This is a genomic window from Micromonospora sp. NPDC006431 (genome assembly GCF_042870725.1).
Taxonomy (GTDB): Bacteria; Actinomycetota; Actinomycetes; order Mycobacteriales; family Micromonosporaceae; genus Micromonospora.
On record NZ_JBIAHQ010000010.1, the window covers coordinates 145,468 to 257,698 of the forward strand.

General features: G+C 74.5%; 104 protein-coding genes, 5 pseudogenes and 2 riboswitches (1 of these 111 cut by a window edge). Of the genes and pseudogenes, 43 read left to right on the forward strand and 66 right to left on the reverse strand.

Annotation, left to right across the window (positions count from 1 at the left end; translation table 11 throughout):
- Positions 1-209 carry the 5' end (the start) of an endopeptidase La gene (gene lon / locus ACFYM6_RS18980; protein ID WP_387277110.1) on the reverse strand. Its footprint begins 2,128 nt before the window's first position, so 209 of the gene's 2,337 nt are visible here — the first part of the coding sequence; its start codon is at positions 207-209; its stop codon lies off the left edge, out of view.
- Positions 210-455: 246 nt separating this feature from the next.
- Here lon and ACFYM6_RS18985 point away from each other — a divergent pair, with 246 nt between their 5' ends.
- Entirely contained in the window at positions 456-803 is a 348-nt protein-coding gene (locus ACFYM6_RS18985) for an Lsr2 family protein (protein WP_387277112.1), read from the forward strand.
- A gap of 239 nt (positions 804-1,042) precedes the next feature.
- Positions 1,043-2,290 carry an MDR family MFS transporter gene (locus ACFYM6_RS18990; RefSeq protein ID WP_387277114.1) on the forward strand — a complete coding sequence of 416 codons (1,248 nt, stop codon included), beginning with the start codon at positions 1,043-1,045 and terminating at the stop codon, positions 2,288-2,290.
- Between the two features lie 279 nt (positions 2,291-2,569).
- On the opposite strand, the gene ACFYM6_RS18995 is transcribed toward ACFYM6_RS18990, so the two are convergent.
- The gene (locus ACFYM6_RS18995; RefSeq protein ID WP_387277116.1) at positions 2,570-3,439 is read right to left on the reverse strand and encodes a hypothetical protein; all 870 of its coding nucleotides are present in this window, start codon (positions 3,437-3,439) and stop codon (positions 2,570-2,572) included.
- A 209-nt stretch (positions 3,440-3,648) separates the two neighbouring features.
- Between ACFYM6_RS18995 and ACFYM6_RS19000 the strand changes: the two genes are divergently transcribed.
- The 6 genes from ACFYM6_RS19000 (at position 3,649) to ACFYM6_RS19025 (ending at position 6,685) form a co-directional block, all read left to right on the forward strand.
- Positions 3,649-3,837 carry a hypothetical protein gene (locus ACFYM6_RS19000; RefSeq protein ID WP_387277118.1) on the forward strand — a complete coding sequence of 63 codons (189 nt, stop codon included), beginning with the start codon at positions 3,649-3,651 and terminating at the stop codon, positions 3,835-3,837.
- Positions 3,838-3,850: 13 nt separating this feature from the next.
- A complete protein-coding gene (locus ACFYM6_RS19005; RefSeq protein WP_387277119.1) occupies positions 3,851-4,234 on the forward strand; it encodes an Asp23/Gls24 family envelope stress response protein in 384 nt (127 codons plus the stop codon).
- Between the two features lies 1 nt (position 4,235).
- A complete protein-coding gene (locus tag ACFYM6_RS19010) occupies positions 4,236-4,754 on the forward strand; it encodes a hypothetical protein (RefSeq protein ID WP_387277121.1) in 519 nt (172 codons plus the stop codon).
- The gene (locus ACFYM6_RS19015) at positions 4,751-5,302 is read left to right on the forward strand and encodes a hypothetical protein (protein ID WP_387277123.1); all 552 of its coding nucleotides are present in this window, start codon (positions 4,751-4,753) and stop codon (positions 5,300-5,302) included. Before ACFYM6_RS19010 ends, ACFYM6_RS19015 begins: the two co-directional genes overlap by 4 nt.
- A 150-nt stretch (positions 5,303-5,452) precedes the next feature.
- The gene (locus tag ACFYM6_RS19020; protein WP_387277125.1) at positions 5,453-6,169 is read left to right on the forward strand and encodes a helical backbone metal receptor; all 717 of its coding nucleotides are present in this window, start codon (positions 5,453-5,455) and stop codon (positions 6,167-6,169) included.
- A gap of 147 nt (positions 6,170-6,316) precedes the next feature.
- Entirely contained in the window at positions 6,317-6,685 is a 369-nt protein-coding gene (locus ACFYM6_RS19025; RefSeq protein WP_387277127.1) for an FKBP-type peptidyl-prolyl cis-trans isomerase, read from the forward strand.
- 91 nt (positions 6,686-6,776) lie between these two features.
- On the opposite strand, the gene ACFYM6_RS19030 is transcribed toward ACFYM6_RS19025, so the two are convergent.
- On the reverse strand, positions 6,777-7,127 hold the full coding sequence (locus ACFYM6_RS19030; protein WP_387277129.1) for an STAS domain-containing protein: 351 nt from the start codon (positions 7,125-7,127) through the stop codon (positions 6,777-6,779).
- Positions 7,128-7,358: 231 nt separating this feature from the next.
- Here ACFYM6_RS19030 and ACFYM6_RS19035 point away from each other — a divergent pair, with 231 nt between their 5' ends.
- Entirely contained in the window at positions 7,359-8,375 is a 1,017-nt protein-coding gene (locus ACFYM6_RS19035; protein ID WP_387277131.1) for an SMP-30/gluconolactonase/LRE family protein, read from the forward strand.
- Between the two features lie 158 nt (positions 8,376-8,533).
- On the opposite strand, the gene ACFYM6_RS19040 is transcribed toward ACFYM6_RS19035, so the two are convergent.
- From ACFYM6_RS19040 to pdhA, 6 genes and pseudogenes are all read right to left on the reverse strand, one after another.
- Positions 8,534-9,796, reverse strand: a complete 1,263-nt coding sequence (locus ACFYM6_RS19040) for an Ig-like domain-containing protein (RefSeq protein WP_387277132.1) — start codon at positions 9,794-9,796, stop codon at positions 8,534-8,536.
- 137 nt (positions 9,797-9,933) lie between these two features.
- Positions 9,934-10,104 carry a hypothetical protein gene (locus ACFYM6_RS19045; protein ID WP_387277357.1) on the reverse strand — a complete coding sequence of 57 codons (171 nt, stop codon included), beginning with the start codon at positions 10,102-10,104 and terminating at the stop codon, positions 9,934-9,936.
- Positions 10,041-10,627, reverse strand: a pseudogene (locus ACFYM6_RS19050) (hypothetical protein); the annotation flags it as partial. The gene ACFYM6_RS19045 and the pseudogene ACFYM6_RS19050, both read right to left, overlap by 64 nt.
- A gap of 108 nt (positions 10,628-10,735) precedes the next feature.
- Positions 10,736-12,088 carry a dihydrolipoamide acetyltransferase family protein gene (locus tag ACFYM6_RS19055; protein ID WP_387277134.1) on the reverse strand — a complete coding sequence of 451 codons (1,353 nt, stop codon included), beginning with the start codon at positions 12,086-12,088 and terminating at the stop codon, positions 10,736-10,738.
- A 73-nt stretch (positions 12,089-12,161) separates the two neighbouring features.
- The gene (locus ACFYM6_RS19060; protein ID WP_148799411.1) at positions 12,162-13,166 is read right to left on the reverse strand and encodes an alpha-ketoacid dehydrogenase subunit beta; all 1,005 of its coding nucleotides are present in this window, start codon (positions 13,164-13,166) and stop codon (positions 12,162-12,164) included.
- A complete protein-coding gene (gene pdhA, locus ACFYM6_RS19065; RefSeq protein ID WP_387277347.1) occupies positions 13,166-14,371 on the reverse strand; it encodes a pyruvate dehydrogenase (acetyl-transferring) E1 component subunit alpha in 1,206 nt (401 codons plus the stop codon). The genes ACFYM6_RS19060 and pdhA overlap by 1 nt, the downstream gene beginning before the upstream one ends.
- A 72-nt stretch (positions 14,372-14,443) precedes the next feature.
- Between pdhA and ACFYM6_RS19070 the strand changes: the two genes are divergently transcribed.
- Complete coding sequence (locus ACFYM6_RS19070) at positions 14,444-14,950, forward strand: Lrp/AsnC family transcriptional regulator (protein WP_387277136.1); 507 nt, start codon at positions 14,444-14,446, stop codon at positions 14,948-14,950.
- A gap of 3 nt (positions 14,951-14,953) precedes the next feature.
- Here the strand turns inward: ACFYM6_RS19070 and ACFYM6_RS19075 are convergent, their stop codons facing one another.
- From ACFYM6_RS19075 to ACFYM6_RS19085, 3 genes are all read right to left on the reverse strand, one after another.
- Positions 14,954-15,928 carry a DNA polymerase domain-containing protein gene (locus ACFYM6_RS19075; protein ID WP_387277138.1) on the reverse strand — a complete coding sequence of 325 codons (975 nt, stop codon included), beginning with the start codon at positions 15,926-15,928 and terminating at the stop codon, positions 14,954-14,956.
- 57 nt (positions 15,929-15,985) lie between these two features.
- Positions 15,986-16,312, reverse strand: coding sequence for a hypothetical protein (locus tag ACFYM6_RS19080; protein ID WP_387277140.1), 327 nt, complete (start codon positions 16,310-16,312; stop codon positions 15,986-15,988).
- A gap of 166 nt (positions 16,313-16,478) precedes the next feature.
- A complete protein-coding gene (locus ACFYM6_RS19085; protein ID WP_357435812.1) occupies positions 16,479-16,721 on the reverse strand; it encodes a hypothetical protein in 243 nt (80 codons plus the stop codon).
- Between the two features lie 135 nt (positions 16,722-16,856).
- On the opposite strand from ACFYM6_RS19085, the gene ACFYM6_RS19090 reads away from it, so the two are divergent.
- Both ACFYM6_RS19090 and ACFYM6_RS19095 read left to right on the forward strand, forming a co-directional pair.
- On the forward strand, positions 16,857-17,612 hold the full coding sequence (locus ACFYM6_RS19090) for a histidine phosphatase family protein (RefSeq protein WP_387277142.1): 756 nt from the start codon (positions 16,857-16,859) through the stop codon (positions 17,610-17,612).
- 213 nt (positions 17,613-17,825) lie between these two features.
- Positions 17,826-19,475, forward strand: a complete 1,650-nt coding sequence (locus tag ACFYM6_RS19095; RefSeq protein ID WP_387277144.1) for a vanadium-dependent haloperoxidase — start codon at positions 17,826-17,828, stop codon at positions 19,473-19,475.
- Between the two features lie 62 nt (positions 19,476-19,537).
- Here ACFYM6_RS19095 and ACFYM6_RS19100 read toward each other — a convergent pair whose 3' ends face one another.
- The gene (locus tag ACFYM6_RS19100; protein ID WP_387277146.1) at positions 19,538-20,593 is read right to left on the reverse strand and encodes a BTAD domain-containing putative transcriptional regulator; all 1,056 of its coding nucleotides are present in this window, start codon (positions 20,591-20,593) and stop codon (positions 19,538-19,540) included.
- A 224-nt stretch (positions 20,594-20,817) separates the two neighbouring features.
- Here ACFYM6_RS19100 and ACFYM6_RS19105 point away from each other — a divergent pair, with 224 nt between their 5' ends.
- Together ACFYM6_RS19105 and ACFYM6_RS19110 are read left to right on the forward strand one after the other, a co-directional pair.
- Entirely contained in the window at positions 20,818-22,317 is a 1,500-nt protein-coding gene (locus ACFYM6_RS19105; protein ID WP_387277148.1) for a S8 family serine peptidase, read from the forward strand.
- Between the two features lie 132 nt (positions 22,318-22,449).
- Positions 22,450-22,538: riboswitch (ZMP/ZTP riboswitch) on the forward strand.
- 18 nt (positions 22,539-22,556) lie between these two features.
- Positions 22,557-23,993 (forward strand): glycine hydroxymethyltransferase, encoded by a 1,437-nt coding sequence (locus ACFYM6_RS19110; RefSeq protein ID WP_387277150.1) that lies wholly within the window; start codon positions 22,557-22,559, stop codon positions 23,991-23,993.
- A 177-nt stretch (positions 23,994-24,170) separates the two neighbouring features.
- On the opposite strand, the gene ACFYM6_RS19115 is transcribed toward ACFYM6_RS19110, so the two are convergent.
- The 6 genes from ACFYM6_RS19115 to ACFYM6_RS19140 all read right to left on the reverse strand — a co-directional run bounded on the left by ACFYM6_RS19115 (position 24,171) and on the right by ACFYM6_RS19140 (position 30,712).
- The gene (locus tag ACFYM6_RS19115) at positions 24,171-24,422 is read right to left on the reverse strand and encodes a hypothetical protein (RefSeq protein ID WP_073836290.1); all 252 of its coding nucleotides are present in this window, start codon (positions 24,420-24,422) and stop codon (positions 24,171-24,173) included.
- Positions 24,423-24,488: 66 nt separating this feature from the next.
- A complete protein-coding gene (locus ACFYM6_RS19120; RefSeq protein WP_387277153.1) occupies positions 24,489-25,802 on the reverse strand; it encodes a PLP-dependent aminotransferase family protein in 1,314 nt (437 codons plus the stop codon).
- A gap of 1 nt (position 25,803) precedes the next feature.
- Entirely contained in the window at positions 25,804-26,868 is a 1,065-nt protein-coding gene (locus tag ACFYM6_RS19125) for an alpha-hydroxy acid oxidase (RefSeq protein WP_387277349.1), read from the reverse strand.
- Between the two features lie 94 nt (positions 26,869-26,962).
- Positions 26,963-27,943: an alpha/beta hydrolase gene (locus ACFYM6_RS19130; protein ID WP_387277155.1), complete on the reverse strand. Its 981-nt coding sequence runs from the start codon at positions 27,941-27,943 to the stop codon at positions 26,963-26,965.
- A gap of 9 nt (positions 27,944-27,952) precedes the next feature.
- On the reverse strand, positions 27,953-29,170 hold the full coding sequence (locus tag ACFYM6_RS19135; RefSeq protein WP_387277157.1) for a cytochrome P450: 1,218 nt from the start codon (positions 29,168-29,170) through the stop codon (positions 27,953-27,955).
- A 231-nt stretch (positions 29,171-29,401) separates the two neighbouring features.
- Complete coding sequence (locus ACFYM6_RS19140; protein ID WP_387277159.1) at positions 29,402-30,712, reverse strand: SGNH/GDSL hydrolase family protein; 1,311 nt, start codon at positions 30,710-30,712, stop codon at positions 29,402-29,404.
- A gap of 234 nt (positions 30,713-30,946) precedes the next feature.
- Here ACFYM6_RS19140 and ACFYM6_RS19145 point away from each other — a divergent pair, with 234 nt between their 5' ends.
- Entirely contained in the window at positions 30,947-32,566 is a 1,620-nt protein-coding gene (locus ACFYM6_RS19145; RefSeq protein WP_387277161.1) for a class I adenylate-forming enzyme family protein, read from the forward strand.
- The gene (locus ACFYM6_RS19150) at positions 32,563-33,786 is read left to right on the forward strand and encodes an MFS transporter (RefSeq protein WP_387277163.1); all 1,224 of its coding nucleotides are present in this window, start codon (positions 32,563-32,565) and stop codon (positions 33,784-33,786) included. The genes ACFYM6_RS19145 and ACFYM6_RS19150 overlap by 4 nt, the downstream gene beginning before the upstream one ends.
- Positions 33,787-33,805: 19 nt before the next feature.
- On the opposite strand, the gene ACFYM6_RS19155 is transcribed toward ACFYM6_RS19150, so the two are convergent.
- Positions 33,806-34,333: a hypothetical protein gene (locus ACFYM6_RS19155; RefSeq protein WP_387277165.1), complete on the reverse strand. Its 528-nt coding sequence runs from the start codon at positions 34,331-34,333 to the stop codon at positions 33,806-33,808.
- A gap of 253 nt (positions 34,334-34,586) precedes the next feature.
- On the opposite strand from ACFYM6_RS19155, the gene ACFYM6_RS19160 reads away from it, so the two are divergent.
- From ACFYM6_RS19160 to ACFYM6_RS19170, 3 genes are read left to right on the forward strand one after another with little or no spacing between them, the layout of a single operon-like run.
- Positions 34,587-35,942 carry a BTAD domain-containing putative transcriptional regulator gene (locus ACFYM6_RS19160; RefSeq protein ID WP_387277166.1) on the forward strand — a complete coding sequence of 452 codons (1,356 nt, stop codon included), beginning with the start codon at positions 34,587-34,589 and terminating at the stop codon, positions 35,940-35,942.
- A 17-nt stretch (positions 35,943-35,959) separates the two neighbouring features.
- Positions 35,960-36,352 (forward strand): MmcQ/YjbR family DNA-binding protein, encoded by a 393-nt coding sequence (locus tag ACFYM6_RS19165; RefSeq protein WP_387277168.1) that lies wholly within the window; start codon positions 35,960-35,962, stop codon positions 36,350-36,352.
- Complete coding sequence (locus tag ACFYM6_RS19170; protein WP_387277170.1) at positions 36,349-37,032, forward strand: HAD family hydrolase; 684 nt, start codon at positions 36,349-36,351, stop codon at positions 37,030-37,032. Before ACFYM6_RS19165 ends, ACFYM6_RS19170 begins: the two co-directional genes overlap by 4 nt.
- A gap of 6 nt (positions 37,033-37,038) precedes the next feature.
- Here the strand turns inward: ACFYM6_RS19170 and ACFYM6_RS19175 are convergent, their stop codons facing one another.
- Entirely contained in the window at positions 37,039-37,536 is a 498-nt protein-coding gene (locus ACFYM6_RS19175; protein WP_387277172.1) for a dethiobiotin synthetase, read from the reverse strand.
- Between the two features lie 83 nt (positions 37,537-37,619).
- Between ACFYM6_RS19175 and ACFYM6_RS19180 the strand changes: the two genes are divergently transcribed.
- Entirely contained in the window at positions 37,620-38,339 is a 720-nt protein-coding gene (locus ACFYM6_RS19180; RefSeq protein ID WP_387277174.1) for an SGNH/GDSL hydrolase family protein, read from the forward strand.
- Between the two features lie 245 nt (positions 38,340-38,584).
- On the opposite strand, the gene ACFYM6_RS19185 is transcribed toward ACFYM6_RS19180, so the two are convergent.
- The 11 genes from ACFYM6_RS19185 to ACFYM6_RS19235 all read right to left on the reverse strand — a co-directional run bounded on the left by ACFYM6_RS19185 (position 38,585) and on the right by ACFYM6_RS19235 (position 49,010).
- Entirely contained in the window at positions 38,585-39,940 is a 1,356-nt protein-coding gene (locus ACFYM6_RS19185; RefSeq protein ID WP_387277176.1) for a hypothetical protein, read from the reverse strand.
- Between the two features lie 3 nt (positions 39,941-39,943).
- Positions 39,944-40,909, reverse strand: coding sequence for an alpha-ketoacid dehydrogenase subunit beta (locus ACFYM6_RS19190; protein WP_387277178.1), 966 nt, complete (start codon positions 40,907-40,909; stop codon positions 39,944-39,946).
- Positions 40,909-41,877, reverse strand: coding sequence for a thiamine pyrophosphate-dependent dehydrogenase E1 component subunit alpha (locus tag ACFYM6_RS19195; RefSeq protein WP_073836274.1), 969 nt, complete (start codon positions 41,875-41,877; stop codon positions 40,909-40,911). Before ACFYM6_RS19195 ends, ACFYM6_RS19190 begins: the two co-directional genes overlap by 1 nt.
- Positions 41,874-42,797, reverse strand: coding sequence for a phytanoyl-CoA dioxygenase family protein (locus ACFYM6_RS19200; RefSeq protein ID WP_387277181.1), 924 nt, complete (start codon positions 42,795-42,797; stop codon positions 41,874-41,876). The genes ACFYM6_RS19195 and ACFYM6_RS19200 overlap by 4 nt, the downstream gene beginning before the upstream one ends.
- Positions 42,794-43,900 carry a 4-hydroxyphenylpyruvate dioxygenase gene (gene hppD, locus ACFYM6_RS19205; protein ID WP_387277183.1) on the reverse strand — a complete coding sequence of 369 codons (1,107 nt, stop codon included), beginning with the start codon at positions 43,898-43,900 and terminating at the stop codon, positions 42,794-42,796. The genes ACFYM6_RS19200 and hppD overlap by 4 nt, the downstream gene beginning before the upstream one ends.
- A gap of 70 nt (positions 43,901-43,970) precedes the next feature.
- Positions 43,971-45,248 carry a beta-ketoacyl-[acyl-carrier-protein] synthase family protein gene (locus tag ACFYM6_RS19210; RefSeq protein WP_387277185.1) on the reverse strand — a complete coding sequence of 426 codons (1,278 nt, stop codon included), beginning with the start codon at positions 45,246-45,248 and terminating at the stop codon, positions 43,971-43,973.
- The gene (locus ACFYM6_RS19215; protein WP_387277187.1) at positions 45,245-46,915 is read right to left on the reverse strand and encodes a class I adenylate-forming enzyme family protein; all 1,671 of its coding nucleotides are present in this window, start codon (positions 46,913-46,915) and stop codon (positions 45,245-45,247) included. Before ACFYM6_RS19215 ends, ACFYM6_RS19210 begins: the two co-directional genes overlap by 4 nt.
- Positions 46,912-47,415, reverse strand: coding sequence for a beta-ketoacyl synthase chain length factor (locus ACFYM6_RS19220; RefSeq protein ID WP_387277189.1), 504 nt, complete (start codon positions 47,413-47,415; stop codon positions 46,912-46,914). The genes ACFYM6_RS19215 and ACFYM6_RS19220 overlap by 4 nt, the downstream gene beginning before the upstream one ends.
- Complete coding sequence (locus tag ACFYM6_RS19225) at positions 47,412-48,506, reverse strand: beta-ketoacyl-[acyl-carrier-protein] synthase family protein (protein ID WP_387277191.1); 1,095 nt, start codon at positions 48,504-48,506, stop codon at positions 47,412-47,414. The genes ACFYM6_RS19220 and ACFYM6_RS19225 overlap by 4 nt, the downstream gene beginning before the upstream one ends.
- Positions 48,499-48,744 carry a hypothetical protein gene (locus tag ACFYM6_RS19230; RefSeq protein WP_073836267.1) on the reverse strand — a complete coding sequence of 82 codons (246 nt, stop codon included), beginning with the start codon at positions 48,742-48,744 and terminating at the stop codon, positions 48,499-48,501. The genes ACFYM6_RS19225 and ACFYM6_RS19230 overlap by 8 nt, the downstream gene beginning before the upstream one ends.
- Complete coding sequence (locus ACFYM6_RS19235) at positions 48,744-49,010, reverse strand: phosphopantetheine-binding protein (RefSeq protein ID WP_073836266.1); 267 nt, start codon at positions 49,008-49,010, stop codon at positions 48,744-48,746. Before ACFYM6_RS19235 ends, ACFYM6_RS19230 begins: the two co-directional genes overlap by 1 nt.
- 17 nt (positions 49,011-49,027) lie before the next feature.
- Between ACFYM6_RS19235 and ACFYM6_RS19240 the strand changes: the two genes are divergently transcribed.
- On the forward strand, positions 49,028-49,636 hold the full coding sequence (locus ACFYM6_RS19240) for a 4'-phosphopantetheinyl transferase family protein (RefSeq protein ID WP_387277194.1): 609 nt from the start codon (positions 49,028-49,030) through the stop codon (positions 49,634-49,636).
- Positions 49,637-49,644: 8 nt separating this feature from the next.
- Here ACFYM6_RS19240 and ACFYM6_RS19245 read toward each other — a convergent pair whose 3' ends face one another.
- Positions 49,645-50,991: a class I adenylate-forming enzyme family protein gene (locus ACFYM6_RS19245; RefSeq protein ID WP_387277196.1), complete on the reverse strand. Its 1,347-nt coding sequence runs from the start codon at positions 50,989-50,991 to the stop codon at positions 49,645-49,647.
- 359 nt (positions 50,992-51,350) lie between these two features.
- Entirely contained in the window at positions 51,351-51,893 is a 543-nt protein-coding gene (locus ACFYM6_RS19250) for a DUF5937 family protein (protein WP_387277359.1), read from the reverse strand.
- Here ACFYM6_RS19250 and ACFYM6_RS19255 point away from each other — a divergent pair.
- Entirely contained in the window at positions 51,783-52,187 is a 405-nt protein-coding gene (locus ACFYM6_RS19255) for a tetratricopeptide repeat protein (protein WP_387277198.1), read from the forward strand. The two genes, ACFYM6_RS19250 and ACFYM6_RS19255, sit on opposite strands and share 111 nt — an antisense overlap.
- 101 nt (positions 52,188-52,288) lie before the next feature.
- On the opposite strand, the gene ACFYM6_RS19260 is transcribed toward ACFYM6_RS19255, so the two are convergent.
- From ACFYM6_RS19260 to ACFYM6_RS19295, 8 genes and pseudogenes are all read right to left on the reverse strand, one after another.
- A complete protein-coding gene (locus ACFYM6_RS19260; RefSeq protein ID WP_387277200.1) occupies positions 52,289-53,542 on the reverse strand; it encodes a beta-ketoacyl synthase N-terminal-like domain-containing protein in 1,254 nt (417 codons plus the stop codon).
- Positions 53,539-54,807, reverse strand: a complete 1,269-nt coding sequence (locus ACFYM6_RS19265) for a beta-ketoacyl-[acyl-carrier-protein] synthase family protein (RefSeq protein WP_387277201.1) — start codon at positions 54,805-54,807, stop codon at positions 53,539-53,541. Before ACFYM6_RS19265 ends, ACFYM6_RS19260 begins: the two co-directional genes overlap by 4 nt.
- A complete protein-coding gene (locus ACFYM6_RS19270) occupies positions 54,804-55,211 on the reverse strand; it encodes a cupin domain-containing protein (protein ID WP_073836261.1) in 408 nt (135 codons plus the stop codon). Before ACFYM6_RS19270 ends, ACFYM6_RS19265 begins: the two co-directional genes overlap by 4 nt.
- Entirely contained in the window at positions 55,204-55,929 is a 726-nt protein-coding gene (locus ACFYM6_RS19275; protein WP_387277203.1) for an SRPBCC family protein, read from the reverse strand. Before ACFYM6_RS19275 ends, ACFYM6_RS19270 begins: the two co-directional genes overlap by 8 nt.
- Before the next feature lie 326 nt (positions 55,930-56,255).
- A pseudogene (locus tag ACFYM6_RS19280) lies at positions 56,256-57,596 on the reverse strand (acetyl/propionyl/methylcrotonyl-CoA carboxylase subunit alpha); the annotation flags it as partial.
- On the reverse strand, positions 57,596-58,072 hold the full coding sequence (gene accB / locus ACFYM6_RS19285) for an acetyl-CoA carboxylase biotin carboxyl carrier protein (RefSeq protein WP_387277205.1): 477 nt from the start codon (positions 58,070-58,072) through the stop codon (positions 57,596-57,598). The pseudogene ACFYM6_RS19280 and the gene accB, both read right to left, overlap by 1 nt.
- Positions 58,069-59,775, reverse strand: coding sequence for an acetyl-CoA carboxylase carboxyltransferase subunit alpha (locus tag ACFYM6_RS19290; RefSeq protein ID WP_387277207.1), 1,707 nt, complete (start codon positions 59,773-59,775; stop codon positions 58,069-58,071). Before ACFYM6_RS19290 ends, accB begins: the two co-directional genes overlap by 4 nt.
- Complete coding sequence (locus ACFYM6_RS19295) at positions 59,772-60,104, reverse strand: TcmI family type II polyketide cyclase (protein ID WP_387277208.1); 333 nt, start codon at positions 60,102-60,104, stop codon at positions 59,772-59,774. The genes ACFYM6_RS19290 and ACFYM6_RS19295 overlap by 4 nt, the downstream gene beginning before the upstream one ends.
- Before the next feature lie 421 nt (positions 60,105-60,525).
- Here ACFYM6_RS19295 and ACFYM6_RS19300 point away from each other — a divergent pair.
- From ACFYM6_RS19300 to ACFYM6_RS19320, 5 genes and pseudogenes are all read left to right on the forward strand, one after another.
- Positions 60,526-61,299: pseudogene (locus ACFYM6_RS19300) on the forward strand (BTAD domain-containing putative transcriptional regulator); the annotation flags it as partial.
- 245 nt (positions 61,300-61,544) lie between these two features.
- Positions 61,545-61,892 (forward strand): TcmI family type II polyketide cyclase, encoded by a 348-nt coding sequence (locus ACFYM6_RS19305; protein WP_387277210.1) that lies wholly within the window; start codon positions 61,545-61,547, stop codon positions 61,890-61,892.
- 238 nt (positions 61,893-62,130) lie between these two features.
- Positions 62,131-62,838, forward strand: coding sequence for a helix-hairpin-helix domain-containing protein (locus ACFYM6_RS19310; protein WP_387277212.1), 708 nt, complete (start codon positions 62,131-62,133; stop codon positions 62,836-62,838).
- A gap of 252 nt (positions 62,839-63,090) precedes the next feature.
- Entirely contained in the window at positions 63,091-64,293 is a 1,203-nt protein-coding gene (locus ACFYM6_RS19315; RefSeq protein ID WP_387277214.1) for a low temperature requirement protein A, read from the forward strand.
- 155 nt (positions 64,294-64,448) lie between these two features.
- Entirely contained in the window at positions 64,449-64,655 is a 207-nt protein-coding gene (locus tag ACFYM6_RS19320; RefSeq protein WP_073836253.1) for a hypothetical protein, read from the forward strand.
- A 204-nt stretch (positions 64,656-64,859) separates the two neighbouring features.
- Here the strand turns inward: ACFYM6_RS19320 and ACFYM6_RS19325 are convergent, their stop codons facing one another.
- Positions 64,860-66,959 (reverse strand): amino acid transporter, encoded by a 2,100-nt coding sequence (locus ACFYM6_RS19325; RefSeq protein WP_387277216.1) that lies wholly within the window; start codon positions 66,957-66,959, stop codon positions 64,860-64,862.
- Between the two features lie 444 nt (positions 66,960-67,403).
- Positions 67,404-68,267: an alpha/beta hydrolase family protein gene (locus tag ACFYM6_RS19330; RefSeq protein WP_387277218.1), complete on the reverse strand. Its 864-nt coding sequence runs from the start codon at positions 68,265-68,267 to the stop codon at positions 67,404-67,406.
- 123 nt (positions 68,268-68,390) lie between these two features.
- Between ACFYM6_RS19330 and ACFYM6_RS19335 the strand changes: the two genes are divergently transcribed.
- Positions 68,391-68,939: a CGNR zinc finger domain-containing protein gene (locus tag ACFYM6_RS19335; RefSeq protein WP_357435890.1), complete on the forward strand. Its 549-nt coding sequence runs from the start codon at positions 68,391-68,393 to the stop codon at positions 68,937-68,939.
- A 201-nt stretch (positions 68,940-69,140) separates the two neighbouring features.
- Here ACFYM6_RS19335 and ACFYM6_RS19340 read toward each other — a convergent pair whose 3' ends face one another.
- Together ACFYM6_RS19340 and ACFYM6_RS19345 are read right to left on the reverse strand one after the other, a co-directional pair.
- Positions 69,141-69,911, reverse strand: a complete 771-nt coding sequence (locus ACFYM6_RS19340; RefSeq protein WP_387277220.1) for a DUF5995 family protein — start codon at positions 69,909-69,911, stop codon at positions 69,141-69,143.
- Positions 69,912-70,029: 118 nt separating this feature from the next.
- Positions 70,030-72,972, reverse strand: coding sequence for a helix-turn-helix transcriptional regulator (locus tag ACFYM6_RS19345; RefSeq protein ID WP_387277222.1), 2,943 nt, complete (start codon positions 72,970-72,972; stop codon positions 70,030-70,032).
- A gap of 207 nt (positions 72,973-73,179) precedes the next feature.
- Here ACFYM6_RS19345 and ACFYM6_RS19350 point away from each other — a divergent pair, with 207 nt between their 5' ends.
- Entirely contained in the window at positions 73,180-75,525 is a 2,346-nt protein-coding gene (locus ACFYM6_RS19350; protein WP_387277224.1) for an AAA family ATPase, read from the forward strand.
- Positions 75,526-75,850: 325 nt separating this feature from the next.
- On the opposite strand, the gene ACFYM6_RS19355 is transcribed toward ACFYM6_RS19350, so the two are convergent.
- From ACFYM6_RS19355 to paaK, 3 genes are all read right to left on the reverse strand, one after another.
- Complete coding sequence (locus ACFYM6_RS19355) at positions 75,851-76,438, reverse strand: dienelactone hydrolase family protein (protein WP_387277225.1); 588 nt, start codon at positions 76,436-76,438, stop codon at positions 75,851-75,853.
- A gap of 90 nt (positions 76,439-76,528) precedes the next feature.
- Positions 76,529-76,921 (reverse strand): hydroxyphenylacetyl-CoA thioesterase PaaI, encoded by a 393-nt coding sequence (gene paaI / locus ACFYM6_RS19360; RefSeq protein WP_387277351.1) that lies wholly within the window; start codon positions 76,919-76,921, stop codon positions 76,529-76,531.
- Positions 76,922-76,958: 37 nt separating this feature from the next.
- Positions 76,959-78,266 (reverse strand): phenylacetate--CoA ligase PaaK, encoded by a 1,308-nt coding sequence (gene paaK, locus ACFYM6_RS19365; RefSeq protein WP_387277227.1) that lies wholly within the window; start codon positions 78,264-78,266, stop codon positions 76,959-76,961.
- A 141-nt stretch (positions 78,267-78,407) separates the two neighbouring features.
- Between paaK and ACFYM6_RS19370 the strand changes: the two genes are divergently transcribed.
- Entirely contained in the window at positions 78,408-78,890 is a 483-nt protein-coding gene (locus ACFYM6_RS19370) for a CrcB family protein (RefSeq protein WP_387277229.1), read from the forward strand.
- Positions 78,887-79,249 (forward strand): fluoride efflux transporter CrcB, encoded by a 363-nt coding sequence (gene crcB, locus ACFYM6_RS19375; RefSeq protein WP_387277231.1) that lies wholly within the window; start codon positions 78,887-78,889, stop codon positions 79,247-79,249. Before ACFYM6_RS19370 ends, crcB begins: the two co-directional genes overlap by 4 nt.
- Before the next feature lie 74 nt (positions 79,250-79,323).
- Here crcB and cobA read toward each other — a convergent pair whose 3' ends face one another.
- The 12 genes and pseudogenes from cobA to cobN form a co-directional block, all read right to left on the reverse strand.
- Positions 79,324-80,958: a uroporphyrinogen-III C-methyltransferase gene (gene cobA / locus ACFYM6_RS19380; protein ID WP_387277233.1), complete on the reverse strand. Its 1,635-nt coding sequence runs from the start codon at positions 80,956-80,958 to the stop codon at positions 79,324-79,326.
- Positions 80,955-81,557: a precorrin-8X methylmutase gene (locus tag ACFYM6_RS19385; protein ID WP_387277235.1), complete on the reverse strand. Its 603-nt coding sequence runs from the start codon at positions 81,555-81,557 to the stop codon at positions 80,955-80,957. Before ACFYM6_RS19385 ends, cobA begins: the two co-directional genes overlap by 4 nt.
- 26 nt (positions 81,558-81,583) lie before the next feature.
- Positions 81,584-81,757: pseudogene (locus ACFYM6_RS19390) on the reverse strand (4Fe-4S binding protein); the annotation flags it as partial.
- A complete protein-coding gene (gene cobJ, locus ACFYM6_RS19395; RefSeq protein ID WP_387277237.1) occupies positions 81,745-83,433 on the reverse strand; it encodes a precorrin-3B C(17)-methyltransferase in 1,689 nt (562 codons plus the stop codon). The pseudogene ACFYM6_RS19390 and the gene cobJ, both read right to left, overlap by 13 nt.
- Positions 83,430-84,698 (reverse strand): precorrin-6y C5,15-methyltransferase (decarboxylating) subunit CbiE, encoded by a 1,269-nt coding sequence (cbiE, locus tag ACFYM6_RS19400; protein WP_387277239.1) that lies wholly within the window; start codon positions 84,696-84,698, stop codon positions 83,430-83,432. The genes cobJ and cbiE overlap by 4 nt, the downstream gene beginning before the upstream one ends.
- Entirely contained in the window at positions 84,695-85,840 is a 1,146-nt protein-coding gene (locus ACFYM6_RS19405; protein ID WP_387277241.1) for a cobalt-precorrin-5B (C(1))-methyltransferase, read from the reverse strand. Before ACFYM6_RS19405 ends, cbiE begins: the two co-directional genes overlap by 4 nt.
- Complete coding sequence (gene cobM / locus ACFYM6_RS19410) at positions 85,837-86,712, reverse strand: precorrin-4 C(11)-methyltransferase (RefSeq protein WP_387277243.1); 876 nt, start codon at positions 86,710-86,712, stop codon at positions 85,837-85,839. The genes ACFYM6_RS19405 and cobM overlap by 4 nt, the downstream gene beginning before the upstream one ends.
- Positions 86,709-87,467, reverse strand: a complete 759-nt coding sequence (gene cobI / locus ACFYM6_RS19415) for a precorrin-2 C(20)-methyltransferase (RefSeq protein WP_387277245.1) — start codon at positions 87,465-87,467, stop codon at positions 86,709-86,711. Before cobI ends, cobM begins: the two co-directional genes overlap by 4 nt.
- Complete coding sequence (locus ACFYM6_RS19420; RefSeq protein ID WP_387277247.1) at positions 87,464-88,840, reverse strand: cobyrinate a,c-diamide synthase; 1,377 nt, start codon at positions 88,838-88,840, stop codon at positions 87,464-87,466. The genes cobI and ACFYM6_RS19420 overlap by 4 nt, the downstream gene beginning before the upstream one ends.
- A complete protein-coding gene (cobO, locus tag ACFYM6_RS19425) occupies positions 88,834-89,445 on the reverse strand; it encodes a cob(I)yrinic acid a,c-diamide adenosyltransferase (RefSeq protein WP_387277249.1) in 612 nt (203 codons plus the stop codon). Before cobO ends, ACFYM6_RS19420 begins: the two co-directional genes overlap by 7 nt.
- Positions 89,445-91,772, reverse strand: a complete 2,328-nt coding sequence (locus tag ACFYM6_RS19430) for a VWA domain-containing protein (protein WP_387277251.1) — start codon at positions 91,770-91,772, stop codon at positions 89,445-89,447. The genes cobO and ACFYM6_RS19430 overlap by 1 nt, the downstream gene beginning before the upstream one ends.
- On the reverse strand, positions 91,769-95,443 hold the full coding sequence (cobN, locus tag ACFYM6_RS19435; protein ID WP_387277253.1) for a cobaltochelatase subunit CobN: 3,675 nt from the start codon (positions 95,441-95,443) through the stop codon (positions 91,769-91,771). Before cobN ends, ACFYM6_RS19430 begins: the two co-directional genes overlap by 4 nt.
- 411 nt (positions 95,444-95,854) lie before the next feature.
- Positions 95,855-95,984, reverse strand: a riboswitch (cobalamin riboswitch).
- Positions 95,985-96,293: 309 nt separating this feature from the next.
- On the opposite strand from cobN, the gene ACFYM6_RS19440 reads away from it, so the two are divergent.
- Together ACFYM6_RS19440 and ACFYM6_RS19445 are read left to right on the forward strand one after the other, a co-directional pair.
- The gene (locus tag ACFYM6_RS19440) at positions 96,294-97,016 is read left to right on the forward strand and encodes an MBL fold metallo-hydrolase (RefSeq protein ID WP_387277255.1); all 723 of its coding nucleotides are present in this window, start codon (positions 96,294-96,296) and stop codon (positions 97,014-97,016) included.
- A 55-nt stretch (positions 97,017-97,071) separates the two neighbouring features.
- Positions 97,072-98,670 (forward strand): glycosyltransferase 87 family protein, encoded by a 1,599-nt coding sequence (locus ACFYM6_RS19445; protein WP_387277257.1) that lies wholly within the window; start codon positions 97,072-97,074, stop codon positions 98,668-98,670.
- A gap of 38 nt (positions 98,671-98,708) precedes the next feature.
- Here ACFYM6_RS19445 and ACFYM6_RS19450 read toward each other — a convergent pair whose 3' ends face one another.
- Together ACFYM6_RS19450 and ACFYM6_RS19455 are read right to left on the reverse strand one after the other, a co-directional pair.
- Positions 98,709-99,041: a hypothetical protein gene (locus tag ACFYM6_RS19450; RefSeq protein WP_387277259.1), complete on the reverse strand. Its 333-nt coding sequence runs from the start codon at positions 99,039-99,041 to the stop codon at positions 98,709-98,711.
- A gap of 154 nt (positions 99,042-99,195) precedes the next feature.
- Positions 99,196-100,434, reverse strand: a complete 1,239-nt coding sequence (locus tag ACFYM6_RS19455) for an MFS transporter (RefSeq protein ID WP_387277261.1) — start codon at positions 100,432-100,434, stop codon at positions 99,196-99,198.
- A gap of 219 nt (positions 100,435-100,653) precedes the next feature.
- On the opposite strand from ACFYM6_RS19455, the pseudogene ACFYM6_RS19460 reads away from it, so the two are divergent.
- The 4 genes and pseudogenes from ACFYM6_RS19460 (at position 100,654) to ACFYM6_RS19475 (ending at position 104,522) form a co-directional block, all read left to right on the forward strand.
- A pseudogene (locus ACFYM6_RS19460) lies at positions 100,654-101,251 on the forward strand (IS607 family transposase).
- Positions 101,248-102,663 (forward strand): RNA-guided endonuclease TnpB family protein, encoded by a 1,416-nt coding sequence (locus tag ACFYM6_RS19465; RefSeq protein ID WP_387277263.1) that lies wholly within the window; start codon positions 101,248-101,250, stop codon positions 102,661-102,663. Before ACFYM6_RS19460 ends, ACFYM6_RS19465 begins: the two are co-directional and overlap by 4 nt.
- An 18-nt stretch (positions 102,664-102,681) precedes the next feature.
- A complete protein-coding gene (locus tag ACFYM6_RS19470) occupies positions 102,682-103,671 on the forward strand; it encodes a LacI family DNA-binding transcriptional regulator (protein WP_387277265.1) in 990 nt (329 codons plus the stop codon).
- Between the two features lie 155 nt (positions 103,672-103,826).
- Entirely contained in the window at positions 103,827-104,522 is a 696-nt protein-coding gene (locus ACFYM6_RS19475; protein WP_387277267.1) for an alpha/beta hydrolase, read from the forward strand.
- 55 nt (positions 104,523-104,577) lie between these two features.
- Here ACFYM6_RS19475 and ACFYM6_RS19480 read toward each other — a convergent pair whose 3' ends face one another.
- From ACFYM6_RS19480 to ACFYM6_RS19490, 3 genes are all read right to left on the reverse strand, one after another.
- Positions 104,578-105,672, reverse strand: coding sequence for an aromatic acid exporter family protein (locus ACFYM6_RS19480; RefSeq protein WP_387277269.1), 1,095 nt, complete (start codon positions 105,670-105,672; stop codon positions 104,578-104,580).
- A gap of 319 nt (positions 105,673-105,991) precedes the next feature.
- Positions 105,992-106,408: an NUDIX domain-containing protein gene (locus ACFYM6_RS19485; RefSeq protein ID WP_387277271.1), complete on the reverse strand. Its 417-nt coding sequence runs from the start codon at positions 106,406-106,408 to the stop codon at positions 105,992-105,994.
- Between the two features lie 155 nt (positions 106,409-106,563).
- A complete protein-coding gene (locus tag ACFYM6_RS19490; RefSeq protein WP_387277273.1) occupies positions 106,564-107,511 on the reverse strand; it encodes an aminoglycoside phosphotransferase family protein in 948 nt (315 codons plus the stop codon).
- Between the two features lie 270 nt (positions 107,512-107,781).
- Here ACFYM6_RS19490 and ACFYM6_RS19495 point away from each other — a divergent pair, with 270 nt between their 5' ends.
- From ACFYM6_RS19495 to ACFYM6_RS19520, 6 genes are all read left to right on the forward strand, one after another.
- A complete protein-coding gene (locus ACFYM6_RS19495; protein WP_387277275.1) occupies positions 107,782-108,552 on the forward strand; it encodes an LppM family (lipo)protein in 771 nt (256 codons plus the stop codon).
- Between the two features lie 103 nt (positions 108,553-108,655).
- Positions 108,656-108,997: a hypothetical protein gene (locus ACFYM6_RS19500; RefSeq protein WP_387277277.1), complete on the forward strand. Its 342-nt coding sequence runs from the start codon at positions 108,656-108,658 to the stop codon at positions 108,995-108,997.
- Positions 108,988-109,620 (forward strand): glycine zipper family protein, encoded by a 633-nt coding sequence (locus ACFYM6_RS19505; RefSeq protein WP_387277279.1) that lies wholly within the window; start codon positions 108,988-108,990, stop codon positions 109,618-109,620. The genes ACFYM6_RS19500 and ACFYM6_RS19505 overlap by 10 nt, the downstream gene beginning before the upstream one ends.
- Positions 109,617-110,297 carry a carboxypeptidase regulatory-like domain-containing protein gene (locus ACFYM6_RS19510; RefSeq protein ID WP_387277281.1) on the forward strand — a complete coding sequence of 227 codons (681 nt, stop codon included), beginning with the start codon at positions 109,617-109,619 and terminating at the stop codon, positions 110,295-110,297. Before ACFYM6_RS19505 ends, ACFYM6_RS19510 begins: the two co-directional genes overlap by 4 nt.
- Before the next feature lie 22 nt (positions 110,298-110,319).
- Complete coding sequence (locus ACFYM6_RS19515) at positions 110,320-111,537, forward strand: phage tail sheath family protein (RefSeq protein ID WP_387277283.1); 1,218 nt, start codon at positions 110,320-110,322, stop codon at positions 111,535-111,537.
- A 1-nt stretch (position 111,538) separates the two neighbouring features.
- Entirely contained in the window at positions 111,539-112,021 is a 483-nt protein-coding gene (locus tag ACFYM6_RS19520; protein ID WP_387277285.1) for a phage tail protein, read from the forward strand.
- Positions 112,022-112,231 lie beyond the last annotated feature (210 nt).

A 112,231-nucleotide genomic window follows, 5' to 3' on the forward strand; every position in this document is an offset into this window, starting at 1 on the left:
CTGGGCAGCCGGCCCACCTTCTCGATGGTGGCGATCACGCCGACGGAGCCGTACTCGCCGTCGATGCGGGGCACGGCGAGCAGCTTCTTGTCGCCGCTGGCGCGGGCCGCGTCGACCGCGGCCTGGGTGGTCGGGTCGAGGGTCACCGGGATGACCATGCCCGGCAGCAGGACGGCGTCGGTGAGGGGAAGTACCGGAAGAGTTGCCATCGAACACCTGCCATCACGTTGAGTTGAGCGTGTTTGACTCAAGTTACAAACCATGCCCCTTGTTCCGGGATGTGACCCACGCCACTCATTCGCATCCGCCCGCTGCCGTACACAGGGCCCGAGAGAGCCATTCCGCGGGCGGATTAGCCGACCCGCCGAATGGCGAAGGTCGGTTATTGTTGCGAAATTGCCGCGCCATAGGTCAAACTCTTAGCCACACCCCGCCCGACACAGGGAGCAATGGCGATGGCAAGGAAAGTAATCACTGTTCTGACCGACGACCTCGACGGCGGAAAGGCCGATCGGACCGTCGAGTTCAGCCTGGACGGCGTGGCATACACGATCGACGTCTCCGACGAGAACGCGGGGGTCCTGCGTAAGGCCCTCGACCCGTTCATCACCGCTGGCCGGCGGATCGGGCGCGGGCCGGTCGAGGCGGGTCGCGCGGCACGTCGGACCGCCCGTCCGGCCACCTCGGGAATGGACCGCGAGCAGAACCGCGCCATCCGGGAATGGGCCGCGAAGAACGGCTACGAGATTTCCGAGCGGGGCCGCATCCCCGTCTCGGTGGTGGAGGCCTACAAGAACCGCTGAACCTCCCGGTTCACCGTCGGGCACACCGGGGTCACGCTGAGAAATCGGCATGACCCCGGGCGGCTTTTCCCCGCGTTAACAATTTTCATCCCCGGGAGGAGAGCCGGTAGCGAACTCCACCCCACGCCGTGACCGACACCACCATGGCCGGCACCGGACCGGCACCCTGCCGCACCCCTCGACTGTAATGACCGACGACGTCTGAGGTCATTACAAGTACGACGCACGGGGGTAGACGCATGGCGACCTGGTGGAGGCAGACCGGGGGCGGGTTACCCCGCACCTTCTGGTATCTCTGGACCGCCACCCTGATCAACCGGTTGGGCGGGTTCGTCGCCATCTACCTCGGCGTCTACCTGGTCTCCGTACGGCACTTCGACCCCTCGTACGCCGGCGTGGTGATCGGGTTGCACGGGGCCGGCAGCGCCCTCGGCACGCTGCTCGGCGGCATCATCGCGGACCGGTGGGGGCGGCGACCGGCGATGCTGGCCGGCAACCTCAGCGCCGCAGTCACCGCGGCCGCCCTGGGCCTCACCGGCCACCCCGTCGCGATCGCGGCGCTCACCCTGTCGCTCGGGCTCTGCCTCGGCGTGGCCCGGCCGGCCTTCACCGCCACCATCATCGACGTGGTCGGCGACCGCGACCGGCTGCGCGCACTGACCCTCAACTACTGGGCCATCAACATCGGCTTCTCGGTGGCCGCCACCCTGGCCGGCGTGCTGATCCGGGCCGACCCGGTGCTGCTGTTCGTGGTCAACGCGGCCGTGCTGCTGGGCACCGCCGCCCTGATCGCGGTCAAGGTGCCCGAGTCCCGCCCGGCCCCGGAGGTCGTCGGACCGCGCGCCCCGGCTGACCGGGGCGGCCTCGGCACGGTGCTGCGCGACCGGGTCTTCCTCACCTTCACGGCGCTGACCGGGCTCATCTGGCTGTGCATCGAGGCGGACGTGATGCTGCCGGTGGCGTTGCAGGCCGACGGGCTGCCGGCATCGGCGTACGGGCCGGTCATCGCGGTGAACGGACTGATGATCGTGGTGGGGCAACTCTTCGTGCCGCGGCTGATCGCCCGCTTCGACCGCTCCCGCACCATCGCGCTGGCAGCGGTGGTGATCGGCACCGGGTTCGCCCTCACCGCGCTGGCCGACACCGTCTGGTTCTACGCCGGCACCGTCATGGTCTGGACACTCGGCGAGATGCTCATGACGCCCGCCAATTCAGCGCTCACCGCCGACCTCTCCCCCACCGCGCAGCGCGGCCGCTACCAGGGCGTCTACTCGCTCGGCCACGCCTTCGCCAGCTTCGCCGGGCCAACCGTGGGCGGCCTGGTCACCGGCCGGTTCGGCGACACCACGCTCTGGCTGGGGCTGGCCGGCCTGGCGCTGCTGGTGGCGCTGGGCAACCTGCTCGCCGGGCCGGCCCGGACCCGGCGGATCGCGGCGCTGCGCGTACCCGCCCCGGCTCCGGCCCGGCCGGAACCCGCGCCGGTCTAACCGCGAACGGTCGGTGCCGCGGGCTTTCCACGGTTCGGTCGGCCTACCTGACCTGGATCCGCACCACGTCGAAGGCGAGCGTCTGGTTGGCCTACTCCATCAACTGCTACGGTCCGGGCACACGTCGATGACCGACGATGCCCTTTCCGCACCGTCTCGGCACGGCTCGGAAGACCCGCGTCATTCCCGCTGAGGTACGGAGCTACCGCGGTGACGGTTCAACGGTGGATCGGGAAATTCGCGGCACCGTTCCGCCGCAACCGGCGCCGAGGTGGTCGATCAGTCAACCCAGAGATGGTCGAAGGCGAAGCCGCCGGCGAACTCGTCCCGCCGGGCGGCGAGCCGCCGGATCTGCTGCCGCAGCTCGTCCCGGTCCACCAGCGGCGGCTCGCCGACCTCGAGGTCGCGCAACCGCTCCCCGACCGCCACCGCGGCCAGGTCCTCGGCGAGCCGGTCCGGGTCCACCCCACAGGAGAAACGCTGCGCGAAGAGTTGGACCCGCTCGACCAGGCACCGGCCGGGCCGCACCTCGACCCAGCTCCACCCCTCGGCCGGGCCGTCCGCCCATTGCACGTGCAGCCCGCGGACGATCGGGTCGGCGAGGCGCCGCTCGACGAACGCCTCGACAGCGGCGGCCCGGGTCAGCGCCCCGAGGTCGTTGACCGGTCCGCGGCGGCCGTCGGGAAGCCGGCCGAGAATGTCCCGGAACCCGACCATGTCCCCGCCCTCCGGGCCGGCTTGAGTGCCGGCCGCGTAGCTGCGCGCGTCGATGACGTACTCGACGAGGCGGCGGCCGTGCTCGGAGCCGCGCAGCGTCGGCGACTCCACCCGCAGCACCGGCAGACCGACGGCCGCGCAGACCGCGCTTGTCATCCGCTCGGCGCGCTGGGCGGAACCGGCGGGCGCGGGCGCGGCGATCTGCAGGGCGAACAGCGGCCAGCCGGTGTCGGCCGCGCACACCACCAGGTCGAAGCCCTCCTTGCTGGCGGTGCTCCACTGGTGCCCGGTGATCCCCGGCGGGCGCCCCTGCACCAGCTCGCTCAGCCGCCGCGCCGCGTACCCGACCTGGCCGGCCCGGCTGAGCAGCGGCGCCGCCCCGCCGGTGATCGGACGCAGCCAGGACGCCGCCACGCTGCCGGTGCTCGTCATCTTCGCCAGATCCATCCGTCCGTCGATCGACGCCCGAGTGTATGCGTTCGATCATGTTCGTCGTGTCGCCGGTGCACGATCGGGCGGGTCGTACCCGTTCGTCACCGTCGCCGGACCCCGGTTCCGCGGTCCTCGTCCGCCATGAGTGCGCGGCGGGGAAACGGGTACGCCCCGCCCGTCCGGTCGGTCACCGCACAGCGGAGGTGGGCATGACGCGCCATCAGTTCGGGTTCCTCGCCGGGTTCCTCCTGGTCGCGGTCTGGGCGCTCGGCGGGGCCGGCGCCGCGGCGGGCGCCACGCTGGCCGGGCTGGTGGGCTGGCTTTTGGTCCGGGTCCTCGACGGGGACGTCACCCTGCCCGGGCTCGCCGATCGGGCCCCCGCCGGCCGACACCGGTGAACGGAGGCGTCCGATGACCGGCACCCTGCCGCGGCGCGGCACGTCCACCCAGGATCGCCCGGTCGCGCCGGCCCGGCCCTGGAGCGAAGAATGGCTCGCCCGGCTCGCCGCGGACGCGGCGCGGCTGGCCCCGGCCGTGTCCGGCCCGACGGCGGCCGTCCGGGTGGCCGGGCAGGCCGCCCGGATCGACCTCGACCTCGCCGTCAGCTACGGCGCGCACCTGCCCACCGTCGCGGCCGCGGTCCGCCGCCGGGTCACCGCCCGGATCGAGGCGCACACCGGCCTGACCGTGGAGTCGGTCACCGTCACGGTGGTGGACATGCCCCTGCCGGCCGACCCGTCGACAGCCGGCGGCGACCGCGCCCGGGGCGGCGGGATCCCGGCGGCCGGAGGTTGACATGCGCACGGTCAACCGGGTCGCCACCCTGCTGCTCGCCGTCGCCCTGCTCGCCGGTGGGGCGCTCGCCGTCGCCGAGGGGCTGCTCGCCGCGCTCGGCGGTCCCGGTCCGCTGGTCCACCGCTGGTACGCGACGCTGATCACCACCCGCTGGCAGGACGCCCCGGCCCGGGCGGTCGCCGGCGGCGTAACCCTGCTCGGGCTGGTGGTCCTCGTCGCCGAGCTGCGCCGGTGGCGCCCGGCCCGGCTGCGGCTCGCCGAGGACGACCGCTGGCACCTGCACCGCCGGTCGATGGAACGACGGCTGGCCCGGGCGGTCTACGCCGTGCCCAGCGTCCGACGGGCCCGGGTACGCCTGCGCCGGCGGGGGGACTCCTGGCGACCCCGGGTGACCGCCACCGCCGACCCGGCGGCCCGCGCCGACGTCGAGTTCGCCCTGCGCCGGGAACTCGACCGGCTGGCCACACCGCGCCGGGGTCGGATCGACGTCCGGCTCCTACCGGCCCGGCGGGCCACGTGAGCAACGCCGCGCACCGGCTGCTGTGGACGGTGCTCGCCCTGGTGCTCGTGGCCGCCGGCGGGACCGCGCTGGCGGTCGGGCTGGGCTGGCTGCCGGGCGGCGGCGCCCCGTTGCTGGGGGCCGGCCCGGCCAGCTGGTGGCGGGCCGGCACGCCGTGGAGCGGTCTCGCGGTGGCGGTCGGCGGGGTGCTGGTGGCCCTGCTCGGGCAGCGGTTGCTGGCCGCCGGGCTGCGCGTGCCCGGCCGGCTCGCCGGCACGCTGGCGCATCCCGGTGACGGGGGCGGGCGTACCCGGGTGGCGAGCGAGGTGCTGACCGCCGCGCTGGAGCGGGACCTGTGCCGGGCTCCCGGGGTACACCGGGCCCGGGTGGTGCTCACCGGACCGGTCAGTGGGCCGGACGTCTGGGTGGAGCTGCGCGTCGACCCGTGCGCCGGTCTCGGCGCGGCCCGCGCGCACGTCGACGCCGCGGTCCGCCGGTTCGCGGCGACGGTCGGCTGCCAGCCGGCGCACCTGGACGTGACCGCCCTGGTGGACGAACCCCGGCCCTGAATCGGCAACGCCGGCTCGGCGTCCGACGCGGCGCGAGCCGGCGCCGCCGCCGGCAACGCCAGCCCGACGCGTCCGGCCCCGCGACGCGACCTGGAACCGCCGCCGCTCCCCGGCTGGGGCAGCATGTACGGGACCGAGGGGAGGCCCGACGTGCGGGTGGTGTCGCTGGTGCCGTCGTTGACCGAGGCGGTGGCGTTGACCCGGCCCGAGGTGCTGGTCGGGGCGACCGACTGGTGCACCCATCCGGCCGGGCTGGACGTCGCCCGGGTCGGCGGGAGCAAGTATCCGGACCTGGACCGGGTGCTCGCACTCCGGCCCGACCTCGTGCTGCTCAACGAGGAGGAGAATCGGCTTGCCGACGCGGACGCCCTGCGCGCGGCCGGCGTACCGGTGCGGGTCACCTTTCCCCGTACGGTGCCGGAGGCGCTGACCCAGCTCGGCGAGCTGGTCGCCGCGCTCGACGTGACGGACGAGCCGGACTGGTTGCGGGCCGCCCGGCGGGCCTGGGCCGACCTGTCCACGCCGACCAGCCACCGGGCCGCGGTGGTGCCGGTGTGGCGGCGGCCGTGGGTGGTGCTCGGCCGGGACACCTTCGCCGGTGACGTGCTGCACCGGCTGGGCGTGGCGAACCAGTGGGCCGGACACGCGGAGCGGTATCCCCGCCCGAGCCTGGACGAGCTGCGCGGACGACGGCCCGACCTGGCGGTGCTGCCGGACGAGCCGTACCGGTTCACGGCCGGCGACGGACCGGAGGCGTTCCCCGGCGTACCGGCCACGCTGGTCTCGGGCCGCCACCTGACCTGGTACGGGCCCTCCCTCGCCGAGGCGCCCGCGCTGCTCGCCGCCCAGCTCGCCCGCCCGGTCTGAGCCCGGGGCCTCGGCGGGCGTCACCGAAGGTGGCGCCCACCATGGCGTGCCCCGACCGGACCCTTTCCCGGGACCCGCGGGTATCGGCCGGTCGCGATCCGGCAGGATCGACGGGGACCACACCCGGAACACCGAGGAGACCCGCTCATGCAGAAGCCCGAGGTTGGCCCGATCGAGGGCGCGCCGCCCGCCGATCTCGTCATCGACGACATCACGGTCGGCGAGGGTCCGGAGGCCCGCCCCGGCCAGCTCGCCACCGTGCACTACGTCGGCGTGGCCCACTCGACCGGCCGCGAGTTCGACGCCTCGTGGAACCGGGGTGAGCCGTTCGAGTTCCCGCTCGGCGGGGGCCAGGTCATCGCCGGCTGGGACCAGGGCGTGGTCGGCATGAAGGTCGGCGGCCGGCGCCGGCTGACCATCCCGCCGCACCTGGGCTACGGCGCGCGGGGCGCCGGTGGCGTCATCAAGCCGAACGAGACGCTCGTCTTCGTGGTGGACCTGCTCGGCGTCCGCTGACCCGGCCGACCAGGGCCGTCGGCACCCACGCCGGCGGCCCTGGTCCGTCCCGCCGGGGCGGTTGCGCCGCCCGACCGCCACGAGGGCGGCGTCAGGCCGCGACCAGCTCCCCCGCGACGGCCGACTCCCGGACCGGCATCACCCGGTGCAGACCGGTGGCCCGCAACACCCGGGCGACCACCGGGCCGGGATCGACCAGGACCAGCACGCCGCCGCGGGCCCGGACCCGCAGGTGCGCGGCGACCAGCGTGCGCACCCCGGCCGCGGAGAGCAGCCGCACCCCGGAGAGGTCCACCCGCAGCACGGGCCGCGCCGGGGCCGCCCAGAGCGCGGCCCGGAACGATCCCACGGTGGCGATGTCGATCTCGCCGATCGCCCGGATGTCCACCTCGTGGTCGCCCACGCTGATCTCGACGTGGAACCGGTCGCTGTGCTGCCCCATGCCGAGAAACCTATCCCGGGGGACCGACACTTCCGGCCCGCCGGAACCCGGGATCCGGGTACGTCCCGGGTCGAACCCCGAGAGCATCAGGGGATCCCCCCGGACCCGCACGCCGGCCAGGGCGGACGCGGTGGTGGTCGGTGCCGCGCTGGTCTCCGGCGCGCTGCCCGATGTCGCGCGACACGCCGCCGGCAACTGCCCGACCGGGCATCGGCGGGGAACAATGACCGGATGGCCGTCCCCCGCCGGCGCCCGCCGCTGCTGATCCGGCCGGTCCGTGAGCCGGCCACCGTGCCCCCGCCGCTGGACGGGCCGTGGGCCCCCACCGACGACCGCCTCGACCGGGCCGACCTGCTGCCGCTGCCCGACGGCGGGCACGGTCCGGAGGACGTGCTGATCGACCCGCAGGGCAGGGCGGTCAGCGGCGACGAACAGGGCCGGCTCTGGTGGTGGCCGGCGGACGCCCCGGCCGGCACCCGGCCCACCCTGCTCGCCGAGACCGGCGGCCGGCCGCTCGGCATCGAGGTGGACCCGGTCGACGGCGAGCTGCTGGTCTGCGACGCGTACCGGGGGCTGCTGCGGGTCACGCCGGACGGGGCGGTGCGCGAGTTGACCGGCAGTGGGGAGGTGCATCTCGCCGACAACGCCACGGTGGCCCGGGACGGCACGGTCTACTTCACCGACAGCTCAGACCGGTTCCCGCTGTCCCACTGGAAGCGGGACCTGCTGGAGCACCGCCCCAACGGGCGGGTGCTCGCGTACGACCGGCGGACCGGGCGCACCGAGGTGGTGACGAGCGGCCTGTACTTCCCCAACGGGGTGGCGCTGACCCCGGACGAGTCGGCGCTGATGCTGGTGGAGACGGCCACGCACCGGCTGCTCCGGGTGGACCTGCCGGAGGGGCGGGCCACCGTGCTGGCCGATCTGCCGGCGTACCCGGACAACGTGTCGGCGGTGGGCGACGACACCTACTGGATCGCGCTGCCCAGCCCCCGGCTACCGAGCATGGAGAAGCTCCTGCCGCATCCCCGGGTGCGCCAACTCGTCGCGCTGCTGCCCGGCGCGGTGCAGCCGCAGCCCCGCCGCTACGGGCTGGTCGCGCTGGTCGACGGCGCCGGGCGGGTGCTGCGGACGCTGCACGGGCCGAGCGGGGCGTACCCGATGATCACCGGGGTGCGGCAGCACGGGCAGCGGCTCTGGCTGGGCAGCCTGACCGCCGCGGGCGTGGCCCGGGTGGACCTGAGCTGACGGATGGGGCCGGCCCGCCGTGGTTCCCGCAGGGACGCCGCCGGGCCGGCCGGAAGAGGCCGGACCGCCGTGGCTCCCGGAGGGGCACCGCCGGGCCGGCCGGAAGGGGGCCGGCCCGCCGTTACGGCGGGCCGGCCTCGGTCGTTCCTCCCCGGTGGTCAGCCGCCGCTGCTGGAGGGCGCGGGAGCGGGCGCCGACCCGCCGGCCACCGCGCCCGGGTGCGGCGTGGCACTGACCGTGGGCTTGAGCCCGGCCGGTACGGGCAGCGCGCTGCCCTTGGCGAACTCGTCCCAGCCGACGTTCCAGGCGGTCCACCCGTTGCCGGCCTGCAGCTGCACCTCGGTGCCCTTGACCGTCACCAGGTCACCGACCTGCGTGATGCCCATCAGCCAGTCCGCCGCCGCGTTGGAGACGTTGGCGCAGCCATGCGAGACGTTGGTGTAGCCCTGGTCCCCTTCCGACCAGGGCGCGGCGTGGATGAACTCGCCGCCCCAGGTGAGGCGCTGGGCGTCGTCCACGTCGACGACGTAGCCGCCGTTCGCCTCACCCCGGGTGTCGAAGGTGGTCCGGTCGAACTTCTCCATGATCACCATGTTGCCGCTGGAGCTGGGTGTGTCCGGCTTGCCGAGGCTGACCGGGATCTTCTTGAGCAGCTTGCCGTCCTGGTAGACCGCCATCTGCTTGGTGGCGTTGTCGATGTCCAGCGAGACCTGCCGGCCAATCTTCGAGGAGGCCGACCGGTCCGCGTCCCCGATTCGGTCCTTGCCGATCGGCAACCCCTCCAGCCCGGCCCGCACGCTGATCTTCGTGCCCGGCTTCCAGAAGTCGGGTGCCCGGTAGTAGACCTGCGTGCCGTCCCCCACCCACGACCAGGTGCCCGGTTGCGGCGGGTCCGTCTTCACGAACAACCGGCGCTGCACATCCGCCCGGGCCTCCTGCGGAATGCCCGGCTCGAAAGCGACCACCAACGGCATCGCCGTCCCGTAGGTCTGTTCCCCGCTGAAATACAAAGTGCTCTTGATCGCCTGTTTGGTCGATTTCCCCATCGTCGTGAACGTCGTCTTCTGCGTGCTCGTCCGCCCCTTGTCACCGGTGGCGGTCACCTCCGCCGTATACGTCCGCGAATTCTGCAACGGCCGGGTCGGCACCCAGCCCGACCCGTCCTCGCGCGGCTCGGCCGGCACCTGCGCGCCCTTGTCGTCGGTCAACCGCACCGCGGTGATCTTCCCGTCCTTGACGGTGGCCCCCACCTCGGCGCTGACCGGCACGTCCTTCGTCTTGTCCGCCGGCGTCACCGTGATCGACGGGGGTGCAGCCCCCTTGCCGCCCACCGACTTCGGTCCGGCGGTGCACGCGCCGACCACCAGTGGCGTGGCTGCGATGGTCACCGCAAACAGCGTCATTCGCCGCCTCAGGTCCATTTCCCCACCCCCATTTCCAGTCCCCTTCGTTCCCATTCTGTCGGTCACCGGAGAAGCTGTAGGCCGTTTCAAACAATTGCTTGACCGGGGCGACTTAAGTTTGTCGACCGCGTACGGAATGACATTTCTTCGCCCAGTCAGTCCCATTCGTCGTCGCCGTGGTTGCGTTCCCACCGGCCACCGATGGGCGGGGTGTCCAGCCGGGTGGGGCCCTCGGCGTTCCCGGCCAGGTCGTTGTCCTCGACCCGGCCCACGCAGCTGCCCCGTTCGGTGATCCAGAAGCCATGGGTCTGGGTGGCCGGGCGCAAACTGTCCCAGCCGCCTCCAGGTTCCCGGTCAGCGTGCAGGCGGAGACGATCAGGCCGTTGGCGCCCCAGTCGGAGATGCCGAAACGGTTGCCCTGGGCGTGGCAGCCGACGATCCGGATCCCCCGCGGCCGCAACACCCCGGCCTGCTGCAACTCCAGGAGGATCCCGCTGGTGGCAGCGCCGCCGTGTGGAAGGCCGGCGGGGTGGGATCAGCCCGGTTGCCCGAGTTGCTCAGCACGAACCGGGTCGCGCCCGGACCGGCGCCGAGCAGCGACACGCCGCTGCGCCAGACCGTGCCGGCGTCCCGGATCGAGTAGACCCCGGGCGGGCAGTAGATCACCCGGGCCCGCCGGTCGGCGGCGTGCGCGTCCCCCAGCCGGTCCACCAGCGCGGCGAAAGCGGGCTGGTGGTTGGTCGTCCCGTCCCCGGTCAGCCCGTGCGCCCGGGCGTCGCACATCAGCGGCGCGCCGGCGACCGGGTGCGGGCGTACGCCACCGGCGGAGGGCACGTGCGAGTGCTCCATCCCGTTCCTCCCCCTCGGCGACCGGGCTCGCATTCCCGGTCGCGCAGCGGAGAAACGGCGGACGGCCCCGGCCCCGGGCGTGGACGGGGCCGGGGCCGGGTCGGTGGGTCAGACGTTCGCCACCAGCAGGGCGGGCTGCTCGACGCAGTCCGCCACGTGCCGCAGGAAACCGCCGGCCACGCCGCCGTCGCAGACCCGGTGGTCGAAGGTGAGGCTGAGCTGCGTCACCTTGCGGACCGCGAGCTGCCCGTCGACCACCCAGGGCTTGTCCACGATGCGGCCGACGCCGAGCAGCGCCGCCTCCGGGTGGTTGATGATCGGGGTGGAGCCGTCCACACCGAACACCCCGTAGTTGTTCAGGGTGAAGGTGCCGCCGGTCAGCCGCGCCGGGGGCAGGGTGCCGGCCCGGGCCGCGGCGGTGGTCTCGGCGAGGGCGGCGGCCAGCTCGCGGGTGGTCAGCCGCTGGGCGTCGCGGAGCACCGGGACGACCAGGCCCCGCTCGGTCTGCGCGGCGATGCCCAGGTGCACCCCGGCCGACTGGATGATCCGCTGCCCCTCGGTGTCCACGTGCGCGTTGAGCTGCGGGTACTTCCGCAGGCCGCTGAGGCAGATCCGGGCGAGCAGGGCCAGGATGCTGACCGGCGCGTCCGGGGTGGCGGCGTTGATCGCGGCCCGGGTAGCCAGCAGCCCGGTGGCGTCCACGTCGACCCAGATGGTCACCTCGGGGATCTCCCGCCGGCTGCGGGAGAGCTTGTCGGCGATGGCCTTGCGGATGCCGGTCAGTGGGATGACCACGTCACCGTCCCCGTCGGGGGCGAGCCCGACATGCGGGTCCGGCACCGCGGCCAGCCGGGTGGCCGAGGCGGCCTCCACGTCAGCGCGGCGGATCACCCCGCCGGGGCCGGTGCCGCGTACCGACGCCAGGTCGATCCCGCGCTCCTTCGCCAGCCGCCGCACGATCGGCGAGATGACCAGGGCGCTCGTCCGCGTGGCCTCAGCAGCGGCCGGGGCGGTGGCGGTCGGAGTCGGGCCGGCGACGGCACCGACCGGCGCGGCGGCCGGGGGCTCCGGGGCCAGCGCGAGCCGCGGGCGGCGGCGCCGGCGGCCGGAGCCGCCGTGCCCGGTGCCGTACCCGATCAGCACGTTGCCGGAGCCGGCGCGCTCCTCCTCGCGGTAGGTGGCGTGCGGGTCGTCCCCTTCCGCACCGTCGAGCGGGGCGATGGTGATCAGCGGCTGGCCGACCGGGCGGACCTCACCCGCCGCGCCGTGCAGGGCCACGACCCGGCCGGCGTACGGGCAGGGCACGTCGACGACCGCCTTGGCGGTCTCCACCTCGACCACGGTCTGGTCCACGGTGACCACGTCGCCGACGGCGACCCGCCACTCGACGATCTCCGCCTCGCTGAGCCCCTCGCCAAGGTCCGGCAGGAGGAAGTCGCGGGTCCCCGTCATGGTGGTCATGCCGCCACCTTCCTGCGGTCGGCGTCGTCATGACGTGCGGGGCGGAGCCGAATGATTCGCTCGCTGCGCTCGCTCATGCCGCCACCCACCGGGTGTCGGGCTGGTCGTCCCACTGGAGGCGGGCCACCGTGTCCAGCACCCGATCCACCGAGGGCAGGTGGGTGTGCTCCAGCATCGGCGCCGGGTACGGGATGTCCAGGCCGGACACCCGCAGCACCGGGGCGTGCAGGGCGTGGAAGCAGCGCTCCTGCACCCGGGCGGCGATCTCCGCGCCGACCCCGGCGAAGCCCTGCGCCTCCTGGATCACCACGCACCGGCCGGTCTTCCGCACCGACGCGGTGACCGTGGCGTCGTCGAACGGCACGATCGTGCGTACGTCGACGACCTCCAGGTCCCAGCCCTCCTCGCGGGCGGCCTCGGCCGCCTCCAGCGCGACCGGCACCGCCGGCCCGTACGCGACCAGGGTGGCGTCGGTGCCCGCCCGGCGCACGACGGCCTTGCCGAACGGCGCGGTACGCGCCGGCAGCTCGGCCTCGGCGCTGGAGAAGTAGAGCTTCTTCGGCTCCATGAACACGACCGGGTCCGGGTCGTCGATCGCCTCGCGCAGCAGCGAGTACGCGTCCTCGACGGTGGCCGGGGTGACCACCTTCAGGCCCGGGGTGTGCGCGTAGTACGCCTCGGAGGAGTCGCAGTGGTGCTCCACGCCGCCGATGCCGCCGGCGTACGGAACCCGGATGACGATCGGCACGCTGAGCGCGCCCCGGGTGCGGTTGCGCAGCTTCGCCACGTGCGAGGCGATCTGCTCGAACGCCGGGTACGCGAACGCGTCGAACTGCATCTCGACCACCGGCCGCAGCCCGGACATGGCCAGGCCGACGGCGAAGCCGACGATGCCGGCCTCGGCGAGCGGGGTGTCGAAGCAACGCTTGTCGCCGAACCGGGCCTGCAGGCCGTCGGTGATCCGGAAGACGCCGCCCAACTGCCCGACGTCCTCGCCGAAGACGACCACCCGCTCGTCGTCCAGCATCGCGTCGGCCAGCGCGGCGTTGAGCGCCTTCGCCATGGTCATGGTGGCCATCAGGCGTCCCCCTCCTCGTCGCGGGCGGCGGCCAGTTCGGCGCGGACCTGCTCACGCTGCTCGACCAGCTGCGGGGTCGGCTCCGCGTACACGTGGTCGAAGAGGCTGAGCGGGTCCACCGCCGGCTGGGCGTTCATCCGGTCGCGCAGCGCGGCCGCGTACGCCTCGGCCTCGTCGGCGATGGCGGCGACCGCCGCGTCGTCCAGCACATCCCGGGCCCGCAGGTAGGTCTCCAGCCGGGCGATCGGGTCGCGGTCCCGCCACGCCTCAACCTCCTCGGCGTCCCGGTAGCGGGTCTGGTCGTCGGCGTTGGTGTGCGGTTCCATCCGGTAGGTGTGCGCCTCGACCAGGAACGGCCCCTGGCCCGACCGGGCGTGCTCCACCGCGCGGGTGAGCACCGCGAGCACGGCCACCGGGTCGTTGCCGTCGACCTGCTCGCTGGGTACGCCGTAGCCGACGCCCTTGTACGCCAGGCTCGGCGCGGCGGTCTGCCGGGACAGCGGGACGCTGATCGCGTACTTGTTGTTCTGCACGAAGTAGACGACCGGGGCCTTGAACACGGCGGCGAAGTTGACCCCCTCGTGGAAGTCGCCCTCGCTGGTCGCGCCGTCGCCGATGAAGGCCAGCGCCACGGTGTCCCGCCCCTGGTACGACTCGCCGTACGCCAGGCCCGCGGCGTGCACGCACTGGGTGGCCAGCGGGGTGCACTGCGGCGCGGTGTGCCGGGCCGCCGGGTCGTACCCGCAGTGCCAGTCACCGCGCAGCAGGGTGAGCACCTCGACCGGGTCGATGCCCCGGGCGGTCAGCGCCATCGACTCGCGGTAGGTGGGGAAGACCCAGTCGGTGTCGTGCAGCGCGAGAACCCCGCCGACCTGGCAGGCCTCCTGCCCGCGCGAGGACGGATAGACGGCGAGGCGACCCTGCTTGGTCAGCGCGGTGGCCTGCACGTCGAAGCGGCGGCCGACGACCATCCGCCGGTACATCTCACGGAGCGCGTCGAGCGGCGGCTCGGGGTAGTCGTCCCGGGCCGGCAGCGGGGTGCCGTCCGGGTTCAGCAGACGGACCGGCTCGGTGCGCGGCAGCAGCCCGGCCGACGGGTCGGCGGCGGCGGGGGTGGCCTTCCGGCGGGTGCGGGGGGATGCCCTGCGGACCGCCTGGGGTGTGGTCGTCACGGCGGGGACCTCCTGGACGTGTGGTGGACCTATGCTCACGCCGTCGGATGATTGACTCAAGTTGCCCGCCGAACGCGGGACGAATGGCACGGCTGGGAGTGGTTCATGAGCCAGGAGACCAGCCCGGCACCGGGCGTGGCGGGCGGAACGGGACGTTCGGCCGGGCCGCTCGACGAGGTGGACCGGCGGATCCTGCGCGAACTGGTCAACGACGGCCGGCTCTCCATGCGCACCCTGGCCGAACGGGTGCACGTTTCGCGCACCAACGCGTACGCCCGAGTGGAGCGCCTGATCCGGGACGGGGTGATCACCGGGTTCCGGGCCCGGGTGGCGCCGGAACCCGCCGGGTTGGGCACGTCGGCGTACATCGCGCTGACCATCGAGCAGAACACCTGGCGGGAGGTGTCCGAGGAACTGGCCCGGGTGCGCTACGTCGAGCACGTGGCGCTGCTCAGCGGCGAGCACGACGTGCTGGCCCTGGTCCGGGCGCCGGACAACGCCACCCTGCGGGACGTGGTGCTGGAGCGGGTGCAGAGCATCGCCGGGGTGCTGTCGACGCGCACCTGGCTGGTCTTCGAGGAGTTCGACGGGACGCAGACCCTCTGGCCGTAGGCGTCAGCGTTCCGGCGGCGCCTCCAGGCCCTCCCGGTCGGCCAGCTCCAGCAGCGGCTCCAGGGAGAACCGGCGGTCGTCCAGGCCGGCGTGCGGGTCGCCGCGCTCGGCGAACCGGGCCGGCAGGCTCACCACGTCGAAGTCCTCCGGCCGCACGTCGTCCAGCTCCGACCAGTCCAGCGGGGCGGAGACCAGCGCCCGCGGGGTGGGCCGGATCGAGTACGCCGACGTGACGGTGTGATCGCGGGCCATCTGGTTGTAGTCCACGAAGACCGGCCGGTCCCGCTGCTCCCGCCACCAGGTGGTGGTCACCAGGTCGGGCAGCCGGCGCTGCATCTCCCGGCCCAGCGCCAGCACCGCCCGCCGGCACTCGCCGAAGCTCCACCGCGGCTCGATGGACAGGTAGACGTGGATGCCCCGACCGCCGGTGGTCTTCGGGTAGCCGACCAGCCCCAGCTCGTCGAGGAACGCCCGCACCTCGTGGGCGACCGGGACCACCTGGGCGAAGTCCACCCCGGGCATCGGGTCGAGGTCGATGCGGAGCTGGTCGGGGTGCTCAACGTCGCCGGCGGACACCGGCCACGGGTGGAAGCGCAGGGTGCCCAGGTTGACCGCCCAGATCACCACGGCGAGCTCGCTCGGGGCCACCTCGTCGGCGGTCCGGCCGCTGGGGAAGGTGATGTGGGCGGTGCGCACCCAGTCGGGCGCCCCGGCGGGCAGCCGCTTCTGGTAGAACGCGTCGCCGCGATTGTCCTGCCGGGTGGCGATCTTCGCGCCCTCGAACACGCCGCGCGGCCACCGCTCCAGCATGGTAGGCCGGTCGCGCAGGGCGCGCAGGATGCCGTCGCCGACGGCGAGGAAGTAGCGGACCACGTCGAGCTTGGTCAGCCCGCGCTCCGGGAAGTACGGCTTGTCGGGGCTGGAGACGCGGACCACCCGCTCGCCTACCCGGATCTCCTCGGCCGCCGTGGTCGCCACGCCTCACACGGTAGCGGGCGACGGGCCGCCGCGGTCGCCCGCCGCGCAGCGGGCCGATCAGGAGATCAGCGTGATGCCCACGACGACGAGCGGCAGCCCGACGAACAGGAAGATCCCGACACCGGTGAGGACCCGGCCACCGCCCCCGGTCTCCTGCTCGGGTGCGAGCCCGAAGGCGGCCCGGGCGCCGAGCATGCCGACCCGGCTGAGGGTGAGGTCGCCGGTGACACCGAGCAGCGCCCCGACGACGACCAGGGCGATACCGAACCGGGTGACGAACTCGCCGCCGGACACCGCTACCCAGACGCCGGCAGCGACCGCGACCACCACCAGCGCGATCACCAGCAGCACCAGGGCTTCCCGCAGACCCTTGAGGACCGTCATCGATGGCTCCATCCCGTCGTGTCGGACGGGACATTCTGCTCCACCGATGGGTCTGCCCGCTGCCCCGTTCGCGACAGCGGTCAGTCGAGCGGCACCATCCGGGAAGCGCCGGAGTCGCGGCTGCCGGGACCGGGCGGCGTCCGTCCGGCCCCGGCCACGCCGGCGCTCAGCGCCCTTCCTGCTGCATACGCGCCATGAGCATCTGCTTGCCCTGGTCACCGGCCTTGCGGTTGTTCTCCTGGATCTTGCGGAACCAGTTCGCGAGCTCCGTGTCGCCGCGCTTGTCCGCGTCGGCGATGTACGTGTCCATCCGGTAGATGTTCTCCAACGACATCTGCACCGTGTGGATCAGGTCGTAGTTCTTGTCCCGTACCGGGCTCATCTGTTCCTTGGTCATGGTCGTGGCCACGACACACCTCCCCATGTCTCGGCTTCCGGTGGCGCCAGCGCTTACCCGCCTGCGGCCGGTTCACGCCCCGCCCGGCCGAGGGCCGCCCGACGGCCCGCACGGTTACGCCCGCCGGGCCCGGGTACCGGTGGCCGCATGGCGGAACTGGCGGCGCTGTGGATCGTCCGGCACGGCGAGAGCACGGCGAACGTCGCGGCGAGCCGGGCGGAGGCGGCCGGCGCCGAACTGACCGGCCTCACCCAGCACCGCGACGCGGATGTGCCGCTGTCGCCGACCGGGCAGGAGCAGGCCCGGGCCACCGGCCGCTGGCTCGCCAAGCTGCCGGGGACGCACCGGCCCGACGTGGCGGTGGTGTCGCCTTACGTGCGGGCGGTGCAGACGGCCGAGCTGGCGCTGGCCGGCACGGGCATCCCGGTCAGCCGGGACGAGCGGCTGCGCGACCGGGAACAGGGCATCCTCGACGGCCTGACCGAACACGGGGTGCGGCAGCGGTATCCGGCGGAGGCGGAACGCCGGGCCCGCCTCGGCACGTTCTACTACCGGCCCCCCGGCGGCGAGTCCTGGCCCGACGTGGCACTTCGGCTGCGCGCTCTCCTCGGTGACCTGCGCCGTGACCACGAGGGTCGGCGGGTGCTGCTCTTCGGCCACGACGCCCTGGTCTTCGTGCTCCGCTACCTGCTGGAGGGGCTCACCGAGGACGAGCTGAGGGGGCTGACCCGGGACTACTCGATCGCCAACTGCTCGGTCACCGGCTGGTCCGTCGACGCCGCGGGGCGGCTCGCCCCGGAGATGTTCAACGACGTCACCCACCTGCACCGGCAGGCCAGGCAGCCGGAACGCGGCTCTGCCGGCCCAAGGACCAGCTACGGGCTGGACAGTGGGCCAGCTTGATCGCTCCTCCCCTTCCGGCGACCGCAACTGCCGGCTGCGATCGAGCTTTGCACCCGGCCTGTCCTACATGGCCGGTCCGTAGCGGGACCGTAGCCGGGCGATAGCGAGCTGGCCCAGGCTCGCGATGGGCGCGGGACATCCCCGCCGCCCGTTCCGGGTCTCTCGCCAAGGAGTTCCATGGGCAGGCTCAGCTCAACGAGACGGTGGGGTGCCGTGGCGCTGACCACCGCAGCCCTCAGCACCGGTGCCGTCGTGCTCCCGACCACTGCGGCGCACGCCGCCGCACCCAATGATCACGTCCTCTACTGGAACGACGTCCTGGTGCGCACGTACCGCCAGCTCGGCGGAGCGCCGGGGCCGCTGGCCCGCGCCGGCGCCATGCTGCACGGCGCCATCTACGACGCGGCCAACTCGGCTCTCTGCGCGGCCGGCGACGCCCAGTGCATCGGTCAGCCGTACCGGGTCAAGGTCTCGCCCACGCCCGGCATCGTGCCGGACCTCGCCACCGCCATCGACTACGCCGCTTACGACACGCTGCGCAGCGTGTACCCGGGCGTCAACTTCGACGCCGACCTGTCCACCGCACAGGAGGGGACGGCCAGTTCGCCGGCCCGGACCGACGGTCAGCGGATCGGCTCGGCGAGCGCACAGGCGATGATCAGTTTCCGGACCAACGACGGGTCGCCGGACAACTCGACGTTCCCGTTCAGCGACACGCCGGGAGTGTGGCGGCCGACCGGCTCCGGCGCCGCCGCCACGCCCAGTTGGGGCCTGGTCAAGCCGTTCGCGATGACCTCCGGCGCCCAGTTCCGGCCGGGCTTGCCGGCGGGCTACTCGGACATGGCCAAACTGCTCGCCAGCCCCGAGTACGCGGCGCAGGTCAACGAGGTGAAGGACCTCGGCCGGTACAACAGCACGTCCCGCACCGCCGACCATACGCAGGCCGCCTGGTTCTGGGCCAATGATCTAGACAAGCTCACGTACAAGCCGCCAGGCCAGCTCTTCGCCCACACCCAGATCGTGGCGAAGTCGGCGAAGCTGACCCAGGCCGGGAACGCTCGGCTCTTCGCCCTGGTGGGGATCGCGCTGGCCGACGCGGGCATCGTGGCGTGGGACGCGAAATACCAGACACCGATCGCCCTGTGGCGGCCGGAGAGCGCGATCCAGCTCGCGGACACCGACGGCAACGACGCGACGAAGTCCGACGGCAACTGGAAGCCGCTCTCGGCCGACGACAAGGGGGTGAATTTCTCCCCACCGTTCCCGGCCTACACCTCCGGGCACGCCACGTTCGCCGCGGCGTGGGCGGGCGCGATGAGGGGCTTCTTCAATACTGATGAGTTCAGGTTCATCGCCACCACCCAGGATCCGCACGCGGTGGGGGTTACCCGGCCCTTCGGTACCTTCAGCGCCGCTGCCACGGAGAATGCCCGCAGCCGGGTCTACCTCGGCGTGCACTACCAGTGGGACGCGGACGCGGGGATGTCGTCGGGCACCGCGATGGCGAACTACGTCACCGCAAACTTCCTCCGCCCGACCACGTCGTACACCTTCGACGGGTTCTACCTCAACGGCAGCAAGATCGGGGATTACATCGACGCCGCACCGCCGAGGGGCTACACATTCGGATTCGCCGTCAAGGACTCCGCCGGAACCCCCGTGACCGATTCCGGCGCCGTCACCGGCGCATCATGGAACGGCCACCCCGGGGGGACAGTGTCGACGCCGGTCTACAACCCCACCACCGGGCGATATGAGGTCGGAGCCAGCGTCAACCGGGCCTGCGACGGACCACAGGTCCTTTCGGTCCTGCTCCGGGACGGCTCGACCCACTCGATCACCGTCGACTGCGACGTCGTCTGATCTTCATCAGCCGCTGCGGACGCGCTGGGGTGGGCCCCGACTTCCGGGATCCACACCAGCCGTCAGCATGCCCCGGCCAGTGAGACGCTCATCGCCTCAAGCTGGCGGCGTACGTCCCGGAGCATCTGTTCGGTCAGCCGCAAGTAGTCCAGCGTCGCCGCCAGCGCCTCCCGGTCGACGGACGACAGCGTGGTCGGCTCATCCTCCAGCAGGTCGCGGTACGCCGCCACCAGATCCCGGCCCGGGTCCAGGCCAAGCTCGTCGCGAAGGAGGCGGCGAACCCGGTGATAGACGGCAATTGCCTCACCCCGGCGACCCGCGCCGTGCAGTGCCACCACCAGATGCCGCCAGAACGTCTCCCGCAACGGATGCTCCGCGACCAGCTCGGTCAACGTCGAAATGATTTCTCGATGCCGCCCGAGTCGCAGCTCCAACCCGAACAAGTCACCGAGCACGTCCAGCCGCTGCTCCTGCAGTTGGACCCCGGCGAGCCGGGCGAACGGCGCATCGACGTTGCACAACGGTGGCCCGTGGTACAGCTTGAGTGCCTCGCGGAAGAGTGCCACGGCCGAGTCGAACTGGCGACCGGCGCTCAGCGCCCGACCACGCTGTACGAGTTGGTCGAAAACCAGGACATCGATTTCGCCAGGCTGCGCGTGCAGGGAGTATCCGGCCGGATGCGTGTGTATTTTGACGACCCCGCTGTTCTGAAACATGGCACGCAGCGCCGAGATCTGTGCCTGCACCTGGGTCCGCACCGTCCGCGGCGGCGCCTCGCCCCAGACAGCCTTGATGATGTGGCCCATCGGGACCACCTTGCCGCTGTTGAGCAGCAACAGCGCAAGCACGGCTCGCAACCGGTTGCCGCGTATGGTGAGTGGATCCTCCCCCGAACCTACCGTGAGCGGCCCCAGGAGCCGGAACCTCATGAGCGGCGGAATCGGGCAGGAAGGCGAGCTGGCAGGCGATTGTGAAGCTTGCGCATGGCGTCCCCCGTCACGCTTAGCAACATCAGTGATTTGCGGCCGTAACTGTAGGAGATCTTCGATGTGCCCGGCAAGGGCGGAGCCGACCAGGGCTGTCGGAGCTGATCCGGGCGGCGGGAGTACGGCAAACATCGCGGCCAGCCGGGCCGAGACGTCCGGCGCCGAGCGAATTGTGCAGCCCTGCGCTTTTGCTCGTTGGCCACCGTCTGACGGCTGTTGTTCGTCCGTTCGGCTGTGTGTAACACCACACCGGCTCCCTACGCTGATCCCTCGAAAGCGAGCAGCCTGCCCGCTTTCCGCCGGCCCCTCCCCGCCAGGGAGTGCGGCTCGGTTAGATCGGCCCTCTGGGAGTCTGTGTGAAGAACCTTCGTCGCAAGACACTGGCCGCAGCGTCCGTCGTGACGCTCGGCGTCGGCCTCGCCGTCACCGGCGGGCTGGCACCGGCGGCCGCAGCCGGACCGGACACCACGTTCCTGGTCCTCGCCCCACAGGGCGGCAAGACCGACAAGGCCGCCGCCCGCGTGGCGGCTGCCAAGGGCACCGTGGTGGCCAGCTACGACCAGATCGGCGTGCTCGTCGTCCGTTCGACCAACCCGAACTTCGCCACCCAGGTGGCGGGGGCGGGCGTCGAGTCGGTCGCGTCCACCGCCGGCCTGGGCACCGCCCTCGACGAGGGCGAGACCGTGGAGGTCTCCGCGGCCGATGTCGCCGCCGCCACCGGCGACCCGACCAAGGAGCCGGACTACGGCAAACAGTGGGACATGGACATGATCCACGTCCCGCAGGCCCACGCGATCACCACCGGAAGCCCGAACGTCGTGGTCGGCGTGCTGGACAGCGGCATCTCCAGCAGCCACCCCGACCTGGCCAGCCAAATCGCCAAGGACAAGAGCGTGTCCTGCCTCGGCGGTGTCACCAACACCGCCGAGGCGGCCTGGAACCCGACCAGGAGCGACCACGGCACCCACGTGGCCGGCACCATCGCCGCCGCCATCAATGGCGTCGGCGTGACCGGCATCGCGCCGGGCGTCAAGGTCGCCGCCGTCAAGGTGGTCAACGACGGCGGCTTCATCTACCCGGAGGCTGCGGTCTGCGGGTTCATGTGGGCCGCCGACCACGGGATGCAGCTGACCAACAACAGCTACTACATCGACCCGTGGGAGTTCAACTGCCGCAACGACGCACGCCAGCGTCCGGTGTGGCAGGCGGTGCAGCGGGCCATCCGATACTCGCAGTCCAAGGGCGTGCTGAACATCGCGTCCGCCGGCAACTCGAACGTCGACCTGGCCCACAAGACGATCGACTCGGGTAGCCCGAACAACGTGCCCGAGGACCAGTACGAGACCCGCGACATCAACAGCGCCTGCCTCGACCTGCCGGCCGAGGCGCCGGGCGTGGTGACCGTCTCGGCGGTGGGCCCGACCGGTGCGAAGAGCTTCTACTCCTCGTACGGCCAAGGCGTCATCGATGTGACGGCGCCGGGCGGTGACAGTCGGATCCGCACCCAGGGCGCGAGGCCGACCAGCGCGGACCAGATCCTGTCGACCATCGCACTGCCGAACGCCGAGGGCGAGATGGTCAACGGGTACGGGTACAAGCACGGGACGTCGATGTCCGGCCCGCACGCCACCGGTGTCGCGGCGCTGGCTCTGTCGGCGCACCCGGGCATGACCGCGGGCCAGCTGGCGTCGTTCCTGGAGCGCACGGCGGTCGCGCAGTCCTGCCCGGCGGGCGTCTACAACCTGGTGCCGCTGCACCCGGACGGCCCGCACGCCTACGACGCGACCTGCTCCGGCGGGGCGCGTAACGGGTTCTACGGCGCCGGCATGGTCGACGCGTACAACGTGGTGAAGTAACAACCGCACTACCAGTGATGGGGCCCGGCAGGCGACCGCCGGGCCCCATCCGCTTTCGCGGCTCACGACCGGATTGGCGGATTGCCGGGGCGGAGGTCGACCCGGGCGGGCCCGGGCGGACCCGGTAGGATCGGCGCGGGCCGTGACTGGCGCGTGGGATGGAGCACCATCGGGGAGCGGTCCCGTCACGAGGACGCACGCCGAGCGCCTGGGCCTTCCGCACGTCACCAGGAGGTCGCATGTCGCTGAACGCCGAATCCACCGCCTTCCGCAGCGCGCTGGAGGTGATCCGCGCCGTCGAGCCGCGGGTGGCGGACGCCATCGGGGCGGAGTTGGCCGACCAGCGCGAGTCGCTCAAGCTCATCGCCAGCGAGAACTACGCCTCCCCCGCCACCCTGCTGGCCATGGGCAACTGGTTCAGCGACAAGTACGCCGAGGGCACCGTCGGCCGCCGCTTCTACGCGGGCTGCCAGAACGTGGACACCGTCGAGGCGCTCGCCGCCGAGCACGCCCGGGAGCTGTTCGGCGCGGCCCACGCGTACGTGCAGCCGCACTCCGGCATCGACGCCAACCTGGTCGCCTTCTGGGCGATCCTGGCCGACCGGGTGGAGTCCCCGGCCCTGAAGAAGGCCCAGGTACGCCAGGTCAACGAGCTGACCGAGGCGGACTGGTTCGCACTGCGCCGGGAGCTGGGCAACCAGCGGATGCTCGGCATGTCGCTGGACGCCGGCGGGCACCTGACCCACGGCTTCCGGCCGAACATCTCGGGCAAGATGTTCGACCAGCGCAGCTACGGCACCGACCCGGCCACCGGGCTGGTCGACTACGACAAGGTCGCCGAGGCGGCGCGGGAGTTCAAGCCGCTGATCCTGGTCGCCGGCTACTCGGCGTACCCCCGGAAGGTCAACTTCCGGATCATGCGGGAGATCGCCGACGAAGTCGGCGCCACCTTCATGGTCGACATGGCGCACTTCGCCGGCCTGGTCGCGGGCAAGGTCTTCACCGGCGACTTCGACCCGGTGCCGCACGCGCACATCGTCACCACCACCACTCACAAGTCGCTGCGCGGCCCGCGCGGCGGCATGGTGCTCTGCGGCCCGGAGCTGGCCGACCAGGTCGACCGCGGCTGCCCGATGGTGCTCGGCGGCCCACTGCCGCACGTGATGGCCGCCAAGGCGGTCGCGCTGGCCGAGGCCCGCCGCCCCGATTTCGCCGACTACGCGCAGCGCATCGTCGCCAACGCCCAGGCGCTCGCCGAGGGGCTGCTGCGCCGGGGCGCGAAGCTGGTCACCGGCGGCACCGACAACCACCTGGTGCTGATCGACGTCTCCGGGTACGGCCTCACCGGCCGGCAGGCCGAGCAGGCGCTGCTGGACTCGGGCATCGTCACCAACCGCAACGCCGTGCCGCAGGACCCGAACGGCGCCTGGTACACCTCGGGCATCCGGATCGGCACCCCGGCGCTCACCACCCGGGGCCTCGGCACCGCCGAGATGGACGCCACCGCCGAGCTGATCCACACCGTGCTCACCCAGACCACCCCGGGTGCGAACCCGGACGGCACCGCGTCCAAGGCGAAGTACGTGCTCGACGCGGCCCTGGCGGACAAGGTGAGCAAGCAGGCCAGCGAGCTGCTCGCCACCTTCCCCCTCTACCCCGCCATCAACCTCGCCTAACCGACCCCCGCTCCCGACGCCCCGCCCGGCCTCCGGCCGCGCGGGGCGTCGCACATCCGGCTGGTCCACCCGTTGATCATGAGGTTAGCGGCAACGGAAAGCGCTTTCTCCCACCGCTAACCTCATGATCAACGGGGTGGTCCAGTGGGCGGGTGGGCCGGTGGGCAGGGCAGTTGGTCAGCGGAGGGGGCGTTTGAGGTGGTAGCGGTGCACCTCGGTGCTGCCCTGGACGTTGTTCACGTCCTCGGCGGCGGAGACCAGCTCCCAGCCTTCCCGGCCGACCCGGTTGAGGTGCCCGATGGCGGTGTCCCCGTACGCCGTCACGTCGGTGCGCGACCCGTCCGGGGCGTACCAGACGAACGTGACGTGGAAATTCCGGCCCTGCCCCTGATAGCGGCGGACCAGCAACGCGTACTCCCAGGCAACCATCCGTCCATTATCTACGGTGGCCCTCGACGCCCGGACGGGTGGTGGCGGACCGGCGACCCTGTGCTGTCACGCCGGGGCGGCCAGCGCGGCCAGTTCGTCGGTGACCAGGGCGGCGAGCCGGTCCAGGCCCAGGTCGATCTGGTCCGGGGTGACCGCGCTGACCGACAGCCGCAGCGCGTTCACCGCCGCCCCGTCGTCATAGAAGTGGGCCATCGGGGTCCAGAGCACGCCGTACTCGCGGGCCGAGCGGTGCAGCAGCGCATCGTCCACGCCGAAGGGCACGGTCACCACCACGAAGAAGCCGCCGGCCGGCACGTTCCAGCGCACCGGGCCGCCGGCCGGGAAGCGGCGGGCCAGCCCGTCGACCATGTGCCGCAGGTTGCGGGCGTACGCGGCCCGCTCCCGCGCGTTGGCCGCGACCAGGGAGCAGTCGTGGGCCAGCAGCGCCCCACCGATCACCGCCTGGGCGATCGGCGAGGTGTTCACGGTGACCATGCTCTTGATCTTGGCGAGCTGGTCGGCGAGCGGGCCGACCGTCCCGTCGGAGCCGGCGACCCGCTGGTCGGCGACCACGTACCCGACCCGGGCGCCGGGCAGCACGGTCTTGGCGAACGAGCCGAGGTAGACCACCCGGCGCCGGCTGTCCAGGGCCTTGAGCGTCGGCCGCCGCTCGGTGCCCCCGGCCGGGAAGAGGCCGTACGGGTTGTCCTCGATGAGCAGCAACTCCTCCTCGACGGCGAGGTCGAGCAGCCGCCGCCGCTGCGCCACGTCCATGCTGACCCCGGACGGGTTGGCGAAGTCGGGCATCACGTAGCAGGCGCGCGGGCGCAGCCCCTCGGCCCGGGCCCGGCGCAGCTGCGCGCGCAGGTCGGCCAGGTCGATCCCGTCCGGGCCACCGGTGACCGGGCGCACCGGCAGGTCGACCAGGCGGGCCGCACCGGTCAGCCCGACGTACGTGGGGGCGACGGCGAGCAGCACGTCCTCCGGTCCGGCCCGCAGCGCCCGCAGCACCAGGAACATCGCCTCCTGGCAACCGACCGTCACCACGATCGTCTCCGGGTCGACGGTGATCTGCTCGTCGACGGCGAGGTTGCGGGCGATCAGATGGTGCACGACGCCCTTGGTCCGGCCGTACTGGAGCAGGGTGCGGTCGACCTGGGCGGGGCTCAGTCCGAGGTCGTCGGCGAGGTGCCGGCGGAAGGTGTCCAGGTGCCGGTGCAGCACGGCGGAGTCGAAGAACTCCTCGTAGGGCCGACCGGCGGCGAGCGAGACCGCGGCCGGGTAGTGCTGCGCCACCTCGTTGAGAAAGTTCATCGAGTTCAGCGCGGGGTCGTCGACACTGCGGTGCAGGGCCGCGACGGTCAGGTCCACCGGCTCCACGTCAACCTCCGGTCAGGGTACGCAGGTGCCGGGCCGCCGCCGGGTCGGCACAGCCGGTCAGGGTGAGCGCGTCGCGCAGCTCGGCGGCGAGCAGCGCCAGCGCGGCCTCGGCGCCGGCCCGGCCGCCGGCCGCCAGGGCCCAGAGCAGCGGCCGCCCGACCAGCACGCCGGCCGCGCCGAGGGCGAGGGCCCGCAGCACGTCGATGCCGCTGCGCACGCCGCTGTCCAACAGCACGGCGCAGCGGTCCGGCACCGCCGCGACCACCTCGGGCAGCACGGTCGCGGTGGCGGGGGCGCCGTCGAACTGCCGCCCGCCGTGGTTGGAGACCACCACGGCGTCCGCGCCGACCTCCGCGGCGCGGACCGCGTCGCGCGGGTCCAGGACACCCTTCACCAGCAACGGCAGCCGGGTACGCTCCCGCAGCCAGGCCAGGTCGGCCCAGCTCAGCGCCGGGGCGAAGACCGCACCGGTGTGCACCGCGACGGCGGACACCCCGGGCGCGCCCTGGTGGGCCAGGTCGTCGCGGCCACCGGGCAGGTTCGCCGCGGTGACCTGCGGCGGCAGGGCGAAGCCGTTGCGGACGTCGCGCAGCCGCCGGCCGAGCACCGGCACGTCGACGGTGACCATCAGCGCGACGCAGCCGGCGGCGTGGGCCCGGTCCAGCAGGTCGGCCACCAGGCCCCGGTCACGCAGCCAGTAGAGCTGGAACCAGACGCTGCCACCGACCGCGGTGATCTCCTCGATCGGTGTGCTGCCCAGCGTGCTCGCCACGTACGGCACGCCGGCGGTCCGGGCGGCGGCGGCCAGGCCGAGCTCCCCGTCCGGGTGCAGCAGCCTCTGGTACGCCATCGGCGCGACCGCCACCGGCAGGGCGTAGGTGCCGCCGGGCAGCACCGCCTCGGTGCGCGGGCGGTCCACCCCGGTCAGCACCCGGGGCAGCACCGCCACCCGGTCCAGGGCGGCCCGGTTGGCCGCGAGGGTCGTCTCGGCGCCGCTGCCGCCGGCTACGAAGTCCCACACGTCGCCGGGCAGCACGGCCCGGGCCAGCTCGGCGAGGTCGGCCAGGCTGGCCGGCGGGACGAACCCGGCAGCGGTCGAGGCGCCGGCGGCCGGTCCAGCCGGCGCCGGCCGGCATCCGAATACCAGCTCGTCGGTCGGCTCAGCCACGGTCCGGCCCACCCGCCACCGACCCGGCCGCCGACGCGACCCCCAGCCCGAAGCGGTCCCGCAGGAAGGCGGCCGCCTGCTCCTGCGCCCGGCGACCCGCGTCGAACACGCCGGGCATGGCGAAGAATCCGTGGATCATGCCGTGGTAGCGGGTCAGGTCGGTGGGCACGCCAGCGTCCCGCAGCCGCCCGGCGTACCGCTCCCCCTCGTCGCACAGCGGGTCGTGTTCCGCGGTGATCACCAACGCCGGAGGCAGGCCGGACAGGTCCTCGGCGAGCAGCGGCGAGGCGAGCGGGTGGGCCGCGTCGGCCGGGTCGGCCAGGTAGTGCCGCCGGTACCAGTCGACCGAGTGCCGGTTGAACAGCAGCGCGTCCTCGTCGCCGGCCGGCCCGGCGCCGGGCCGCTGGTCGGTGTTCGGGTAGACCAGCAGCTGGGCGGCGAGCCGGGGGCCGCCGTCCGCGCGGGCCAGCAGGGTGACCGCGGCGGCGAGGTTGCCGCCTGCGCTGTCCCCGCCCACCGCGAGCCGGTCCGGGTCGACCCGGTACTCGTCGGCGTGCCCGGCCAGCCGGCGCAGCGCCGCGTAGCAGTCCTCCACGGCGGCCGGGAACCGGTGCTCGGGGGCCAGCCGGTAGCCGACGGTCACCGTCTGGCAGGGCGTGGCGTTGGCCAGCCGGCGGCAGATCCCGTCGGCGGTGTCCACGCTGCCGAGCGTCCAGCCACCGCCGAAGAAGTAGACCAGCGTGGGCAGCGGGCCGTCACCGGCCGGCCGGTGGATGCGCACCGGGAGCGGCCCGTCCGGGCCGGGGAGGTGGGTGTCGCGTACCTCGTGGACCGGCTCGACCGCGCCGGCGCCGGCGCGGATCGCGGCGAGGTCGGCCGCGCGGGCCTCGGCCAGGGTCTGCGTGTAGAGCGGTGCGGTGCCGGCGGCCGCCCGTTCGGCCCGGTACGCGACCACCTGCGGATCGAGCGCCATCACGTCCTCCTAGTTGCCGGTGGTGACGAAGAGCTTGTCGATGCCGCGCAGGAACAGGCTGCCGCTGTACGTGAAGGGCTGGGTGATCGTCAGACGGGGGAAGCGGGCGAAGAGCCGGGGCAGGGCGAGCCGCCCCTCCAGCCTGGACACCGCCGAGCCGAGGCAGAAGTGCAGTCCCACCCCGAAGGCGAGCGACGGCGGGCCGGCGCGATGCGGGTCGAAGCGGTCCGGGTCGGGGAAGCGGGACGGGTCGCGGTTGGCCGCGGCGATCAGCAGCAGCACGTTCTCGTCCCGCTCGACCGGTACGCCGCCCAGCTCACTGTCGCGCGGCGCGGAGCGGGCCAGGAAGTGCACCGGGCTCTCCATCCGCAGGACCTCGTCCACGCAGCCCCGGGCCAGCGCGTCGTCGCCGGGCAGCGCGGCGACCACGTCGGGGTGGCCCAGCAGCAGCGGCAGGCCGTTGCTGAACATGTAGACGGTGGTGACGAAGCTGGCGTTGAACAGCACGATCAGGTTGCTGATCAGCTCTTCCTCGGTCAGCTCGACCCCGCCCGCGTCCAGCACCTCGACCAGCCCGCTGATCAGGTCCTCGCCGGGCTGCCGGCGCCGGTGGGCGATCAGGTCCCGGTAGTACGCGCGCAGCTCGTCGGCGGCCTGGTTGGCCCGGGCCAGCCGTTCCGGGGTCTTGCCGGCGACGTCCATGTACTCGTCGATCCAGTCGACCCGCTGCCGGTACCAGGCCAGGTCGGCCTCGGGCAGGCCGATGAACTCGGCCATCACCAGCGCCGGAACCGGGTACGCGAAGTCGGCGACGAAGTCGACCTCGCCCCCGTCGGCGCCGGCCTCGGCCAGCCGGTCCAGCCGCTCCTCGACGACCCGGACGATCACCGGCTCCAGCGCGCCCAGCCGGCGCGGGGTGAACGTCTTCGCGAAGACGGCCCGCATCCGGGTGTGGTCCGGCGGGTTGATGAACATCATCGAGGTGAGGAAGGTACGCAGGATCTCCTGCTCCTGCCAGCCGGGCGGGCTGCCCTTGTACCACTCGGGGTCGCGCAGCACCTGGTCGACCAGGTCGTACCCGCCGGCGACGGCGGTGACGGTGCTGTGCTCGGCACGGGTCGGGATGGCGCTGATCGGCCCGTGCTCGTGCAGGGCCGCGTACCACGGATAGGGGTCCTGCCGGCCCGGCTCGCTGTACAGGCCGGTCAGGATCTCGTCGACGTCCATCGTTCCTCCCCAGGATCGGCGGCGGGGGGGGGGGGGGGTGCCCCCCCCCCCCCCCCCCCGGGACCCCCCCCCCCCCCCCCCCGGGCCGGGGGGGCCCCCCGCCCCGGGCCCCGGGGGGGGGGGGGGGGTGTGGGGCCCCCCCCGCGAGCCCCGCCGCCCCCCCCCCCCCCCGCCCCCCCCCGGGGGGGGGGGGGGGGGGGGGGCGCCCCCCCCCCCCCCCCCCCGCCGGTGTCACAGCCCGAGCAGCCGCAGCGGTACGGCGTCCGCCATCGCCTGGGCCCCGGTGTCGTTCGGGTGGATGTGGTCCCCGGCGTCGTACGCCGGCAGCAGCCGCGCGGGGTGCTCCGGGTCGCGCAGCACCGCGTCGAAGTCGAGCACCCCGTCGAACTCGGTCGCGCCCGTGCCGCGCAGCCAGCTGTTCACCGCCTGCCGGGTGGCCTCCTTCTCCGGCGTCCACACCCCGGGGCCGCCGTTGCCCTCGTACGGCGTGATGGTGCCGACCAGGCTGGTCAGGCCGCGGGCCTGGGCCTGCCGGTTGATCTGCCGCAGGGAGGCGATGATGCCCTCCGCGCTGTCGCCGTTCATCCAGATGTCGTTGATGCCCAGGTGGGTGATCAGGGTCCGCACCCCGGTCTGCGGGAAGACGTCCTCGTTGAGCCGGGCCAGCGCGTTCGGGCCGAGCTCGTAGTAGCCGGGGAAGCCGCCCGCGCCGGGCTCGGTGCCCTCGTGGTTGAGCCGGTTGCCGGACAGGCTCAGGTTGAGCACGCCCGGGGTGCGTACCTCGGGGCGGCCGTCGATGAGCCGCTTGGCGAGCAGGTCCGGCCAGCGCCGGTCGGCGTTGACCGTGCTGCCGTTGCCGTCGCCGATGGAGTCGCCGAGCACGACCACCGCGCCGGGGCTGAGCAGGCGTTCCACGTCGATGCCGGACAGGAACATCCAGCAGCAGTTGGGCCGGATGGTGAAGCCGGAGCCGCCGGCCGCGGTGGTGAGGTCGCCGGCGCCGATGAAGTTGGTGACCCGGGACTGCCCGTGGAAGGTGACCGGGCCGGTGAGCACCGGGAAGTAGACGGTGACGACCAGGTCCTCCTGCTCCTTCACCGGGAAGGCCAGCGGGTCGCTGAGCAGCTCGGCACCCTTGTGGATGGTGGCCGACGCGGCGCCGTCGAAGGTCAGCGGGTGGACGCTGGCCGGGTCGATGTCGGACAGGTCGTCGGGGGTGGTGGTGTCCGGTCGGGCGACGGTGGCGTGCCCGACCTGCACGGCCTGCTCGCCGTAGAGGTTGGTCAGCCGGACCCGGAGCCGGTCACCACCGACGGTGGTCTGCAAGGTCATCCGGATGCTCTGGTTGTTCAGGCCGGTGTTGGTCAGGCCGACGGTGTTGCCGCGGGTCACCGCGGCGGCCCAGCTGCCCGCCCACTCGGTGCGCCCCGGCCGGGCGCCGTCGTTGTCGGCGGGGCCGGCGCTCGCGGTGACGGCCGGAGTGCCGGCAATCAGCATCGTTGCGGCGAAAGCTATGACGTGCCATCTCTTCGGGGTCGGCATGGATCCTCCATCGTTGGCAGCCCCGGGCGTGGCACGAGTCGGCGACACGACCCGGGCGATGGACCGGAAACTAGCCGCCGATGATGACGAGCGTCAATCAACCTGATCGACATGATCGAATGTCCCCCGGGTGCCGGCCGACGCCGTTCGGCTCTGTCCTGTCCCGACCCGGCGTGCCTAGGCTCGAACCCGGCGGCGGTGCGGTCGCCGACCCTGTCACCTGGGGGCGCTGCGATGACTGATCAGCCGAACTACGTGCACGAGGCACTGGAGCTGTTCGCCCGATTCGGCGACCGGGAGGCGCTCGTCGGGGGGAGCTCGACTGCTCCGGGTCGCGCGCGGCGACAGACGCGCCGAGCCGGAGTGGTCGCCAGGCTGACCTACCCCGAGGTCGCCGCCGAGGTGCGCGGCCTGGCCGGCGCGCTGCTGCGGCACGGCGTACGCCCCGGCGACGCGGTGCTCGTGATGCTCGGCAACCCGGTGGAGGGCCCGCTGCTGCAACTGGCCCTGCACCTGCTCGGCTGTCGGAGCATGTGGATCGCCCCGGTGACATCCCGGCGGGAGGTCGACGAGTTCGTCGCGCTGGCCCGCCCCGACGCCTTCGTCCACGACCCCCGCGACCCGGCCGGCGCGGAGATCGCCGCCGGGCTGGCCGGCGTACCGGTGCTCTGCCTCGGGCCGGACGGCGCCGGGCCGGACCTCACCGCCGGCGGCGAACCGGTGGAACTGCCCGCCACGGTGCCCGCGCCGGAGTCGTTCCTGCAGACCAGCGGCACCACCGGCACGCCGAAGCTGGTGCACCACCGGGAGAACTTCTACCGGCAGGTCCTCGCCCTGGCCGCCGACTTCCGGGCGGCCGGCCTCCCGCTGCTGCGGCACCTGTCGCACTCGCCGATGTGGCTGGCCAGCGGCCAGATCACCACGCTGTTCAACCTGTTCACCGGCGGGGTGCTGTTCCTGCGCGAGCGGTGGGACCCGGAGGTGTTCATCCGGACCGTGGACGCCGAGCGGCTCACCTCCACCTTCGTCACCCCGCCGATGCTCTACGAGGTGCTCGACCATCCGGCGCTGGACGGCGCCGACTTCTCCGCCATGTTCATGTTCAACGTGGGCGCCGGGCCCGCCGCGCCGGCCCGGCTGCGCCAGGCGATCGCGCGCTTCGGCCCGTGCCTGCGCATCGTGTACGGGCTGAGCGAGGCCGTGGTGATCTGCGCCCTGCCCGGGCTGACCGACGACCCGGAGCACCCGGAGCGGCTGCGCTCCTGCGGCCGGCCGTACGGGGACGTGGCGGTGGAGATCCGGGACTCCGACGGCCGGGTGCTGCCGCCCGGCGAGGACGGCGAGGTGTGGGTACGCACCAAGCTCAGTTTCGCTGGCTACCACGGCCAGCCCGAACTGACCGCCGAGACGCTGGTCGACGGCTGGGTACGGACCCGCGACATCGGCCACCTCGACACCGACGGCTACCTCTACCTGGTCGACCGGCTCCAGGACCGGATCCTCACCCGGCAGCGGAGCTGGCCGATCTACTCCCGCCCGATCGAGGACGTGCTCGCCGCCCACCCCGAGGTACGCGCCGCCGCCGTCATCGGCGTACCGGACCCGGTGGCCGGTGAGCTGCCGTACGCGTACGTGGTGCCCGCGCCGGGGGCGACGGTGACCGGAGACGACCTGATCGCGCTGGTCACCCGGGAGCTGAGCGAGACCTGGGCGCCCGGCGCGGTGGAGTTCGTCGACGCGCTGCCGCTGAACCGCTCCGCCAAGGTGGACAAGCGGGCCCTGCGCGCCCGGTACGCCGCCGCCCATCCGACCGATACGGACGCGGTGGGCACGGTGATCGGCAGCCCGGCGTGACCCCGCGCCGGGAGCTGTACACCCTGGTCGGCGCGGACCTGCTGTCCAACCTGGGCACCCGGATCTCGGTGGTGGCCATCCCCTGGCTGGTGCTGGAGACCACCGGCAGCCCGACCCGGATGGGCCTGGTCGCGGCGGCGGAGACCCTGCCGTACATGCTCTCCAGCGCCCTCGCGACCCCGTGGGCGGACCGGTTCGGGGTGCGGCGTACCGCCGTCACGGTCGACGCCGCCAGCGCGGCGGCGATGGTGGTGGTGGCGCTGGCTCCCTGGCTGGGGTTCGGGGCGCTGCTGGCGCTGGTCGCGGTGGCCGGTGGGCTGCGCGGCATCGGCGACCGGGTCAAGCACGTGCTGTTCAAGCCCGCCGCCGAGCGGGCCGGTGTGCCGCTGATCCGGCTCACCTCCGCCTACGACGGCCTGGCCCGGGGCATGACGCTGTTCGGGGCGGTGCTCGGCGGGCTGCTGATCGACTGGGTGGGAGTGACCCGGGCGATCTGGATCGACGCGGCCACCTTCGCGGTCTGCGCGCTGCTCATCGGGGTGCTGGTCCGGCCGCCCGCCCCGGCGGAGCCGGCGCCCCGGGAGAGCTACCTGCGGGCGCTGCGCGGCGGCTTCGGCTACCTGCGTACCGACCGGGCGCTGCTGACCATGCTGGTGGTGGTCTCGGCGTCGAACATGTTCGCCAACGCCAGCGTCGCGGTGTGGATCCCGCTCTGGGTGGACCGGGTGCTCGGCGACCCGGCCGGCTTCGGCCTGGTGCTCGGCGTGTTCTCGGGCGGGGCGCTGCTGGGTAACCTGCTGTTCACGCTGGCCGGGACGCGGTTGCCCCGCCGGTCGACCTTCGCGCTGGGGCTGGCGCTCAGCGGCGCGCCCCGGCTGCTGGCGCTCGCCCTCAGCGACGAACTGGTGGTGGTGCTCACCGTGACGTTCCTGTCCGGGGTGGCGATCGCGGCGGTGAACCCGCTGCTCGGCGCGGCCCTGTACGAGCGGGTGCCGGCGCCGCTGCAGACCCGGGTGCTGGGCATCTCCGGGTCGGTGGCCTTCCTGGGCCTGCCGGTGGGGGCGCTGCTCGGCGGCTGGTCGGTGGCGGCCCTCGGGTTGGCCCCGGCGCTGCTGGTGATGGCGGTGGCCTGTCTGGCGCTGACCGTGGGACCGCTGCTGCTGCTCCGGCCCCGCGCCGACCGCCCGGCGGCGAAGCCGGCGATGTCCACCTCGGCCTGAGCCCGGGGCCGCCCCACAGTCAGTCCAGGTCCATGCAGACGTTGTGGGTCGTGCCGTGCACCATGGTGAGGGTCTTATGGTTCGTCGGGGAGAACTCGACGACGAACTGCCCGTCGATGAGCCAGGCGCCGCGCGGGAGGTTGCCTCCGTTCTCGCCGAAACCGAACAGCACCGGCCCGGTCACGTACCAGGTCATCGAGCCGTCCGTGGCGTACTCGACCATCGCCATGCCGCCCGCGTCCACCAGGGTGCTGACCCCGGTCGCGGTGTTCGTCACCTTGGTCAGCAGGGCCCCCTGGTACATCTCCCGGCGCGGCGACCCGTCCGGGAACTCGGCCAGCACCTTCTTGCGGACCTCGTCCATCACGGCCTCGACGTGGATCGGGAAGTCGCACCGGGCGCCGGCAGGCTGGTCGAACGGCTGCTGCGGAGCCGGCACCCACCCGTGCCCGGCCCCGTCCCCGGCCGCCACCGCCGGAGTGGTGGACACCGTGGCCACCAGGGCTCCCACGACGAGGGCGGCCCCGAGGTTGCACATCCGACGCATGATCACTCCATTCATTGACGCACGATCAGGACCCAGGCTCGCCAACGCCGCTCACCAGATCCTCACCACGCGGTCCGTCACCCGCGCGCCACGATCGAACTCCGTTTGCGGGATGTGGCGGTGTCAGCGAGCGTCGGATACCGCCGTTTGCGCGACCTGAGTGGATCAACGGGTCCGCCGGCCAGCCCACCGGCCCGCGCACCCGCTCGCTGGAGACGACAACCTGAGGCGGGTGCCAGGCGGTCAACCTGACATGGAGTTCCGACTGCTCGGCCCGTTCGAGGCGTACCAGGACGGCCAACCGGTCGCGCTCAGCAACCGGCGGCAGGAGCGCTGCCTCCTCGCCCTCCTGCTGCTCGACCCGGGTCGCCTGGTCCGCACCGACCGGCTCATCGACCTGCTCTGGAACGGCCAGCCGCCGGCCTCGGCCCGAGGCGTAGTGCACACGTACGTCGGGCGGCTCCGCGCCACCCTGGTGCCGTACCGGGTCACGATCGGCAGCCGGCGCGACGGCTACCTGGTGGAGGCCGACGGATATCAGATCGACATCGACGAGTTCAGCCGCCTCAGCTACCGGGCCGGCGACGCCACCGACCCGGCCGAGCGGCTGTCGCTGCTCGATCGGGCGCTGGCCCTCTGGCGCGGCCCGCTGCTCGCCGACATCGCCGACGAGGAACTGCGCGAGCGGCTGCACGGGCCGCTGGAGGAGCTCCGCCTCACCGACGTCGAACTGAGGGCCGAGGCCCAGCTCGCGCTCGGCCAGCACGCTCGGGTGGCCGCCGAGCTGGCCCCGCTGGTCGCCCGGCACCCGACCCGGGAACAGCTCGTCGCCACCCTGATGACCGCGCTGTACCAGGGTGGCCGGCAGGCCGAGGCGCTTACCCTCTACCAGACCACCCGGCATGCTCTGGTGGAGAACCTCGGCGTCGATCCCGGGACGAGGCTGCGCGAGGTGCACCGGCGGATCCTCCGCGCGGACCACCGGCTCGACCGCCCGGGCCGCCGGCTGTACGAAGTACGGGTGCGCGGCGAGACCCTGCCGTGGAGCGTCGGCGGGCACCCGGCGCTCGACTTCTGCAACACCTTCGCCGGCTGGCAGCACTCGGCGCCGCCGCCCGGCGCCGAGTGGCTGCGCGGCTACCGCACCCTGGCGGTGTGGACCGGTCACGTCGGGCTGGTCGACGACGTCGCGGTGACCCGGCTCATCGAACTGGCCCGGCGTGATCCCCGCGAGGCAAGCGCCGTGCTCGACGAGGCTCGGGCGTTGCGCACCCGGTTGTACGCCTGCCTCACCGTCCCGGACGACCACCGCGCCTTCGACGCGGTGGCCCGCCACGCCGAGGCGGCCGCGCAGGTGCAGGTGTTCCGACGCGGCGTTGACGGCCGCGGCCGGTGGTGGGCGGACCTGCGGGCCGGGCTGCGGCTTCCGGTGCACGCGGTCGCCTGGAGCGCTGCGGAACTCCTCGCCGACCCGCGCCGGCTCACCATCCGGACCTGCCCCGATCCGGCGTGCGGCTGGCTGTTCCTCGACGACAGCGGGCTGCGGCGCTGGTGCAGCCTCGGCACGTGCGGCCGGTCGGGCGCGGGGGCCCTGTGTCACATCGCTTGAGCCACTAAAGTCGGCCCATGGCGACCTGGGACGACGTACGCCGGATCGCGCTCGCCCTGCCCGAGACCACCGAGCGCGGCTCCTACGACAACCTGCCCGCGTGGCGGGTCCGGGACAAGGCCTTCGTCTGGGATCGGCCACTGCGCCGCGGCGACCGGGAGGCGCTGGGCGACGCCGCACCGGACGGCCCGGTCCTCGGGGCCCGCGTGCCCGACCTGGGTGTGAAGGAGGCGCTGCTCGCCGACGACCCCGAGGTCTACTTCACCACACCGCACTTCGACGGTTACCCGGCCGTGCTGGTCCGCCTGGACCGGATCGGCGTCGAGGAGCTGACCGAGCTGATCACCGAGGCATGGTACGCCCGCGCCCCGAAGCGGCTCGCCGCGGCGTACCGGTCGGAGGCGCGGTGAGTTCCCCCCGTCGGCCGGACGCGATCCGGATCCCTGCAGTGGCGCAGGCCCGCGGCCAGGTGGACGGGATTGTCTTCGACATGGACGGCACGCTGATCGAGTCGCACGCGGTGGTGCCGGCGGCGTACCGGGCCGCCATCGTGGACGGCGGCGGGCCGGCGCTCTCCGACGCCGAGATCATCGCCGGGTACCCGCTCGGCCCACCGGCCGCGCTGCTGTCCCACCTGCTCCGGCGCCCGGCCACCGAGGCGGACCTCGCCGCCTACCACGCTCACCTGGCCACGCTCGCCGGGCAGGTCACCGTCTATCCCGGCGTGGCGGACGTGCTCGCCGACGTCGCCAGCCGGGTGCCGGTCGGTCTCTTCACCGGGGCCAGTCACCGGGCCGCCGAGATCCTGCTCGACCGGGCCGGGCTGCGCGGACACTTCCGGGTGGTCCTCGGCGGGGACGAGGTCGCGCGGCCCAAGCCGCACCCGGACGGCGTCCGGCTGGCCTGCCGGCTGCTGGGGCTGGATCCCCGCCGCGCCGCGTACGTGGGTGATTCGCCGCTCGACCTGCGGGCCGCCCGGAGCAGCGGCGCCGTCGCGGTGGCTGCCGGCTGGGGCCACCAGTACGACGCCGCGGAGCCGGCGGACCTGGCCGCCGGCCGGCCCGAGGAGCTGCTGTCGCTGCTCGGCTGAGCGCGGTCAGCCCGGCCGGCGCAGCGCGATGTCGACCGCCTCGTCCGGCGTGTCGACGTGCTGCGGGCCGGGCAGCGGGTCGCCGGCCGGGTCGAGGACCCGCCAGCCACCGAGCACGGCCACCGGTACGCCGCGCCGCATCGCCAGGGCCACCTCACTGAGCGTCCCCCACGACCCGCCGACGGTAACCACCGCGTCGGCGCTCCACACCAGGATCGCGTTGCGGGCCTGCCCCATGTTGGTCACCACCGCCGCCGACACGTCGGCCTCACCCGGGTCGGTGCCGTCGTCGGGGCGTACCCCGATCACCAGGCCCCCGTTGGCCCGGGCGCCGGCGGCGACGGCGGCCATCACCCCGCCGCCTCCGCCACAGAGCACGACGGCCCCGTGCTGCGCGAGCAGCTCCCCCACCCGCCGCGCCCACGCCTCCTCGCCCGGCGACGCCTTCGCCGGCCCACACACCGCCACCTGCACCCGCATCCCTCCATTGCGGCGGTTGGTCATGGGGTTAGCGGCGCGACACGCCGGGTGAAGGGCCGCCAACCTCATGATCGACGCATCGAGGGCGGGTGGGTTAGCGTGCGGTTGTGGGATCGACGTTGACCGAAGCGACGGATCCGTGGTGCCTCCGGCCGGGCGAGGCCGCCGAGCTGCTGCGGGGGCATCCGTGGCGGCGGTTCGTGGTGCTGGGCGACAGTGTGGCCGAGGGGCTGTGCGAGCCGGTCGACGGCTACTCCGACCTGCAGTGGGCCGACCGGATCGCCGCCGAGCTGCGCGCGGTCCAGCCCGGACTGGCCTACCGCAACCTGGGGCGGCGTGGGCTGCGCGCGCACGAGGTGCGGGCGGCCCAGCTGGCGTCGGCGCTGGCGTTCGGCCCGGACCTGGCGCTGGTGGTGTGCGGCGGCAACGACGCCTTCCGGCCCGGGTACGACCCGGACGCGGTCGACGCCGAGCTGTCCGTGATGATCACCACCCTCCAGGGCGCCGGGGCGAGCGTGATCACGGTCGGCATGTTCGACGTCTCGCACAGCCCCGCCGTCCCCGAGGCGCTGCGAGCGGACCTGCGGGAGCGGATGCGGCAACTGTCGACCCACACCGGTCGGCTGGCCGAGCGGCTCGGCACCCTGCACGTGCACCTCACCGACCATCCGGCCGTCGCCGACCCGTCGCTGTACAGCGGCGACGGCCGGCACGGCAGCGCCCGCAGCGACGCCATCGCCACCGCCGAGACCCTCCGCGTGCTGGCCGCCCACCTGACCACGTCGCCACGCCACGTGTCCGACGGAACACAGATCGAACGCCGGTGATGGCACAAACGTCGCCGGCTGGTTGCCACTCCGTCGCTGGGACCCCACGGTGGCGAAGGCGGTGTCCGCCGTCCACCGCAGCCGCCGCCCGGTGCCCCCGATGGCCGTCGATGCCTACTGCGCCGCCCTCCTCACCCGCTGGCGCCACCCCTGACCCCGTGTTGATCAAGAAGTTCGCGTCGGGAGCCGGGCTCCGGACGACGCAAACCTCTTGATCAACGCAGGTGGGCGGGTGGGGAGCGGGCTCAGTCGGTGAGGAGGATGCCGGTCATGAGGACGCCGCGGGCCAGGTTGAGCACCGGCTCGCAGCCGGGGTAGCCGACCCGGGCCAGGGCACCGGAGCCGGTCCGGCCGAACAGGTACGGGGCAAGGCTGTAGGGCACCTCGGCGCTGACCGTCTCCCCGGTCTCGATCTGCACGAAGTCCATCGCCACCCGGTCGGCCTCGTGGTAGCGCTGCAGGATGTTGCCGCCCGCGTCGATCGCGGCGCGGACGCCGTCCTCCCAGGCCACCGCGCTCATCTCCCGGCCGATCAGCACCCCGTGCCCGGCCGAGCCGCCGGCCGGCTTCGCCACCAGGTCGGCCTGCTCGGCCAGGGCGCGGTCCAACTGGTCGGCGGTGAGCGCCACGGTGTGCGGGACGTACCGGCGGATCAGCGCCTGGTCGGCCGCCGACAGCAACGCCAGGTCGGTCCAGAGCCAGGCGTAGTTCAGCTTGTTGCTGAGCAGCCAGGCGGCGGTGCTGACGAACATCGGCAGGGTGCCGGCCGCGAGGGCCCCGGCGACCGCGTCCAGGCCGGCGCTGGGGGTGACCCGGTTCGGCACGAACAGCCGGAACAGCGCGTCCACCGGGCCACCGCTGACGACGAGGCGCTGCTCCTCGTCCAGGGTGGCGGTGGAGACCGGGGCGATGACCAGGTCGATGCCGAACCGCTCGGCCTGGTCGGCGAGCGGGGAGAGGATCCGGATGAACGTCTCCGGGTCGTTCAGCCCCGGGTACTCGGCGTCGAAGTCCATCAGCAGCGCCACCCGGGCCCCCTCGGCCAGCCCGAGGGTGTCCCGGATCGCCACGAACCGCTGGTCCAGCAGGGACGGCGCCGGGCGGGCCGGCAGCCCGTCGAGCAGGCCGTGCTGGCGGTAGAGGTCGGCGTACCGGTAGATCACGGTGTCCGCGTCGAAGCCGCCGCCGAGGCTGCTGTCGATGTTGTACTCCACGATGCACGGCACCCCGCCGGAGAGCAGCACGTCCGGCCGGTACGCGGCGAGCAGCCCCTCGTGCAGCGGCTCGTCCTCGTCGAGCAGCTTGGTCTCCCCCGCCGGCACGTCGAGCAGCCGGCGCAGCTCGCCGGCGGTGCGGGCGCGCCGCTGGCACGCCTCCAGGATGAGCTGGGCGATCCGGTCGCAGACCTCGTTCAGCTCGCGGAACGCGTCGGCGGTGAGCACCGGTGGCCGGGCCAGCCGCCACTGCTTGTTGTACGTCGCCCGGCCGTGGTAGATCCGCTCCCATTCGGCGGCGCCGGCGGCCACCATCGCCCTGCGGGTCGACTCGGGAAGGTCGGTCCACGCCTGCTCGGCGGGCGGCCACGGGTAGTTCGGGTCCATCGGTCAACCGTCCTTCACGGTGAGTTGGATGGCGGCGGTGAGCTGGTCGCGGCCGGGCTGCACGGCCCGGTCCAGGGCGGGCGCGAAGGGCAGCACGGCGCCGTCCGGGCGGGTGACCCGGCGGGGCGGCGCGAGCAGCCGGACCCGTTCGACCACGGTGGCGATGATCTCGCCGGCGATGCCGCAGGACCGGTTGGAGTCGTCCACCACCACGAGGCGCCCGGTTCGGGACACCGACTCGACCAGCCCGTCCCAGTCGAACGGGTACAGCGTCCGGGGGTCGAAGACCTCCACCGACACCTGGTCGGCGAGGTCGCCGGCGACGGCCAGCGCGTCGTGCACCAGGTGCCCGACCGCGACCACGGTGACGTCGGTGCCGGCCCGGCGGACCACGCCCCGGCCGAGCGGCACCGGGGCCGGGTCGGTCACGTCGGCCCGGAGGTCCATCGCCCCGGCGGGGGCGAACACCACCACCGGGTCGTCGCAGCGGATCGCCGACACCAGCAGCCCGTACGCGTCGGCCGGGGTGGCCGGCACCACGGTGGTCACCCCGACGTGGGCGAAGAGACTGTACGGGTGGTCGGAGTGCTGCCCGGCCCAGCCGGTCCGGGAGCCGGAACCGGGCACCAGGTAGGTGACCGGCACGGCACACTGCCCGCCGGTCATCAGCGGGAACTTGTGGGCGTGGTTGACGATCTGCTCGAAGACCAGGAAGAGCAGCGACGGGATCTGGAACTCGATCACCGGCCGCAGCCCGGCCAGCGCGGCGCCGGTGGCGAAGCTGGTGAACGCCTGCTCGGACAGCGGGGTGTCGACGACCCGCTCCGGCCCGAACCGTTTGAGCAGCCCGGAGGTGACGTTCGCGGCGGCCACCCGGATGTCCTCGCCGAGCAGGAAGACAGACTCGTCGCGGGTCATCTCGTCGGCGAGCGCGCGGGTGAGCGCCCTGCGGTAGGACAGCCGGGGCATCAGCCACCTCCGGTCCGGGCGGTCAGCCCGCTGGCGTACAGGTGCTCCAACGCCCCGGCCGGGTCCGGGGCCGGGCTGGCCAGGGCGTACTCGACGGCCGCCGCCAGGGTCGCCTCGACCTCGGCGTCGACGGCGTCCCGAACCGACCGTGGCAGCCGCGCGCCCTGGATCGCGACCGGGTCGCGGGCGCGGCCCCGGGCCACCTCGGCTGGCGGGCGGTAGTCGAGGCGTACCACATGCTCGAAGGTGTGGTGGGCGTCGAACCGGTAGGTGTGCGCCTCCACCAGTTCCGGGCCGCCGCCGGCGCGCATCCGGGTGACGGCGGCGGCGGTGGCGTCGCGTACCTCCTCGGGGTCCTGCCCGTCCACGACGGTCGCCGGCATGCCGAACGCCGCCGCGCGGCCGCCGATGGTGCCGGCGACCGCGCCCGCGACGGGCATGGTGGTGGCGTATCCGTTGTTCTCGCAGACGAACAGCACCGGCACCCGCCAGAGCGCGGCCAGGTTGAACGCCTCCAGCAGCATCCCCTCGTTGACCGCGCCGTCGCCGAAGAAGGTCGCCCCCACGATGTCGTCGCCGCGCCGCCGGCGCGCCCACACGGCCCCGGTGAGGATCGCGCCGGCGGCCCCGACGATGGCGTTGGCGCCGAGCACCCCGACGCCGAAGTCGGCGGCGTGCATCGACCCGCCCCGGCCCCGGTTGAGGCCGGTGACCCGGCCGCAGAGCTCGGCGAGCATCCGGGCCGGGTCGGCGCCCTTCGCGAGCACGTGCCCGTGCCCACGATGGGTGCCGGTCACCAGGTCGTCGTCGCGCAGCGCGGCGCAGACCCCGGCGGCGATCCCCTCCTGCCCGAGGTACGGGTGGATGCCGCCGACGATCTCCCCGGCGCGGACCAGTTCGATGGCCCGCTCCTCGAAGCGGCGGATCAGCCGTACCGTCCGGTAGAGCCGGACCGGGTCGTGGGTCACGTCGGCTGCTGGGCGCGGTCGCCCCAGATGACCGGGCAGAATTCGGGGTCCGCGTAGTCCGGCCGGCCGTCGGGGGTGCGGCGGACCAGCACGTCGTGGTTGTACCCGGCGAGCGTGCCGTCGGAGAGCGGATACTCCCGCCAGGCGTTGCCGCCGTCCTGCAGGTGCAGCGAGATCGCCCGGCGGGGCCGGCCGCTGACGTTCGGGCCGCTGCCGTGGTAGATCCGGCAGTGGTGGAAGCTCATGTGCCCCTTGGGGATGACCATGGGGATCTTGCGGATCTCCGCGTGGTTGTGCGCGGCGTTCTCGGCGAGCATCACCTCGAGCTGGTCGCGGTTCCGGTCGGCGAAGTGCCGGACCACGGTGTCGTCGGCGCCGATCTCCTGCCAGCGGTGCGACCCGTCGACCATGGTGATGGTGCCCATCTCCTCCCCGCAGTCGTGGAAGGGGATGAACGCGGTGAGCATCCGCTCCGACGACAGGGCCGCCCAGTAGTGCTTGTCGAAGTGCCAGGGCACGATGTTGGACGGCTCGCCGGAGATCGGCGGCTTGTAGATCAGCGTGGACTGGAAGACGCGGATCTCCTCGACCCCGGCCAGCCGGGCGGCCACCGCCCCGATCAACGGCTTGCGCAGGATCCGGCCGATGACGTCGTGCTCGTAGTGCACGTAGTCGTTGTGCCGCTGCACGTCCCCCAACGCCGGCTCCCAGTACGCCAGCTTCGGCGGCCGCACGGGCAGCCGCCGGTCGCGTTCCCCGGCGTAGTAGCGGTCGGTCGCCGCGAGCAGCTCGTCCACCTCGTCGTCGGTGAACAGCTTCTTCGACAGGTACCAGCCGTGTTCGGCGTAGTGGCGCACGTCCTCGTCGGACGGCAGCAGCGCCTGCTCCTCGGCGGTCAGCACCGGATGTGTGGTGGTCATGCCCCAACCCCTCCCGCGGTGGCGGCTGCGGCGGCGGCACTCGCCCCCGCCGCGGCCAGTTCCCGTTCCTTGGCCTCGTAGAGCGCCTTGATGTTGCCGCTGCCGAAGGTGCGCGCCCCGCGCCGCTCGATGAGTTCGAGGAAGAGGGTGCGGCGCACGTGCATCGACTCGGTGAAGATCTGCAGGAGCTGGCCGCCGTGGTCGGAGTCGACCAGGATGCTCAGGTCGCGCAGCCGGTCCAGCGGCGCGTCGACCGGCCCGACGCGCCGCTCCAGGTCGTCGTAGTAGGCGGCGGGGGTGCCGGCGAAGCGCACCCCCCGCTCGGCGAGGGCGCCGACCGCGGTGACGATGTCGTCGGTGCGCAGCCCGAGGTGCTGCACCCCCGCGCCGGCGTGCCAGCGCAGGAAGTCCTCGATCTGCCCGGGCCGGCGGCTGGTGTCCGGCTCCAGCAGCACGACCGTGACCCGCTCGGACGGGCTCTGCACGACCTTGGAGTTCATCGCCTGCCCGGCGACCTCGATGTGCTCCTCGAAGATCTGCGTGAAGCCGAACACCCGCTCGTAGTGCGCGACGATCCCGTCGAGCTGGCCGGGCGGCACGCAGACCGCCAGGTGGTCGATCGCGGCGAGCAGCTTGTCGTCGTCGCCGGCCGGCAGCGACTCGACCGCCCCCGGCAGGAACTCCGTGCGGTCGCCGCGCCGCTCGACCAGGCGGTGCACCACGTCGCCGAAGCCGCCCACCTCCGCGGTCACCACCTCGGCGTCCGCGCCGGTGAAGGTCCGCGGCGGGGTCACCCCGGCGGCCCCCCGGCCCACCAGCTCCGCGTACGCCCCGGCGGCGTCGTCGACCTCGAGGGCCACCACCGCGATGCCGTCGCCGTGCCGCTGCACGTACGCCGACGCCGGGTGCTCGGCGGTCAGCCCGGAGGTGAGCAGCATCCGGATGTCGGCCTGCGCCAGCAGCAGCGAGCGCTGGTCGGCCAGCCCGGTCTCCGGGCCGCCCTGGCCGCGCAGCCGGAACCCGACTGCGGTGCCGAAGTAGAAGGCGGCCTGCCGGGCGTCCCCCACGTACAGTTCGATGTGGTCTATTCCGTTGATGTCCATCTGTCAGCCTTTCCCGATGTCCCCCCGTGACTGCCGTCCCGGGCCTGCGCCGCCCGGGTGGAACGTCGGATCACCTCCCCGCCCCGGCGGCCGGCGTCGCGGCGCCGGCGGCCCGCCGCGCCGGCACGGCGCGGCGGAGCAGCAGGCTGACGTTCTGGCCGCCGAACCCGAACGAGTTGGTCAGTGCGTACTCGGCCCGGGTGGCCCGGGGCGCCGTGCGGATGTGGTCCGCCGCGCAGTCCGGGTCCGGGTCGTCGAGGTGGTAGGTGGGCGGCAGCAGCCCGCGGCCGAGCGCCAGCGCGGTCGCCGCGGCCTCCAGCACCCCGGAGGCGCCCAGCAGGTGCCCGGTGAGCGCCTTGGTGGAGCTGACCGGCACCCCGCCGACGCCGAACACCTCGGCCAGCGCGGTGGTCTCGGCGATGTCGCCGAGCTTCGTGCCGGTGCCGTGCGCGTTGACGTAGCCGACCTGGCCCGGCTCGGCGCCCCCGCCGGCCAGGGCGCGGCGCATGCAGTCGGCCGCCCCGGCGCCGTCCGGCCGGGGCGCGGTCGGGTGGTACGCGTCGCTGTTCACCCCGTACCCGGCGACCTCGGCGTAGCCGGTGACGCCCCGGGCGGCGGCGTGCTCGGCGCGTTCCAGCACCAGCAGCGCCGCTCCCTCGGCGAGGACGAACCCGTTGCGCCGCTTGTCGAACGGGCGGCTGGCCTCGGTCGGCTCGTCCCAGCCGCGGGCCAGCGCGCGGGCGTTGCCGAAGGTGTCGGCGAAGGTCGGGAACAGCGGTGCCTCGCTCGCCCCGCAGAGCACCACGTCGGCCTCGCCGGCGCGGATGAGCCGGACCGCGTCGGCGACCGCCTGGGCGCCGGACGCGCAGGCGGTGCCGACCGCCGAGCTGTAGCCCCGGATGCCGTGCGCGATGGCGATCCGGGCCGACGGCATGTTCGGCAGGATCCCGGTCAGCAGGTACGGGCTGACCGCGGCCCGGCCCCGGGCGGCCCGGGCGAGCACCTGGCTCTCCAGCGTGGACATGCCGCCGACCCCGCCGACGATCACCCCGATCCGGTCCGGGTCGACGTCCCGCCCCACCTCGATGCCGGCGTCGGCGAGCGCCTCGGCGGCGGTGATCAGGGCGAGCAGCACGACCCGGTCGAGCACCTTCGTCTCCGGCCCGGAGGCGACGCTGCGCGGGTCCACCTCCGGCAGCACCCCGGCCACCTCCAGGCAGTCCCGGGCCGGGTGCCCCTCGGGCGGGCGGCGCAGCCCGGACCGGCCGGTGGTGAGCGCGTCGAAGGTCTCCTCGACGCCCCGGCCGGCCGGGGTGAACAGCCCCATGCCGGTGATGACGGCGGTCATGACGCCGACTCGGTCAGGTAGCGCTCGCGCAGCGCCACCTTGCGGACCTTGCCGGTCACGGTGACCGGGATGTCGTCGGAGCGGACCGGCACCACCCGGCGCAGGGTGGCGGCCAGGTCCGGGCCGAGCGCGGCGCGGATCCGCTCGGTGCGGTCCTCCGCCGGGTCGGCCCCGGCGGCCAGTTCCAGGAGCACATCGGTGACGACCGCTCCGGGTCGCGGCGCGGCGTCGGACGAGTCGAGCCGCAGCGGTCGGCCGGCCCGGTCGCCCTCCTTGACGATCACCACCGTGCAGTCGGTGACGTCGGCGCAGGCGGCGAGGATCCGCTCCTCGGACAGCGCGGTGAAGAAGCGCTTCCCGTCGCCGGCGTCGACCGAGTCGACGGCCCGGTCCAGGTGGTAGTAGCGCCCCTCGTCGTCGGCGTGGACCAGGTCACCGGTGAGGTACCAGCCGCGCAGCCGGGACCGGTAGGTGGTGACCGAGTCGTTCCAGTAGCCGCGGAACAGCGACGGCGAGTCGATGCCGAGCCAGCCGACCTGCCCCGGGGGCAGTTCGTCGCCGTCGTCGTCGAGGACGGCGACCTTGGCGAACCGGTACGGGCGGCCGACGCAGCGACCGTACCGGTCGGTGTCGACGGTGTGGGTGATGTGGAACATCGAGTGCCCCATCTCGCTGGAGCCCAGCCCGTCGATGAAAACCGACCCCGGTGCCCGGGTCACGCCCTCCCGGGTCACCACGTCCCGCGAGCCGACCTCGACCAGCCGCCGCACGTGCGGCTCGTGCGAGCAGTCGCCGGTGTTGAACCACAGCCGCACCGAGTCGAGGTCGTAGCCGGACAGGTCGAAGCGGGCCAGTTCCGCCCAGGTGACGGAGAACCCGAAGACCCCGTCCGGCCGCCACCGCTGGATCGCGTCGAGCACCCGCTCGCCGCCCTGCTCGGACAGCAGGTACATCTCCGCCCGGTTGCCGAGCGCCTGGTTGACCATCAGCACCGTCGCGGTGTGCGGGGCGGGCAGCGCGTTGAGGATCCGCCCGGTGCCCTGCGCCTGCGGCATGGACAGCAGGTGCCGGGTGGCGGCGAACAGGCTGGCGTGCGAGTGCAGCACGGCCTTCGGCACGCCGGTGGTGCCGGAGGTGTGGGTGATGACGACCGGGTCGTCCGGGTGATGCCGGTGGTGGGCCGGAGCGGCGGCCGGGTCGCCGGCGCCCGCCTCGGCGGGCTCGCCGAGCAGCGGGGCACCGAGGTCGTGCCCGTGCAGGGCCGCGGCGTGGGCGGCGTCGGCGAGCACCCCGGCGGCCCGCAGCCGGCGGATGTACTCGGCGGCGATCTCCGGCCGCAGCTTGCCGTTCATCAGCGCGGGGATCGCGCCGAGCCGGGTCAACGCCAGGAACGACAGCACCATGTCGGCGGCGGTCCCGGCCCACACGGCGACCGGGTCCCGCCGCCGCACTCCGCGTTCGTGCAGCCAGGCGGCCCGGGCGGCGACCCGCTCGGCGAGTTGGCCGAGGGTCAGCGGGTGCTCGGCCGGGTGACCGTCGACGGGGGTGTCGAAGGTGAGCCCCGGGCCGTCCGGGTCGGCGCCGTGGGCCAGCACCCGGGCGAGCACGTTGCCCGCGCCGAGCGCCGTGTCGGCGGCCAGCGCGCCGCGTAGTCCCTTGCTCCTCATGGCGTTCCTTCCCCCAGCAGCACCGCGGTCGCCTCGCCCGGCGTCCCGTCCGGCGCCTGTTCGATCAGGACCAGCAACGCCTCGTCGGCGTCGCCGTCGTACAGCAGCAGTTCCGCCTCGGCCGTGCCGTCGGCCCGCGGCTCCCCGGTCGGGCTCAGGCAGACCACCGGGCCGTCCAGTCCCCAGCGCGCCGCGACGTGCCCGGCCACGCTGTTCGGCACCGACTGGAAGAAGAACAGCGGCCCGATCCGGCCGCCGGCGGCGACCGTGGCCCGGACGTGCTCCGCGCTGGCGCGGTCGCCGCTGGCGCTGACCAGCACGACCGCCGTGCGGGTGCCGGCCGGTGCGGGACGCGCGCCGTGCCGGCGGGTCAGGCAGCGGTCGGCGACCGCGGCCACCAGCGGCGGGAACGCCGAGTGCACGAACCCGGGCACCGGGGGCGGCGCCCCGTCGCCGGGTTCCGGCCAGCGCGCCTCGGCGAGGACCCGCAGCCCGCTCACGGCGCACCGACCAGCAGGGCCGTGTTGGCGCCGCCGAAGGCCGCGTTGAGGGTCAGCGCGTAGTCGGTGACCGCCGGGCGGGGCGCGTCGGTGATCACGTCCAGCGGGCAGGTGTCGTCCGGGCCGAGGAACCCGGCGTTGACCGGCAGCTTGCCGTGCCGCAGCGCCAGCACGGTGACCACCAGTTCGAGCAGCCCGGACGCTTCGAGGGCGTGCCCGTGGACGGACTTGGTGGAGCTGACCGGGATCCGGCCGGCCCGGTCGCCGAACACCCGGCGCAGCGCCGCCGCCTCGGCGGCGTCGCTGTACGGGGTGCCGGTGGCGTTGGCGTTGACGTAGCCGAGCGCCTCGGCCGGCAGCCCGCCCCGGCGCACCGCCGCGGCGACCGCCCGGGCCAGCCCGCTCCCCTGCGGGTCGGGCTGGCAGGGGTGGTACGCGTCCCCGGCCCGGCCCCAGCCGGGCACGGTGGCGAGGGTGGGTGCGCCCCGGCGGGCGGCGGCGGTGGGTGACTCCAGCACCACGGCGGCCACCCCGTCGCCGAGCAGCAGCCCCTGCCGGCCGGCGCTGAACGGTCGGACCGCCCCGTCGGCGGCGAACGCCCGGCCGGCGTCGAAGAGCGCGTACTGGTCCGGCTCGACCAGGTAGCCGGCCGCGACGACGACGCGGTCCAGGTCGCCCCGGCCGATCAGGGTCGCCGCGTCGGCCACCGCGGTGCTCGCCGACACGCAGGCGGTGGTGTAGACCCGGGTCCGCTCCGCCAGCCCGCAGCGCCGGGCCAGGTCGGCGGCGAGCGCGGGCACCTCGGGTCCACCGTGGACGGCCAGGAACAGCGCCGCCGCGGACCGGTGCGTCCGGGCCAGCTTGGCCGCCCGGCAGGCGGCGTCGATCGCGTCGGTCAGCTCGACGGCCAGCGGGCCGACCTCGGGCAGGGTGGCCGCCACGGTGACCCGGCGGCCGGTGGTGTCGAACCTGCGGACCGGCGCGAACGCCGGGGTGCCGGTGAGCACCCCGGCGAGCAGCGCGTCGGCGCCCCTGCCGAGGGCGCTGAGCGCGTGGACGCCGGTGATCCTCAGGTGCTGCCGCTCAGCCATCTGCGGGCGCGGTCAGCGAGGTGTGGAACACCGCCAGCGCGTCGTCGACGGTGCGGATGCCGGCGAGCTGGTCGTCGCTGAGCTCCATCCGGCGGTCGTAGCGTTGCTCGACGAGGTGCACCAGCCAGGCCAGCTCCATCGAGCCGATCCGGTCCGGCACCTGGTCGACGGGTTTCGCGGTCAGTTCGGCGAGCATGCTCACCAGGTCAGCTCGCCCCAGGTCGGGCTGACCGGCCATCAGGAGCGGTCGCTCGTCGCGCCGGCCACCCGGTCGGCGACCATCGTGGTGAACTCGCCGACCGTCATCAGGGCCAGCTGCTCGGACTCGTCGTCGGCGAACTTCAGGCCGTACCGGTCCTCGACCCGCACGGCCAGGTCGGCCAGGGCCAGCGACTCGAGGTCGACCCCGGAGGGGCCCAGGGTGGTGTCGTCGTCGACGTCCTCGACGTCGTAGTTCATGTCGGCGAGCTGCTCGATGACGAAGGTGCGGACCTCGTCGCGCATGGCGTTAACCTCTTTCCGTGAGGCAGCTACCGGTGCCCGGTCGGGACACCGTGTACGTGTGGCTCGGCCGCACCGCCGGCGACCAGCGGGAGCTGACGCGGCGGCTGCTGCGGCGCGCGGGTGGCGCGCTGCTCGGCCGGTCCGGGACGGAGATCGGGGTACGGCGGGCGCCCGGCGGGCGGCCCGAGGTGTACGCCGGCGACGGGCGGACGCTGCCGGTGAGCGTGAGCCATGTCGACGGGCTGGTCGTGGTGGCCGCCCGGGCGGGCGGGCCGGTCGGGGTGGACGTCGAGCGGCGCCGGCCACTGCCCGCCGCCCCCCTCGCGGGCCGCTGGTACGACCCGGGGGAGGCGGCCTGGCTGCGGGCGCGGGACGAGGCCGGCCGGGACCTGGACTTCCTGCGCCTGTGGACGGCGAAGGAGGCGGTCGGCAAGGCGCTCGGCACCGGGCTGCGCGACGGCGGGCTGCGCCGGCGGATGCCGGTGCCAGACGGTCCCGGCGACCTGCTGCGCCCGGTGCCCGCCTGTCCCGGCGTACGGGTGGGCCACCCGGCGGCCGGGGACGGCCTGGTGCTCGCGGTGGCGGTCGGCGGGGCGGCCGGGGAGGTCGACGTCGTGCTCGCGTAGCGGGCCGGTCATGACGCCGCGTCCCGCAGCGCCGCCGTCGACCGGACCAGCTTGCCGGTGGTGGTGCGCGGCAACTGGTCGAGCAGGTGCAGGGTCCGCGGCCGCTTGTAGCCGGCGAGGCGTTCGGCGAGCAGCTTGTCCAGCGTCTCCGCGGACAGCGGCCCGTCCGGCTGGACGTACGCGGTGATGCCGCCGTCCCAGACCACCACCGCGGCGCCCACCCCGGGCAGCTCGGCGACGGTGGCCTCCACCTCGGTCAGGTCGACCTTCATGCCGCCCACCGACACCTGCGAGTCGAGCCGGCCCTGCACCGTGACCAGCCCGGTCTCCGGGTCGACGGTGCCGGCGTCGCGGGTGTGCAGCCAGCCGTCGGCCCACCGGGTCGGGTCGGCGAGCCCGACGTACGGGGACGCCGGGCAGCTCACCCACAGCTCGCCGCCGGACTCCCGCACGCGCATGCCGGGAACGGGGGCGATGGCGGGGCGGTTCGCCCCGTACAGGTCGGTGCCGATGACGCCGACCTCGGTCATCCCGTACATGTTGCCCAGCGGGACGCCGTAGCGGTCGGTGAAGGCGCAGGCGACGGCGGCCGGGACCAGCTCGCCGCCGGTGGTCATCCGCTTGAGCTGGGGCAGCGGTCCCGGCGGGGTGGTGGAGGCGAGCAGCCCGATGTGGAACGGCACGCCGAGCACGGTGGCCGGGGTGTCCTGGGCGGCGACGGCGGCGAGGATCGCGTCGCCGGTGAGCCGTTCCGGCGGCACCAGTTCGACGCCGGCGTGCAGCCCGTAGAGCAGCCCGCCGACCAGGCCGAGCACGTGCACCATGGACGGCAGCAGGATGATCCGCTCGCCGGGCAGCGCCACCCCGTCGATGCGCGTGTAGCGGTGCACCTCGCCGACCAGGTCCTCGGCGGTGCGGCCGATCACCTTCGACGGCCCGGTGGATCCGGAGCTGAGCTGGATCACCGCGTGCGGGCTGCCGGCCGAGCGGTCGGAGTAGGCCGTGATCCCCTCGGTGACGTCGACGAAGATCCGCAGCGCTCCCCCGCCGGTCCGCACCGGGGCCACCACCACCTGGGGGGTGAGCCGGCGCAGCGCCCGGTCGACCTCGTGGTCGGTGAGCCGGTGGTCCAGCAGCACGGCCTGGGCGCCGCTGCGCCAGGTGGCGAGCAGGTTCACCACGTACGCCAGCGACGGCGGCAGCCGCAGCGCGGCGGCGCCGCCGGGACGCAGCCCGGCCTCGGCCAGCCGGGCCTGCGCCTCGCCCACCAGGCGGCGCAGGGTGCCCTTGTCGACCGGTTCGGGCAGGCGAAGGCAGACGTCGGTGGGACGCCCGGTGAACAGGATGTCGTCCACCCAGCTCGCCTCTGCCGCCACAGGATCTTCCGCTACAGGATGCACAGTCACGACCGTCCACCGCCCAGCCTCAAAGTGGCCGAAATACGCCCAACAGGTGCGTTACCCGGGGTGCTGACGAGACCCTACGGCAGCCCTTCGAGACATAGCTAGATGCAAATGGCTAGATCAGGAAAAGCGGCTGGGTGGATTGCCGCGGCTCGATCGGACAGGGCAGGATCGCGATTACGCCGGCTCCAGTACACCGCCGGCCGCCGCCCCTTGCCCGGCAATCGCCGGCACCGTGACGGGGACGCCGCTCGCCCGGCGAGGATCCACAACAACCACCGGCACACCCGGTGCACGTGGTGAACACCGCACTAACGGAGCACGGCTTCGCCGAGGGGCGTACGCCGATAGCGGATCTCGTGCCGGTGTCGTTCCCCGGCGACGAACCCGGCGTCGCGCAGCACCGACAAATGCTCGGAGACCGTCCCGGCTGCCAGCGCGTGGCGGTGGGCCAGCGTGGTCGTGCTGGTCGGCTCGTCGAGGCCGAGCAGCAGCACCGCCCGGGTTCTGCCGATCAACCGACCGAGAGCCGCATGCCGATCGGTGGACAGGGGCTGCCAGAGCGTGCCGAGCCCGCGCGCCGGATAGATCACTGTGGGCTGCCACGGCGGGTCCACGATGACGACGACCTGATCCCACTTGAAGGCGCCGGGCACCAGGACAAGCCCATCGCCTCGCAGATCGCGATGCTCGTCGTCGCCGTACTCGCGGGTCAGCACGCCGTTGTTCCAGCGCAGTCGTGGATGCAACTCGGCGAACAGCCGGTCCAGGCCGCCTTCGGCGAGCCGCCGGGTCTGAAAGCCCACATCGGCGTCAAGCAGCCCGCGCACTTGCGGCCAGACCGGTTCGACCAAGACTTCCCACGCCTGCCTCACGGCATCCGGCGGCGGCGCTCGGTGATCCAGATGTCCAGCTCGCTGCGCAACATCGGGCAGCCCGGGGAGAGCGTCCGGCTGCTGACCGAGGAGCGCGAGCGCGGCTCCGACGAGCTCGACGACGCGGTCAGCGCGGCGCTCGCGCTGGCACTGACCAGCGTCGGCCGGGAGCGGGAGGCAGTGTCGATCGCCGTCGGGGCGCTCGCCAAGCACCTGCCGCGCTACCAGCGGTCGACGGCCAACTACGCCCGGCTCCTGGTCGAGCCCGACTGATTCGCCGACCAGACGAGTAAAGCCGAAGTCAGGGGTCAACGTCTGGGCACAGCGAAAGAGCCTCCAAGATCGTGTTTTGCAGCAAGACCTGGACCACCCGTCTAGGGACTCTCTTCCGACGCGGGTGGGGGCGCGGCGCCGCGCAGCACCAGTGCGCTGTTGAAGCCGTCGAAGCCGCGCGCCCCGACCAGCGCGATACGGCTGCGCGGGCGACGTGGATCCCGCAGGAAGGGCAGCTCGCAGCCCGCGGCGGGCCGCTGCGGGCCGGCGGAGGCGGGCAGCCGGCCGTGGTGGAAGGCGAGCAGCGCGGTCGCCGCGTCCAGCGCCGACCCACCCTGGTGCGCCCGGCCGGTCAGCGGCTTCTGGGTGGTGACCGACGGCGTACGCTTTCCGAACACCGCCCGCAGGGCGCTCGCCTCCGCCCGGTCGAACGCCGGCACGCCCAGCGCGTCCGGCCAGACCACGTCCACGTCGTGCGGCCGTACGCCGGCCCGCTCCAGGGCCAACCGCAGCGCCCGGGCGTAGTGGGTCGGATCGGGGCCGGCCTCGGGATCGGTCGGGGCGGCGTCGTGGGTGGCCGCCCAGCCGGTGATCTCGCCGTAGATCCGGGCGCCCCGGTCCAGCGCGTGTCCCAACTCCTCCACCACGAAGACGGCGCCACCCTCGGCCGGCACGTACCCGCTGGCCCCGGCGTCGAACGGCCGGTACGCCCGCTCCGGGTCGGCGACGTCGCTGAGCAGCCCCGAACGGAGCTGGCAGGCCAGCGCGTACGGGCTGAGCGGGCACTCGGTCGCCCCGGCCACCACCAGCGGGGTGCCCCGACGGACGGTCCGGACCGCGTGGGCCAGGCTGTCCAGCCCACCGGCCGACTCCGACACCGTCACCCCGCACGGCCCCTTGAGCTGGTGGTGGATGGACACCTGCCCGACACTGGCCGCGTAGAACCAGGCGATCGACTGGTACGCCCCGACGGTCCGCGTCGGCCCACCCCACAGCCGCTGCAGCTCCCGCTGGCCGAACAGGTTCCCGCCGGAGGAACTGGCCAGCGTTACCGCCCACCGGTACGGGTCCGGCGCCCGCTCGGGCAGCCCGGCGTCGGCCAGCGCCAGCCGGGTGGCCGCGAACCCGAGATGCGTCCACCGGTCCGTCTGCACCCGCTGCCGGGTGTCGGCGAACCCGCCGGGGTCGAAGTCGGGCACCTCCCCGGCCACCCGGGTGGGATAGCTCGCCGGATCGAACAGGGTGATCGGCCCGGTGCGCCGGGTGCCGGCGACCACACTGGCCCAGTGCGCGTCGTTACCGATCCCGGTCGGCGCCACCACCCCGATCCCGGTCACCACCGCCCGCGCCGTCATGGAGTGACCGCCAGCCGGCGGAAGACCATCGCGGACTGGAAGCCGCCGAAGCCGCTGCCCACCGACAGGGCCACGTCGACGGGCACCTCCCGCGCCTCGTTGGGCACGTAGTCCAGGTCGCACTCCGGATCCCGGGTGGCCCAGTTGGCGGTCGGCGGGACCACCCCGTACTCGATGGCCAGCGCGCACGCGGCCATCTCGATCGAGCCGATGGCGCCGAGCGAGTGCCCCACCATCGACTTGATCGAGCTGACCGGCACCCGGTACGCGGTGGGCCCGAGCGCCCGCTTGAACGCGGCCGTCTCGTGCCGGTCGTTCTGCCGGGTGCCCGAGCCGTGCGCGCTGACGTACGAGACGGCCGACGGGGCGAGCCGGGCCTGGCGCAGCGCGTCGCTGATGGCCAGGGACATCTCCACCCCGTCCGGGCGCAGCCCGGTCATGTGGAAGCCGTTGCTGCGGCTGGCGTACCCGGCCACCTCGCAGTAGACGTGGGCGCCCCGGCGGCGGGCGTGCTCGACCTCCTCCAGCACCAGCACGGCCGCCCCCTCGGCGAGGACGAACCCGTGCCGGTCGGCGTCGAACGGCCGGGACGCGTGCTCCGGGTCGTCGTTGTCCGGGCTGGTGGCCTGGATGGCGTCGAACGAGGCGACCGTCACCGGGGAGATCGGCGAGTCCGCCGCCCCGGCCAGGACCACGTCCGCCTCGCCGTCGGCGATGAGCTGGTGGGCGTACCCGATGGCGTCGATGCCGGAGGTGCAGCCGGTGGAGACGACCTGGGCCGGGCCGTGCAGGCCGTGCCGGCAGGCCACGTCGGCGGCCAGGCTGCTGGGGACCAGCGCCTGGTAGAGGTACCGCCCGCCGCGAGTGTGGTCCACCAGCCAGTGCCGGCCGGAGTCGCTGACCCGGACGTACTCCTGCTCCAGGGCCATGGTGCCGCCGACGGCGGTGCCCAGCACCACGCCGGCGCGTTCCCGGTCGGCGTCGGTGAGGGTGAGGCCGCTGTCGGCGAGCGCCTCGGTGGAGCAGGCCAGGGCGAACTGCACGTACCGGTCGGCGCGTTGCCGTTCGGCGAGGGTGATGCCGGCCGCGTCCGGGTCGAAGTCGCACTCGGCGGCGATCTGGGAGCGGAACGGCGACGGGTCGAAGAAGCTGATCCGCCGGGTGGCGGTCCGCCCCTCGGTGATGGTCTTCCAGAACCGGTCCCGGGTGGCGCCGCCGGGTGCGACGACGCCGATGCCGGTGACCACGGTCCGCCGGCCGGTCACGACGGTTCCCGAGGGGGCGGGGGTGTCTCGGTGTCGACGTGGCCGAGCTCGGGGCGCGGAGCGAGGGGCCCGAGGTGGAAGACCACCTCGGCCGGCTCGTCGCCGGTGTTGCGCAGCCGGTGCCGGACGTCCTTCGGCACGAAGAGCGCCTCGCCCGCGCCGAGCGGCACCGGCCGGTCGTCCAGGTCGACGGTGATCGCGCCGCGGGCGACGTAGAGGAACTCCTCGCTGTAGGGGTGGTAGTGCTCGGCGATCCGCTCTCCGGGGGCGAGGGCGGCCACGCCCATGAACCCGGAGGTGCTGCCGACGGTCTTCGGGCCGAGCAGGACCCGCAGCTCGCCGCCGCGCCGCCGGTCGGCGGGGACGTCGTGGACGGAGACGCGGGCGGTGGTGGTCTCAGGCATCGCGGCCTTCCTTCCCGGTCGACGCGGCCGCCCGCCGTTCGATCCGTTCCTTGATGACGGCGAGCTGGACCTTGCTGTTGGCGTTGATCCGCTCGGTCATGCCGGCGTTGTCGACCGGGGCGCTGGGCTTCATGGCGAAGTCCTGCACCCAGGTCATCCGGGTGCCGCCGGGGACCTCGTCGTAGCGCCAGTGGATGCGCATGTACTCGAACGGGCCGGTCTCCACCCGGTGGGCGTGCACCTGCCGGCTCGCCCGGTCGGCGGTGCGTTCGCTGACCCAGCTCCAGGCCACGCCGTTCTCGTCGGGATGCATGGTGAGCCGGAACCGCACGGTGTCGCCGGTGCGGTCCAGGATCTCCACCGCCGCGTACTCGGTGAACAGCTCGGTCCACCGGGCCACGTCGTTGGTGACCTCCCAGACCAGGGGCAGCGGCGCGGCGATCTCGATGCCGTTCTCGGTGTGTCCGGGCGGGTCGGCCTTGCGGGCCACCAGATCGGCGACGCCGGCGATGCTGAGCTGCCCGGCCTGCTCGGGGATCTTGACCCGCCACCGGTCGGCCACGACCGCGGAGAGTTCGAGCAGGGCGAGCGAGTCCATGCCGAGCTCCTCCAGGCTGGCGGCCGGGGTGCGGGCGGCGGTCTGCGCGTCCAGGCCGCAGTGGGTGACAAGGATGTCGGTGATCTGCGCGGCGAGCGGGCGGTCGGAAGCGACGGTCATCGGGTCCTCCAAGTGGTCGGGCCGGCGGCGGGCACGGCGGTGACGGGGGTACGGCCGGCCGGGTCGGCCTCGGCACGGGTGACGAACACGGGATCAGCGGGCACGGGGGCGGCGCGGCCGGGACCCGGCCCGCCGTCGGCGGCGGGCCCGCCCTGCCCGCCGTTCAGGGCCACGTGGCCGGCGGGCGCGGTGCCTGCGGCGGGCACCGTGCCGTTGGCGGGAGCGGCCACGCGCGGCGCGCCGCCCTCGGCGGGCGCGGTGCCGTCGACGGGCGTGGCATCGGGGGCCGGCGGAGCATCGGGCGCGGCCCCCTCGGCAGGGGCGGTGAGCAGCCGGTCGACCAGGCCGGTGGTGTGGCGTCCCCGGCGGAACGCCAGGTCGCGCAGCACCCGCCGGACGAACGGGATGGTGGTGCGGACACCCGGCCCGGCCACCTCGAACTCGCCGAGCGCACGGTCGAGGCGGTCGAGCGCGCCGTCCCGGTCCGGCGCCCAGACCGCGACCTTGGCCAGCAGCGAGTCGTAGTGCGGGCTGACCAGATAGCCGGGATGGCCGTGGGTGTCGACCCGGGTGAACGGGCCGCCGGGTGGCCGGAACCGGTCGAGCCGGCCGGGCGCGGGCGCGAAGTCCCGGTCCGGGTCCTCCACGTTGACCCGGGCCTCGACGGCCACCCCGCGCAGCCGGATGTCCTCCTGCCGCAGGCGCAGCGGCGTACCGGCGGCGATGTGCAACTGCTCGTGCACCAGGTCCACGCCGGTCACCAGCTCGGTCACCGGGTGCTCGACCTGGATCCGGCAGTTGATCTCCAGGAAGTGGCCCTGTCCCGCCCCGTCGACCAGGAACTCGACGGTCCCGGCGCCGGTGAAGCCGACCGACAGGACGCCACGCAGTGCGGTCTCCGCGAGCGTGTCCAGGGTGGACTGCCGCAGCGCCGGGGCGGGCGCCTCCTCGATCAGCTTCTGGTGGCGGCGCTGCACCGAGCAGTCCCGGGTGCCCAGGTGCACCCCGTTGCCGTGGCCGTCGCAGAGCACCTGCACCTCGACGTGCCGGGCGTCGGCGAGGTAGCGCTCGACGTACACCCGGTCGTCGCCGAAGGCGACCTGGGCGGCGGCGCGGGTACGCGCGTACGCGCGGGGCAACTCGGCCGCCCCGTGCACCACCGTCATGCCGCGCCCGCCGCCGCCCGCCGCCGCCTTGATGATCACCGGGTAGCCCACCTCGGCGGCCACCTCCAACGCGTCGGCTACCGTCGGCAGGGTCTGCACGGCGCCCGGCGGCAGCGACAGCCCCGCCTTGCTCATCAGCGCCCGGGCGGTGGACTTGTCGGCCAGCGCCGACATCACCTCCGGCGGCGGGCCGACGAACGTCAGCCCGTTTGCCGCGCAGATCTCGGCGAAGTCGGCGTCCTCGGAGAGAAACCCGTAGCCGGGATGCACGGCCTGCGCACCGGTCTGCCGGGCGGCCTCGACGATCGCCGCGGCGTTCAGGTAGCTCTGCCGGCTCGCTGCCGGTCCGATCCGGACGGTCTCGTCGGCCAGCCGCACCGGCAACGAGTCGGCGTCAGCGGTGGAGTACACCACCACGGTACGCACCCCCAGCTCCCGGCAGGCCCGCAGGACCCGCAGCGCGATCTCACCCCGGTTGGCGATCAGCACCTTGTCGAACATCAGCTTCCTCGCGTGGCGAGCGGTTCCAGGGCGACCAGCGGCTGGTCGTACTCGACGGGCTTGCCGTCCTCGACCAGCATCTCGACCACCCGTCCGGCCTGGTCGGCGGTCACCTCGTTCATCAACTTCATGGCCTCGACGATGCCGACCACCTGGCCCGGCCGGACCAGGTCGCCGACGGCGACGAAGGCAGCGGCGCCCGGTTCCGGGGCGCGGTAGAAGGTGCCCACCACGGGCGCCCGCACGGCCAGCCGGTCCGGCGCGGACACCGGCTCGGTGGCCGGTTCCACGACCGGCTCGGCATCGGCGCGCGGGGCGGGCGCCGCCTGGGCCGGACCGTGCCACTCCACCTCCAGCACGTTCTCGCCGCTACGCAGCCGGACCCGGCGCACCGGGCCGGCCAGCTCGGCGACCAGCTTGCGGGCGTGCCGGCGCAGCCCGTCCAGCACCTCGTCGGGTCGGGCGCCGGCGCTCATCGGGTAACCCCAACGGCGCGGGCCGCACCGAAGCGACGGAACCGCTGCCGGCGGCGGCGGACCAGGGTGGCCGGCGGCACGTCGAGCAACGGGGCGAGATTCGCCGCCACCACCCGGCCCAGCAGCTCGGCCGCGCCCGCCGGGTCACCGTGCGCGGCCTGCGCCGGCTCCGGCACCACCTCGTCGACCACCCCCAGCCGGCACAGGTCGACGGCGGTGAGCCGCAGCGCGCGGGCCGCCTGCGGCGCGGCGGAGCTGTCCGGCCAGAGGATCGCGGCGCAGCCCTCCGGGCTGATCACCGAATAGACGGCGCGTTCGAGCATGAGCACCCGGTCGGCCACCGCGAGGGCGAGCGCCCCGCCGCTGCCGCCCTCACCGGTGACCACCGCGACGACCGGGGTGGGCAGCATGCTCAGCGCGAGGATGTTCTCGGCGATCGCCGCCGCCTGCCCCTGCTGCTCCGCGCTCACCCCCGGATCGGCGCCGGGGGTGTCCACCAGGGTCACCACCGGCAGGCCAAGCCGGGCCGCGAGTCGCATCAGCCGCAACGCCTTGCGGTGCCCGGCCGGGCTGGCCATGCCGAAGTTGTGCGCCACCAGCTCGGCGGTGGTGTGCCCCTTCTGGTGGCCGATCACCATCACCGGCCGGCCGTCGAGCCGAGCCAGGCCGCCGACGATCGCCGGGCAGTCCGCGCCGAGCCGGTCGCCGTGCAGCTCGACGAAGCCGTCGAAGGCGGTGTCCAGGTAGTCCAGCGTGGTGGGCCGGCCGGGATGCCGGGCCGTGCGTACCGTCGCCCAGGCGTCCCGCTCCGGGCCGGCCGCCGTCGCGGGCACGGCGCCGCCGCCCCCGGTCGCCGACCGCGGCGCCGGCACCTGCCGGGGTACGGGCACCCGCCGGCGGGCCGCGTGCGCCGCGGCGAGCAGCGCGGTCAGCCGGCCGCGCAGCGCGTGCCGGGGCACCACCATGTCGATCTGCCCGTGCCGCAGCAGGAACTCGGCGGTCTGGAAGCCCTCGGGCAGCGCGGCACCGGTGACCTGCCGGATCACCCGGGGGCCGGCGAAGCCCATCCGGGCGCCGCTCTCGGCGAGCACCACGTCGGTGTTGGTGGCGTAGGACGCGGCCACCCCGCCGTAGGTGGGGTCGGTGAGGACGCTGACGGTCAGCAGGCCCGCCTCGCGCAGCCCGGCGAGGGCCTGGCTGACCGTGGCCATCTGCATCAACGACAGCGCCCCCTCCTGCATGCGGGCCCCGCCGGAGGCGGTGACCAGCACCAGCGGCACCGCCTCGGCAAGCGCCCGCTCGGCGGTCAGGGTGATCAGCTCCCCGACCGCGCAGCCCAGGCTGCCGCCGAGGAAGCGGAAGTCCATCACCGCCAGCGCCACCGGATGACCGCCGATGCGGGCGGTGCCGCAGAGCACCGCCTCGTCCAGCCCGGTGGCGACGCGGGCCGCGCCGAGCCGGTGCGGGTACGGCACCGCGTCGACGAACTCGATCGGGTCGACCTGAACGGCCCGCTCCGGCAGCGGGACGAACGAGTCCGAGTCGACCAGCTGCGCCACCCGGTCTGGGGCGTCCAGCCGGGCGTGCGAGCCGCACTCCGGGCAGACGTCCAGGTTGCGGCGCAACCGCTTGCGGTACAGCAGCGAGGCGCAGCCGTCGCAGCGTGACCAGAGCTGCTCGTCCTGGGGCGCGGTGGTGGTCACGGCCGCCGCCCGGGCGCGTCGTACCGGTAGAAGCAGTGGGCCATGGCGTCCCGCGGTGAGCGCCAGTCCGGCAGATACGGCGAGATGTACGGCCGCAGCCGCTCGCTGACCCGGATGAACTCGGGATGCCCACGGGCGTCCTCCACCGCGCCGTCGGCCGACCGCTCCGTCTCCAGGAGATGGACGTAGAGGTCGTGCAGCCGGTAGAGCGACCGGTGGCGGACGCCGACCACGCCGGGCAGTTCGGTCGCGTCGGACGCGGCGAAGATCTCGGCGACCCGATCCTCGGCGGTCGGCACCACCTTGGCGACGATGAGTGAACGGTCCATGGAGAGCCTCCCCTTGGATGCGGGAACCCGGCGCATGGCGCGGCCGGTCCCGCCGGACGACTCCGTCACCGTCCCGCCGACACCGTCAACGGGGCGTCACCTGCGGGCCATCCGAGGCGAAATGTCGTGACGCTGCGTTGACGCATCCTGTGCGCGAGCTATCAGAAGATCGACTTCCGGGAACTCATTCCGACACTTTTTCGCAGTTCAGCGCCAGTTCTCGCGCGGAGTGTGGACAGTCGCATTTGACACCACGACTGTTGACCCAGAGTAATCATAGTTGGTAACGTTCGTTGCGGTCAGCCCGGCTGCAGCGGCGTCAGCCGCCGCGGCGGGAGCCGTTCCGACACCGGGGTCGCGGGCACCGCGCCGGGCAACACAGGACAGTCGGAACGAAGGTTCCGGTGCAGGGGGTGCGCCCGTGACCGGTGAATCGAGGACGCCGGCGGCAGAGGAGCCGTCCGCGCCACCGGTGTCGTTGCACCTGCTCGGCGGCTTCCGGTTGCTGCACGACGACGTGCCGATGGTGGTGCCCCGCGGACTGCAACGGGTCATCGCCCTGATCGGGCTACGACCCGGCGCCACCCGCAGCCACCTGGCCGGGCTGCTGTGGCCGGAAACCTCCGAGGAACGAGCGCTGTCGTCGCTGCGTACCGCCCTGTGGCGGTTGCGGCAGGACCCCTGCTGCCCGCTGCTGACCGACGGTGACACCGTCCGGCTCGGCGACACCGTCCACCTCGACGTCGACGAACTGGTCCACACCGCCGCCCGCGTCCGCGACCGCGAGACGCCCCGCGGGGCCGCCAGCGCCGGACGCCACGACCTGCTCCCCGGCTGGTACGACGACTGGGTGCTGCTGGAACGCGAACGGCTGCGCCAGCTGCGGCTGCACATGCTGGAGGAACTCGCCAGCAACCACCTTGCCGCCGGCCGGCACGGCGAGGCCCTGGAGGCGGCCCTGGAAGCGATGGCCGCCGAACCACTCCGGGAGACCCCGCACCGCCTCGTGGTCCGCATCCACCTCGCCGAGGGCAACGCCTTCGAGGCGGTGCACGCCTTCTACGTCTACCGCGACCTGCTGCTGCGCGAACTGCGCCTGGAACCGTCCCCCGCGATGTGCGCGCTGCTCGACGACACCCTCGCCCCGATCCGGCGCGCCTCGCGGCACGAGCCACCGTCCCGACGATCCGACCGGGGCAACCCGCCCGGCCGGCCGGCCGGCCCACCCGCGCACCGCGGACCGACCGCGCCCACCGCACCCGGCTCGCGCTCACCGGACACAACCGACGGTGCGGCAGCAGCGACGGGGTCACGACAACCATCACCGAACAACGACCGATCGTGACGAGCAGTTGACACTCGACCGGGCAATGTGAGCGCACACGGTGTCCGACGCCCCGGCTGCGCGGGACGGCGGCACCGCCGGCGAGAGGGGTCCCGATGAGTCGACTGTTGGTCGTCAGCCGGATCGTGCCGGGCGCGGAGGGACGGGTGGCGCAGATCTTCGCCGAGTCCGACGCGACCGATCTGCCCATCCTGACCGGCGTCCGGCACCGGTCGCTGTACAGCCTGCACGACCTGTGCGTCCACCTGATGGAGACCGCCGACGTCGACCCGGACGCGGCGGCCGGCGTCCGCAACCACCCACTCTTCGAGCAGGTCAACCAGCGACTGTCCGCGCACACGTCGCCGTACCTGCCGACCTGGCACTCCCCACGGGAGGCCGTCGCCGGCTGCTTCTACAGCTGGGACGCCACCGGAGCCCGCACACCGCGGCCGATCCGCTGACCGGACCCGCGGCAGCGCGCGTGACCGGGCGCCCCGGACCCCAAAGGCACCAGGGTCCGGGGCGCCCCCGCCCGGCCTCCGGGGACACACGCTCGGTCATGCCACCACCACCGTTCGGCACGAACCGTCCCACCAGCGACGAAAGCCGCGGACCTCCCTATCGTCCCCGACGTACGTGTGCGAAGCTGCCCCGAGCTTTCGCACGACTGTCGTTCACGTACTGAGGAGGAGATTGGCCGTGTCGTCGAATATCGGGCTATGGCTCGTCGTGATCCTGGCCGTGCTGGCGGGCCTCGTGATCTGGCGGGTGCTGGCCGGAGGCCGCACCACCGCGGACCAGGCGGCACCCATCGTGGAGGGTGACCCCGCGACCGCCACCGGTGACCAGGAACGGCCCGCCGCGGTCGTCGACGAGGTCCCGGCGCCCACCGCGGTGACCGAGGAGCCGGCCCCGGCCGAGCAGGACGCTCCCCCGGTCGCCGCCCCGGCCGTCGAGGCCACCACCCCACCGTCCACCGACACCCCCGAGCCGGCCGGCTCCGCCCCGGCCGACCAGCCCGCCGAGTCCGCGCCGGTCACCGTCAAGGCCGCGCCGGTCGCCGCCGAGGTCGAGCCGGCCGCGGCGCCCGAGGAGCCGGCCACGCCGGTGGCCATCCCCGCGCCGCGTACCTCGATCGAGAACACCACCGCGACCCCGGTCGCCGCGCCGGCCGACCAGGCCGCCGACGACTTCCGGCAGATCCAGGGCATCGGACCGAAGATGGCCGCCGCGCTCCAGGCCGCCGGCATCCGCACCTACCAGCAGCTCGCCGAGCTGGACGAAGCGGCGCTGCGGGAGACCATCAAGGCCGCCGGCCTGCGCGCCGCGCCGAGCGTGGCGACCTGGCCGCAGCAGGCGAAGGTGCTGGCCGGCGCCCGCGCCGAGGCCGAGGCGGTGCTGCCCTGAGCGGCCCCGCCACCGCTTGAACACCCCGGGCCGGTGGTGACGCTCCGTCACCACCGGCCCGAACCGGTGCCGGCCGGGACGGCGCCAACACCCGCCCCGACCCACCCCGCACTGGCCGGCGGCGTCGCCACCGCCCACCGGAAGGGTGCACCGGAAAGTGCAAAACCGGACACGGGTCAGGACGGCCGTGGCTACCGTCGGTGAAGGGCCGGACGGCCCGCCGCGCCGATCCCGCCACCGCAGGAGCAGTTCGTGCCCTCCGCAACGCCGGAGCAGCCCGCCCACCGGCAGGCCCCGGTCCGCGACCCCGAGTCCCCCCGCCGGGTGACCCTGCTGGAGCTCTTCTTCGACCTGGTCTACGTGGTCGCACTCGCCCTGATCTCGCGCGGCCTGGTCACCGAGCTCAGCTGGGAGCGGGCGTTCCAGTCCCTGCTCATGCTGATGGCGATCTGGTGGACCTGGGCCATCACCACCCTGGTCACCGACATGTACGACCCGCAGCGTCCGCAGATCAAACTGCTGATCGCCGCGGTGATGTTCGGCGCGCTGCTGATGACCACCGCCGTCCCGGACGCCTTCGGCACCCGAGGCCTGGTCTTTGCCGGGACGTACGTGGCCATCCACCTTGGACGCGGGCTCTTCCTCATGCCGGCGGTCCGGCACGACGGGCCGACCCGACGCCGCGCGGCGCGGGTCTTCCTCTGGTTCGCGGTCTCCGCCGTCCCCTGGCTGGTCGGGGCCGTGGTGTCGGAGGACGCCCGGCAGGTGTTCTGGGCACTGGCGTTGGGCATCGACTATCTCGGCTTCCGGCTCGCGTACCCGGTGCCCGGACTCGGGGTGGTGCCCGACTCGCAACGGGAGGTAACCGCCGAGCACCTGTCCGAGCGCTACCAACAGTTCTTCATCATCGCCCTCGGCGACGCCATCCTGGTCACCGGCACGATGTTCAGCCTCCACCATTCGGAGGCGGAGAACATCGCCGCGTTCGGGGTCGCCTTCGTCACCACCCTGCTGCTCTGGCGGATCTACGTGCACAAGTCCGGTGAGCTGCTGCCGCAGGCCATTTCCCAGTCGAAGCAGCCGAGCCGGTTCTTGAACACCGCGCCCTACACCCACCTGCTGATGGTGGCCGGGGTGGTGACCACCGCGGCCGGCTTCGACCTGGTGCTGCACGAGCCGACAGGGCGTACGCCGCCGGCCTGGGCGGCGGTCATCCTCGGCGGGCCGGCGATGTTCCTGGTCGGCCGCAGCGTCTTCGAGTACGAGGTGTTCAGCCGGGTGTCGCTGTCCCGCCCCGGCGGGCTGCTCGCCCTGCTCACCATCGCGCCGGCGGTGCTGTTCCTGCCGCCGCTGTGCGCCGCGCTCGGCGCCATGCTGGTGCTGGCCGGCGTGGCTGTCGCCGACCATCTGCGCAGCCGGGGCCGGCCGCCGGAGGACGCGTCCCCGCCGACCTGAGCCGGCGCGCCGTGAGCGGCGCCGCTGCGGGCCGCCACCGGGGGCCGCGATGATCGAAATCGGCCGCGCGTCTCGCGGCACCGTTTGGGCACTCACCCGCCCGGGGTACAGGGACCTCACCTCTCGAATCCGCCACAACCCCGTGGAGGCACCCCATGCGCGGCACCTCGATACTCGGCGTCCTGGTCGTCATCTGGCTCATCATCGGCGCGATCGCCGCCGGTCAGCGCGGCTACTACAGCAACGACGACAAGAACTGCGCCGAGGCCGGCACCATTCTGGTCACCATCGTGGCCGGTCCGCTGAACTACATCGGCGCAAACCCGAAGGTGGACTGCACGCTCCCCGAGCCGTCGAAGTAGGCCACTCCCCTTCCGGCCCGCGCCCGCTCCCTGCGGCGCGGGCCGCTTCGGGTCCGGCGCGGGCGTCGTCACCCTCCGTACGGCGTCCTAGGAGGCTGGTGTACGCGGGCGTTGGTCCGGCGTCAGCCGGGACGGGCAGCCGCCCACAAGTTTCTCGCCGGCAGCCTGGGGCGGTCCGCCGCACGCCCGGCTGAGCGCGCCGCCTCAGCCGCCGACATGGATGCCGGGGCGGTGGGCGGGATCGGGCTCAGCCTTGCGGATGATCTCCCGGACCACCGGCGGGGTGTCCCCCCGGCCGAGGATCAGGTAGCGCAGCAGATGCGCGAGGGGATTTCCCTCCGACCACTCGAAGTGGGCGTGCGGGCGTACCCCGGTGGCGTCCCGGAGCGCGAGCAGGATCGCCGCGATCGCGTTCGGCACGGCCGGGCTGCCGGCCCGCAGCACCCGGTACCCGTCCACCTCCACCCCGTGCACCCGCAGCACCTGGCTGAACTGCGACGGGTCGATCACGTCGATCTCGAGGAAGAGAACGTCGGCCTTGCCCGGCACCGGATTGATCGCCCGCTGCGCCCGCTCCTTGGCCCGGTATTCCTGCACCGTCCCGCCCTGCCGCTTGTTCGCGACCAGGTGCAGCCGGCCGTCGTTCGCCAGCGAGTCGGCGACGAACCGCCGGGCCGGCTCGTCGAACTCGATCTGCGCGGCGCGCAGCTCAGTGGTCCGGGTGACCCGCGAGACCAGCGAGACCACGACGATGCCGAGGATGAAGAACGCGGAGATCGTGATGCCGTCCGGCTTCTCGATGACGTTCGCCAGCAGCGCGTAGAGCAGCACCACAGTGAGCACCGTGAAGCCGGCCGCGGCGACCCGGTGCCGGGCGCGGAGCGCCGAGATGGCCACCGCGATCGCGCCGGAGAACATCATCGCCAGGATCCCCGTCGCGTACGCCCCGGCCTGGGCGTTCACGTCGGCGCGGAAGGCCACCGTGATGGCGATGCTGATCAGCGTGTAGACGAGGACCACAGGACGGACCGCGCGGCCCCACTCGGGCGCCATGCCGTAGTCCGGCAGGTAACGCGGCACGATGTTGATCAGACCGGCCATCGCCGAGGCGCCGGCGAACCAGAGGATGAGGATGCTGCTGATGTCGTAGACGGTGCCGAACCCCTCGCCCAGGTGCTCGTGGGCCAGGAAGGCCAGCGCCCGTCCGTTGGCTCCCCCACCGGGCTGGAACTCCTTCGGGGGGATCAGCACGGTGGTCACGAAGGTGGTCGTGATCAGGTAGACGGACATGATGAGCGCCGCGGCGGTGAGCAGCTTGCGGGTGTTCCGGATCCGGGACCGGAGCCGCTCCTGCGGGTCGGCGCCCCGGCCCCGGACCAGCGGCTCCATGCTGACCCCGGTCTCGAAGCCGGACAGGCCCAGCACCAGCAGCGGGAACGCCAGCACGGCCGGCCCCACCAGGTCGCTGACGTTGGTGACCTGGGCGGTGAGGAGTTCGAGCCAGCCGTTCAGCACCTCCGGGTGGGCCGCCACCTGACCGAGCCCGACCACCACGACCACCGCGTTGAGCGCGAGGAAGACCGCGACCAGGGGGATGGCGACCTGCACCGCCTCGCTGAAGCCCATCAGGAACACGCCGCCGAGGATGAGCAGGAGCACCACCGTCACCAGCACCGCCGCCGTGGCGCCGTGCGGGACCGACGCCGGCAGCTTGGGGTTCTCCAGCAGGTGCACCGTGGCGTCCGCGGCGGAGAGGGTGATCGTGATGATCCACGAGGTGGCGACGAAGCCGAGCAGGATGAGTACGAAGATCTTCCCCCGCCAGAACGGCAGCAGCCGCTCCAGCATGGCCACGGAGCCCTGCCCGTGCGGGCTCTCCCGGGCCACCCGCCGGTACATCGGCAGCATCCCGAACAGGGTCAGCGCCACGATCAGCAGGGTGGCCACCGGGGAAAGCACACCGGCCGCCAGGGCGGCGATGCCGGGCAGGTAGGAGAGGGTGGAGAAGTAGTCCACGCCGGTCAGGCACATCACCTGCCACCAGGGGTGGGCCCGGGCCTCCGGTTCGAGCGTCTCCGGGCCGACCGGGTGCACCCGGTGCTGGAACAGCCACCGGCTCAGCCGGTTGGGCGGCTCCGCCGGCCGGATGTGGCTCGGCACGCACTCCGGGATCCGCGCCGGCGTCCGGCCGGGGCCCGGGGCGCGGTCCCGGTCGCCGGCGGCGTCGAGTCCGCGCTCGTCGCCGCGCCCCGCGTTGCCCCGCCGCCCCCGCCCGCGTCGCGGCCCGTCCCGCTCGTCCGTCATGTTCACCCCTCGGCGCGCGGCTCGCCGGGCCGCCCGCACAGCGACGCCACCGGCAACGCCAGCCTGACCCGACCGTAGGCGGTACCCGCGGCGCCGACCGGCGAACCCGGCAAGCCGGGAAAGATCGCCCGGGCCGGCGGGGGGCGTGCCGCCCGGCGCCCCCCGCTCGGGCCGGGGTACGCAGGGCGCGCGGCGGCAGTCCGGATCGGCGACGTCACCGTGATGCCCGGGTGGTGTGGCCAGGGACGGGAGGCCAGGGCCGGCACCGGGACGGCGAACCGGATGCACAACCGGGGTGGCTCGGCCGGCGTCGGTGCGGCCGGAGCGAGGTACCCTCACCGGTCCGGCCGCGGCCCGGTGGTCGGCACCGCGCCCGGGCCCGCCCATCCCGCGGGCCGGGACCGGCCGGCAGGCCCCGGGCCGGCCGGCCCCCTCCCGCTGTGGTCAGTCACGCAGGTCCAGCCGTTGGGCGAGCCAGGCGAGCCGGTCGTCGCGGACGCTGGTCGCGCCCAGGTCGTGTTCCTCGCGCGGATAGAGCGACACCCGGGCCTGCGGTGCGGCGGCGGCGAAGGCCGCGCGGGTCGCCGGGCCGACGAACCGGTCCGCGCCGGCGAACTGGAGGTACGCCCCGGTGCCGAGCCGCCCCACCAGGTCCACCGGGTCCAGCCCGGCGAAGACCGCCCGGTATGCCGCCTGCTCCCCCTCCGGCAGCTGGAGCCAGTACAGGTAGAACCAGTTCGCCCAGGTGGCGTCCGGCGCGAGGAGCACCGCCGTGCGCAGCCCCGGCTCGCCGGCGGCGAGGTCGACGGCGTACATCGCGCCGTAGTCGTGGCCGACCACGGCGGTGCGGGTCCGGTCGACGCCGGGCTCGGCGAGCAGCCGCCGGTAGGCGTGCCGCACCGCGTCGAGCTGGGCGGTCACGGCGGCCCGGTCCCGCGCGTCGCCGACCGGGTCGCCCGCCCACGGGAAGGTGAGCTGGGGCAGCAGCGAGACCACCCCGCGCCCGGCCAGGGCGGTCGCCTCGGCGAGGAACTCGGTGCGGTCCTGGTTGACCCGGCCGGGCTCGAACCAGTGCAGGTTCAGCACGCCGGCCAGCCCGGCGCCGGACCGCTGCGGCCGCACCAGGTACGCCCGGACGGCCGGCTGCCCGGGCACCGGGATCTCGATGTCCCGGACCAGCACGGCGGCCCGGTGTCTCCCGGCGCTCGCGGCGTCGGTCGGGGCCTGCGCGTGCGCCCCGCCGACGCTGACGAATGCGCCGGTGACCAGCAGCACGGCCGTGGACACGAGTGCGGGTAGTCGTCGCACCACACACCTCCATAAGTTTTTAAACGCGTTTTACAGCTGATGACGGTAGGATGGCGGGCGGCGGTAGGTCAAGCGGGGAAGGACGGCGGGCGTGTCGGCAACCGGACGGCGGAGCGGGCGCGGATGAGCGCGGTGCCACCCCTGGAGCCGGCGCTGCGGCTGGCCGTCGCGCTGCTGCACAGCTACTGGGTGCTCCAGGACCCGGTCGACCAGCTCTCCGTGGCCCGGCTCCGGGCCGCCGGCCGGGAACTCGGCCTCACCGAGCTGACCGAACCGCTGGGCGACGCCGACCTGCCCCGGCTGCGGGAGCTGCGGACACGGCTCTACCAGGTCTTCGCCGCTCCCGACCCGGCCGCCCGGGTGGCCACCCTCAACGAGGTGCTGACCGAGGTCAGCGCCGGCACGGCGGTCGAGGCCAGCCCGGACGGCACGCTGCGGCTGACCCCGCTGCCCCGGCCCGGCCCGATCGGGCCGTTCGCCGCCACCGTCACCGGAGCCCTGGCCCGGGCCGCCACGACCGGCGGGACGGACCGGTTCGGCGTCTGCGCCGCCGACCCCTGCCGGGCGCCCTACCTCGACCGGACCCGGGCGGGCCGGCAGCGCTACTGCTGCGAGCTGTGCAACAACCGGGCCGCCGCAGCGGCGTACCGGAACCGGACCCGGCGCGGCTGAGCCGTCACGCCAGCGCGGCGGTCCACCGGTGCAGCTAGGCGCCGGCCAAGTAAAAGATCAGCACCCGGCCACGGGCGGCCCGGACCAGATGCCGCGGCGCCACGTCGTGGTGGCGGATGAAGTCCTCACCGTCCGGCGGCGGGACGGCGTCCCCGCGCTCCGCCCCCCTGGACTCCGGAGCGCGGGGACCCCCCGTCCCGGCTACTGCAGGAACGCCCCGAGGGGCGAGAGCAGCAGCCGGCCGAGCAGCGCGGCGTTGTCGTCCAGCCGCGTCCGCTCACACTCGCGGGCCTCCGGATCGTGCCGGCAGCGCCAGATCTTCTGCGCGTTGCGCCAGGCCACGTTCCGGGTGTACTCCACCAGTTCGCCCTGGTACCAGTCGTCGATCTCGCCGTTCAGCATGTCGATCATCAACTGCCAGTTGTCCAGGTAGCCGCGGCGCAGCCCCGGGATCTTCTCGGCGAAGATGTCGTTGATCTCCAGGTAGTCGCGGTGCTGCTCGCTGCCGTCGACCGGCTCGGACTCCAGGCTGTCGAACGTGGTGACCAGCGCGAACGGCAGGTCGTAGTTGATGTGCGCGTTGACCCCGGCCGCGGCGGACGGCAGCGGCCGGGCGTCCGGGCCGCGCATCCGCTCGAACAGGCAGGCCCACGCCTTCGGCGTGTTCGGGCTGGACTCGGTCCAGAACCGCAACGCGTCGAAGTAGCGGGTGGCGAACTCCACGTCCAGCCGGGCCAGGAAGACCGGGTCGGCGAACCGATCGTCGTACAGGCCCTCCAGCACGCTCGTGGTGATGGTCAGGTAGAGCCTGTTGAAGTCGGCGAGGGGGCAGCTCTCCTCGAGCGGAGGCAGCCGGACCAGCATGTCCTGGAGCTTGGTGAGGTGGTCGACGACCGCCGGCACGTCGGCGGGGTGGTCGGCGAGCAGCCCGACGATGTCCTGGTGCACAGGACCCCAGACCGGTTCAGTCATCTCTCCTCCACTGTGCCGGAACGTCGCGGGGCGCCACGGTGACGCTGGACAGCCTCCCAGCCGGCGTACGCCGGCCGGATCAGTAGAACGACGTATTCGGCGCGATCGGGCGCCCGGTCTACGCGGAGCGGTTGCGCAGGAAGATCGCGCTGGCCTGCACCCGGGTGCGGACCTGGAGCTTGTCGAAGATGTGCGACACGTGCACACCGATGGTCCGCTCGCTGATGAACAGCCGCTGGCCGATCTCCTTGTTGGTCAGCCCCTCCGCCACCGCGGCGAGCACCTCGCGCTCCCGGGCGGTGAGCACCTCCAGCTCGTCCACGGCCGGCGCGGCGTCCGCCGGGGCCCGCCGGGGCCGGGGCACCGGGCGGGCGCCGGCCGGCCGCTCCTCCAGGGTCACCCGGGCCCGACCGGCCAGGGTACGGATCTCCGAGCTCAACGGCACCGCGCCCAGCCCCTGCGCCATCTGGTACGCCTGCCGCAGCAGCTTGCCCGCCGTGGCCGGCTTGCTGCGCCGGGCCAGCAGCGCCTCGGCCTGCCGCAGTCGCGAGTACGCCGCCGGATAGGGGTGGTTGCGGTGGTCCCACAGCTCGGCCGAGCGGGCCCACAGTTCCGGGTCGCCCTTGCCGTCGAGCCGGCTGCCCTCGGCGTCACACAACGCCAGGAACCCGTCGGCGACATAGCGCACCGGGGCCCCCGCCTTCTCGCTCTTGCGCGCCACCCGTTCGGCCACCTCGCGCAGCCGCCGCACCGCGGTGGGGTCCACCTCGACGGTCCGGCTGGCGTGCGCCTCCGCCTCCGCCCGCAGCCCGTGCCACGCGAGCGTGGCGAGCACGATGACGTCGTCGGAGCGGCTCTCGGTAAGGCCCCGCTGGACGGCCTGCCGGGCCAGGTCGTGCCGCCCCTGCCACATGGCCAGTCCGGCCCGCAGGATCAGCATCGGCAGCACGTGCCGGGCCCCGCCGCCGGCCAGCACGGTGGCCACCGCCTCCAGGTCCCGGTCGGAGGCCTCGATGTCGCCGTACCCGACGGAGAGCCGGCAGCGGGCGAGCAGCAGCTCCACCGCGTCGGCGCCGGAGGGACGGTGCCGCAGCGCCGCCGCGACCACCTTCTCCGCCTCGGCCCACTGGCCGACCCGGAACAGCCCGTTGGTGGCGATGGCCAGCAGCCGGGTCTCCCAGGTGCGGCCCAGCCCCAGCTCGGCGACCCGCTCGGCACCGCGGCGGGCGACCACCACCCCCTCCTCGAGGATGTTCAGCGGACCGGTGAGCAGCTCCGCCAGGTGCAGGTACGCACACGCGACGTCCTCCGGCCGGCCGGCGCGCTCGGCGATCTCCAGCGCGTTGCGCATGACCGCCAGCCCGGCGTCCGGGTCCTCCAGGAAGGCCTCGCTGAAACCGAGCGCGGCGCTGGCCAGCACCAGCTCCGAGGTGGAGCCCTCGACCGCCGCGGCCAGCTCCAGCGCCTCCCGGGCCTGGTCACCGGCCTCGCCGTACCGGCCCAGGTGCAGCAGCAGCTCGGCCAGGTGGGCGGCGGCGGTGGCCCGCTCCCGGGGGGTGCAGTCGGCGGCCTCCAGGGCCCGCCGGTACTCGGCCTCCGCCGGCGCCGACCGGCCGGCGGCGGCCAGGTAGCGGGCCCGCCGGATGTGCAGGGCGCAGGTCGCCGGCCCGGCCGGGTCCGCGGCCAGCTCCTCCAGCAGGGCCAGGGCCCGGGCGTGCTCGCCGCAGTGGTGCGCCGTCTCGGCCGCGTGCTCCAGCAGTTCGGCGCGGTTCACCTCGACCGGGTCCGGCCGGTCGCCGTCCGGCGACACCGCGGCCGGGGTGTTCGCCAGCTGCAACGCCGCCGACCAGTGCCGGTGCGCCTCGGTGTACCCCTGCAGCCGCTCGGCCTCGCGGGCCGCGGCCATCGCCGCCGGCAACGCCCGGCCCGGCTCGCCGGCCAGCCGCCAGTGGTGGGCCAGCCGGGCCTGGTGCAGCTCGGCGGTGGCCGAGGTCAGCGCCTCGGCGTAGCGCCGGTGCAGCGCGGCGCGCTCGGCGGGCAGCAGCTCGTGCGCCAGCACCTCGGCCACCAGCCGGTGCCGCAGCCGGTAGCCGTCGTCGGCGCCGACCAGCAGCCGGTGCGCCACCGCGGCCCGGACCGCGTCGATCAGCTCCTCCTCGGGCAACCGGACCACCTGGGCGAGCAGCCAGTGCTCGACCGGTTCGACACCGGCGGCGACCGCGTGCACCACCGCGTGCGCGTGCTGCGGCAGCGCGTCCACCCGGGCCAGGAACACCTCGCGTACCGTGTCGGAGAGGCCGTCGCGGCCGTCGCGCAGGTCCCGGGCCAGCTCCTCGACCACGAACGGGTTGCCGCCGCTGCGCTGCCACATCTGGTCGGCCGCGTCGGGGTTCAGCGGCGCGCCGACGATCGCGGCGGCCAGCTCGTCGGTGCCGGCGCGGTCCAGCGGCGCCAGGTCGACCACCCGGACCGACCGCAGCCGGCGCAGCTCGGTGAGCACCCGGCGCAACGGGTGCGCGCCCTGCAACGACTCGGCCCGGATCGCGGCGAGCACCGACAGCTGCAGGTCACCGAGGCCGGCGAGCAGATAGAGCAGGAGCTGGCGGGTGCTCCGGTCGACCCACTGGAAGTCGTCCAGGACCAGGACCAGCGGACGCCCCCCGGCGACCAGCTGCAACCCGCGGGAGACCCGTTCCAGCAGGGTGCCCGCGCCGTCCGGGCCCGGGGTCTCCTCGTCGAAGACCTGGAGCAGGCCGCGGACCGCCGAGGCGAGGCGGGCCTCGGTCGCCTCGGCGTCGAAGCGGCGCAACGCCTGCCGCAGCGGATGCAGCGGGGAGGCGTCGCCGATGTCGAGACAGGAACCGGTCAGCACGAGCGCGCCCGCCTCCCGCAGCCGCTCGCTGACCTCGGCCAGCAGCCGGGTCTTGCCCACCCCGCTCTCACCGGTGAGGAAGACCGCAGCGGTGTGCCCGGGCGCGACGTCGTCGAGCAGGGCCGACCGGAGCGCCGTCACGGTGTCGGCACGGCCGACAAGCGGTGCGGTGTCCACATCGCTGGCCATGGCTCGCAGCCTAGTCACACGTTCCCCCACCGTTCTACGGGCGAGAGCCGGTGGTGGTACATCTCGCGTCGACATTACGACTAAAGGTTGCGGGTGGTCGACATACGTCGTCCTACCGATCCCCCGAGGACCCGGTGGTGAAAGTCTCCGGAGGTCGTCAGGCACCGGGCGGGGGAAAGGGTGGGTGCGAGGCCAATGACCGCGATCGTGAGAAGTCGGAAACCCGTCACCGCCGCCCACTGGCCGGTGCCCGAGGAGAGACGCACCGTCACCGTGCTCTTCGCCGACATCGTCGGCTCGACCGGTCTGGTGGAGCGGCTCGACCCGGAGGATGTCCGGGAGCTGCAACGCGCGTACTTCAACACGGTCGCCGGTGTGCTGCGCCGGTGGAACGGCGTGGTGGAGAAGTACATCGGCGACGCGGTGATGGCGCTGTTCGGGGCGCACGGGTCGGACGGGTTCGACGCGTACCGGGCGGTGCGGGCCGGGCTGGAGATCCAGGACGCGCTGGACCGGCGGGCACCGGCCGGCATCCGGCTGCGGGTCCGCGTCGGCGTGGCGACCGGCGAGGCCCTGGTCGACCTGGCCGCCACCCGCGACGGCGGACACGGCACCGCCAGCGGCGCCGTCATCACCACCGCGGCCCGCATCCAGGAGTACGCCCCGGCGGGCGGGGTGGCGGTCTGCGCGGCCACCCGGCGGGCCACCGAGGGGCTGGTCGACCAGCGCCCGCTGGCCGCGTTGACGGTGGCCGGGAAGGCGCTGCCGCTGGACGTCTGGCGGGTGCTGGGGGCAGCCCGGCCCCGGCCGACCCGCCACCAGGGCCCGCTGGTCGGGCGGCGCCGCGAGCTGGCCACCGCCGGCGACGAGATCGCCCGAGCCGTCCGGGACCGCCGGCCGCGCTGGGTCTCCCTGGTCGGCCCGGCCGGCAGTGGCCGCAGCCGGATTCTGCACGAGCTGACCCGTGCGGTGTCGACGGTGGACGGTGCGCCGGTCCGCTGGTGCGTGGCGCACTGCCCGCCGTACCCGGAGGGAGAGCTGGCGCCGCTGGCCGACACGGTCCGCGCGTTCGCCCGGGTCCGCGACACCGATCCGACCCCGACCGTACGCCGCCGGCTGGCCACGGCGCTGGCCGGGCTGCTGCCGCCGGCCCGCCGCGCCGCGGCGGTGCACGCGCTGGCGGACTTCGTCGTGGCGCCGCAGGACGCGGGCGCGGCGGGCCGCGGCGCCGAGGTCTGGCGGGAGGTCCTCCTCGACCTGGCCGCCGGCCAGCCGACCGTGGTGGCGGTGGACGACCTCGACCGGGCCGCCCCGGCGTTGAACCGGTTCCTGCACCGGCTCTTCGCCACGGCGAGCGAGCGGGGACTGCCCCTCGCCGTGGTGACCACTCACGGTCCGGGCTGGGCCGACCTGCTGCCCGGCGCCGCCGGGCGACGTCGCCGAGTGCCGCTGCCCACGCTGGGCGCCGTGGACACCGGGCGGCTGCTCCGGCAACTGCTCGACCGGGCCGGCCGACCGGCCGCGCTGGCCGGGGAGCTGCTGCCGCTGACCGGCGGCAACCCGGCCGTCGCGCAGGCGTACGTCCGGGCGCTCGACGAGGACGGCGACCGGATCGGGGTGCCGGACACGGTGCGCCGCCGGGTCGACGCCCGGCTGGACCGGCTCGACGGCGACCAGCGGGCGGTGCTGATGGCCGGCGCGGCCCAACCCGCGGAGTTTCCGGCCGCGACAATGGACCGGGTGCTCGGCTGGGCGCCGGGCCGGGCGGAGCCGGTGCTGCGCGCCCTGGTCGCGGCCGGCCTGCTGCGCCGGACCGGCCTGGGCGGGTACGCCGTCGCCGAGCCCACGGTGGCCCGGGTGGCGCGGCACCGGCTGCCCCGCGCGCTGCGGGCGGAGTTCGCCGGGCGGGCGCGGACCGCCCCGCAACCCGCGGTGGCCGCCGCGGCCGGCGCAGGGACGCGCCCGGACCGCGTGGCAGCCGCGACCGGTGCTGGGACGCGCCTGGACCGCGTGGCAGCCGCGGCAGGGTTCGCGGGTCGGCCGAGCGCCGGTCCCCGGACCGGCGATCCGGCGACCTGCCCGGCCCGGCCGGGTTCCGGGTCGTCGCCTGGCGATGGTGGGGCGAGGGGGCCGCTGCCCGGACTGGTGGATGCTGCCCGTCGGCCGGCCGCCGCGACCGCCGGACCGAAGCATCCGGAGGGCGCCCCGCCGCCGCGTGCCAAATCGGTCGGGCGGCGCACCCGCCACGACCAGGGTGATCTCGTCTCGCGCGGCATGTTCAGGGCCGAGACCACGGCTGGAACATTCGACGGCTCGCCCACGGTCTCGCTGCCGCGTTCCCCGTCCCGGTACGCCGGCCTGCCGCACATCGGGTTGGCACGGGGAGCGGGCGCACCGGGGGACGGTCGCCGGCAGGCCCTGCCGGCCGTCGGGCCGCCAGCCCTGACCGGACGGGACCGGGAACCGGCGCACCGGGCAGCGCCCCGAGCGCGAGCACGGGGACGTGGTCGCACCGGCGGTTTCGCCGGGTCGCCGGCGCTCGCCGTGGCCTGAGCCCGGCGCCAGGGGCGGAGCGGGCACGGGGCTGCTCCGCCCCCGGCGTCGTCCCGGTCCGCGCCTGCCGTGGCGGCTGCCCCGATGCGTCCGTCGCGCCGCACCACGCCCTCCTCGCTGCCTACAGGCCTGATGGCGTAAGCGATTCAAGCCCGTCGGGCGTGGGATGAGTCGGGCACGCCATCAGCTCGAAAGGGCCCGACGAGCACCACCTCCGCCGGGTCGATTCACGTCATCACGTCCGTAGCGCCTGCGAAGGAACATCCCGGACGAGACTGGGAGCGCCGGTGGGCCAGGTGGGTGCGGCGGTGAGCGGCGCCGAGGCTCAACCGGCGAGGAACGCCAGGGCACGGTCCCAGGTGAGCGCGGCCGCCAGGGCGTCGTGGTCGGGCACATCGGGGTCCGTGTAGAGGTGGCCGGGCCCCGGATAGCGGTACACGGACAGCTCGGCGCCGGCGTCGGTCATCGCCCGCCGCCACTCGTCCAGTTCGTCCGGCGGCTCGTACTCGTCAGGGTCGGCGAGGTGCAGCTGCACCGGCAGCCCGGGGCGTACCGACTCCGGGGCGCCCCCGGTGCCGTGCAGCAGGAGCAGCGCCGCCGCCCGCGGCCGCTCGGCGAGCAGCGCCCCGGCCACCCCGGCGCCCATCGAGAAGCCGGCCAGCACCGCCTCGGCCGGGAGATCGCTCGCCGCCGCGCGGGCTCGCTCCAGCACGCTGTCCCGGCCGACCTTGTCGAGCAGGGCGAAACCGTCCTGGACGGTGTCTGCCGCCGGCAGCCCGTACAGGTCGGGGGTGGTGACCTCGTGCCCGGCGGCGCGCAGCCGGGCGGCGGCGGCCAGCACGGCGGGCCGCAGCCCGAAGACGGAGTGCAACAGCAGGATGTGTGTCACCGGTTCATCGTGCTGCCGGGCCACCGGCAGATCGGGCAGCCGCGCCGTTGGAAGGCCGAGCCCAGGGACTCGATTTCGGGCGGGGGTCCGCCGTCCGGTGGGGGCGCTGCGGGCTCAGCCGGCCGCGCCGCCCCGCGCGTCCCGGGACAGGGTGCGGCTGCGGCCGCGGAACTCGGCGACCACCTCGCCGTCCCGCCAGACCGTGACGTCGTAGATGCCGCTGCGGCCGTAGCGGACCCGCTCGGTGGCCCGAGCCTCCAGCAGGTCGCCCTCGCGCACCGGCCGGAGGAAACTGATCTCGCCGCCGGCGGCCACCGTGGCCGGGCCGTGGCTGTTGCAGGCCAGCGCGAACGCGGTGTCGGCGAGCAGGAAGACGAAGCCGCCGTGACCGATCGCGTGGCCGTTCAGCATGGCCGCGGTGACCCGCATCCGGGCCACCGCCGCGCCGTCGCCGGCCGAGACCAGCTCGATGCCGAGCCCCTTGGAGGCCACGTCGGCGTCGAACATGTCGTGGGCCGCGGTGCGGCCGTCGTGCTCCGCCACCTCAACGCCCCCGCCGCTGGTCGACGATCCGGCGCATCTTGCCCATCGACCGTTCCACCCCGTCGGGCTCGACGACCTGCACCGCCACGCTCACCCCGATCGTGTCCTTGACCTGCTGCACCAGGGCCGTCCCGGCCCGCTCCGCCTCGTCGGCCGGCACCCCGGCCCGCCGCTCCACCTTGACGGTGAGGGTGTCCATCCGGCCCTGCCGGCCCAGCACGCACTGGAAGTGCGGCGACAGCGCGGGCGTACGCAGGATCAGCTCCTCGATCTGCGTGGGGAAGACGTTCACCCCGCGGACGATCATCATGTCGTCGGTCCGGCCGGTGATCTTCTCGATCCGCCGCATCGTCCGGGCGGTGCCGGGCAGCAGCCGGGTCAGGTCGCGGGTGCGGTAGCGGACCACCGGCATGGCCTCCTTGGTGAGCGAGGTGAGCACCAGCTCCCCCTGCTCACCGTCGGGCAGCACCTCCCCGCTGACCGGGTCGATGATCTCCGGGTAGAAGTGGTCCTCCCACAGGTGCAGGCCGTCCTTGGTCTCCACGCACTCGACGGCCACCCCGGGCCCCATCACCTCGGACAGGCCGTAGATGTCGATCGCGTGCATGTCGAGGCGCTGCTCCATCTCCCGGCGCATGTCCTCGGTCCACGGCTCGGCGCCGAAGATGCCGACCTGCAGCGAGGTGGACCTTGGGTCGACGCCCTGGCGTTCCATCTCGTCCACGATCGCCAGCAGGTAGCTGGGGGTGACCATGATGACGTCCGGCTCGAAGTCACGGATCAGCATCACCTGCCGCTCGGTCATCCCGCCGGAGACCGGGATGACCGTGCAGCCCAGTTCCTCGGCGCCGTAGTGCGCGCCGAGCCCACCGGTGAAGAGCCCGTACCCGTAGGCGACGTGCACCCGGTCGCCGGGGCGTCCGCCGGCGGCCCGGATGGAGCGGGCCATCAGCTTCGCCCACGTGCTGACGTCGTTGCGGGTGTAGCCGACCACGGTGGGGCGGCCGGTGGTGCCGGAGGAGGCGTGCAGTCGGGCGATCCGCTCCCGGGGCACCGCGAACATCCCGAACGGGTAGTTCTCCCGCAGCTCGGCCTTCCCGGTGAACGGGAAGCGGGCCAGGTCGGCCAGCTCGCGCAGGTCGTCCGGGTGGACCCCGGCCGCCTCGAAGGCCCGGCGGTAGTGCGGCACGTTGTCGTACGCGTGCCGCAGCGACCAGCGCAGCCGGTCCAACTGCACCGCCCGCAGCTCGTCCACGGACACCCGCTCGACGGGATCCAGCTCCTCCTGTCGAGGGGTGCGGTCCTGCACGGTTGCCTCCTGCGCCACAAGCCCCGACGCCGCCGCGCGCCGGGCGATGCCGCACACCGTACGCCCGTACCGTGGGTCCTGCCAGGTCAGGGGCTCGCCAACGGTCCCTGCCAGTGATGCCCGTCCTGGTGGGGAGGAACTGTGACACGACCGCCCGAACGCCGCGTCGATCCGGATGTCGACCTGCACGTCCCCGCCGACCGCGGGGAGCTGACCGCCCACCCGGCCACCGTGCTGGGCGCCATCGCGGCCGGGGGTGTGCTCGGCGCGCTGGCCCGGGGCGGCCTCCAGGCGGCCTTCCCGCACCCGCCCACCGGGTTCCCGTGGGCCACCTTCGGCGTCAACGTCACCGGCTGCCTGCTGATCGGCGTGCTGATGGCGGTGCTCACCGCCCGCCCGGCCGGCCCGCTGGTCCGGCCGTTCCTCGGCGTCGGGGTGCTGGGCGGCTACACCACGTTCTCCACCTACGTGGTGGACGTGCAGCGGGCGGTGGCCGCCGGGGCACCGGGTACCGCGCTGGCCTACCTGGCGGCGACCCTGGTCGGGGCGCTCCTGGCCGTCTGGCTGGGGGACGCGCTGGCCGGCCGGGTGCTGGCCAGGGCCGGTGCCGGGGAGCCGCGATGACCGTCCTGCTGATCGCGATCGGGGCCGCGCTCGGCGCTCCATTGCGCTACCTGACCGACCGGGCGGTGCAGGCCCGGCACGATTCCCCTTTCCCGTGGGGCACGTTGACCATCAATGTGTTCGGGTCGCTGGTCCTCGGCGCGGTGGTGGCGGTGCCGGCGGACCCGGCGGTGACCGCGCTGATCGGTACCGGCTTCTGCGGCGCGCTGACCACCTGGTCCACGCTCAGCTACGAGACGCTGCGGCTGACCCGGGACGGTGCCCGCTTCCACGCCGTGGCGAACGTGCTGGCCAGCGTGGTCGCCGGGCTGGGCGCGGCCAGCCTGGGGTACGCGCTCGCCCGCGCATTCACCGGCTGACCCCCACCGGCACTGCCCGTCCGCATCTGGGGCGGCCGGCCCGGACTACGGAACCGGGCCGGCCGGCCCGGCGATCAGCCGCGCAGGCGCACGACCGGGCCGACGACGAACACCGCCGGCGGCATGACGTCCACCCGCGCGGCGAGCCCGCCCACCTCGTCCAGCCGCGACGACCAGGTCCGCTGGCCGGGCTGCCCGGCGTCCCGGACCACCAGCACCGGGGTGTCCGGGGCGCGGCCGTGCTCGACCAGCACCGCCGCGATCTTCGCGATGTTCTCCACCGCCATGAGCAGCACCACCGTGCCCCGGGCGCGGGCCAGCGCCGCCCAGTCCACCAGGGAGTCCGGGTGCCCGGGTGGCAGGTGCCCGGAGACCACGGTGACGTCGTGCGCCACCCCGCGATGGGTCACCGGCACCCCGGCCAGGGCGGGAGCCGCGACCGCGCTGCTCACCCCGGGCACCAGCACGGTCTCCACCCCGGCCGCCGCGCAGGCCAGCACCTCCTCGTGGCCGCGGCCGAAGACGTACGGATCGCCGCCCTTGAGGCGGACCACCCGCTTGCCGGCCCGGGCGTGCGCGATCAGCGTGGCGTTGATGGTGTCCTGCGCCATCGCCGGCCCGCGCGGCACCTTGGCGGCGTCCACCACCAGCACGCCGGGACGCAGCCGGCGCACCAGCCCGGCCGGGGCGAGCCGGTCGGCCACCACCACGTCCGCGGCGTCGAGCAGCGCCTGCCCACGTACGGTGATCAGGTCGTCGGGGCCGGGGCCGCCGCCCACGACGGCGACCTGGCCGGGCCGCAGCGCCGGCTCGTGCCGGTGGTCGGCGTGGTGGTGGTGGCCGGACCCGTCGGCCGGGTCGTCGGGATGGTGGTGCGGGGTCTGCGGCCGGCCCACCTTGTCGACGAACCCGGGCAACGCCACCCGGTACGCGCAGGTGTCGCAGTTCATCCGGATGTCCCCGCGCAGCGCCTCGGCGTGCCGTTCCAGCACCAGGTCCGCGAGGGCGTCGCAGTCGCCGATCAGGTCGGCGACGCGTACGTCCAGCCCCGGGTGGTCGACGGCGAACTCCCGGGCCTGGGCCGCGATACGGTCCGGGAGCACCCCGGCGAAGAGGAAGTACGGGGCGACCACGATCCGGCGGGCGCCGAGCCGGCGCAGCCGTTCCAGCACGGCCGGCACGGACGGCTCGGCCAGCGAGATGAACCCCGGTTCGACGCCGGCGTAGCCGCGGCCCTCCCAGAGCAGCCGGGCCACCTTGGCGACCTCGGCGTTGGCGTCCGGATCGGTGGAGCCGCGTCCGATCAGGGCGATCCACGTGCCGGCCCGGTCGGCGCCGGCCAGCGCCGCGTCGATCCGCGCGGCCAGGGTGTCGTGCAGCAGCGGGTGCGGCCCGAGCGGCCGGCCGTACGCGTACCGCAGGCCGGGGTGGCGCCCCTTCTCGCGGGCCAGGGCGGCGGGGATGTCGCCCTTGCCGTGCCCGGCGGCGGCCAGCACCAGGGGCAGCGCGACCAGGTGCCGGTGCCCCCGGCCGACCAGCGCGCCGACCGCGTCGGTGAGCGGCGGGCGGGACAGCTCGATGAAGCCGCCGTCGACGTCGTCGACCGCGCTCCGGCGGCGGATCCGGTCGACGAGTGCGGCGAACTGGGCGACACCGGCCGCACTGCGGGTGCCGTGCCCGACGATCAGCAGCGGGGTACGGTCGTTCACTCTTCCTCCAGGTACAGCAGGGCGTTGAGGGCGGCGGCGGCGACCGCCGAGCCGCCCTTCTCCCCCACGTTGGACACGGCGGGCAGGCCGCTGGCCCGCAGCGCCGCCTTGGACTCGGCAGCCCCGACGAACCCGACCGGCAGCCCGATCACCAGCGCCGGCGCAGCGGCCAGGTCGATCAGTTCCACCAGCGCGGTCGGGGCGCAGCCGACCACCCAGACCGCGCCGGGGCCGACCCGCTCGTACGCGATCCGCACCGCCGCCGCCGACCGGGTGAGGCCGGCGGTGCGGGCCAGGTCCGCGGCGGCCGGTTCGGCGACCGGGCAGACCGGGTCCCGCCCGGCCCGGGTGATCCCGGCGGCGACCATCCACACGTCGGTGACGATCGGCGCCCCGGCCCGCAGCGCGGCCAGCCCGGCGGCGAGCGTGTCCTCGGCGCAGACCAGATCGGTGACGTAGTCGAGGTCGGCGCTGGCGTGCACCACCCGCTCGGTGACCGCCCGGGTCAGCGGCGGCAGGTGGGACAGGTCGACCCGCTCGCGCAGGATCCGGTAGGACTCCGCCTCGATCGGGTGCACCACCCGGGCGGTCGGGGTCATCGCTCTCCTCCAGGTTGGGGTTCGACGCGGATGGCGTCCACGGGACAGATCTCCAGGCACTCCAGGCAGCCGGTGCAGCGGTCGGTGACCCGCAGGCCGCCGGGGGTCGGGCGGATGGCGTGCACCGGGCAGGTGAGCAGGCAGGCGCCGCAGCCCTGGCAGGCGGCGACGGTCACCCGGGCCGGGGTCACTCCCGCCACCGGTAGCCCCGGGGCGTGACCATCCGGCCGGCGACCACCCGGGTCTGCGAGCTGCCGACGACGACCACGCTGTACATGTCGACCACGGCGGGATCGAGGGTGGCGAGGGTGGCCAGGTGGACGCGTTCGCCGGGCCGGCTGGCGTGGCGTACCACGCCGACCGGGGTGTGCGGCGGGCGGTACGCGGCGAACGTCTTGAGCGCGGCCCCGAGCTGCCAGTCCCGTGCCCGGCTGCGCGGGTTGTAGAGCACCGCCACGAAGTCCGCCTCGGCGGCGGCCGCCACCCGGCGGGCGATCACCGCCCACGGAGTGTGCAGATCGGACAGGCTCAGGTAGGCGTGGTCGTGCCCGAGCGGCGCGCCGAGCAGGGCGGACGCGGCGAGGCCGGCGGTGACGCCGGGCACCCCGACCACGTCGATCCGGTCGTCGGCGTGGTCCAGGGCGGGGCTGGCCATCGCGTACACCCCGGCGTCGCCGGAGCCGACCAGGGCGACGGCGTGGCCGGCGGTGGCCTCGGCGACCGCGGTCCGGGCCCGCTGCTCCTCCGCCCCGAGGCCGCTGGCCAGCACCCGGGTGCCGGGGCGGAGCAGGTCGCGGATCTGGTCGACGTACTGGTCGAGGCCGACGACCACGGCGGCCCGGCGCAGCTCGGCGACCGCGCGCGGGGTGCGCAGGTCGGCCGCGCCGGGGCCGAGCCCGACGAGCGCGAGGCGGCCGCGCGGGGCGTGCCGGGCGATCGCGACGGTGGCCATCGCCGTGGCGGTCTTGGGCACCAGCAGGGTTCCGCCGCCGCGCAGCGCGGCGGCCTCCGCGACGCTCGGCGTGCCGACCGCGGCGCGGACCACCTCGCTGGGGTGCGGCACGTCGACCGCCGCCAGCTCCGCCGCCGGCCAGGTCGCCAGGGGTACGCCGTACGCCTCGGCGGTGGCCCGGATGCCCGCCTCGTCGGCCTTGACGTCCACGCTGGCCAGGCAGCGCAGGCTGGCCGCGCTCAGGCCGGCGTCGGCGAGGGCCCGGCGCAGCAGGCCGGTCACCTCGGCGGCCGCCACGCCCCGGCTGGACCCGATCCCGGCGACCAGGGACGGGGGCCGCAGCACCACGGTCCGCTCGTCCGGCGGGACGATCCGGTCGGTGACCAGGATCCGCCAGCCGCCCGCGCCGCTCCCCTCGTCGACGTGGACGTTGTCCGGCAGGGCGGGCAGCGGCCAGGTGGCGTCGGCGACCAGCCGGACCGGCGCGCCGTCGAGGAGCGCCCGGGACACCGCGGCCACCGCGCCCTCCACCGGCCAGCCGAGGGTGTCCAGCCCGGGCAGGTCGACCGCGTCGGTGGCGGTGGTGACCACCGGCCGGGCGTCCAGCAGCGCGCCGACCTCGGCGGCGAGCGCGTTGGCGCCGCCAGCGTGGCCGCCGAGCAGCGCCACGGCGTGCCGGGCCGCCTCGTCGACCACCACCACGGCCGGGTCGGTGCGCTTGTCGCCGAGCAGCGGGGCGAGGATCCGGACCACCGCGCCGGCGGCCAGGAACGCCACCACCGCGTCGCACTCCGCCCAGGCGGTCCGCAGCGCCTCGGCGGTGGTCTCCGCCTCGACCGGCCGGGCGTGCGGCCAGGCGGCGGCGAGGGTGCCGGCGTGCCGGCGCCCGGCGGCGGTGGCCGCGACGAGTCCGATCGTGGTCATGGGTTCCCCCAGGTGGACGGCGCTTCTCCGGTGAGCACGACGACCGGATTGGTGGCGGCCAGGCGCAGCGAGCCGCCAGGCAGGTCGGCGAGGCGGGCGGCGGCGAGCTGGCTGCCCTCGACCGCGTACCCGGCGTCGCGCAGCAGGTGGACGGCCGGGGCGACCCGGTCGAGGGCGGCGAGGGTGGCCACCACCCGGGACGGGCGGCGGGCGGCCACCGCGGCGAGCACGGCGGTGCCGCCCCCGCCGACGAAGACGGCGTCCGGGTCGGGCAGGCCGTCCAGGGCGGCCGGGGCGGCACCGGCCACCACCCGGACGTCGACGCCGTGCCGGGCGGCGTTGGCCCGGATCGGCGCGTCCGGATCCCGTTCGACGGCGATCACCGCCGCGCCGAGCAGGGCGCACTCGATGCCGACCGAGCCGCTGCCGGCGCCGACGTCCCAGACCAGCCGGCCGAGACGGGGACGCAGCCGGGCCACCACGAGGGCCCGCACCTCCGCCTTCGTGATCATGGAAGCGCGGTGGGCGTACGCCGACTCGGGCAGCGCCCATCCCCCGGCGGGCGGGGCCGCGGGCTGGTTGTCCGCGCGCCGCCCGTGCCCAGGGTCGGCGTCGGCCGGGGCGAGGCTGAGCACGACGTGCGGGTCGGCCCAGGTCGTGGCGGCGGCCTCCGCCGGGGTGGTCCAGGTGATCCGCTCGTCCGGGGTGCCGAGGTGCTCGGCCACGACCAGGCGGCGGGTCCAGCCGGCCAGGCCGGCGCCGACCTCGGCCGCCCCGGCGCCGGGGGCGGTGAGCACCGCGACGGCGGGCAGCGCCCGGCAGGCGTTGAGCGCGGGTCGTAGGTCGCGTCCGTGCGCGCTGACCACGGCGGCGGCGTCCCAGGGCAGCCCGGCCCGGGCGAACGCGGCCGCGACGCTGGACACGGCGGGCCGCACGCGGACCGGTAGGCCGGCCGCCCGGAGCCGGCGGACGATGCCGAAGAACCCGGGGTCGCCGCTGGCCAGCACGACGGCCGGGGTGCCGGCGGCGACGGTCGCGGCGAGCCGGCGCACCGCTGGTTCGAGCGGGCCGAGGGCGATGGTGGGGCAGCCGGGTGGCACCGGCGCGGCGGCCAGGTGCCGGGCCGCCCCGACGACCAGCCCGGCGTCGGCCAGCACGTCGGCGAGCCCGGGATGCGCCGGCCGGCCGGCGGCGTCGACGCCGACCACCGTGACGACCGCCCCGCCGGGGACGGGCGGCGCCGGCGGGGATACGCGGGCGGTCATGCGACCCACCGGCCCGAGGACGCGACCAGCCGGGCGCCGGCGAAGTCCACCATGGCCACGTCGACGGTGACGGCGTGGCCGGCGAAGCGGCGCAGCACCTGGCGGACCCGGCGACAGAGCAGGTCCCCGGCCGGCCCGAGCAGCCCGGCGCCCTCCCACAGCTCATACGCGTGCCGTCCGGTGTTGGCCGCGGCGACCGCGGCGACCAGTTCGGCGTCGCCGCCGGCCTCGGCGGTGACCGCGCCGAGCAGCGACAGGTCCACCTTCGACCGGGTGTAGTGGGTCATCAGGACGCCTGCGGCGAGCTTGGCGAGCTTGCCAGCCATGCCGACGAAGACCACCCCGGTCATCCCGTCGCCGACGGCGGCGGTGACGGCCGCGCCGGTGAAGTCGCCGACCTCGACGAAGCACACCTCGGGCAGCTCCGGCAGCAGCACCCGGGCGGCCCGCTCGGTCCGCCCACCGGTGCAGAGCACCACGGTCCGCTCCCCCTGGGCGGCCATCACGTGCACGGCCTGCACCACGCTGGCCCGCCAGGAGGCGGTGGAGAAGGGGCGGACGATCCCGGTGGTGCCGAGGATGGAGATGCCGCCGAGGATGCCGAGCCGCCGGTTGGTGGTCTTCCGGGCCATGATCTCGCCGCGCGGCACGCTGATCACCACGCGGACGCCGACCTCGGTCAGGTCGACCACCTCGGCGACGGCCTGGCCGATCATGCGGCGCGGGGTCTCGTTGATGGCCGGCCCGCCCACCGGCAGCCCCAGCCCGGGCCGGGTGACCGTGCCGACGCCGGGGCCGCCGTCGAGGCGCAGCCCGGGCTCGTCCCGCCAGGCGACGGTGGCGGTGAGCTCGGCGCCGTGGGTGACGTCCGGGTCGTCGCCGGCGTCCTTGACCACCACCGCCTCGGCCCGCCGCGCCGGCTCGACGTCGCAGCGGGCCACCGCGAAGCTGACCCGCCGGCCGGCGGGCAGGCCGATCTCCACCGTCCCCTGCGGCACGCCGGTGACCAGCGCGGTCAGCGCGGCCTTGGTCGCCGCGGTGGCGCACGCGCCGGTGGTCCAGCCGGTGCGCAGCGCGGTGGGCCGGACCTTCGCCGTACGCGGCAGGTCCGGCTCGCGCAGCGGCGGCTCGGCGTACGTCATCGACCGTCCCCGGCCGGGTCCCCGGCGGCGGGCAGGTCATCGCCGCCGGCGGGGCCGGCCGCGCCCCCGGCGCGGGCGTGGCGGAGCGCGGCGCGGGCGGCGGGCTCCGCCCGGCGGAAGGTGTGGAAGTGGCCGGGATGGTAGAGGTGCGAGCGGGTGCCGGTGGCGGCGAGCGCCGGCCCGACCAGGAACAGGGTGTGCTTCCACAGCTTGTGCGCCTTGACGGTCGCCGCCAGCTCGGCGAGGGTGCAGCGGACCACCAGCTCGTCCGGCCAGGTCGCCTGGTACGCGACCACCACCGGGGTCTCCGGCGGGTAGCCGCCGGCCAGCAGCTCGGCCTGCGCCTGCCCGGAGCGGGCGGCGGAGAGGAATAGCGCCATGGTGGTGCCGTGCCGGGCGAACTCCCGGACCCGCTCCCCCGCCGGCATCGGCGTCTTCCCGCCCTCCAGGCGGGTGAGGATCACCGACTGGGCCACCTCGGGGATGGTCAGTTCCCGGCCGACGAGGGCGGCGACGGCGGTGAACGAGGAGACCCCCGGGACGATCTCCACGGCCAGGCCGAGTGCCGCGCATAGGTCGAGCTGCTCCTGCACGGCACCCCACAGCGCCGGGTCGCCGGAGTGGATCCGGGCCACGGTCAGCCCCTCGGCGGCGGCCCGCTGATAGAGCGGCAGCACCCCCTCGATCGGCAGCTGCGAGGAGTCGACGAGTTCGGCGTCCGGGCGGGCGTGGGCGAGCACGTCGGCGTGGACCAGGCTGGCCGCCCAGATCACCACGTCGGCGGCGCCGATGACCCGGGCGGCGCGCAGGGTGAGCAGGTCGGCGGCGCCGGGGCCGGCCCCGACGAACCAGACCTTCCCGGTGGTGGTCACAGTTTTCCTCCCCGCCGGTCCCGGCGGGCCGGCACCAGCAGCGTCGACAGGTACGGCAGGTCGGCGGTGTCCGCGTCCACCGGCCCGACCCGCTCGTCGGGCAGGCCGAGCGCACGGCCGAGCACGGCGTCGCCGAGCCGGCCCTGCCGGCGCAGCTCGTCGACGAGGTCGGGGTGGCGGCGCCAGCCCTTGTAGACGACGACGGTGCCGGGGCCGGCGAGCGCGTCGGCGACTGGCGCGAGCCCGGCGGTGGCGGGCAGCAGGGTCAGCGGTTCCCGCCCCTCGCAGAGCGGGACGCCGGCGCGGGCGGCCAGCTCCTGCATGGCGGTGACCCCGGGCACGGTGCGCACCCGGACCGCCGGCCGCAGCGCGCGTACCCCGTCGGCGAGGTAACCGAAGGTGGAGTAGACGTTCGGGTCGCCGATGGTGGCGAAGGCGAGCGCGCGGGCGCCGGCGTCGACCGCGGCCAGCACCGCCCGCGCGGCGACGTCCCAGGCCCGCTCCCGGCGCGCGGTCACCCCGCCCCGGTCGTCGAGCGCGAACGGCAGCCGGCGCAGCCGGTCCGCGGCCACGTGCGCCCGGACCACCGTCTCGGCCCGGCCGCCGGGCGCGTCCGGGTCCGCGGCGTGCCGGTCCAGCACGGGTACGAGGACCACGTCGGCCTCGCGCAGCACCCGGACCGCCCGGAGGGTGAGCAGTTCCGGGTCGCCGGGGCCCACCCCGACCCCGGTCAGCGTGACGGTGTCGGCGCTCACCGGCTCGCCGCCTCGACCAGCCGGCGGGCCGCGTACGGGTGGCCGGCCCAGTGGGTGTGCAGGTAGGAGGCGTGCACCCGGCCGGCGACGAAGCCGTGGGCGGTGCCGTCCCAGCGCCAAGCCGGCCGGTCGCCGTGCCCCGGGTCGGTGACGGTGCGGTGGAACTCGTGTCCGCGTACCCGGTCGCCGGCACGGTGCACCGGGGAGTCGGCGGCGGCCACCGCGTCGCGGTAGCCGAGGGTGAGCCGGCCGGTCATCCGGGCGGTGTGGCCGAGCCGCCCGCACATCGGCACCCCGTCCAGGGAGCGGCCGAGATAGAGCAGCCCGGCGCACTCGGCGACGATCGGACCGGCGAAGTCGGCCAGCTCGGCACGGAGCGCGGCGTTGCCGGCGAGGGCGTCGGCGTACACCTCGGGGAAGCCGCCGCCGACCACCACGGCCCGGGTGCCGGGCGGCAGGGCCGGGTCGCGCAGCGGGTCGACGGTTGCCACGTCCGCGCCGGCCGCGGTGAGCAGTTCGGTGGTCTCCGCGTAGGAGAAGGTGAAGGCCGCGCCGCCGGCGACCGCGACGACCGGGCGGGCCGTGCCGGCGGGCCCGCCCACGGCGGCGACCGGGTCCCAGGCCGGCTCGGTCAGTGGCGGTGCGGTGCGGGCCAGGTCGAGCACGGCGTCGAGGTCCACGGTGGACGCGACCAGGTCGGCGAGCGCGGCCACCACGGCGACGGACTCGGGCGCGCGTTCGGCCACCGGCACCAGCCCGAGGTGGCGTGCCGGGGCGCTCACCTCGACAGCCCGGGTCACCGCCCCCAGCACCGGTACGCCCACCTCGGCGAGCGCGTCGCGCAGCAGGGTCTCGTGCCGGGGCGAGCCGACCCGGTTGAGGATCACCCCACCGATCCGTACGCCGGGGTCGAAGGCGCGCATGCCGAGCACCAGGGCGGCGGCGGACCGGCCCTGCGCGGTGGTGTCCAGGACCAGCAGCACCGGTGCCGCGATGAGCCGGGCGACGTGCGCGGTCGAGGCGTATCCGCCGTGCCCCACCGCGCCGTCGTGCAGCCCCATCACCCCCTCCACGACGGCGACGTCGGCGGGGGTGGGGACGCTGGCGCCGTGGCGCAGCAGCGGGGCGACCCGCTCCGGCCCGACCAGCCAGGGGTCAAGGTTGCGGCCGGGGCGGCCGGCGGCGAGGGCGTGGTAGCCGGGGTCGATGTAGTCGGGGCCGACCTTGTGCGGGCTGACCGTCAGGCCCCGGCGGTGCAGCGCGGCGAGCAGCCCGGTGGCCACCGTCGTCTTGCCGTGCCCGCTGGCCGGGGCGGCGACGACCAGCCGGGGCAGCTCCCACGGGCCCGCCGGGCCGCGCGGCGGGGTCACCATTCGATGCCCTTCTGGCCCTTCTGGCCGGCGTCCATCGGGTGCTTGACCTTGGTCAGCTCGGCGACCAGGTCGGCCGCCTCGACCAGGCGCGGGTCGGCGTTGCGGCCGGTGATCACCACGTGCTGGAAGCCGGGCCGGTTGCGCAGCGTCTCGACCACCTCGTCGACGTCGACCCAGCCCCAGGTCATCGGGTAGGTGAACTCGTCGAGCACGTACAGGCCGTAGCGCTGCGCGGTCAGGTCGCGCTGGATCTGCCGCCAACCCTCCCGGGCGTCGGCGGCGTGGTCGGCCGTCTCGCCGCGCTGGGTCCAGGACCAGCCCTCGCCCATCTTGTGCCAGGTCACCGGGGCGCCCTGCCCGGTCCGCGCGTGCAGCTCGCCGAGGGCGCGGAAGGCGTTCTCCTCCCCCACCCGCCACTTGGCGCTCTTGACGAACTGGAACACCCCGATCGGCAGCCCGGCCGTCCAGGCTCGCAACGCCAGCCCGAAGGCGGCGGTCGACTTGCCCTTCATCTGTCCGGTATGGACGATGATCAGCGGCCGGTGCCGCCGCTGCCGGGTGGTCAGCCCGTCCTCGGGCACGTGGGTCGGCTTCCCCTGCGGCATCAGGCGGCGCTCCTTGTCGGCGTGGTGGTGGCGACGGCGGCCAGGGAGTCGGTGGCCACCCGGTCGAGGGGGTGGTGCTGGGCCCGGAGCTGGGCGGCGAGGCGGCCGGCCAGGCCGAGGCGGACCGGGCCGGACTCGCAGTCGACGACGACGCAGGGGGCGCCGGTCGCGGCGAGCACCGCGGCCGCCCGGGCGGCCCGGTCGAGCGGCTGCGGTCCGGCGGTGGCCCGCCCGTCGGTGACGACCAGGACGAGCGGGCGCCGCTTCGGGTCGCGCAGCCGCTCCACCCGGAGCAGGTCGGCCGCCGCGAGCAGGCCCTCGGCGAGCGGGGTACGCCCGCCGGTGGGCAGCTCGGCCAGCCGGGCCGAGGCGGCGAGCACCGAGGAGGTGGCCGGGAGCAGGGTCCGCGCCCCGGTGCCCCGGAAGGCGACCACGGCCACCTTGTCCCGGCGCTGGTAGGCGTCGGTGAGCAGGGCGAGCACCGCCCCCTTGACGGCGCTCATCCGCTGCCGGGCGCCCATCGACCCGCTGGCGTCGACCACGAACAGGACGAGGTTCCCCTCGCGTCCCTCGCGGACCGCCTCGCGCAGGTCGTCCGGGTGCAGCCGCAGCGGCCCGCCGTGCCGGCCGCGGGCCGTCTGCTGCGGGGCGGCGGCCCGGACCGTGGCCGGCAGGTGCAGCGCGCCGGGCCGCCCGGCGGGCACCCGGGCGCCGGTGGTCCGGCCGCGCCCGGTACGGGCCCGGGAGCGCCGGCCGGGCACCCCCTCGCCCACCCCGGGCGCCGTGAGCAGCCGCGCCTGCAGCCCCCGATCGGGTACGGCCACCGGGCCGGGCCCGGCGACGCCGTCCGGCTCCCCCGGCCGGCCGGCGGACCCGGTCCGCCGGGCGCGCGGCCCGGTCCGGTCGGCACCGTGGCCCGGGGTGTCATCACCCGCCCGCCGATCGGCTTCGGAGTCCCCGCCGAACCCGTCGGCGTCGCCCGCCCGGCCGGGGCCCTCCGAGGCGGACGCATCGCCGCCGGCCCCGCCCCAGCCGTCGCCACCCGACCGGTCGAACGGGTCGTCGCGGCCGACCTCGCCGCGGCCGTCGTCGCCGGACCCGCCGGACTGGCCGTCCCGGCCGTTGACCGGCCACCGGCCGTCCCGGCCGGTCCGTCGCCCGTCATCCGGCGCACCCGGCTGCTCGCCCGAGCCCCGCCCGTCGGGCGCCCCGCCCTCGGCTCCCCCGCCCAGGCCGCCGTCGGGACCGCCGGGACCGCCGTCGGGGCGGGATCCGCCGGCCGGACCGTCGTCGTCCGGGTCATCGTCCGGGTGCTCGTCCCGGGCCCGGCGCAGCGCCTCGTCCAGGCGCTGCTCGTCCAGGCCCGGCGTGTCGAAGGGGTCCCGCCGGCGACGGTGCGGCAGGGCGAGCCGGGCGGCGACCCGGACGTCCTCGGCGGTCACCCGGTCCCGGCCCTGCCACGCCGCATGGGCGACCGCGGCCCGGGCGGTGACGATATCGGCCCGCATGCCGTCCACGTCGAACGCGGCGCAGACCTCGGCGATCTGCCGCAGCGCCGCGTCGGGCAGCGCCACGGCGGGCAGCCGGTGGCGGGCAGCGGCGACCCGGCGGGCCACCTCGGCGTCCGCGTCGGCCCAGCGGGCGGCGAAGCCGGCCGGATCGGCGTCGGCGGCGAGCCGGCGGCGGACCACCTCGACGCGTACGGCGGGATCGCGGCTGGCGGCCACCTCGACGGTGAGCCCGAACCGGTCGAGCAGCTGCGGGCGCAGCTCCCCCTCCTCCGGGTTCATGGTGCCGACCAGCAGGAACCGGGCGGCATGGCTGACCGAGACACCCTCCCGCTCGACGTGGCAGCGCCCCATGGCGGCGGCGTCGAGGAGCAGGTCGACCAGGTGGTCGTGCAACAGGTTGACCTCGTCGACATAGAGCACCCCGCGGTGCGCGGCGGCGAGCAGGCCGGGCTCGTAGGCGCGTACCCCCTCGGCGAGGGCCCGCTCCAGGTCGAGCGAGCCGACCACCCGGTCCTCGGCGGCGCCGACCGGCAGTTCGACCAGGCCGGCCGGGCGGCGCTCGACCGCCGACCCGGCCCGGTGCGGCCCGTCCGGGCAACCCGGGTCGGGCCCGGCCGGGTCGCAGGCGAAGCGGCAGCCCTCGACCCGGTCGACCGGCGGCAGCAGCGCGGCCAGGGCCCGCACCGCGGTGGACTTGGCGGTGCCCTTCTCACCCCGGACGAGCACCCCGCCGATGGCCGGGCTCACCGCGTTGAGCAGCAGGGCGAGGCGCATCTCGGCCATACCGAGCACCGCACTGAACGGAAAGCTGGTCATTGCCGCTCCTCCAGGTCGCCCTCGCTGGCCAGGTACGTCTCGTGCAGCCGGTCGAGGGTGGCCGGCTCGGGCGCGGCCCAAAGCCCCCGGTCGGCCGCCTCGAGCAGGCGTTCCGTGATGCCGCGCAGCGCCCACGGGTTGGACTCCGCCAGGAAGGCGCGCGTCGTGTCGTCGAACAGGTACGCCTCGGCGAGCCGCTCGTACATCCAGTCGTCGACCACCCCGGCGGTGGCGTCGTAGCCGAACAGGTAGTCCACGGTGGCGGCCAGCTCGAAGGCGCCCTTGTAGCCGTGCCGGCGCATCGCGGCGATCCAGCGCGGGTTGACCACCCGGGCCCGGAACACCCGGCGGGTCTCCTCGCCGAGCGTGCGGGTCCGCACGTCGTGCGGCATGGCCGAGTCGCCGACGTACGCGGCCGGGGCCGTGCCCGTGAGGTGGCGGACCATCGCCACCATCCCGCCGTGGTACTGGAAGTAGTCGTCGGAGTCGACGATGTCGTGCTCGCGGGTGTCCTGGTTCTTCACCGCGACGGCGATCCGGGCGAAGGAACGTTCCATGTCGGCACGCGCCTCCCGCCCGTCCAGCCCGGCCCCGTACGCGTAGCCGCCCCAGACCGCGTACACCTCGGCGAGGTCGGCGTCGGTGCGCCAGTTCCGGGCGTCGATGAGCGGCAGCAGCCCCGCCCCGTACGCCCCGGGTTTCGAGCCGAAGACGCGGGCGGTGGCCCGCCGCTCGTCCCCGTGCTCGGCGACGTCCGCGGCCACGTGCGCCTTCACGTAGTTGTCCGCGGCCGGCTCGTCCAGCCCGGCGACCCGCCGGACCGCGTCGTCGATCAGGGCGACGACGTGCGGGAAGGCGTCCCGGAAGAAGCCGGAGATGCGGACCGTGACGTCGATCCGCGGGCGGCCGAGTTCGGCGAGCGGCACCACCTCGACGCCGGTGACCCGGCGGGACCGGTCATCCCAGGTCGGACGGACACCGAGCAGTGCCAGCACCTCGGCGATGTCGTCACCCTGCGTCCGCATGGCGCTGGTCCCCCAGACGGTGAGCCCGACCGAACGGGGATACGCCCCGGTGTCGGCGCGGTGCCGGGCGAGCAGCGAGTCGGCGAGGGCCACCCCGACGTCCCAGGCGTTGCGGCTGGGGATGGCCTTCGGATCGACCGAATAGAAGTTGCGGCCCGTGGGCAGCACGTTGACCAGTCCCCGGGTGGGTGAGCCGGACGGGCCGGGCGGGACGAACCGGCCGTCGAGCGCGCCGAGCACCCGGCCGATCTCGTCGGTGGTGCGGTCCAGCCGGGGCACCACCTCGCGGGCGGCGAAGCGCAGCACCTCGGCGGCGTCGGGCACGGCGTCGCCGACCACCTCCTCGACCACCGCGTCCGCCTTGGCGCCGTCCCAGCCGAGCGTCTCCATGCCGAGGACGAGCCGCCGGGCGAGGGCCTCGATCAGGTCGACGGCGTCGGCGGCCGTGGCGGCCGGGCCATCGACCGCCTCGGTCAGCGCCACCGGCACGGTGATCCGCTCCCCGGGCGCGGCGAGCAGCGCCGCCTCGTCGAGGCCGACGTGGACGGCAAGGGCCTGGCGCAGCCCGGGCAGGGCGCGGACGCCGCCCCAGACCTGCGGGGCGCGCAGCACGGCGAGGACCAGGTTGACCCGCGCCTCGCCGGCCGGCGCCTCGGCCAGCACGTGCAGGCCGTCGCGGATCTGCACGTCCTTGACCTCGCAGAGGTACCCGTCCAGGTGCAGCACGAAATCGTCGAAGTCATCCTCGGCGGGCATCTCCGCCTGGTGCAGGTCGTGGTGCAGCTGCGCGTCCCGCACCAGGTCCCAGATCTGCCGCTGGACCGTGGGCACCTTGGCCGGGTCGAGGGCCTGCACGGTGGCGTACTCGTCGAGGAGCTGTTCGAGCTTCGCCAGCTCGCCGTACGTCTCGGCGCGGGCCATCGGCGGGACGAGGTGGTCCACGACGACGGCGTGCGCGCGGCGCTTGGCCTGCGTCCCCTCGCCGGGGTCGTTGACGATGAACGGGTAGACCAGCGGCAGGTCGCCGAGCACCGCGTCGGGGGCGCAGTCGGCGGCCAGCCCGAGTCCCTTGCCGGGCAGCCATTCCAGGGTGCCGTGCTTGCCGAGGTGGACCACGGCGTCCGCGCCGAAGCCGCCGTCGACGACCGGCGCGGCCAGCCACCGGTACGCGGCCAGGTAGTGGTGGCTGGGCGGCAGGTCCGGGTCGTGGTAGATGGCGACCGGGTTCTCCCCGAAGCCGCGGGGCGGCTGGATCAGCAGCACCACATTGCCAAAGCGCAGCCCGGCGAGGACGATGTCGCCGCCGTCGGTGTAGAGCTGCCCCGGCGGTTCGCCCCAGTGGTCCCGCAGCCGCGCGCGCAGCTCCGCCGGGAGCGCGCCGAACCAACGCCGGTACGTCGCCCCCGGCACCCGCGCCTCGGCGGCGGCGAGCTGCTGCGGGGTGAGCCACTCGACGTCGTGCCCGCCGGCGGCGATCAGGGCGTGGATCAGCGCGTCCCCGTCGTCCGGCACCGGCCCGGCGCCGAGGTCGTAGCCGGCGTCGGCCAGGGCCGCGAGCAGGCGTACCGCCGAGGCCGGGGTGTCCAGGCCGACCGCGTTGCCGACCCGCGAGTGCTTGGTCGGGTAGGAGCTGAGCACGATCGCCAGCCGCTTCTCGGCGTTCGGCACGTGCCGCAGCCGGGCCTGGCGGACGGCGATGCCGGCGACCCGGGCGGCCCGCTCCGGGTCAGGCTCGTAGACCGAGAGCCCGTCGGCGTCGATCCGCTTGAACGAGAACGGCACGGTGACGATCCGGCCGTCGAACTCGGGGATGGCCACCTGCATGGCCGCGTCCAGCGGGGAGAGCCCGGCGTCGCTGGCCGCCCACCGGTCGCGGGTGCTGGTCAGGCAGAGGGCCTGGATGACCGGGACGTCCAGGGCGGCGAGCGCGCCGACGTCCCAGGCGTCCTCGTCGCCCCCACCGGACGCGTCCGCGGCGACCGTGCCGCCGGCCGCCAGCACCGTCACCACCAGGACGTCGCAGCGGGCGAAGAGGCCCGTCGGCCCGTCGCCGGGGGTGAGCCCGCGCAGCGAGCCGCAGAAGATCGGCAGCGGACGCCCGCCGGCCGCGGTGACCGCGTCGGCCAGGGTCTCGACGAACGCGGTGTTCCCAGCCAGGGCGTGCGCCCGGTAGAAGACGACCCCGACGGTGGGCCGCCCGGCCCCGGCCGACGCGGGCTCGGGGCCGAGGATGCCGTACGGCGGGGTGGGCGCGGGCGGGGCGAAGCCCTCGCCGGTGAGCAGGACGGTGTCGGACAGGAACCGGGCCAGCTCGGCGAGGTTGTCCGGGCCGCCCTCCACCAGGTAGGCGAGGGACTCGGCCGCCACCCCGGCGGCCACCGTGGACGCCGCCATCAGCTCCGCGTCGGGCAGCGCCTCACCGCCGAGCACCACGGTCGGCACGCCGGAGGCGAGCACCGCGGCCAGGCCGTCCGGCCACGCCTGCCGGCCGCCGAGCAGGCGTACGACGGCCAGGTCGACGCCGTCGAGCAGCGCGGGCACGGCGTCGACGGCGAGCCGCGCGGGGTTGGCCAGCCGGTAGTCGGCGCCGCTGGCGCGGGCGGCGAGCAGGTCGGTGTCGGCGGTGGACAGCAGCAGGATGCGCACGGACGGCTCCGGAGCGTGACACCCGGCGGCACGGCGGGGCCGGCCGCGGGCGGGGGTGGGCGCGGGTTCAGCGGGTACGCGGGTCCGGGCGGGCGGTTCACCGACGGCGGGCCGGCAGGGACGCCCGGCCGGGCGCGAAACCCGGCGGGGCGGAACTCAGCGGCGGACGGCGCGACCCCGCCCGGCGGCGGGTTCGAGGACAGCGCGAGCGACTCCGGCGACGCCCGGACGGGCGGCGGCGCGGCGAACGGTCGGGTGCGCGGAACCGCGCGCGGCCCGCGGTGCGGCGGGGCGAACGGTCAACGGCGCGTCGGTGCGCGCCGGCCGAATACGACGATCACCGTCGATGGCGGAAAGGCCGTGCATCGGGTCCTCCTCGGGTGTCCACGCCCTGGGGCTCTCCGACGGCCGAAGTATCCTGGCTTCCGGATCGACGCTCTCCCCCGGCCTTCCAACCGCGCACGCACGGCCGTGACTCACGAGGGGGGATCGCTCCCCGGTGACAGTGGCGGGACCGCGCCGGATTCACACCGGCTTCCTTCACTGCCGTCTTGGCCGCGAATGCTGCCACAGCCGCCGGTCCCGGGTCAACGGCGGGTCGGCGGCACCGCCGCGGCCGCGACCAATGGACTCTGGTCGATCGGATGGATCGGCGAACGGTGCCGCTCGCAATGACGCACACCGATCGGTAGGTCGGTTTACCCCGCCGGCCGGTACCCTTACCGGCACCGTTTCCGCCGGACGGCGCGGCACGGTTCGGAAACCACGTCGGTGCTGGCGGGGCGGCCTGGGACGCGTCGAGCCGATAGCATCGCGATCGACTGCGGCGCACTTCCGCCCGGCGAGAGGAATGGCCGCCATCGACACCGTCACGCCCCGACAGTTGGCCGGCCGGGTCTGGTTGTTCCCCGGCGACCCGGACCCGTACGCGGTCCGCCCGACCGTCGCCGTCGTCGCCAACGAGCGCGGAAGTGTGATCGTCGACGCGGGGCAGAGCCCGGCCCATGCCCGCGAGATCCAGGCCGGACTGCGCGCGGCCGGGCTGCCGGATCCCCGCTGGCTGGTCTACACCCACCACCACTGGGACCACGTCTGGGGCGCCTGCGCCTGGCCCGGGGTGGAGATCGTCGGGCACGAGGCCGGCGTCGCGCCGCTGCGCGCCGAGGCGGCCCGGCCGTGGAGCCACCGCTACCTCCGCGAGCAGGTACGCGAGAACCCCCGGCTCGGGCACAGCTTCCGGGCCCGGGCCCTCGCCATGGACTCCTGGGACGGTTTCACGGTTCTCCCGCCGGCCCGCACCTTCACCGACGACCTGACCCTGCCCACCGGGGTCGTGGTCCGGCACGTGGGCGGCCGGCACGCCCCGGACTCGTCGGTGGTGCTGGTGCCGGACTCGGGGGTGCTGCTGCTCGGCGACTGCTGGTACCCGCCGCCGGCCCACCTGCGTACCCCGGAGGACGGGCCCGACCTGGCGATGGCGCGCGGCCTGCTCACCGACGACGTCGAGTGGTACGTCTCCGCCCACGACGAGCCGGTACGGCTGGCAGAGGCGCGGGCCGCGCTGGCCGGCTGACCGACCCCGCCCGAACGGGGCCCCGCGACGCAGCGGCCCGTCCTATCCTCGGTCGATGCGGGACCGCCGGGTGATTCTGCTGTGGACCGGGTTCGCGCTGGCCGCCGCGGTCTCCGTCGCGCTGGTGGCCCGACGCCCCGACCACCTCTCCGACCTGCACATCTACTACGGGGCGCTGACCGACCTGCGGGCCGGGCGGCCGCTGTACGGGTACGTCGCGGAGAACGGGGGCCCGTTCACCTATCCCCCGTTCGCGGCGGTCGTGCTCGCGCCGATCACCGTGGTCCCGGAGCCCGCGCTGGGCGTGCTCTGGCTGCTGCTGACGGTCGTGGCCGTGGTCGCCATCGCCGTACCGGTCGGTGGGGTGCTGGCGCCCGAGCGGTCCCGACGGCCGCTGGCCGTGGCCGCGGTCGCCACGGCGCTGATGCTCTCCGCGCCGGTGCAGAGCAACTTGCGCTTCGGCCAGGTGAGCATCTTCATCGTGCTGCTGGCCCTGCTGGACGGCATGGGGGTGGTTCCGCCCCGCTGGCGCGGGGTGCTGGTCGGGTTGGCCGCGGCGATCAAGCTGACCCCGCTGCTCTTCGTGGCGTACTTCCTGGTCAGTGGCCGCTACCGGGACGCCGGTCGGGCGGCGGCTGCGTTCCTGGTGGCGGCGGGGGTCGCCGCGGCGGTGTTGCCGGCGGAGAGCTGGACCTACTGGACCGGGACGGTGCTGCAGACCTCCCGGATCGGCGACCTCGCGTCGCTGGGCAACCAGTCGCTGCACGGGATGCTGCTCCGCGTCGGCGTCGCCCCGGCCACCCTGCCGCTGCTCTGGGCCGCGCTGGTGGGCGTCATCTGCGCGGTGGCGCTGCTGCGGGCCCGGCAGCTCACCGGGCTCGGCCGGCCGGGGCACGCCGCCGTGCTGGTCGGCTGCGCCACCGTGGCCGCCTCCCCGGTGTCCTGGACCCACCACCAGATCTGGCCGGTGCTGGCCGCCATGCTGCTGGTCGGCGCGTCCGGGGTGGCCCGCCGGGTGGCCGGCGCCGCCCTGCTGGTGGCCATGGTGGTATCCCTCGGCGCGGCGCTGGGCCCGGTGTCCGCCCGGCCCGGCGTGCAGTTCCTACTGGAGAACGCCCGGGCGCTCGGCGTCGGCGCGCTCTGCCTCGTCGGGTTCGGCGGCGTCGCGGTCACCGCCACCCGGGCACACCGCCGGGCCACCGCCGGCCGGGCCTGGCTGCGGGTGGGCGTGGCCGCCGCCGCGGCGCTGGCGTTCTTCGCCGTCCAGCCGCTCCCGGCCGGCGCGGACCCCACGTTCAAGGCGTACGCCCTCGACGACGTGGCGAACCCCCGATACTTCTTCGTCTGCCGTGGGGCCGCCGAGTGCGCCGCGTACGGCGGGGACGCGGCGGTCTCCTTCGGCACGGCCGTCGAGCCGACGAAGGTCCGGGTCAACGGGGTGGTCTCCGGGCAGGTGGCCCGGTTGGCCTACTACTCGGCGCCGGGCGGGGCACCCCGGGCCATCCCATTGCTCGACGCCTACCCAGGGTCCCGGATCTTCTCGTTCCGCGCCGCGACCATGACGCACGGCCGGCTGGTCGCGTACGCGGCCGACGGACGCCCGATCGCCACCTACGACGACGAGCTGGCGGCGGCGTTCCGCGCGCACCGCTGACCCCGGCTCGCGCACCGCTGACCCCGGCCGGCGGCCGGTCAGCGGGCCCGGCGCTCCGGGTGGGCCCGGTTCCAGGCCCGCATCCGCTCGGGGTAGCCGGTGCGGGCCGCCTCGTACAGCGGGATCGCGTGCCGCTGGGCGATCTTCCCGGCGGCCCGGGGCGAGCCGGTGCGGCGGCGGATCCACTCGCCGTCGTGGGCGATGGCGACCACGGTGGTGTCGGTGGCGGTGGTCTCCGGTTCCAGGTAGAACTCCACCCCGCTGCGGCTGGTCACGAAGGCCTCCAGCGCGGCCAGGTCCTCCGCGGTGGCCTCACGGTCGAGCTTGGTCGGGGTCGTCCGGTCGGCGCCCCGTCGGCTGAACCAGCCCATGCCCGCCTCCTCTCCTCGGCGTCGCTCCCAGTGCAGCAACATCACCTGGCAGGTGGCTGGGAGCGCCGTGGGAGTCCGCTGACCGGCCGTGATCATCCGGTTCCTGCCGGGTCCGGCCCGTCCGGGCACCGCGACAGGCCGTGGCCCGGGTCGATCAGCCCTGGCCGGGCGGGGTCGCCGGGGCGGGCGGGCGGAGCACCGGGACCAGCGCGAGGGTGGGCAGCAGCAGGAGTGGCACGACACCGAGGGCGGGCAGGATGCCCAGGTGGTCGCCGAGGAAGCCGAGCAGCGGCGGCCCACCCAGGAAGGCGGTGTAGCCGATCACGGCGACCACGCTGACCCGGGCCGGCGCCCGGTCCTCGTCGTCGGCGGCGGCGCTCATCCCGACCGGGAAGCCGAGCGACGCCCCGATCCCCCAGAGCGCCACGCCGACCACGGCGAGCGGGCCGGAGCCGGCCAGCACGGCCAGGGCGGCGCCGACGGCGGCCAGCCCGATGGTGCCGAACAGCACCGCCACCCGCCCCCACCGGTCGATGGCGATCGTGCCGGCGGTCCGGCCGAGCGTCATGCCGACCACGAAGACGCCGAAGACGACCGCGCCGACCGCCTCGCTGACGCCGTACCCGTCGACGAACGCCACCGCCAGCCAGTCGTTGGCGCTGCCCTCGGTGAATGCCATGACCAGCACCAGCAGGCCGATGAGCAGGGTGCGCGGCTCCCGCCAGGTGGCCAGCAGCGCCCGGCGCCGGGCCGCCGGGTCCGCCGTACCCTCCGCCTCCGCGGGGGCCGGCAGGAACGCGCGGGCACCGAGCAGCGCGCCGACCAGGACCACGACCGCGAGCGCGGGCAGGTGCACCCCCACCGGTACGCCCAGCCGGGCCGCCCCGGCGCCGATCCCGGCCCCGGCCACCGAGCCGAGGCTCCACGCGGCATGGAACCGGGGCATGATGGTCCGGCCGAGGCGCTTCTCCACCGCCGCGCCCTCGACGTTCATCGCCACGTCCCAGGTGCCGGAGCCGTAGCCGAAGGCGAAGAGGCCCACGGCGACCCCCATCACCGACCCGGCCAGGCCGGCGGAGAGGCCGGCGACGACCGTGCCGAACGCGACGAGCAGGACCGAGGCCGCCACCGTGCGGGCCGGTCCGAGCCGCTGGGTGACCAGCCCGGCGGTCGGCATCGCCAGCACCGCGCCGGCCGACAAGGCCATCAGCAGCAGGCCGAGCCGCCCGGCGCTGAGCCCCAGCGCCTCGCGTACTGCGGGCACCCGGGAGAACCAGGTGCCCACCGCGAGCCCGTTGAGGGCGAACACGACCGCCACCCCGGTCCGGGCGGCCAGGACCGCCCGGGGCACGACCGGCCGGTCGACGCTCGACGCGTCGATGGTGCTGCTCACGCGATGTCTTCCTCTCCCCTGAGGGCTGCCCGCCGATCATCCCATACCTGGGAGCGCTCTCACGGCAAGCGCTATCACCCTTACCGGTGGCGGACCGGACGCGGCATGATGCCGACAGTGGCCGGCGCGGAGGGCGCGGCCGGGTAGGGAGCAGTACTAGTGGTTGCTTTCCTTTCTAGAGCTGTCAACAATTGACGGGTTGTGGGCGGTGTGTATCGGATGGGGGAACTTGCCAAGCGGGTGGGCCGTTCGATGAGCGGTGCGCCGGTGGGAGGCGGAGGGCCGGATCACGGCGCGTCGTCTGCCGTCGGGGCAGCGGTATTTCGACGATTCGGATGTGCGCCGGGTGCTGCAGCCGGGTTTCGACGCCGGGCGGCGGAAGGTGGTGGTGTACTGCCGGGTGTCGTCGCCGGGCCTGAAGTCGGAGTTGGCGTCGCAGGTGGCGGCGATGCAGCAGTTCTGCCTCGCTCGCGGTCTGGCCGTGGACGAGTGGATCAGCGAGGTCGGCGGCGGGATGAACCTTCGCCGTAAGAAGTTCCTGGCATTGATGGACGCCGTCGACCGGGGTGAGGTCGCCACGCTGGTGGTGGCACACAAGGACAGGCTGGCCCGGTTCGGGTTCGACTTGCTGGAGCATCTGGCAGCGCGCGGCGGCTGCGAGATCGTCGTCGCAAACCAAGAGGCGTTGTCCCCGCAGCACGAGCTGGTCGAGGACCTCCTGGCCGTCGTCAACTCCTTCTCGTGCCGGCTGGACGGTCTGCGCCGTTACGAGAAGGAGTTGAAAACGGTGGACTTGACCAGGGACGGGGGCCGGTGAAGGTCACCCGCATCGCCTGCTCGGCCCGACTGAATCCAGGCAAGTACGCCGCTCTGGTAGAGCAGGCCCGCCGGTTGGGCCGGGTGCGCAGCGAGGTGTGGCAGCGGTACGGCTCGATCAACGGTGTCGGGTCTGGGTTGAGGGACCGGCAGGTGCGGGACCGGTGGCTGGCCGACGGCACACACGCGTTGTTTGGTGTGCTGGCGAATGCGTGGAAGGAAACCGTCCGCGACGCCATGGCCGACATCGCCGCGAACCTGGAGGCGGCGAAGGTCGACGTCCGGCGGGCCATCGGTCGGCGCAGCAAGGATCCGGCCGAACGTCAGCGAAGGTTCAGCGCGTTGAAGGCCGACCAATGGGCTGACGACCCCTTCCTGGCTCGGCAGATGCGCAAGCATTGGAAGCGCGGCCGCAACCGCACGCACAATCAGATCGTGGTGCGCGCCGACAAGTACAACACCGCCGTTGATGGGCGGGGTCGGTTGTGGCTGGCGGTTCCCGGTCTCGAGCCCCGCAAGCTGGTCCGGATCCCGCTGTCGACGACTGTCGCGCCGGCGGGCACGTTGCGGCTGATCCTGCGCCGGGGTCGGGTCGAGGTGCACTACCAGATCGACGCATCCGCGATGCGGTCGTCGCAGCGGCCGTGCGGCGAGGCGAGGATCGGTGTGGACAAGGGCTACACCGAAGCCCTCACCGACTCCGACGGCCAACCCCACGGTGAACAACTCGGCATGATGCTGACCGCCGAGTCGGACCGGTTGAAGGAACGCAACCGGCGTCGGGCGAAGCTACGCTCGATCGCGAACACCGCTGCCCTGCGTGGTGACCACGCGAAAGCGCACCGGATCAAGACCAACAACCTCGGCACCATCAAGCGGGACCGGCAGGCGGCCCGGCACCGGGCGCGGGTGCGTACGGAGATCTTCACCGCCGTGCACGAGGTCGTCGACAAGGCCGCCACCGTGATCGCCGAAGACCTCACCAAACGCTTCACCGGGCGCAAAAAGCTTCCCAAGAACATCAACCGGCGTCTCGCCGCGTGGACAAAAGGAGTCACCGCCGAGGCCCTGAAAAGCGTGTCGGAGCGCAGAGGTTCTGCGCACGTTCCCGTCAACGCCGCCTACACCTCACAAACCTGCCACCAATGCGGCGACTTCGGCCGACGCAGCGGAGACAGGTTTCACTGCACCCGATGCGGGGTGGTGTGGCAGGCCGACATGAACGCCGCGATCAACATCCTGCACCGAGCCGGCGACCCCGACATCGCCCTGCACACCCCACACCACGTGGTGAAGCAGATCCTGCAGGACCGGACCGATCGCCACCGGACCAGACTGCCGGTCCAGGACTCCAGCCCAGCCACCGCTAGGCGGAGAGCGAACCATCCGAACCACTCAACAACGAGCGACTAGTAGGAAGCAGGACGACTCATGGGCACGCCGACGGCCCGTCCCGCCACCCTCGACGACGTCGCCCGGGCGGCCGGGGTGTCGCGGGCCACCGCGTCCCGGGTGCTGGGCGGCTACGGGTTCGCCTCGCCGGCCGCCCGGGACCGGGTCACCGCCGCCGCCGACCGCCTCGGCTACGTGCCGAACACCACGGCCCGCGCGCTGGTCCGGGGTGCCGGGGTACGGCTGGTGGTGGCCGTTGCCGGCACCGACGCCGCGATCCTCGACGACCCGTACGTGGACCGGGTGGTGAGCGCGGCGGCGCGGCTCTGCGCCCCGCACGGGGTCGGGGTGGCGCTGGAGTGGCTGCCGCTGAGCTCTCCGGCCCGCCTGCGCCGGCTCGGCGACGACCGCAGCGTCTGCGGGGTGCTGCTGATCAACACGACCGAGCGGATGCTCGACGCGGTGCCCGTCACGCTCCGCGGCCGGGTCGCCTCGATCGGCATCGGTTCGGCGGCCGTCCCCTCCTTCGACGTGGACAACGCGGCGGGCGCCGACGCGGTGCTGCGCCACCTGCACGCCAGCGGTCGCCGCCGGATCGTCATGGTCACCGGCCCCCGCTGGCTCAGCTGTGCGGAGCGGTCGGTGACCGTGTACCAGGCGATGATGCGGTCGGCCGGGCTGCCGGTGCGTCTGGTGACGGGCGACTTCTCCGCCGCGCGGGGCGGCCGGGCGGCGGTGGAGGCGCTCACCCGCTGGCCGGACACCGACGCGATCTACGCGGCCAGCGACACCACCGCGCTGGGCGCGATCGCCGCGCTGCGCGGGCGCGGGATCCGGGTGCCGCACGACGTGGCGGTGGCCGGCTTCGACGACATCCCGTACGCGGCGGTCAGCAGCCCGGCGTTGACCACCGCCACCCACCCGGTCGCGGGGATCGCCACGGCGGCGGCCACGGCGGTGCTGGAGGCCCGGCGGGTGCCGCCGGTCACCGCGTTCCCGTCGACGCTGGTCGCCCGGGAGAGCGCCTGAGCCGGTGGTGGTCAGCGCCGAGGCGGCCGCCGGACCCGGCGCGGCGGGCCGCTCCGGAACCGGCGGCCGCGCCGACGGGTGCGGGTGGCCCGGCGGTTGAGCCGGCACCAGCCGGGTATGCGCCGCCGGACCGACCGACGACCGAGGGGCGAGCATTGACCGAGCCCGCGCCGCCGCACCGGCAGCCCGAGGAGGGGCACCGCCACGGCCGGCTGACCGCCCGCCCCGCCGTGGTGGCCGCGCCCGGCCCGACCGGGCTGACGTCGGTCCCCGATCCGGAGGGCGGGACGCCGGCGCTGCGGTACGTGCCGGCCGACGGCACCGGGCCGTACCGGGTGGTGGTGCTGCTGCACGGCGCCGGCGGGTCGTCCCGGCAGGGGCTGGACCTGCTGCTCCCGCTGGCCGACGCGCACCGGCTGCTGCTGGTCGCGCCGCAGGCCACCGCGAGCAGTTGGGACCTGATCGCCGAGGGATACGGCCCGGACGTCCGCCGGATCGACGCGCTGCTGGGCGCGGTCCTCGCGGCGTACCCGGTGGCCGGGGTGACCCTGGGCGGCTTCTCCGACGGGGCGTCGTACGCCCTCTCGCTGGGCCTGACCAACGGCGACCTGGTCGACGCGATCGTGGCCTTCTCCCCCGGGTTCGCCGCGCCGCTGGTCACCCACGGCCGGCCGCGGGTGTTCGTCTCGCACGGCACCGACGACCGGGTGCTGCCGGTGGACGTGTGCAGCCGGCGGCTGGTCCCCCGCCTGCACAGCCTCGGCTACCCGGCCGAGTACGCCGAGTTCCCCGGCGGCCACGAGGTGCCGGCGGAGATCCGGCAGCGGGCGGTGGACTGGCTGGTCGGCTGAAACGACCGTCGGGAGACCTCGCGGCCTCGAGGGCCCTACGGTCTCTGGTCCGGGGTCAGTGCGGGGGTCCGGCGACCGCCGTGTCGACCCGGGTGAGCACCGACGCGTCGTCGTCGGCGCCGACCCCGCGCAACAGGTCGATCGCGGTGGCCCGGACCTGGCCGATGATCATGGCGAGGGGCAGCGTCTGGCCCGGGGTGAAGAGCCGCCCGGCCGCCCGGACCGCCTCCAGCGCGGCGACGTCCGCCCGCTCGGCGTGCCGGTCGGCGATCTCGTCCTGCCCGGTCAGGTCGGCGGCGAGCGCGTCCCCGGCCGAGCGGACCGCCTCGGCCAGGGTCCGCACGGCGGCGCCCAGTTCGGGTGGCACCGGCGCCGGGCCCCGGGTGAGGGTCACCGCGGCGCGGGCCAGCACCCGCACGTTGCGGACCGCGTAGTCGATCTGCCGGATCGAGCTCTGCACCGAGCGCAGCCGCCCGAGGTGCTGCCGGCGGCGTACGTGGAGCCAGAGCGCCTCGCCGGCGGCCTGCACCGCCCCGCGCAGCCGTTCCACCCCGGCGTCGGCGTGCCGGGCCCGCTCCAGCGCGGCCAGCGCCGCCTCGTCGTCGGTCCGGTCGAGCGCTGTCGCGATCTCGTCGAGCACCCCGGCCAGCTCCTCGAACGTGTGCCGGAACTCGGCGACCAGCGGGGCGAGCGGGCGGCGGGCGTCGATGAGCAGGCTCGCCACGATGGCCACCCCACCCCCGATCAATGCGTCGACGAACCGGAACGGGACCAGCGTCTCGGTGGGCGGCGCCACGACCACCAGGTAGAGGGCGGACACGGCGGCCTGCACCACGGTGACCGAACTGGCGCCGACGGCCACCGCGAGGGCCACGGTGAGCAGGATGACGGTGAAGACGGTCCAGCTGGTGTGCGGGCCGAGCGCCTGCACGACCAGGTCGGCGACGAGCACCCCGGCGGCCACCCCGAGCACCACCTCGACGGCCCGGCGCAGCCGTTGGCCACGGGCCTGGCCGAGCACGATCAGGGCGGCGGCCGGTGCGAAGAACGGCTGCGGGTGGCCGACCAACCCGGTGGCGAGGACCCAGGCGACGGTGGCGGCGAGGGTCGCCTCGACCACCGGCAGCCAGCCCCGGCGCAGCCGCCCCACGGCCGCCCGGACGGCCGCTCCGGGTCGCGGCGTGGTGTCAGACCCACGGAGCCCGAGCGGCCGGAGCCTGCCCCACCGCGCCATCGTCGCCTCCCGTCGCCAACCAGACCCAGCCATGATCCGCCGTTGCCCGTCGGACCGCAGCGGCCGGGCTCACGCTCCGGGTGGCGGTCGCCTCCACCACGGACGCGGCGGTGGCTTCTTCACCCAGGTGGCGGTGGCCTCCTTCATGGAAATAGTGGCTATTCGGCGCGGAATAGCCACTATTTCCGTGAATCTGCGCCCACCGGCACGGGCGGCGGACGCCGGCGGGCGGCGATCAGGTGGCGAAGTCGGCGTACTGCGGGGAGGCGAGGAAGCGGGCAAGGACGTTCGCGGTGCCCGGGGTGTACGGGCGGCCGTCCAGGACCTCCGCCGGGGCGGTGAAGACGAGCGCGGCGCCCTCGCCGAGCACCACGTCCTCCTGCTGGGCTGTGGTCGTGCCCCAGAAGTAGTGCATGACCCGGCCGATTTCCGGAATCTCCTGCTCGGTGAAGTGCCGCAGCGGGCCCTCCGGGCGCAGCCCGGACTCCTCCCGCAACTCCCGCAGCGCCGTCTCCTCGATCGTCTCCCCCGGCTCCCAGTGCCCGCCCGGCAGGCACCACACGTTCGGGTGGTACGTCGCATGCTCGTCGCGGAGCTGGAGCAGCAGCCGACCGGCGGGGTCGACCAGCACGATGCAGGCGATCGGGTGCATCCGATCAACCTAGTCCGACCCTGCCCGGGCCGCTGCCCCCGGCTACCTGGCGACCAGCAGCACCACCGGCCCGCGCAACAGGTAGTTGGCACCCCGATGTATCGCGACGGCCGGACGGGGCGCCCACCCGCGCTGCGAAAAAGTGATCCCGGCCCTCACCCGACCGGGCGGCCGTGGCCTGCCGGGGACTCGGCGTACTCGGTGAGGACGGCATTCAGCATGTGCCGGGCCTCGGCGGCGCGGACCGGATCGGGGTTGTCGAGGGTGATGAGGGCCTTCCAGAGCACCCACCCGCGCCCCCGGGCCCAGGTCGCCTCGTCCACGCCCAACTCCGCGCGGAACGCCGCCCGGCTCGGGCCGGACAGCAGCGTCCAGGCGACGGCCAGGTCGCAGGCGGGATCGCCCATCCCGCAGCAGCCGAAGTCGATGACCGCGGCGAGCCGGCTGTCGCGGACCAGCAGATTGCCCCAGGCGACGTCGCCGTGGAACCAGACTGGCGGCCCGGTCCAGGTGGACCGCAGCGCGGTGGCCCAGATCCGGTTGACGGTGTCGGTCGGAATCCGGTCGCCGAGCAGCTCGACCGCCCGCCGGGTCTCACCGTCGTAGGTGGCCAGCGGGGCGCCCCGGAACGCGCTGTGCGCGCCGGCCGGCGGGCCATCCACCGGCTCGGTGCGGTGCAGGGCGGCGAGGAAGCCCGCGAGGTCGGTGGCGAACCGGACCGGGTCGCCGATCCGCTCGGCGGCGGCGGTCTCGCCCTCGATCCAGCGGCACACCGACCACGGGAACGGGTAGCCCTCGCCGGGCTTCCCCTCGGCCAGCGGGGTGGGCACCGCCAGCGGCAACCGGCGCGCGAGGACCGGCAGCCACCGCTGCTCCTTCCGCACCTGCGGCACGTACCCCTCGGCGCTGGGCAGACGCACCGTCATCGCATCGCCCAGGTGGAAGGTCCGGTTGTCCCAGCCACCGACCGCGACCGGCCGCACCGGGAGGTCGGCCCAGCGCGGAAACTGGCCGGCGATCAGCCGGCGGACCAGCGCCACGTCGATCGGGGGGACGGCGGGTCGCATCGCCGTCGGGTCCGTGGTCTCGTCCTGCCGCGCCATCCCGGCCATGATCACGGCCACCACCGGACGCGGCAACCGATTTCCGCCAGAAGGCGCCGTCCGCCGGCCTCCCGTCCCCGGCGCTCGGCCGGACCATCCGGTCGGGAAAAGGATCACCGCGAAAGCAGTGGAATGGTCAAACCTCCAGAATATCGATCGCCCGACTTTTGCGGGTCGGCCGAATGGGAGCAGCGACCGGTAAGATCGGCGACAGGCTTGTGACTGATCGCTGACTGCTGGATGTGATAGCGATCACACAGACTGGTGTCCATGAATAGGAGACTCCACCGCAGCCGGGCATTCCGCCTCGCGGTGTGTCTCGCCCTCGTGGCGGCGTTGAGCGGCTGCATGCAGCTCAACCTCGGGCTGACCGTGAACGCGGACGACACGGTCACCGGCCAACTCCTGGTGACCGCCGACAAATCCCTGCTCAGGGACCGGAACCCGGATGTCGAGGCGGCCTTCACCGACATGCGCCGGCAGCTCCCCACACTTCCCGCCGGCGACGAGAGCCGCTACGAGGACGCCCGGTTCTACGGCGTGCAGGTCGTGTACCGGAAAAAGCCGCTGTCGCAATTCACCAGCGACAGCGTGAAACTGGTCCGCACCGGCGACCGCTACCGCTTCTCGTTTCCGCTGGACCCGGAGAAATACGCCGGGAAGATCCCCGAACGGGATCCGCGGAATCGGCAGCTGTTCGTGCGGTTGATGTCGTTCGAGATATCGGTGACCTTCCCGGGCCGGGTGCTCACCTCCAACGGCACCGTCACCGGCCGGTCGGTGACCTGGAAGGTGGACGCCAACCAGCCCAAACCCGCGGAGCTGGTCGCCGAGGCGGAGGCGCCCGCGAGGCCGTCGGCCACCGGCGTCGCCGAGCCGGTCTCCGGCGGCGGCTTCCCCTGGCTCCTGCTCGTCGGCGGGGTGGTCGTCCTGCTGCTGGTCGCCGGGGTCGTCGTACTCCTGCTCCGCCGCACACGCGGCCCGGCCGCCGCCCCCACCCCCGCGCCGGCGCCCCCGGCCGACCATCCGGGGCCGGTCTGATCCGGCCCGACACCGCCACCCGGGCGGCCCCGGCCCGGACGGACCTGGCCGCCGCACCACCCACCCCGACCCGCACCACCGCACCATCCGAAGGGAGATCGCCGTGAACGATCTCTTCACCTTTGCCGCCCTGGGCACCCTGACCGGCGCCAGCGCCGTCACCCTGCTGGCCGCCAACGTCATCGGCGGTCTGATCGGCCCGAACGGCGACAAGGCACGCAAGTGGATCGCGCTGGGCATCGCCCTCGCGCTGTCGTACGTCGCCGCGGCGTTCGCCGACGCCGGCCCGGAGAAGTGGATCGTCGCGTTCTTCAACGGGCTGGTCATCTTTTCCGCCGCGCTCGGCGTCAACCAGCTGCCGCCCGGCAACCGGCAGGCGACGAGCGCGTCGCCGACCCAGCTCGCGCAGGGACGCGAGCCCCGCTACATCCGCTCGTGGGTCTGAAGGAGGTGGCCTCGATGGTCTTCGGCATCGTCAGCGCCGCCGTCCACATCGTCCTCGGCGCCCTGCTCGGCCAGTGGGCCGGCGGCACCCTCGGCCTGGTGATCGGCGCGGTGGTGGGGCTGCTCGTCGGCGCGCCCTTCGGCTGGGCGGTCGCCGCCGCCGGCAGCTACGGGGCGGACCCGAAGGGGATCTTCCTCTTCGTGGTCGACCACACCTGGAGCCTGCTCAACACCGTGGTCGGGGCGGTCTACCTGGCCCTGCACCTGGTCTTCGGGCACCAGCTCGACCGGGTGGTCTCCGCCGCCAGCGGCCGGGTCAACGTGGTCGAGGGGGTCTCGCCCCGCTACGCCACCACCATCGGCACCGTCTGCGCCGGGTCCAGCCCGGGCATCCAGCGGCACGAGGACGTGCACATCCTGCAGGCCCGGCTGCTCGGCCCGCTCTACCTACCGCTGGTGGTGCTCAACTACGCGCTGTTCACCATCGCCCCGGTGTGGCTGCTCTGGCACGACCACACCAACGCGCCGATCAACCGGTTCACCCGGTACTTCGAGATCGGCGTCTACCCGCACGTGTGGAACGAGGCCATCGCGTACCGGATCCAGGGGACCCCGCCGCGATGACCGGCGCGATCGAGGCGGCCGTCGCGGACCTCGCGGCCTGGCTGACCGGGGCGGCGGGCGACCCCGTCCCGGTCGGCCCGCCCCGCGACGACCCGGCGGACGGGCTGACCGTCTGGCCGCTGGAGCTGCGGCCGACGCGGCAGACCGTGGGCAGCGGCGGGGTCCGCGAGCCGTACCGGTTCGTCGTCCGGCTGCTGGTCAGCGGCGCCGGGCCGGCCGCGCTCCCCGCGCTGGACCGGGTGCTCGCCGCCGCCGCGGCGGCCGGCACGCCGGAGGTGGTGCTGACCGCCGGCGACCCCGCCCTGTGGCGGGCCTTCGGCGTGGCGCCCCGGCCGGCGCTGCTGGTCGACGTGCCCGCGCAGATCGTCCGGCCGCGGCCGCCCGCACCGCCCGTGCGGCATCCGCTGCGGCTGCGCCAGCTGGACATGCTCACCCTCGACGGCCGGGTGGTCGGGCCGGAGCGGCAGCCGCTGGCCGCCATGCGGGTCGAGGTGGTCGGCACCCCGTACGCCACGCAGACCGACCACGCCGGCCGGTTCCGGCTGGTCGGTGTCCCGCACGACCCCGACGCCCCCGACCGGCCGGTCCGGGTCCGCCTGATCGGCCGGGGCCGCACCCTCACCGCCGACCTCGACCCCGGCGACCCCGACCTCGTCATCGTCTGCGCCCCCGACTGAGCCGTCTCCTCAAGGAGGACCGATGCCCACCTACTTCTCCCCCGGCATCTACGTCGAGGAGGTCCCCAGCGGTGCCCGCCCGATCGGCCCGGTCGGCACCAGCACCGCCGCCTTCGTCGGGGTCGCGCCGAACCGCACCGCCCACGTCGACCAGGCGCTCGCGGTGAACAGCTGGTCGGAGTTCCTCCGGCTGTACGCCGACGGCGAGGACCTGGCGAGCACGGACCTCGCCCGGGCGGTGTTCGGCTTCCTCGACAACGGCGGCACCCGCTGCTGGGTGGTCAACGTCGGCGAGGGCGGCCAGCTCACCGGCACCGGCGGGCGGCGCAGCGGCCTGCAACTGCTGGAGGCCGTCGACGAGATCTCCATCCTCGCCGCCCCCGGCTACCACGACCCGGTGTCCCACGAGGCGCTGATCAGCATGGCGGAGCGGCTGCGCACCATGGTGGCGATCTGCGATCCGCCGCCGGACGTGGACGACGTGTCCGCGCTGACCCGGGTCGCCACGCCGGGCAAGCCGCCCGGCAAGCCCACCGACGGTCCGCCGAAACCCGCCGACGGCGACGGCCCGGGCGCGTACCGGCCCCGGCAGTCGGACTTCGCCACCTTCTACTTCCCGTGGATCCGGGTACGCGACCCGCTCAGCGGCGAGCTCGTGCTCACCCCGCCCAGCGGGCACGTGGCCGGCATCTGGGCCCGCACCGACGCGCTGCGTGGCGTGCACAAGGCCCCGGCCAACGAGCCGGTACGCGGCGCCGTCGACCTGGCCTGCCTGGTCACCCGCCCCGAGCACGACGTGCTCAACCCCAAGGGCGTCAACGTGATCCGCTACTTCGCCGGCGAGGGCATCCGGCTCTGGGGCGCCCGTACGCTCGCCGCCGAGGCCAGCGAGTGGCGCTACCTCAACGTCCGCCGGCTCTCCATCGCCATCGAGCAGGCCATCGCCAACGGCACCCGGTGGATGGTCTTCGAGCCGAACGACTACACGCTCTGGCGCTCGATCCGGCGGGACATCGGCGCGTTCCTCACCCGGGTCTGGCGCGACGGCGCGCTGCTCGGGCGTACGCCGGAGGAGGCGTTCTTCGTCAAGTGCGACGAGGAGACCAACCCGGCCGACGTCCGCGACGCCGGCATGGTCGTCGCGCACATCGGCATCGCGGTGGTCAAGCCCGCGGAGTTCGTGGTGTTCAAGCTGAGCCAGTGGGCCGGCGGCACCGAGACCGAGACGATCGGAGGCTGACATGCCGACCACGGCCACCCCGCAACCGGGCGCCCCCGTCGACCCCTACCGGGCGTACCACTTCAAGCTGCTGATCAACGGGATCACCAACGGGCACTTCACCGAGGTCAGCGGCTTCGAGGTGAACATCCCGTCGCTGGCGTACCGGGAGGCCGGCAACGAGCGGATCCGGGCCGTCCCCGGGCAGGTCGAGTACGCCCCGGTCACCCTCCGCTTCGGGCTCACCTCGTCGCGGGAGCTGTGGGACTGGGTGAACGCGGCGGCGAAGGGGACGGTGAGCCGGCGCAACGTCTCGGTGGTGCTGCTCGACCCGGCCGGCACCGCCGAGGTGCTGCGCTGGAACATGATCAACGCGTGGCCCACCCGGTGGCGGGGCGCCCACCTGAACACCCTCGCCCAGGAAATCGCCATCGAGGCGCTGACCCTGGCGTACGAGGGACTGGAACTGGAGTCCGGCAATGCGGCCGCCCCGACGACCCCGTGACTGGCTGGCCCGGGCGCTGCGCGTTGCGGCCGACCGCCTCTCCGCCCCGCCCCCCGACCGCCTCGCCGGGGCGGCGGACCGAACCGCGTCCCGCCGCCCCGGCGAGCCCCCCGAGCACTGGCTGCGCCTGGTCACCGCCCACGCCCCCGGCCTCCTCCACGACCTCTCCCCGGCCGATCTCCCCCTTCTCGACCTCCCCGCTGTTGATCA

Coding starts and splice junctions, on each gene's coding strand:
- ACFYM6_RS19115 (WP_073836290.1), bottom strand. CDS start 24,422: ATGGTTGCCTGGGAGTACGCGTTGCTGGTCCGCCGCTATCAGGGGCAG.
- ACFYM6_RS19130 (WP_387277155.1), bottom strand. CDS start 27,943: ATGGCGCTCGATCCGCAGGTGGTCGCGTACCGGGCCGAACGGGCGGCC.
- ACFYM6_RS19155 (WP_387277165.1), bottom strand. CDS start 34,333: ATGCGTCGGATGTGCAACCTCGGGGCCGCCCTCGTCGTGGGAGCCCTG.
- ACFYM6_RS19515 (WP_387277283.1), top strand. CDS start 110,320: ATGCCCACCTACTTCTCCCCCGGCATCTACGTCGAGGAGGTCCCCAGC.
- ACFYM6_RS19080 (WP_387277140.1), bottom strand. CDS start 16,312: ATGACGGTCCTCAAGGGTCTGCGGGAAGCCCTGGTGCTGCTGGTGATC.
- ACFYM6_RS19010 (WP_387277121.1), top strand. CDS start 4,236: ATGCGCACGGTCAACCGGGTCGCCACCCTGCTGCTCGCCGTCGCCCTG.
- ACFYM6_RS19090 (WP_387277142.1), top strand. CDS start 16,857: ATGGCGGAACTGGCGGCGCTGTGGATCGTCCGGCACGGCGAGAGCACG.
- cobO (WP_387277249.1), bottom strand. CDS start 89,445: ATGCCGCAGGGGAAGCCGACCCACGTGCCCGAGGACGGGCTGACCACC.
- ACFYM6_RS19430 (WP_387277251.1), bottom strand. CDS start 91,772: ATGACCAGCTTTCCGTTCAGTGCGGTGCTCGGTATGGCCGAGATGCGC.
- ACFYM6_RS19000 (WP_387277118.1), top strand. CDS start 3,649: ATGACGCGCCATCAGTTCGGGTTCCTCGCCGGGTTCCTCCTGGTCGCG.
- ACFYM6_RS19210 (WP_387277185.1), bottom strand. CDS start 45,248: ATGACCGCCGTCATCACCGGCATGGGGCTGTTCACCCCGGCCGGCCGG.
- ACFYM6_RS19275 (WP_387277203.1), bottom strand. CDS start 55,929: ATGACCGTCGCTTCCGACCGCCCGCTCGCCGCGCAGATCACCGACATC.
- ACFYM6_RS19270 (WP_073836261.1), bottom strand. CDS start 55,211: ATGCCTGAGACCACCACCGCCCGCGTCTCCGTCCACGACGTCCCCGCC.
- ACFYM6_RS19005 (WP_387277119.1), top strand. CDS start 3,851: ATGACCGGCACCCTGCCGCGGCGCGGCACGTCCACCCAGGATCGCCCG.
- ACFYM6_RS19030 (WP_387277129.1), bottom strand. CDS start 7,127: ATGGGGCAGCACAGCGACCGGTTCCACGTCGAGATCAGCGTGGGCGAC.
- ACFYM6_RS19260 (WP_387277200.1), bottom strand. CDS start 53,542: ATGACGGCGCGGGCGGTGGTGACCGGGATCGGGGTGGTGGCGCCGACC.
- ACFYM6_RS19345 (WP_387277222.1), bottom strand. CDS start 72,972: ATGGCCAGCGATGTGGACACCGCACCGCTTGTCGGCCGTGCCGACACC.
- ACFYM6_RS19035 (WP_387277131.1), top strand. CDS start 7,359: ATGGCCGTCCCCCGCCGGCGCCCGCCGCTGCTGATCCGGCCGGTCCGT.
- ACFYM6_RS18985 (WP_387277112.1), top strand. CDS start 456: ATGGCAAGGAAAGTAATCACTGTTCTGACCGACGACCTCGACGGCGGA.
- ACFYM6_RS19200 (WP_387277181.1), bottom strand. CDS start 42,797: ATGACCACCACACATCCGGTGCTGACCGCCGAGGAGCAGGCGCTGCTG.
- ACFYM6_RS19405 (WP_387277241.1), bottom strand. CDS start 85,840: ATGACGTACGCCGAGCCGCCGCTGCGCGAGCCGGACCTGCCGCGTACG.
- ACFYM6_RS19420 (WP_387277247.1), bottom strand. CDS start 88,840: ATGGTGACCCCGCCGCGCGGCCCGGCGGGCCCGTGGGAGCTGCCCCGG.
- ACFYM6_RS19235 (WP_073836266.1), bottom strand. CDS start 49,010: ATGCGCGACGAGGTCCGCACCTTCGTCATCGAGCAGCTCGCCGACATG.
- ACFYM6_RS19340 (WP_387277220.1), bottom strand. CDS start 69,911: ATGACTGAACCGGTCTGGGGTCCTGTGCACCAGGACATCGTCGGGCTG.
- cobJ (WP_387277237.1), bottom strand. CDS start 83,433: ATGACCACGATCGGACTCGTCGCGGCCACCGCCGCCGGGCGCCGGCAC.
- ACFYM6_RS19160 (WP_387277166.1), top strand. CDS start 34,587: ATGGAGTTCCGACTGCTCGGCCCGTTCGAGGCGTACCAGGACGGCCAA.
- ACFYM6_RS19305 (WP_387277210.1), top strand. CDS start 61,545: ATGAGTCGACTGTTGGTCGTCAGCCGGATCGTGCCGGGCGCGGAGGGA.
- ACFYM6_RS19485 (WP_387277271.1), bottom strand. CDS start 106,408: ATGCACCCGATCGCCTGCATCGTGCTGGTCGACCCCGCCGGTCGGCTG.
- ACFYM6_RS19510 (WP_387277281.1), top strand. CDS start 109,617: ATGACCGGCGCGATCGAGGCGGCCGTCGCGGACCTCGCGGCCTGGCTG.
- paaI (WP_387277351.1), bottom strand. CDS start 76,921: ATGTTCGACGCCGACGTGGCCTCCAAGGGGCTCGGCATCGAGCTGGTC.
- ACFYM6_RS19140 (WP_387277159.1), bottom strand. CDS start 30,712: ATGCCGACCCCGAAGAGATGGCACGTCATAGCTTTCGCCGCAACGATG.
- ACFYM6_RS19470 (WP_387277265.1), top strand. CDS start 102,682: ATGGGCACGCCGACGGCCCGTCCCGCCACCCTCGACGACGTCGCCCGG.
- ACFYM6_RS19450 (WP_387277259.1), bottom strand. CDS start 99,041: ATGGGCTGGTTCAGCCGACGGGGCGCCGACCGGACGACCCCGACCAAG.
- ACFYM6_RS19165 (WP_387277168.1), top strand. CDS start 35,960: ATGGCGACCTGGGACGACGTACGCCGGATCGCGCTCGCCCTGCCCGAG.
- ACFYM6_RS19060 (WP_148799411.1), bottom strand. CDS start 13,166: ATGGCCACCATGACCATGGCGAAGGCGCTCAACGCCGCGCTGGCCGAC.
- ACFYM6_RS19440 (WP_387277255.1), top strand. CDS start 96,294: ATGGCCGCCATCGACACCGTCACGCCCCGACAGTTGGCCGGCCGGGTC.
- ACFYM6_RS19520 (WP_387277285.1), top strand. CDS start 111,539: ATGCCGACCACGGCCACCCCGCAACCGGGCGCCCCCGTCGACCCCTAC.
- ACFYM6_RS19175 (WP_387277172.1), bottom strand. CDS start 37,536: ATGACCAACCGCCGCAATGGAGGGATGCGGGTGCAGGTGGCGGTGTGT.
- ACFYM6_RS19070 (WP_387277136.1), top strand. CDS start 14,444: ATGAGCCAGGAGACCAGCCCGGCACCGGGCGTGGCGGGCGGAACGGGA.
- ACFYM6_RS19135 (WP_387277157.1), bottom strand. CDS start 29,170: ATGGACGTCGACGAGATCCTGACCGGCCTGTACAGCGAGCCGGGCCGG.
- ACFYM6_RS19225 (WP_387277191.1), bottom strand. CDS start 48,506: ATGGCTGAGCGGCAGCACCTGAGGATCACCGGCGTCCACGCGCTCAGC.
- ACFYM6_RS19320 (WP_073836253.1), top strand. CDS start 64,449: ATGCGCGGCACCTCGATACTCGGCGTCCTGGTCGTCATCTGGCTCATC.
- ACFYM6_RS19215 (WP_387277187.1), bottom strand. CDS start 46,915: ATGAGGAGCAAGGGACTACGCGGCGCGCTGGCCGCCGACACGGCGCTC.
- ACFYM6_RS19190 (WP_387277178.1), bottom strand. CDS start 40,909: ATGCCCCGGCTGTCCTACCGCAGGGCGCTCACCCGCGCGCTCGCCGAC.
- ACFYM6_RS19445 (WP_387277257.1), top strand. CDS start 97,072: ATGCGGGACCGCCGGGTGATTCTGCTGTGGACCGGGTTCGCGCTGGCC.
- ACFYM6_RS19495 (WP_387277275.1), top strand. CDS start 107,782: ATGAATAGGAGACTCCACCGCAGCCGGGCATTCCGCCTCGCGGTGTGT.
- ACFYM6_RS19185 (WP_387277176.1), bottom strand. CDS start 39,940: ATGGACCCGAACTACCCGTGGCCGCCCGCCGAGCAGGCGTGGACCGAC.
- ACFYM6_RS18995 (WP_387277116.1), bottom strand. CDS start 3,439: ATGACGAGCACCGGCAGCGTGGCGGCGTCCTGGCTGCGTCCGATCACC.
- ACFYM6_RS19040 (WP_387277132.1), bottom strand. CDS start 9,796: ATGGACCTGAGGCGGCGAATGACGCTGTTTGCGGTGACCATCGCAGCC.
- ACFYM6_RS18990 (WP_387277114.1), top strand. CDS start 1,043: ATGGCGACCTGGTGGAGGCAGACCGGGGGCGGGTTACCCCGCACCTTC.
- ACFYM6_RS19385 (WP_387277235.1), bottom strand. CDS start 81,557: ATGACCCCGACCGCCCGGGTGGTGCACCCGATCGAGGCGGAGTCCTAC.
- ACFYM6_RS19145 (WP_387277161.1), top strand. CDS start 30,947: ATGACTGATCAGCCGAACTACGTGCACGAGGCACTGGAGCTGTTCGCC.
- ACFYM6_RS19295 (WP_387277208.1), bottom strand. CDS start 60,104: ATGGACCGTTCACTCATCGTCGCCAAGGTGGTGCCGACCGCCGAGGAT.
- accB (WP_387277205.1), bottom strand. CDS start 58,072: ATGAGCGCCGGCGCCCGACCCGACGAGGTGCTGGACGGGCTGCGCCGG.
- ACFYM6_RS19335 (WP_357435890.1), top strand. CDS start 68,391: ATGAGCGCGGTGCCACCCCTGGAGCCGGCGCTGCGGCTGGCCGTCGCG.
- ACFYM6_RS19255 (WP_387277198.1), top strand. CDS start 51,783: ATGCAACTCGGCGAACAGCCGGTCCAGGCCGCCTTCGGCGAGCCGCCG.
- hppD (WP_387277183.1), bottom strand. CDS start 43,900: ATGGACATCAACGGAATAGACCACATCGAACTGTACGTGGGGGACGCC.
- crcB (WP_387277231.1), top strand. CDS start 78,887: ATGACCGTCCTGCTGATCGCGATCGGGGCCGCGCTCGGCGCTCCATTG.
- ACFYM6_RS19325 (WP_387277216.1), bottom strand. CDS start 66,959: ATGACGGACGAGCGGGACGGGCCGCGACGCGGGCGGGGGCGGCGGGGC.
- ACFYM6_RS19490 (WP_387277273.1), bottom strand. CDS start 107,511: ATGGCGCGGCAGGACGAGACCACGGACCCGACGGCGATGCGACCCGCC.
- ACFYM6_RS19230 (WP_073836267.1), bottom strand. CDS start 48,744: ATGGCCGGTCAGCCCGACCTGGGGCGAGCTGACCTGGTGAGCATGCTC.
- ACFYM6_RS19100 (WP_387277146.1), bottom strand. CDS start 20,593: ATGTTTGCCGTACTCCCGCCGCCCGGATCAGCTCCGACAGCCCTGGTC.
- cbiE (WP_387277239.1), bottom strand. CDS start 84,698: ATGACCGCCCGCGTATCCCCGCCGGCGCCGCCCGTCCCCGGCGGGGCG.
- ACFYM6_RS19025 (WP_387277127.1), top strand. CDS start 6,317: ATGCAGAAGCCCGAGGTTGGCCCGATCGAGGGCGCGCCGCCCGCCGAT.
- ACFYM6_RS19110 (WP_387277150.1), top strand. CDS start 22,557: ATGTCGCTGAACGCCGAATCCACCGCCTTCCGCAGCGCGCTGGAGGTG.
- ACFYM6_RS19055 (WP_387277134.1), bottom strand. CDS start 12,088: ATGACCACCATGACGGGGACCCGCGACTTCCTCCTGCCGGACCTTGGC.